This is a genomic window from Aquibacillus sediminis, from assembly GCF_005870085.1.
Taxonomy (GTDB): Bacteria; Bacillota; Bacilli; order Bacillales; family Amphibacillaceae; genus Aquibacillus_E; species Aquibacillus_E sediminis.
Genome location: NZ_SZNM01000003.1, coordinates 57,672 through 173,014, shown reverse-complemented (window position 1 = coordinate 173,014; position 115,343 = coordinate 57,672). Strand labels below are relative to the sequence as shown.

Annotated in this window: 106 protein-coding genes, 3 tRNA genes, 2 pseudogenes and 4 riboswitches (1 of these 115 only partly in view); of the genes and pseudogenes, 81 read left to right on the top strand and 30 right to left on the bottom strand. The window is 38.6% G+C overall.

From position 1 onward, the window contains the following. Positions 1–92 precede the first annotated feature (92 nt). The 5 genes from FCI53_RS04385 to FCI53_RS04365 all read right to left on the bottom strand — a co-directional run bounded on the left by FCI53_RS04385 (position 93) and on the right by FCI53_RS04365 (position 5,765). Positions 93–542 (bottom strand): flavodoxin domain-containing protein, encoded by a 450-nt coding sequence (locus FCI53_RS04385; protein WP_138416217.1) that lies wholly within the window; start codon positions 540–542, stop codon positions 93–95. A gap of 9 nt (positions 543–551) precedes the next feature. Further along, a complete protein-coding gene (locus FCI53_RS04380) occupies positions 552–1,601 on the bottom strand; it encodes a ribonucleotide-diphosphate reductase subunit beta (protein WP_138416215.1) in 1,050 nt (349 codons plus the stop codon). Positions 1,602–1,900: 299 nt separating this feature from the next. Next, positions 1,901–4,189 carry a ribonucleoside-diphosphate reductase subunit alpha gene (locus FCI53_RS04375; protein WP_138416213.1) on the bottom strand — a complete coding sequence of 763 codons (2,289 nt, stop codon included), beginning with the start codon at positions 4,187–4,189 and terminating at the stop codon, positions 1,901–1,903. 209 nt (positions 4,190–4,398) lie between these two features. Further along, a riboswitch (cobalamin riboswitch) is annotated at positions 4,399–4,601 on the bottom strand. 103 nt (positions 4,602–4,704) lie between these two features. Continuing rightward, on the bottom strand, positions 4,705–4,848 hold the full coding sequence (locus FCI53_RS04370; RefSeq protein WP_138416211.1) for a sporulation histidine kinase inhibitor Sda: 144 nt from the start codon (positions 4,846–4,848) through the stop codon (positions 4,705–4,707). Between the two features lie 191 nt (positions 4,849–5,039). Next, the gene (locus tag FCI53_RS04365) at positions 5,040–5,765 is read right to left on the bottom strand and encodes a LytR/AlgR family response regulator transcription factor (RefSeq protein ID WP_138416209.1); all 726 of its coding nucleotides are present in this window, start codon (positions 5,763–5,765) and stop codon (positions 5,040–5,042) included. A gap of 513 nt (positions 5,766–6,278) precedes the next feature. On the opposite strand from FCI53_RS04365, the gene chrA reads away from it, so the two are divergent. From chrA to FCI53_RS04325, 8 genes are all read left to right on the top strand, one after another. Further along, a complete protein-coding gene (gene chrA, locus FCI53_RS04360) occupies positions 6,279–7,472 on the top strand; it encodes a chromate efflux transporter (protein ID WP_138416207.1) in 1,194 nt (397 codons plus the stop codon). Between the two features lie 339 nt (positions 7,473–7,811). Continuing rightward, positions 7,812–9,875, top strand: coding sequence for a cation:proton antiporter domain-containing protein (locus FCI53_RS04355; protein ID WP_138416205.1), 2,064 nt, complete (start codon positions 7,812–7,814; stop codon positions 9,873–9,875). A gap of 428 nt (positions 9,876–10,303) precedes the next feature. Continuing rightward, complete coding sequence (nirB, locus tag FCI53_RS04350) at positions 10,304–12,718, top strand: nitrite reductase large subunit NirB (RefSeq protein WP_138416203.1); 2,415 nt, start codon at positions 10,304–10,306, stop codon at positions 12,716–12,718. Between the two features lie 18 nt (positions 12,719–12,736). Continuing rightward, the gene (gene nirD / locus FCI53_RS04345) at positions 12,737–13,063 is read left to right on the top strand and encodes a nitrite reductase small subunit NirD (protein WP_138416201.1); all 327 of its coding nucleotides are present in this window, start codon (positions 12,737–12,739) and stop codon (positions 13,061–13,063) included. A 23-nt stretch (positions 13,064–13,086) separates the two neighbouring features. Then, the gene (locus FCI53_RS04340; protein WP_138416198.1) at positions 13,087–13,941 is read left to right on the top strand and encodes a formate/nitrite transporter family protein; all 855 of its coding nucleotides are present in this window, start codon (positions 13,087–13,089) and stop codon (positions 13,939–13,941) included. 15 nt (positions 13,942–13,956) lie between these two features. Beyond that, positions 13,957–14,739, top strand: coding sequence for a uroporphyrinogen-III C-methyltransferase (cobA, locus tag FCI53_RS04335; RefSeq protein ID WP_138416196.1), 783 nt, complete (start codon positions 13,957–13,959; stop codon positions 14,737–14,739). A 13-nt stretch (positions 14,740–14,752) separates the two neighbouring features. Then, positions 14,753–15,514, top strand: a complete 762-nt coding sequence (locus FCI53_RS04330; RefSeq protein WP_138416194.1) for a sirohydrochlorin chelatase — start codon at positions 14,753–14,755, stop codon at positions 15,512–15,514. Then, on the top strand, positions 15,498–16,547 hold the full coding sequence (locus FCI53_RS04325; protein ID WP_138416192.1) for an anthranilate phosphoribosyltransferase: 1,050 nt from the start codon (positions 15,498–15,500) through the stop codon (positions 16,545–16,547). Before FCI53_RS04330 ends, FCI53_RS04325 begins: the two co-directional genes overlap by 17 nt. Positions 16,548–16,685: 138 nt before the next feature. On the opposite strand, the gene FCI53_RS04320 is transcribed toward FCI53_RS04325, so the two are convergent. Further along, positions 16,686–17,288 carry an NAD(P)-binding protein gene (locus tag FCI53_RS04320; protein WP_171038058.1) on the bottom strand — a complete coding sequence of 201 codons (603 nt, stop codon included), beginning with the start codon at positions 17,286–17,288 and terminating at the stop codon, positions 16,686–16,688. Between the two features lie 339 nt (positions 17,289–17,627). Between FCI53_RS04320 and FCI53_RS04315 the strand changes: the two genes are divergently transcribed. The 6 genes from FCI53_RS04315 to FCI53_RS04290 all read left to right on the top strand — a co-directional run bounded on the left by FCI53_RS04315 (position 17,628) and on the right by FCI53_RS04290 (position 22,983). Continuing rightward, positions 17,628–18,368, top strand: coding sequence for a GTP pyrophosphokinase (locus tag FCI53_RS04315; RefSeq protein ID WP_138416188.1), 741 nt, complete (start codon positions 17,628–17,630; stop codon positions 18,366–18,368). A gap of 16 nt (positions 18,369–18,384) precedes the next feature. Then, positions 18,385–18,822: a DUF5392 family protein gene (locus FCI53_RS04310; RefSeq protein WP_138416186.1), complete on the top strand. Its 438-nt coding sequence runs from the start codon at positions 18,385–18,387 to the stop codon at positions 18,820–18,822. Positions 18,823–18,839: 17 nt separating this feature from the next. Beyond that, positions 18,840–19,445, top strand: a complete 606-nt coding sequence (locus FCI53_RS04305) for a TetR/AcrR family transcriptional regulator (RefSeq protein ID WP_138416184.1) — start codon at positions 18,840–18,842, stop codon at positions 19,443–19,445. Between the two features lie 101 nt (positions 19,446–19,546). Continuing rightward, on the top strand, positions 19,547–20,002 hold the full coding sequence (locus FCI53_RS04300; RefSeq protein ID WP_138416182.1) for a CBS domain-containing protein: 456 nt from the start codon (positions 19,547–19,549) through the stop codon (positions 20,000–20,002). Positions 20,003–20,123: 121 nt separating this feature from the next. Next, a complete protein-coding gene (locus FCI53_RS04295; RefSeq protein WP_138416180.1) occupies positions 20,124–21,575 on the top strand; it encodes a DHA2 family efflux MFS transporter permease subunit in 1,452 nt (483 codons plus the stop codon). Between the two features lie 496 nt (positions 21,576–22,071). Further along, positions 22,072–22,983: an AEC family transporter gene (locus FCI53_RS04290; protein WP_138416178.1), complete on the top strand. Its 912-nt coding sequence runs from the start codon at positions 22,072–22,074 to the stop codon at positions 22,981–22,983. A gap of 564 nt (positions 22,984–23,547) precedes the next feature. Here FCI53_RS04290 and lipA read toward each other — a convergent pair. Both lipA and FCI53_RS04280 read right to left on the bottom strand, forming a co-directional pair. Then, positions 23,548–24,489, bottom strand: coding sequence for a lipoyl synthase (gene lipA, locus FCI53_RS04285; protein ID WP_138416176.1), 942 nt, complete (start codon positions 24,487–24,489; stop codon positions 23,548–23,550). 12 nt (positions 24,490–24,501) lie between these two features. After that, a complete protein-coding gene (locus tag FCI53_RS04280; RefSeq protein ID WP_138416174.1) occupies positions 24,502–25,323 on the bottom strand; it encodes a lipoate--protein ligase family protein in 822 nt (273 codons plus the stop codon). Between the two features lie 657 nt (positions 25,324–25,980). On the opposite strand from FCI53_RS04280, the gene FCI53_RS04275 reads away from it, so the two are divergent. The 7 genes from FCI53_RS04275 to cobA (FCI53_RS04245) all read left to right on the top strand — a co-directional run bounded on the left by FCI53_RS04275 (position 25,981) and on the right by cobA (FCI53_RS04245) (position 36,485). Further along, the gene (locus FCI53_RS04275) at positions 25,981–26,694 is read left to right on the top strand and encodes a phosphoadenylyl-sulfate reductase (protein ID WP_138416172.1); all 714 of its coding nucleotides are present in this window, start codon (positions 25,981–25,983) and stop codon (positions 26,692–26,694) included. A gap of 188 nt (positions 26,695–26,882) precedes the next feature. Continuing rightward, positions 26,883–28,733 (top strand): assimilatory sulfite reductase (NADPH) flavoprotein subunit, encoded by a 1,851-nt coding sequence (locus tag FCI53_RS04270; RefSeq protein WP_138416170.1) that lies wholly within the window; start codon positions 26,883–26,885, stop codon positions 28,731–28,733. Between the two features lie 491 nt (positions 28,734–29,224). Next, positions 29,225–30,952 (top strand): assimilatory sulfite reductase (NADPH) hemoprotein subunit, encoded by a 1,728-nt coding sequence (cysI, locus tag FCI53_RS04265; protein WP_138416168.1) that lies wholly within the window; start codon positions 29,225–29,227, stop codon positions 30,950–30,952. 35 nt (positions 30,953–30,987) lie between these two features. Then, positions 30,988–32,139 (top strand): sulfate adenylyltransferase, encoded by a 1,152-nt coding sequence (sat, locus tag FCI53_RS04260; protein WP_138416166.1) that lies wholly within the window; start codon positions 30,988–30,990, stop codon positions 32,137–32,139. Between the two features lie 478 nt (positions 32,140–32,617). Continuing rightward, on the top strand, positions 32,618–33,220 hold the full coding sequence (gene cysC / locus FCI53_RS04255; protein WP_138416164.1) for an adenylyl-sulfate kinase: 603 nt from the start codon (positions 32,618–32,620) through the stop codon (positions 33,218–33,220). Positions 33,221–33,328: 108 nt separating this feature from the next. Next, entirely contained in the window at positions 33,329–35,125 is a 1,797-nt protein-coding gene (locus FCI53_RS04250; protein ID WP_138416163.1) for an SLC13 family permease, read from the top strand. A gap of 580 nt (positions 35,126–35,705) precedes the next feature. Next, positions 35,706–36,485 (top strand): uroporphyrinogen-III C-methyltransferase, encoded by a 780-nt coding sequence (gene cobA / locus FCI53_RS04245; RefSeq protein ID WP_138416161.1) that lies wholly within the window; start codon positions 35,706–35,708, stop codon positions 36,483–36,485. Between the two features lie 128 nt (positions 36,486–36,613). Here the strand turns inward: cobA (FCI53_RS04245) and FCI53_RS04240 are convergent, their stop codons facing one another. Continuing rightward, entirely contained in the window at positions 36,614–37,414 is an 801-nt protein-coding gene (locus FCI53_RS04240) for a SurA N-terminal domain-containing protein (protein WP_138416160.1), read from the bottom strand. Between the two features lie 369 nt (positions 37,415–37,783). Beyond that, positions 37,784–37,882, top strand: a riboswitch (purine riboswitch). A gap of 213 nt (positions 37,883–38,095) precedes the next feature. Here FCI53_RS04240 and add point away from each other — a divergent pair. Continuing rightward, positions 38,096–39,091, top strand: a complete 996-nt coding sequence (gene add / locus FCI53_RS04235; protein WP_138416158.1) for an adenosine deaminase — start codon at positions 38,096–38,098, stop codon at positions 39,089–39,091. Positions 39,092–39,220: 129 nt separating this feature from the next. On the opposite strand, the gene pfkA is transcribed toward add, so the two are convergent. After that, positions 39,221–40,186 carry a 6-phosphofructokinase gene (gene pfkA, locus FCI53_RS04230; protein ID WP_138416156.1) on the bottom strand — a complete coding sequence of 322 codons (966 nt, stop codon included), beginning with the start codon at positions 40,184–40,186 and terminating at the stop codon, positions 39,221–39,223. Positions 40,187–40,521: 335 nt separating this feature from the next. On the opposite strand from pfkA, the gene FCI53_RS04225 reads away from it, so the two are divergent. Further along, positions 40,522–41,139, top strand: coding sequence for a histidine phosphatase family protein (locus FCI53_RS04225; RefSeq protein ID WP_246050005.1), 618 nt, complete (start codon positions 40,522–40,524; stop codon positions 41,137–41,139). Between the two features lie 175 nt (positions 41,140–41,314). On the opposite strand, the gene FCI53_RS04220 is transcribed toward FCI53_RS04225, so the two are convergent. Further along, positions 41,315–41,863, bottom strand: coding sequence for a helix-turn-helix domain-containing protein (locus FCI53_RS04220; RefSeq protein WP_138416154.1), 549 nt, complete (start codon positions 41,861–41,863; stop codon positions 41,315–41,317). A 289-nt stretch (positions 41,864–42,152) separates the two neighbouring features. Between FCI53_RS04220 and FCI53_RS04215 the strand changes: the two genes are divergently transcribed. Further along, positions 42,153–43,010 (top strand): VOC family protein, encoded by an 858-nt coding sequence (locus tag FCI53_RS04215; protein ID WP_138416152.1) that lies wholly within the window; start codon positions 42,153–42,155, stop codon positions 43,008–43,010. Positions 43,011–43,252: 242 nt separating this feature from the next. Here FCI53_RS04215 and FCI53_RS21325 read toward each other — a convergent pair whose 3' ends face one another. Together FCI53_RS21325 and FCI53_RS04210 are read right to left on the bottom strand one after the other, a co-directional pair. Beyond that, a complete protein-coding gene (locus tag FCI53_RS21325) occupies positions 43,253–43,423 on the bottom strand; it encodes a hypothetical protein (protein WP_171038046.1) in 171 nt (56 codons plus the stop codon). Between the two features lie 56 nt (positions 43,424–43,479). After that, positions 43,480–43,764: a hypothetical protein gene (locus FCI53_RS04210; protein WP_138416150.1), complete on the bottom strand. Its 285-nt coding sequence runs from the start codon at positions 43,762–43,764 to the stop codon at positions 43,480–43,482. 136 nt (positions 43,765–43,900) lie between these two features. Here FCI53_RS04210 and FCI53_RS04205 point away from each other — a divergent pair, with 136 nt between their 5' ends. The 3 genes from FCI53_RS04205 (at position 43,901) to FCI53_RS04195 (ending at position 46,561) form a co-directional block, all read left to right on the top strand. After that, positions 43,901–44,614: a response regulator transcription factor gene (locus FCI53_RS04205; protein WP_138416148.1), complete on the top strand. Its 714-nt coding sequence runs from the start codon at positions 43,901–43,903 to the stop codon at positions 44,612–44,614. After that, entirely contained in the window at positions 44,592–45,968 is a 1,377-nt protein-coding gene (locus FCI53_RS04200) for a sensor histidine kinase (RefSeq protein ID WP_138416146.1), read from the top strand. Before FCI53_RS04205 ends, FCI53_RS04200 begins: the two co-directional genes overlap by 23 nt. Before the next feature lie 77 nt (positions 45,969–46,045). Beyond that, positions 46,046–46,561, top strand: a complete 516-nt coding sequence (locus FCI53_RS04195; protein ID WP_138416144.1) for an LURP-one-related family protein — start codon at positions 46,046–46,048, stop codon at positions 46,559–46,561. 737 nt (positions 46,562–47,298) lie between these two features. Here FCI53_RS04195 and FCI53_RS04190 read toward each other — a convergent pair. After that, on the bottom strand, positions 47,299–48,063 hold the full coding sequence (locus tag FCI53_RS04190; protein ID WP_138416142.1) for an AraC family transcriptional regulator: 765 nt from the start codon (positions 48,061–48,063) through the stop codon (positions 47,299–47,301). A 179-nt stretch (positions 48,064–48,242) separates the two neighbouring features. Between FCI53_RS04190 and FCI53_RS04185 the strand changes: the two genes are divergently transcribed. Genes FCI53_RS04185 through FCI53_RS04170 form a run of 4 tightly spaced genes read left to right on the top strand, consistent with a single transcriptional unit; the run spans position 48,243 to position 52,046 of the window. Beyond that, positions 48,243–48,962 (top strand): ThuA domain-containing protein, encoded by a 720-nt coding sequence (locus FCI53_RS04185; protein ID WP_138416140.1) that lies wholly within the window; start codon positions 48,243–48,245, stop codon positions 48,960–48,962. A 23-nt stretch (positions 48,963–48,985) separates the two neighbouring features. Continuing rightward, positions 48,986–50,014 carry a Gfo/Idh/MocA family protein gene (locus FCI53_RS04180; protein WP_138416138.1) on the top strand — a complete coding sequence of 343 codons (1,029 nt, stop codon included), beginning with the start codon at positions 48,986–48,988 and terminating at the stop codon, positions 50,012–50,014. An 8-nt stretch (positions 50,015–50,022) separates the two neighbouring features. Continuing rightward, the gene (locus tag FCI53_RS04175; protein WP_138416136.1) at positions 50,023–51,081 is read left to right on the top strand and encodes a Gfo/Idh/MocA family protein; all 1,059 of its coding nucleotides are present in this window, start codon (positions 50,023–50,025) and stop codon (positions 51,079–51,081) included. Beyond that, entirely contained in the window at positions 51,078–52,046 is a 969-nt protein-coding gene (locus tag FCI53_RS04170; RefSeq protein WP_138416134.1) for a sugar phosphate isomerase/epimerase family protein, read from the top strand. Before FCI53_RS04175 ends, FCI53_RS04170 begins: the two co-directional genes overlap by 4 nt. A gap of 159 nt (positions 52,047–52,205) precedes the next feature. Here FCI53_RS04170 and FCI53_RS04165 read toward each other — a convergent pair whose 3' ends face one another. The 4 genes from FCI53_RS04165 to FCI53_RS04150 form a co-directional block, all read right to left on the bottom strand. Next, positions 52,206–52,868: an SIMPL domain-containing protein gene (locus FCI53_RS04165; RefSeq protein ID WP_171038056.1), complete on the bottom strand. Its 663-nt coding sequence runs from the start codon at positions 52,866–52,868 to the stop codon at positions 52,206–52,208. A 189-nt stretch (positions 52,869–53,057) separates the two neighbouring features. Beyond that, complete coding sequence (locus FCI53_RS04160; protein ID WP_138416130.1) at positions 53,058–55,079, bottom strand: iron ABC transporter permease; 2,022 nt, start codon at positions 55,077–55,079, stop codon at positions 53,058–53,060. Between the two features lie 7 nt (positions 55,080–55,086). Then, positions 55,087–56,118, bottom strand: a complete 1,032-nt coding sequence (locus FCI53_RS04155) for an ABC transporter substrate-binding protein (RefSeq protein WP_138416128.1) — start codon at positions 56,116–56,118, stop codon at positions 55,087–55,089. 18 nt (positions 56,119–56,136) lie between these two features. Further along, a complete protein-coding gene (locus tag FCI53_RS04150; protein ID WP_171038055.1) occupies positions 56,137–56,724 on the bottom strand; it encodes a nitroreductase family protein in 588 nt (195 codons plus the stop codon). Between the two features lie 555 nt (positions 56,725–57,279). Between FCI53_RS04150 and FCI53_RS04145 the strand changes: the two genes are divergently transcribed. Both FCI53_RS04145 and FCI53_RS04140 read left to right on the top strand, forming a co-directional pair. Beyond that, positions 57,280–57,459: a small acid-soluble spore protein H gene (locus tag FCI53_RS04145; RefSeq protein WP_138416124.1), complete on the top strand. Its 180-nt coding sequence runs from the start codon at positions 57,280–57,282 to the stop codon at positions 57,457–57,459. A 196-nt stretch (positions 57,460–57,655) separates the two neighbouring features. Beyond that, positions 57,656–58,474: an MBL fold metallo-hydrolase gene (locus FCI53_RS04140; RefSeq protein ID WP_138416122.1), complete on the top strand. Its 819-nt coding sequence runs from the start codon at positions 57,656–57,658 to the stop codon at positions 58,472–58,474. A gap of 739 nt (positions 58,475–59,213) precedes the next feature. On the opposite strand, the gene FCI53_RS04135 is transcribed toward FCI53_RS04140, so the two are convergent. Beyond that, a complete protein-coding gene (locus FCI53_RS04135) occupies positions 59,214–60,518 on the bottom strand; it encodes a UDP-glucose dehydrogenase family protein (RefSeq protein ID WP_138416121.1) in 1,305 nt (434 codons plus the stop codon). A gap of 176 nt (positions 60,519–60,694) precedes the next feature. Here FCI53_RS04135 and FCI53_RS04130 point away from each other — a divergent pair, with 176 nt between their 5' ends. The 5 genes from FCI53_RS04130 to FCI53_RS04110 all read left to right on the top strand — a co-directional run bounded on the left by FCI53_RS04130 (position 60,695) and on the right by FCI53_RS04110 (position 65,516). After that, a complete protein-coding gene (locus FCI53_RS04130) occupies positions 60,695–61,501 on the top strand; it encodes a UTP--glucose-1-phosphate uridylyltransferase (RefSeq protein WP_138416119.1) in 807 nt (268 codons plus the stop codon). Between the two features lie 27 nt (positions 61,502–61,528). Beyond that, positions 61,529–63,451, top strand: coding sequence for a hypothetical protein (locus tag FCI53_RS04125; protein ID WP_138416117.1), 1,923 nt, complete (start codon positions 61,529–61,531; stop codon positions 63,449–63,451). Then, positions 63,448–64,548 (top strand): glycosyltransferase family 4 protein, encoded by a 1,101-nt coding sequence (locus FCI53_RS04120; protein ID WP_138416115.1) that lies wholly within the window; start codon positions 63,448–63,450, stop codon positions 64,546–64,548. Before FCI53_RS04125 ends, FCI53_RS04120 begins: the two co-directional genes overlap by 4 nt. Then, positions 64,545–65,318 carry a HipA family kinase gene (locus FCI53_RS04115; RefSeq protein ID WP_138416113.1) on the top strand — a complete coding sequence of 258 codons (774 nt, stop codon included), beginning with the start codon at positions 64,545–64,547 and terminating at the stop codon, positions 65,316–65,318. The genes FCI53_RS04120 and FCI53_RS04115 overlap by 4 nt, the downstream gene beginning before the upstream one ends. Before the next feature lie 75 nt (positions 65,319–65,393). Further along, positions 65,394–65,516, top strand: coding sequence for an HNH endonuclease (locus FCI53_RS04110; RefSeq protein WP_138416111.1), 123 nt, complete (start codon positions 65,394–65,396; stop codon positions 65,514–65,516). A gap of 123 nt (positions 65,517–65,639) precedes the next feature. Here FCI53_RS04110 and FCI53_RS04105 read toward each other — a convergent pair whose 3' ends face one another. From FCI53_RS04105 to FCI53_RS04095, 3 genes are all read right to left on the bottom strand, one after another. Further along, positions 65,640–66,536 (bottom strand): HD-GYP domain-containing protein, encoded by an 897-nt coding sequence (locus FCI53_RS04105; RefSeq protein WP_138416109.1) that lies wholly within the window; start codon positions 66,534–66,536, stop codon positions 65,640–65,642. A 194-nt stretch (positions 66,537–66,730) separates the two neighbouring features. Then, complete coding sequence (locus FCI53_RS04100) at positions 66,731–67,696, bottom strand: bile acid:sodium symporter family protein (protein ID WP_138416107.1); 966 nt, start codon at positions 67,694–67,696, stop codon at positions 66,731–66,733. A 736-nt stretch (positions 67,697–68,432) separates the two neighbouring features. Continuing rightward, positions 68,433–69,503, bottom strand: coding sequence for a YecA family protein (locus tag FCI53_RS04095; protein ID WP_171038054.1), 1,071 nt, complete (start codon positions 69,501–69,503; stop codon positions 68,433–68,435). A 259-nt stretch (positions 69,504–69,762) separates the two neighbouring features. On the opposite strand from FCI53_RS04095, the gene FCI53_RS04090 reads away from it, so the two are divergent. The 4 genes from FCI53_RS04090 (at position 69,763) to FCI53_RS04075 (ending at position 74,619) form a co-directional block, all read left to right on the top strand. Beyond that, positions 69,763–70,803, top strand: coding sequence for a L,D-transpeptidase (locus FCI53_RS04090; protein ID WP_138416103.1), 1,041 nt, complete (start codon positions 69,763–69,765; stop codon positions 70,801–70,803). Between the two features lie 21 nt (positions 70,804–70,824). Continuing rightward, positions 70,825–71,838: an HD domain-containing phosphohydrolase gene (locus FCI53_RS04085; protein WP_138416101.1), complete on the top strand. Its 1,014-nt coding sequence runs from the start codon at positions 70,825–70,827 to the stop codon at positions 71,836–71,838. A 331-nt stretch (positions 71,839–72,169) separates the two neighbouring features. Beyond that, positions 72,170–73,084, top strand: a complete 915-nt coding sequence (locus FCI53_RS04080; protein WP_138416100.1) for a DUF7916 family protein — start codon at positions 72,170–72,172, stop codon at positions 73,082–73,084. A 524-nt stretch (positions 73,085–73,608) separates the two neighbouring features. Then, positions 73,609–74,619, top strand: a complete 1,011-nt coding sequence (locus FCI53_RS04075; protein ID WP_138416098.1) for a DUF3231 family protein — start codon at positions 73,609–73,611, stop codon at positions 74,617–74,619. Between the two features lie 10 nt (positions 74,620–74,629). Here FCI53_RS04075 and FCI53_RS04070 read toward each other — a convergent pair whose 3' ends face one another. Together FCI53_RS04070 and FCI53_RS04065 are read right to left on the bottom strand one after the other, a co-directional pair. Beyond that, a complete protein-coding gene (locus FCI53_RS04070; RefSeq protein WP_138416096.1) occupies positions 74,630–75,319 on the bottom strand; it encodes an LrgB family protein in 690 nt (229 codons plus the stop codon). Then, a complete protein-coding gene (locus tag FCI53_RS04065; protein ID WP_246050004.1) occupies positions 75,312–75,680 on the bottom strand; it encodes a CidA/LrgA family protein in 369 nt (122 codons plus the stop codon). The genes FCI53_RS04070 and FCI53_RS04065 overlap by 8 nt, the downstream gene beginning before the upstream one ends. A gap of 268 nt (positions 75,681–75,948) precedes the next feature. Here FCI53_RS04065 and FCI53_RS04060 point away from each other — a divergent pair, with 268 nt between their 5' ends. After that, the gene (locus FCI53_RS04060) at positions 75,949–77,472 is read left to right on the top strand and encodes a glycine betaine uptake BCCT transporter (protein ID WP_138416094.1); all 1,524 of its coding nucleotides are present in this window, start codon (positions 75,949–75,951) and stop codon (positions 77,470–77,472) included. A 65-nt stretch (positions 77,473–77,537) separates the two neighbouring features. Here the strand turns inward: FCI53_RS04060 and FCI53_RS04055 are convergent, their stop codons facing one another. After that, positions 77,538–78,032, bottom strand: a complete 495-nt coding sequence (locus FCI53_RS04055) for a L,D-transpeptidase family protein (protein ID WP_138416534.1) — start codon at positions 78,030–78,032, stop codon at positions 77,538–77,540. A 220-nt stretch (positions 78,033–78,252) separates the two neighbouring features. On the opposite strand from FCI53_RS04055, the gene FCI53_RS04050 reads away from it, so the two are divergent. The 8 genes from FCI53_RS04050 to FCI53_RS04015 all read left to right on the top strand — a co-directional run bounded on the left by FCI53_RS04050 (position 78,253) and on the right by FCI53_RS04015 (position 86,067). Continuing rightward, complete coding sequence (locus FCI53_RS04050; RefSeq protein WP_138416092.1) at positions 78,253–78,903, top strand: SDR family oxidoreductase; 651 nt, start codon at positions 78,253–78,255, stop codon at positions 78,901–78,903. 246 nt (positions 78,904–79,149) lie between these two features. Further along, positions 79,150–79,491, top strand: coding sequence for a GNAT family N-acetyltransferase (locus tag FCI53_RS04045; protein ID WP_342774170.1), 342 nt, complete (start codon positions 79,150–79,152; stop codon positions 79,489–79,491). 264 nt (positions 79,492–79,755) lie between these two features. Next, the gene (gene sda / locus FCI53_RS22010; protein WP_138416088.1) at positions 79,756–79,896 is read left to right on the top strand and encodes a sporulation histidine kinase inhibitor Sda; all 141 of its coding nucleotides are present in this window, start codon (positions 79,756–79,758) and stop codon (positions 79,894–79,896) included. A 324-nt stretch (positions 79,897–80,220) separates the two neighbouring features. Then, positions 80,221–80,934, top strand: a complete 714-nt coding sequence (locus FCI53_RS04035; RefSeq protein WP_138416086.1) for a hypothetical protein — start codon at positions 80,221–80,223, stop codon at positions 80,932–80,934. 557 nt (positions 80,935–81,491) lie between these two features. Beyond that, on the top strand, positions 81,492–83,015 hold the full coding sequence (locus tag FCI53_RS04030; protein ID WP_138416084.1) for a DUF6583 family protein: 1,524 nt from the start codon (positions 81,492–81,494) through the stop codon (positions 83,013–83,015). A 31-nt stretch (positions 83,016–83,046) separates the two neighbouring features. Further along, on the top strand, positions 83,047–84,267 hold the full coding sequence (locus tag FCI53_RS04025; protein ID WP_138416082.1) for an ABC transporter permease: 1,221 nt from the start codon (positions 83,047–83,049) through the stop codon (positions 84,265–84,267). Continuing rightward, positions 84,264–85,403 (top strand): ABC transporter permease, encoded by a 1,140-nt coding sequence (locus FCI53_RS04020; RefSeq protein WP_138416080.1) that lies wholly within the window; start codon positions 84,264–84,266, stop codon positions 85,401–85,403. The genes FCI53_RS04025 and FCI53_RS04020 overlap by 4 nt, the downstream gene beginning before the upstream one ends. Then, the gene (locus tag FCI53_RS04015; protein ID WP_138416078.1) at positions 85,396–86,067 is read left to right on the top strand and encodes an ABC transporter ATP-binding protein; all 672 of its coding nucleotides are present in this window, start codon (positions 85,396–85,398) and stop codon (positions 86,065–86,067) included. The genes FCI53_RS04020 and FCI53_RS04015 overlap by 8 nt, the downstream gene beginning before the upstream one ends. A gap of 67 nt (positions 86,068–86,134) precedes the next feature. Here FCI53_RS04015 and FCI53_RS04010 read toward each other — a convergent pair. Beyond that, positions 86,135–86,559 (bottom strand): annotated as a pseudogene (locus tag FCI53_RS04010) (DUF2935 domain-containing protein). Between the two features lie 189 nt (positions 86,560–86,748). On the opposite strand from FCI53_RS04010, the pseudogene FCI53_RS22165 reads away from it, so the two are divergent. From FCI53_RS22165 to FCI53_RS03980, 6 genes and pseudogenes are all read left to right on the top strand, one after another. Further along, positions 86,749–87,341 (top strand): annotated as a pseudogene (locus FCI53_RS22165) (GrpB family protein). Next, positions 87,277–87,819, top strand: a complete 543-nt coding sequence (locus FCI53_RS04000; RefSeq protein ID WP_138416076.1) for a hypothetical protein — start codon at positions 87,277–87,279, stop codon at positions 87,817–87,819. The pseudogene FCI53_RS22165 and the gene FCI53_RS04000 overlap by 65 nt, the downstream one beginning before the upstream one ends. Positions 87,820–87,837: 18 nt before the next feature. Then, complete coding sequence (locus tag FCI53_RS03995; RefSeq protein WP_138416074.1) at positions 87,838–88,686, top strand: VanW family protein; 849 nt, start codon at positions 87,838–87,840, stop codon at positions 88,684–88,686. A 43-nt stretch (positions 88,687–88,729) separates the two neighbouring features. After that, complete coding sequence (locus FCI53_RS03990) at positions 88,730–89,548, top strand: metallophosphoesterase (RefSeq protein ID WP_138416072.1); 819 nt, start codon at positions 88,730–88,732, stop codon at positions 89,546–89,548. Positions 89,549–89,784: 236 nt separating this feature from the next. After that, positions 89,785–90,534 (top strand): hypothetical protein, encoded by a 750-nt coding sequence (locus FCI53_RS03985; RefSeq protein WP_138416070.1) that lies wholly within the window; start codon positions 89,785–89,787, stop codon positions 90,532–90,534. A 69-nt stretch (positions 90,535–90,603) separates the two neighbouring features. Continuing rightward, positions 90,604–91,005 carry a hypothetical protein gene (locus FCI53_RS03980; protein WP_138416069.1) on the top strand — a complete coding sequence of 134 codons (402 nt, stop codon included), beginning with the start codon at positions 90,604–90,606 and terminating at the stop codon, positions 91,003–91,005. A gap of 59 nt (positions 91,006–91,064) precedes the next feature. Here FCI53_RS03980 and FCI53_RS03975 read toward each other — a convergent pair whose 3' ends face one another. Next, entirely contained in the window at positions 91,065–91,577 is a 513-nt protein-coding gene (locus FCI53_RS03975) for a DoxX family protein (RefSeq protein ID WP_138416067.1), read from the bottom strand. Between the two features lie 394 nt (positions 91,578–91,971). Here FCI53_RS03975 and FCI53_RS03970 point away from each other — a divergent pair, with 394 nt between their 5' ends. The 8 genes from FCI53_RS03970 (at position 91,972) to queE (ending at position 102,529) form a co-directional block, all read left to right on the top strand. Next, on the top strand, positions 91,972–92,265 hold the full coding sequence (locus FCI53_RS03970) for a hypothetical protein (protein WP_138416065.1): 294 nt from the start codon (positions 91,972–91,974) through the stop codon (positions 92,263–92,265). Positions 92,266–93,059: 794 nt separating this feature from the next. Then, entirely contained in the window at positions 93,060–94,538 is a 1,479-nt protein-coding gene (locus FCI53_RS03965; protein ID WP_171038053.1) for a 4-hydroxyphenylacetate 3-hydroxylase family protein, read from the top strand. Positions 94,539–94,863: 325 nt separating this feature from the next. Then, complete coding sequence (gene nirB / locus FCI53_RS03960; RefSeq protein WP_138416061.1) at positions 94,864–97,284, top strand: nitrite reductase large subunit NirB; 2,421 nt, start codon at positions 94,864–94,866, stop codon at positions 97,282–97,284. A gap of 18 nt (positions 97,285–97,302) precedes the next feature. Then, the gene (gene nirD, locus FCI53_RS03955; protein ID WP_138416059.1) at positions 97,303–97,620 is read left to right on the top strand and encodes a nitrite reductase small subunit NirD; all 318 of its coding nucleotides are present in this window, start codon (positions 97,303–97,305) and stop codon (positions 97,618–97,620) included. A 39-nt stretch (positions 97,621–97,659) separates the two neighbouring features. Beyond that, positions 97,660–99,129: a uroporphyrinogen-III C-methyltransferase gene (cobA, locus tag FCI53_RS03950; protein WP_138416057.1), complete on the top strand. Its 1,470-nt coding sequence runs from the start codon at positions 97,660–97,662 to the stop codon at positions 99,127–99,129. Between the two features lie 1,358 nt (positions 99,130–100,487). After that, positions 100,488–100,532, top strand: a riboswitch (PreQ1 riboswitch). A gap of 140 nt (positions 100,533–100,672) precedes the next feature. After that, positions 100,673–101,341, top strand: a complete 669-nt coding sequence (gene queC / locus FCI53_RS03940; protein ID WP_138416055.1) for a 7-cyano-7-deazaguanine synthase QueC — start codon at positions 100,673–100,675, stop codon at positions 101,339–101,341. Then, on the top strand, positions 101,341–101,808 hold the full coding sequence (queD, locus tag FCI53_RS03935; RefSeq protein WP_138416053.1) for a 6-carboxytetrahydropterin synthase QueD: 468 nt from the start codon (positions 101,341–101,343) through the stop codon (positions 101,806–101,808). The genes queC and queD overlap by 1 nt, the downstream gene beginning before the upstream one ends. Beyond that, a complete protein-coding gene (queE, locus tag FCI53_RS03930; RefSeq protein ID WP_171038052.1) occupies positions 101,801–102,529 on the top strand; it encodes a 7-carboxy-7-deazaguanine synthase QueE in 729 nt (242 codons plus the stop codon). The genes queD and queE overlap by 8 nt, the downstream gene beginning before the upstream one ends. Before the next feature lie 68 nt (positions 102,530–102,597). Here queE and FCI53_RS21745 read toward each other — a convergent pair whose 3' ends face one another. Further along, positions 102,598–103,038 carry a glycine zipper domain-containing protein gene (locus FCI53_RS21745; protein ID WP_246050003.1) on the bottom strand — a complete coding sequence of 147 codons (441 nt, stop codon included), beginning with the start codon at positions 103,036–103,038 and terminating at the stop codon, positions 102,598–102,600. A 278-nt stretch (positions 103,039–103,316) separates the two neighbouring features. Then, positions 103,317–103,425: riboswitch (TPP riboswitch) on the top strand. A gap of 72 nt (positions 103,426–103,497) precedes the next feature. Between FCI53_RS21745 and FCI53_RS03920 the strand changes: the two genes are divergently transcribed. From FCI53_RS03920 to htpX, 15 genes are all read left to right on the top strand, one after another. Further along, positions 103,498–104,598: a LuxE/PaaK family acyltransferase gene (locus FCI53_RS03920; protein ID WP_138416051.1), complete on the top strand. Its 1,101-nt coding sequence runs from the start codon at positions 103,498–103,500 to the stop codon at positions 104,596–104,598. 4 nt (positions 104,599–104,602) lie between these two features. After that, the gene (locus tag FCI53_RS03915) at positions 104,603–106,048 is read left to right on the top strand and encodes an acyl-CoA reductase (protein WP_138416049.1); all 1,446 of its coding nucleotides are present in this window, start codon (positions 104,603–104,605) and stop codon (positions 106,046–106,048) included. Positions 106,049–106,067: 19 nt separating this feature from the next. Beyond that, positions 106,068–106,814 carry an ABC transporter ATP-binding protein gene (locus tag FCI53_RS03910; protein ID WP_138416047.1) on the top strand — a complete coding sequence of 249 codons (747 nt, stop codon included), beginning with the start codon at positions 106,068–106,070 and terminating at the stop codon, positions 106,812–106,814. Further along, positions 106,811–107,587, top strand: a complete 777-nt coding sequence (locus FCI53_RS03905; RefSeq protein ID WP_246050002.1) for an ABC transporter permease — start codon at positions 106,811–106,813, stop codon at positions 107,585–107,587. The genes FCI53_RS03910 and FCI53_RS03905 overlap by 4 nt, the downstream gene beginning before the upstream one ends. Continuing rightward, positions 107,584–108,606, top strand: a complete 1,023-nt coding sequence (locus FCI53_RS03900) for an ABC transporter substrate-binding protein (RefSeq protein ID WP_138416045.1) — start codon at positions 107,584–107,586, stop codon at positions 108,604–108,606. The genes FCI53_RS03905 and FCI53_RS03900 overlap by 4 nt, the downstream gene beginning before the upstream one ends. A 14-nt stretch (positions 108,607–108,620) precedes the next feature. Beyond that, a complete protein-coding gene (locus FCI53_RS03895; RefSeq protein WP_138416043.1) occupies positions 108,621–109,397 on the top strand; it encodes a 3-oxoacyl-ACP reductase in 777 nt (258 codons plus the stop codon). Between the two features lie 161 nt (positions 109,398–109,558). Then, the gene (locus tag FCI53_RS03890) at positions 109,559–109,663 is read left to right on the top strand and encodes a YjcZ family sporulation protein (RefSeq protein ID WP_138416041.1); all 105 of its coding nucleotides are present in this window, start codon (positions 109,559–109,561) and stop codon (positions 109,661–109,663) included. 146 nt (positions 109,664–109,809) lie between these two features. After that, the gene (locus FCI53_RS03885) at positions 109,810–110,388 is read left to right on the top strand and encodes a CBO0543 family protein (protein WP_138416039.1); all 579 of its coding nucleotides are present in this window, start codon (positions 109,810–109,812) and stop codon (positions 110,386–110,388) included. 316 nt (positions 110,389–110,704) lie between these two features. Next, positions 110,705–111,610 carry a hypothetical protein gene (locus FCI53_RS03880; RefSeq protein WP_138416037.1) on the top strand — a complete coding sequence of 302 codons (906 nt, stop codon included), beginning with the start codon at positions 110,705–110,707 and terminating at the stop codon, positions 111,608–111,610. A 294-nt stretch (positions 111,611–111,904) separates the two neighbouring features. Next, positions 111,905–112,198: a hypothetical protein gene (locus FCI53_RS21320; RefSeq protein ID WP_171038051.1), complete on the top strand. Its 294-nt coding sequence runs from the start codon at positions 111,905–111,907 to the stop codon at positions 112,196–112,198. An 11-nt stretch (positions 112,199–112,209) separates the two neighbouring features. Further along, positions 112,210–112,569, top strand: coding sequence for a hypothetical protein (locus FCI53_RS21650; protein WP_210238479.1), 360 nt, complete (start codon positions 112,210–112,212; stop codon positions 112,567–112,569). 132 nt (positions 112,570–112,701) lie between these two features. After that, positions 112,702–112,776, top strand: a tRNA-Asn gene (locus FCI53_RS03870). 1 nt (position 112,777) lies between these two features. After that, positions 112,778–112,848: transfer RNA gene (locus tag FCI53_RS21315), tRNA-OTHER, on the top strand. Between the two features lie 14 nt (positions 112,849–112,862). After that, a tRNA-Gln gene (locus FCI53_RS03865) sits at positions 112,863–112,937 on the top strand. Between the two features lie 355 nt (positions 112,938–113,292). Next, positions 113,293–114,207, top strand: a complete 915-nt coding sequence (gene htpX / locus FCI53_RS03860) for a protease HtpX (protein WP_138416034.1) — start codon at positions 113,293–113,295, stop codon at positions 114,205–114,207. A 113-nt stretch (positions 114,208–114,320) separates the two neighbouring features. Here the strand turns inward: htpX and FCI53_RS03855 are convergent, their stop codons facing one another. Beyond that, complete coding sequence (locus FCI53_RS03855; protein WP_138416032.1) at positions 114,321–114,596, bottom strand: DUF1292 domain-containing protein; 276 nt, start codon at positions 114,594–114,596, stop codon at positions 114,321–114,323. A 173-nt stretch (positions 114,597–114,769) separates the two neighbouring features. Here FCI53_RS03855 and FCI53_RS21310 point away from each other — a divergent pair, with 173 nt between their 5' ends. Next, a complete protein-coding gene (locus tag FCI53_RS21310; RefSeq protein ID WP_171038050.1) occupies positions 114,770–114,943 on the top strand; it encodes a hypothetical protein in 174 nt (57 codons plus the stop codon). Positions 114,944–115,128: 185 nt separating this feature from the next. On the opposite strand, the gene FCI53_RS03850 is transcribed toward FCI53_RS21310, so the two are convergent. Then, positions 115,129–115,343, bottom strand: partial view of a YheC/YheD family protein gene (locus FCI53_RS03850; protein WP_138416030.1) — the end only. It continues 604 nt past the right edge of the window; the window shows 215 of its 819 coding nt (coding positions 605–819); the start codon falls outside the window, past its right edge — the gene reads right to left on this strand; the stop codon is at positions 115,129–115,131.

Below are 115,343 nucleotides of genomic sequence, written 5' to 3'. Positions count from 1 at the left end.
TATATTATATCACATGCTCATTATTATATTTAGGAATAAAAAGTTAACAAATAAATGGAAAACGACTCGAAAACATCGAGTCGTTTTTGGGATCAGTTGACTTTTGCTTTTTGCACTCGCTTCATAAGTGATTTATAAAATTTCTCGCATTTGGATAAATCACTACTTTGTGGCATGAGTTCGACTTTCAATGTCACTGCTAAGTTGGTATGGGCATAAAGCATGTCACGGAATTCATCAACTGCGCCGCAAAAGTGTGGGTAAAAGCGGTCCCCGGTACCAAATACACCTGTGATTAGATGGTCAACATTTTGCATTTCAAATGCCTCATATAAACCTTCCATTTCTTTGGGAAGATCACCATTTCCCCAAGAATAAGTACCAACAATTACTAAATCATATGTAGATAATTGTTGAATTGGAAAATCGTGAACAGTATAGATATCGATCGCTTGGTTGTTTGTTTTAAAGAATAAAGCAATGATATGCACTAATTGTTCGGTGTTTCCAGTAACAGACGTATAGATGATTGCCATTTTCATATTGTACACCTATAGTTCATCAAAGCCATTGGATTCGGAAACTTTGGTATATGTTCTTGATTTCTGTTCAAAGAAATCTGATTTCGTTTCATTGATCATCTCATCACTGAAAACATGAATCCAAGGCATTGGATTTTCTTGCCTATCATAGTTATTTTTTAATCCTAATTGCCGTAAGCGCTTATTAGCTAGATATTCAACATATGATTCAAATTCAGTTAAATCAATACCATCAATTTCTTTTAGGATGTAGTTGGCCCATTGTTTTTCAAGTTGTACTGCTTTGTCTATCGTTTGATAAATATAGTCGATATTCTTTTCTGTGTTTAATTCCGGGTTCTCTGTTAATAATATTCGTACAAATTGTGAGATAAAATACGCATGTTGCATCTCATCTCGTTGGATATAACTAATCATCGTACTCGTTTTTAGCATTTTTTGCTGTCGAGCAAGATTGTAAAAGAAAGCAAATCCAGCATAAAAATAAATGCCTTCTAAGTTAATTGAATTAATCGCTAATTCAAATAAATGCTGTGGAGTAGGGTTGGAACGAAATTTCTCATAACTATCCAAAATTAGTTGATTTCGTTTTTGTACGATTGGATCGTCTTTCGCCTGATCAAATCTAGCATTTTGCTCTCTTAAAGGAACAAGAGAGCTTAAAATATAAGAGTAGGATTCATTATGGACTGCTTCTTGCTGAGAAATAACAGCAAAAATAGCCTTAAAACTAGAATCTGTCACATAATCCATGACTTGGCTCATCGTAGGTGTTTGTAAACTATCTAAGGATGCTAACTGTGTATTGATGCGTAAGAAAACATCTTTTTCAACCTCTGATAAGAAATCCCATTGTTTAATATCATCTTGCATATTAATTTCTTGAGCTTTCCAAAAATTTGATAGTAATGTTTGGTATAAATCATACATTTGTGGATAGGCAATATCATTCCAATTTAATAAACCTGAGGACTTGCCGTTTATAACAGCCGTTGATTTATTCGGATGTTCAGGATTTAATAGATTTATTTTAGATAATGTTGCTTGTGGTTCACTCATATTAATCAGACCTCCAGTAAAATGATAAAAGGTGAAGTTATTTCAAAAAAATGTTTTTAATATATAAAAAGTAAAATCAGTAAACGAAACGTGCCCCGTATCAGCATCAAAGTGTGAAACCGGTAAACGAAAAGGAACGAAACGTGCCCTGGATCAGTAACAAAGTGTGTAACCAGTAAACGAAAAGGAGCAAAACGTGTACCGGTTCTGCTCCAAAGTAGAAAACTAGTACACGTTTTTACGTATATAAAAAATGCACACTCAAAAACCATAAACCATACGACAGAAGAGCCTATATTTTAACTATGGCACGCTTCACAGTCATCAATTTCTGCCTGAGAAGTACTTCGAACATAGTAAGTAGTTTTTAAACGTTGTTTCCATGCTGCTATGTGCAGTTGCAATAAGTCTTTTGCTTTAATGTCATGACGTACATAAAAATTGAAGCTGACTGCTTGATCGATATGACGTTGTCTGGCAGCATTTTGTTTAATGCTCCAATGTTGGTCAAGTTCATGCCTTGCTTTTCTATAATAATTGTACGTACGATGGTCTAAATCAGGTGCCGTTACTTTAAACTTAAAGTTCTTTTTCTCTTCAGCGTATTCCACCGCATAAAGTGGGTCAATTCCATCTGTTGAAGCTCCGATTTTGGCGGTGGATGAATTTGGTGCAACCGCCATTAACCAGCCATTTCGAATTCCGTTTTGCTGGACTTGCTCTTGTAATGCTGTCCATCGTTTAGAAGTATAGTCTCTTCGTTTGAAATAGTCGCCACTTTCCCATTCAGATCCCAAAAACTGTTGATAGGTGCCCTTTTCCTTGGCTAATTCCATCGAAGCGTGGATCGCATGGTAGGCGATAGTATCATATAATTGATCAGCATAGCTGACAGAATTATCCGACTCCCAATCGATTCCTTCTAATGCTAATAGGTGGTGCCATCCGAATGTTCCCAAACCAACTGCTCGATACTTTTGGTTGGTCACTTGTGCCTGTCCAATTGGAATGGTATTGATGTCAATCACATTGTCGAGCATCCTAACTTGAATGCGAACCAGTCTTGGGATCACATCCGCTTTCACGGCACGTGGCAAATTAATCGATGATAAATTACAAACAACAAAGTCGCCAGGTTTGCGGACCATAACTAGATTACCATCTTCATCTAGATATTCTGTTTGGATCGTTGTAGGGGACATGTTTTGAGCAATCTCCGTACATAAATTACTACAATAAATCGAAGTCAATCCAGGTTCTTTGACATGTTTGTTAGGGTTTTGCCGGTTTACTTCATCGCGATAAAACATATATGGTGTTCCTGTTTCTAATTGAGCAACCATGATTCTAGCCATAATGTCCATCGCTCTATAGGTTTTACGTGGTAGAAGCGGATGCTGAGCAGCTTCCAGATATTTTTCTGTAAAGTACTTTTCATTTTCCTCATCGTAAAAATCTTCAAGTCCTAATGCGTTTCCGTCTTTGTCTTTCCACCCCATTATTTGTTTTACTTGGTGTGGACAAAATGTATGCCATTCGCCGATACTTCGTCCATTCTCATCAACTTCTTGCAACTTTTGCATGAATAAATCGGGAATCGCAACACCGGTAAAAATATCGTGTGCTTTACGACGTTCGTCCCCATTATTTGTTTTCAAGTCTAAAAATCCGTTCATTATATCTTTGTGGAATACATCTAAATAAATCGCTACCGCCCCTTGACGTTGGCCAAGCTGGTCAACACTAACGGCAGTATCGTTAATGAGCTTAATCCAAGGGACAATACCAGACGAGTTTCCTTTGAATTTTTTGATGTCGGATCCTAGGGCACGAACCTTTCCATAGTAAATACCGATTCCGCCACCATCTTTACTTAATCTTGCAATATCCCAATTGTTTAAATAGATACCATCCAAAGAATCATCAACCGTATCAATAAAACAAGAGGAAAGCTGACCAAAGCTTTTTCCTGCATTGGCAAGCGTCGGGGTAGCGACTGTCATGTATAGATTGCTTAATGCCCAGTAAGCTTCTTTTACTAACTCTATTCGTTTGCTTTTCTCTTCCTGTTGCATGAGTGTCATCGCTATAATCATGAATCGTTCTTGTGGTAGTTCGTAAATTTGCTGATCATGGTCTTTTGCTAAGTAACGATCAGCAAGTAAAAATAAACCAATATAATTAAATAATTGATCACGTTCAGGTTTGATTTCCTTACCAAGCATTTCTATCTCGTTTTGATCATATGTATCTAATAGGTTACTAGAATAGATTCCTTTATCGGTTAATATGGATAAAAGCTGGTAAAAATCACCATACTTTAAAGATGGGTTGTATTCTCTATTGGTAGCTGCTTGTTGATAGAGTTCTTGTAGATAAAATTGAGCAGCTAGGAATGTCCAGTTTGGTTGATCCATTGAAATATGGTGTAGAGCATAAAATAATGCTTCCTTACTAGGATCTGCTTTGCCTTGATGTTGTTGTTGCAGTTTATTTTTTAAATCAGAAGAATCGATATTGAATTGCTGGGATACAGTATCAATTATTGAGATAACTTGTTCAAGCTCAGATTGGATGGTGGTTGACATGATTATTCCTCCTCTAAATAGAAACGTAAGAATGGTAGACCTCATCTAACTTATTGCATAAAAAAAGCTGCTCAAGGATTTGAGCAGCAAAACGATAACATGAAAAAAGAAAGGACATAGACAATATACTTGTCCAATTAGATTTCAAAGCCATCGTTTCATCTTCCCAATCCCCGAGAAATTTGAAACTTAAGTAGTTAACTAAAAGTAACTACTCCAAAGTAAAGACAGGTCTCCTGACTTGTGGTGTCACCTACTTCGAGCCCTTCCCGTATAAACTGGCAATAGTGTTTTACCATGGGATCATACAGTGGATTTGCTCGGTTCGTACCACTTACAGTTGCGGGGGCAGTACTGGATTTGCACCAGTTTCCCTATTAAGCCGTTTGGCATCTTTACCTTTAGCGTACAATATATAGTTGTTTCGGTGTAAATTTTATCAATATATAGATTTGAGTCTGGTACCATCTTATCCTATCAGTGATAGATTTTCAATATATAACTATATAATTTGGTTATATGGAGAATAGATTGTATTTTGTTTGCAATCCTCGTCGATTAATTTCCTCTTTTAGAAGAACAATAAAATCCTCATCCAACTGCAATTGTTGAGCTTTACTATAAGCCTCAATCAAAAGTTCATTTGACAATGAATCCAAAATTAACCTCCTAATAAAAAATAAATACTACTATAGAAATTATTTAACCGTGATTGGAATGGATAAACATAGTCACTAGTTAAAGCAATGATAGTGATAGATTTACGACCATCAGCAGAGGATAAAGGAAAATCCTAATTGATGGAAGTGATGCTTTATAATCGATACCAACCTTGTATTTCATCAAAGCTTCATTTGAAAATATGCATTTGTTGCTTAATATTGTTCAATTGTGTTTTTGAAATGAAGGCTGGTCGATCATACTGTTGAAAATATGCTAGGAATGTGTGACCAGATGGCTCAATACGTGATAAATTACTAAGATTAATGATATACGATCGATGGGAACGGTAAAAATCATCATCAAGAATATCCAAATAATACGTTAGTGTTTCTTGTGTTTCATAAATTTGATTTGTTGAATGAATAAACACTTTATGTTTTGTCTTTTCGAGAAATAATATTTCTTCTTTTGGTATATAGTGATGAATAGCGCCTTGGCGAATATATAGTCTCTTGGAGTGGTCTCGTTGGTGCGAATTTTGAGATTGAATGCAATGTTTTGCTTGATGTATGGCGCGAAATAATCGTTCGTTTTTATATGGTTTTACAATATAATCGATCGCATCGATAGAAAAAGCTTGTACAGCATATTCGGTAGAAACGGTTACAAAAATCACTTTCAAACTTGGATGAAAGGAAAGACATTTATTAACGGTTGATAGTACATCTTTACTAGAGATGTTTGTATCGACAATTAGTAGATCTGGTTGGTAAAGAGTGGTTTGTTTCACTAATTCTTCTTCCTCTTGTACTTGGCCAATCACTGTCATCTCGAGATAGCTTTCAGCGTCTTTGATAAGACGACCTATGGAATAAGGGTGTCTCTCTGCAACAATAACGGATAATTGTCCCATCTGTATCCCCACTTTCACAAAACACTGTTTTCTAGTTTAACATAGATTTTATCTATTCTTGAATGGTGATAGGACAGTTTCAGCCAGTAAATTACACTGAACATGCAGTCAAGTAGTGAAAACAAAGACAAAAAATGACTTTTACAGTGAATTTGCAACATTTTTTGAAGTTGTACGTATAATCTGAAATTTCTTAAAATCTATGATTTAAATTATATACAAAAGAACAAATGTTTGCAACTGTTTTTGGAGGAGGATAGTGTGAACAGATTCATTGTCACGGTGATGATAACAGCCACAGCCATCATTAGTTTACAAAATCTTTACATGTTAAATCTCTAAATTTCGTTGTACATATAAGTAAATTATTATACATTAATATATGGAGACAGGGAGGAGATATTTACACAGGAAAAGAATAGTCTCTTCGTCTCCATAAGTTGTACATACAAGGATTGGTCAGCCGTGTAATACTATATCTTATCCTACAATTTTTTTTAAAAGGGGGATTATATGAAACCGAATCCGACCAAAAGCAGGTTTCGAACACTTATGGAAATCTTAGGTGTATCAACAAAGTTGGGGCTAACATCATTTGGTGGTCCTGTTGCCCACCTTGCTTATTTTAAAGATGAATACATTGATCGACGTAAATGGTTGGATGACAAAATGTATGCAGATATTATAGCACTTTGTCAATTTTTACCAGGTCCAGCCAGTAGCCAGGTTGGAATATCCATTGGGATGCTACGTGGCGGATTGCTTGGAGGACTAATGTCGTGGTTTGGTTTTACAGTACCATCAATTATTGTACTTGTTGTTTTTGCGATGTTGTATCAAACTTTCACATTGGATGAAGCAGGATTTATTCATAGTTTAAAAATAGTAGCAGCAGCTGTTGTCCTTCACGCGTTAATTGGACTGGGGAAGAAATTGACTCCAGATAAAACACGTCTTGCGATAGCGGTAGTAGCTGCAATGGTCATGTTAATCTATCCGTCTGCATGGATGCAAATTGTCGTTATATTGACTGCAGGTTTACTAGGCTTAAAACTATTTAGTGAAAAGGCGGAATCAAAGGTCCAGCCATTTTCGGTTTCTATTACTAAACGTGCCGGGATGATGTCACTGGGTACCTTAATAACCCTATTAATCGTGTTACCCATTTTAACGCGAATGACAGATGATCCGTTACTAAGTATGTTTGATACGTTTTTTCGTGTTGGTTCATTAGTGTTTGGCGGGGGACATGTTGTGTTACCAATGATCGAACGCGAAGTTGTACCAACAGGTTGGTTATCTCCGGATGAATTTTTAGCTGGTTATGGGATGGCTCAAGCGGTACCAGGACCGTTATTTACATTCTCCAGTTATTTGGGAACGATGATCGATGGGCTCATAGGTGCAGTTGTCGCCACAGTAGGAATCTTTTTGCCATCGTTCTTACTTATTATAGCGGCGTTACCATTCTTGAATGAATTGCGCAACCGGGCATCTTTTCAAGGTATTTTAATGGGGGTTAATGCTAGTGTAGTGGGTATCTTATTAGCAGCCTTTTACGATCCAGTTTTAATTAGTTCGATATTTGACGCTTCCGATTTCGCATTAGCTGTTATTTTATTTGCATTGTTAAATGTTTGGAAACTACCAGCGTGGATGATTGTGTTGATAGGTGTTGCTGGTGGGTATGTGTTCCAGTTCATTTAGTATGACGGTTCCATTCTAGGAGAGAAAAGTTATATTAGGAATGCAGAGCGCAACGCGTTTTGTATTCCTTTTTTATCCGATAAGATGGTGAGTTAATGTGTCTGTCAGTTTTTTTCGGTTCATCAACGGGGACAAGTGCCCTGTCCCTATGTCCCACTTTCACCATAGTGACTGGGTATTTCACCTATGTTGAGTCACGATTCAACCGGAAAATAAATAATGATAAATAATTATTGGCAACTAATAAAAAATATAGTATATTAATCATTCGTAATCGTAATAAAACGACCATGTCAATAGTTATAAATAAAAGTCATGATGGATTGTGAGGGATTGCTTTTGAATATACCATTACAGGAACCAGTCGTTATTTTTGGTTTAGCTGTGTTAATTTTCTTATTTTTTCCTATATTAATGGGAAAATTACGTATACCTGCTATTATAGGTCCAATTGTTGCTGGAATTATTGTTGGTCCAAATGGGTTGAATTTATTAGCTAGAGATACAACGATTGAGTTACTCGGTACTGTAGGTTTACTATTTATTATTTTTATTGCAGGATTAGAGTTAGATATAGATGGTTTTAAGAAATATCGACAACGTAGTATTTACTTTGGATTACTTTCATTTATTATCCCAGCGGCGTTAGGTACGTTCGTTGGTATTTATTTAGATTTCAGTGTAGAAGCTTCGATATTGTTAGGGTCAATTGTTGGGTCACATACGTTACTAGGATACCCGATTGTGAGCCGAATGGGATTGGCGAAAAATAAGGCTGTGACGACCGTTATTGGTGGAACGCTTATAACGGATACATTAGCAATACTTGTCTTAGCGGTCATTACGGGAACAACAGAAGGTGAGTTATCAATTGGTTTTTGGTTAAATTTAATCATTGCCACTGCTTTATTTACCGTTGCTGTACTTATACTTACCCCGACAATTTCCAGGTGGTTTTTTAGAAATTCAAGCAATGATGCAGCGACAGAGTTTAACTTTGTGATGGTGATTTTGTTTGTCGCTGGAAGTGTTGCATTATTTGCTGGATTACAACCGATCATCGGTGCGTTTTTAGCAGGTTTAGCATTAAATCGCTATATTTATGATCATGGTCCACTTATGAATCGGATCCGATTTACTGCGAATGCATTGTTTATCCCTTTTTTCTTATTATCTGTCGGTATGCTGATGGATTTAAGTCTGTTAATATCCAATCCTGAAGCATGGGTTGTAACAGGATTAATATTATTCGCAGTTGTTGCCGGTAAAGGGATAGCTGGCTTTATCACTAGTAAGATATATGGATATACAGTAGATGAAAGAAAACTAATATTTGGTTTATCGATCTCGCAGGCAGCTGCAACGTTAGCATCTACTTTAGTTGGTTTTCAAATCGGTTTATTAAATCAGCAAACAATAAACGCGGTAATTGTCATGATCTTGCTTACTTGTATTTTAGGTCCATATTTCTCTGAAAAATATGCACGAAAACTTTCTACCTTTCAAGATGCGGAACCTCAAAAAGAAGGGCTACCTGAACGGATTCTCATTCCATTGGCAAATCCAGATACGATGGAATCATTAATGGATTTAGGTTTTATTTTGAAAAAAGCTAAAAATACCGAAGAGCCTCTGTACCCGTTAAGTGTTGTACAGCGGGATTTAAAGCAAGCTAATTCTGAAGTAGCACAGGCGGAAAGAATGCTTGGACATGCGGTTATGTATGCCTCAGGTGCAGATGTTCCTGTTAAATTGCTTACAAGAGTTGATCGTAATATTGGCATGGGAATAGAACGTGCTGTTACAGAAGAAAGAATAACTACCATTATTGCTGGTTGGAATGGTGAACATGAAGGAAGTAGGAAAATATTTGGAAATATAATCGATAACTTCTTGGAGCACACCTATCAACGTTCCCTTATTGCAAAAATGAGGCATCCGTTGAATACAACAGAACGTATTCTTTTAATCATTCCGAACAATGTAGCATTTAAACCAGGATTTGAGGATTCGATGCGAATTGTGAAAGATATATCGTTACAGTTAAATGCACCAATTAAATCTTATATTGTAAATGATAATCAAGAAACGTATGAAAATATTTCGAAATATGTTCGTCCAAAAGTTCCGATCGAATTTCATTCAACCGACAATTGGGACACGTTGTATGAGAAAGATCTAAAAGGCGTTAAATCAAATGATCTTGTTATTTTAATTAGTGCCCGTAGAGGAACTGTCGCTTGGCATCCAGAACTTGATATCTTGCCGAAAAAATTGGTCGATTTAAACCGCGGAAGTTTGCTTCTATTCTATCCAACTGAAATGATGGAGGCTGATTTACGAGGTGCTAGAGGTACAAAAATTCCAAAAGAAATGCTATTACGAAATGATTATGATGATTGATGGTAAAAATAAAGGCCGTTCAGAAGTTATACTTTTGAACGGCCTTTCTAGTTGTATAGGAATTGATAAAATGGGTGGCGGTGGATAGTCGTGTCCGCATATTTACCATGTCCGCTAAGAGCCCAATGATTAGCGAAACTTCCCACTTACGTCTATAGTCAAATATTGAAGTGAGCAGTTGATAGTACGATAGAACTATTTTTCTTCCTTTTGTTGTTAGACAAAATAACACTAGTTGTATCCGTTTCCAATCCGTTTCAGCGTTGCTTTTTCATTTAAAAACGCAATACCAATTAAAGCGTTTGCATTTAGACGATTAAGCGGAGGGGTTTGTAAGATTATCTGACAACCTCGTTGAATAACTAATCGTATACCCAGTACACTAACTCTAGATTGAATTTTCAGAAAAAGGGTTGGTGGATGATTACATGTCGAAACAAAAACTTGTACTAATTGGAAATGGAATGGCTGGTATTCGAACAATTGAAGAAATCTTGAAACTAAAACCGAATGAATTTGACATTGTTGTGTTTGGTAGTGAACCGTATCCGAACTATAATAGGATTCAATTATCTAAGGTGTTGCAAGGGGACACAGAGCTTAGCGATATCACTTTAAATGAGTGGCACTGGTATGAGGAGAACAATATTCGATTATACCCTGGTGAAACGGTGACCAACATTGACAAAGAAAAACAAATCGTTGTTACTGATAAGGATCGAAAAGAAGCGTATGATTACTTGATTATCGCAACAGGCTCCAATCCATTCATGTTACCTTTACCAGGTGCGGATAAAGAAGGGGTAACGGCTTTCCGTGACATTAAAGACTGTGAAACAATGATAGACTATTCGAAAAAATATCAACGGGCAGCAGTCATTGGTGGTGGATTACTAGGTCTTGAAGCAGCACGTGGGCTTTTAAACTTAGGAATGGAAGTCGATGTCATTCATATCTCGGATTACCTGATGGAACGTCAATTGGACCGAGATGCAGGTGAACTACTTCAAAAAGAATTAGAACAACAAGGCATGAATTTCTTATTAAATAAACAAACAACAGACATCACCGGGAAAAAGCGCGTAACGGGTCTTAAGTTTAGCGATGGTGGTAGGATTTCTGCAGACTTAGTTGTTATGGCGGTTGGGATTAGACCGAATGTTTCCTTGGCGTTAGAATCTGGCATTGGTGTTAATAAAGGTATTGTCGTGAACGATCATATGGAAACCGATGTCGCGAACATTTATGCGGTAGGGGAATGTGCCGAGCACGATCAGATGGTATATGGCCTAGTTGCCCCACTGTATGAACAAGGTAAGGCATTGGCGAAGCATATTTGTAACAAAGAAGATGAAGGGTACAAAGGGTCGGTCCTATCCACGCAGTTAAAAGTATCTGGTGTTGATGTGTTCTCGACAGGGATGATTAATGAGCAGAGTAATACAAAAGCAATCAAAATGTACGATGATTGGAATGGAACGTATAAAAAAGTGATTGTCGATCAAGGAAAAATTTCAGGTGCAGTCTTATTTGGAGACACGAAAGAAGGTACACGACTATTAAGTATGATTAAAAAGGGCGCCGACGTCGAAGAGTACTTAGAAGCTGGTGAACGTGAGGAGTCAGGCTCGGACCTTGTGGCCAGTATGCCTGATGACGAATTGATTTGTGGGTGTAATGGGGTTGATAAAGGCACCATTGTAGAAGCCATTAACTCCCAGGGGTTAACAAGTGTGGAACAGGTTAAAGGGTGTACGAATGCCTCACGTTCTTGTGGGACTTGTAAGTCGCTTGTGTCAGACCTATTGGAGTACACGCTTGGTGACGATTATAATGCCGATCAGAAAGAGTCGATCTGTGGTTGTACCGATTTATCCAAGGATGAAGTCATTGCTGAAATTGAGGAAAAGGGCATGCGTACCACCCGCGAAGTCATGAACGTACTTGGTTGGAAAAATGAAGAAGGTTGTTCAAAGTGTAAACCAGCATTGAACTATTACATGGGAATGCTTAAACCGAAAGAATATCATGATGAAAAAGAGTCACGTTTTGTTAATGAAAGAATGCACGCCAATATACAAAAAGATGGAACCTTTGGGGTTGTACCTAGAATGTATGGTGGGGTAACCAATGCCGAGGACTTACGTAAAATTGCTGATGCAGCGGAAAAATACGATGTTGGTATGATAAAAATAACTGGTGGACAACGGATTAACTTATTAGGTGTTAATAAAGAGGACTTACCTGATATTTGGGCAGATCTTGATATGCCATCAGGTCATGCGTATGCGAAAGGGCTTCGAACAGTTAAGACATGTGTTGGCTCAGAGTTTTGTCGTTTTGGTACACAAGATTCCACTGGCCTTGGAATTCGTCTAGAGCAAAAATTCGAAGGGCTATATGGGCCACATAAATTTAAAATGAGTGTATCAGCATGTCCAAGAAACTGTGCGGAAGGTGGTATTAAAGACGTAGGAATTGTTGGTTTAGAAGGTGTTTGGGAAATTTATGTTGGTGGTAATGGTGGTACCGAGCTAAGAGAGGCTGATCTGTTAGTCAAGGTAAAAACAGAGGATGAAGTAATGGAATGGGTCGGTGCTTATTTACAATATTACCGTGAAACAGCCAATTACTTAGAACGAACATCAAAATGGGTCGATCGTTTTGGCATTGACCATGTCAAAGAAGTATTAGATGACAAACAGAAGCGAGATGAATTCAATGCACGCATGGATGAAGCATTATCTGTGATTCAAGAACCATGGAGTGAAGCAATTCATAACGAAACAACACTAAAAGAATTATTTGAAAAAGTAAATGTACCAACAACAACATCTAAATAAGGACGTGGGGGGATAAACATGGATAAAACATTACGAAAAGTATACGTTGGCAACTATTCAGATCTACCAGAAAGATTAGGAAAAACCATTGTGATTGATGAACAAGAGGTAGCTGTCTTTAAATTAGCAAATGGAGATGTACGCGCGATTGAAAATCGATGTCCACATAAAGGTGGTGTGCTTGCAGAAGGATTGGTTAGTGGGGAGCACGTTTTTTGTCCAATGCATGATTGGAAAATTAGTGTTGTCGATGGGCAAGCGCAAGCTCCAGATGAGGGGTGCGTACAGACCTATCAAGTTGAAGTGACAAATGAAGAGAAGGTTTATATATTGATTTCAGAATAATCAAACGGATGGGGGGGTAATGCGTGGCGTATGTGAAACCGGATCAAGTGGTGGAAAGTATGGTTCAAGCAGGATCTACAAAGGCACAGTTGCCAATCAAAGATTTATTAATTCGAGGAGCGCTCGCGGGGGCGTTTCTCGGGTTTGGTACAACACTTGCATTTACCGCAGAAACACAGTCAGGTATGGGCTTTATTGGGGCAATGTTATTTCCAGCTGTATTTGTGATGGTCATTTTGCTGGGGTTGGAACTTGTAACGGGAAGTTTTGCATTGATTCCATTGGCTGTATTGGAGAAAAAGGCAACGATTAGTCAAATGCTTTCAAATTGGTTTTGGGTGATTGTCGGACATGTCATAGGTGGTGCTTTTTATGCGTTATTGTATATGATTGCCATTTCGCAATTAGGACACGTCACGGATCATGCGGTAGCAGCAAAAGTAATTGCAGTCGCAGAAGCAAAAACGATTGGATATGCCGCCCTTGGTGGTGACGGATTGATTGTTGTGTTTGTTAAAGCAATGCTATGTAATTGGATGGTTACACTCGGTGTTGTGATGGGGATGACAGCAAAATCAACACTTGGAAAAATGGCTGTGATGTGGTTACCCATTTTGATATTCTTTGCACAAGGGTTTGAACACGCGGTTGTGAACATGTTTGTTATCCCTGCTGGTATGATGCTTGGTGCAGATGTAACCATGTCAGATTGGTGGTTATGGAATCAAATCCCAGTTCTACTTGGTAATTTAGTGAGTGGATTCTTGTTTACTGGTCTAGCACTCTATCTAACGCATAGAAGTGTGGAGGCTAAAAACGTGCTAGATTTGTCCAAACAGAAAGCCCCAATCACAAGAGCGGAGCGCGGACGGGCATAAAGAGGAGGACTTTTCATGGGAAAAGTATTTTTAGTGGGAGCGGGTCCTGGTGATCCAGAATTAATAACGGTGAAAGCATTGAAGTGTATACAGCAAGCGGATGTGATTCTATATGATCGGCTAGTAAATCCGGAACTCTTGCAAGAAGCAAAGCCAGAAGCAGATTTAATTTTTGCTGGAAAGCTACCAAAGTTTCATATGATGAAGCAAGAAACGATTAATCATTTGCTCGTAAAATACGCCAAACAAGGGAAGGTAGTGACTAGATTGAAGGGTGGTGACCCATTTGTGTTTGGTCGCGGTGCGGAGGAAGCGGAAGCATTAGCTAAGGAAGGGTTGGAATATGATGTTGTACCTGGTGTTACAGCAGGAGTTGCTGCACCTGCATATGCGGATATTCCGATCACACATCGAGAACTAGGTAGCTCTTTTGCCATTGTAACGGGGCATTGTAAAAAGGGAAAACCTACCAACATCAAATGGGAAAGTCTAGCAAAAGCCGTGGATACACTAGCCATCTATATGGGCGTTCGAAATCTTCCCTATATTTGTGAAGAATTGATGAAACATGGAAAAAGCCAAAACACACCAGTAGCGATCATCCAACAAGGGACAACAGCTAATCAGCAAACGGTGACAGGCACCTTAAGCTCCATTTGTACAATTGCGAATAGACAAAAAATAAGTAATCCTGCTATGATAGTGGTAGGAGAAGTGGTTCGGTATCGTGAAAAAATCGAGCGCTTAAAGCTCATGAATCATAACGATGCCGCGATAGAGCTTCAACAAGCCTATTAGTGGAGTGATAACGATGCAAGCTGTTTTATATATTTGTCATGGTAGTCGTGTGCCCGCGGCAACTGCTGAAGCGATTGAATTTGTAGAAAAAACTATGAAACTGGTGGATGCACCAATACAAGAATATTGTTTCTTAGAATTAGCATCCCCTTCTATTTCGGAAGGGGTCCGTCAATGTGTGGAACAGGGAGCAACCAAAATAGCGGTTGTCCCTGTGTTGTTATTAACCGCAGCCCATGCGAAACAAGATATTCCACAAGAATTAGAAGTGGAGAAAAATCAGTATCCTGAGATTAAATTTTCTTATGGTCGCCCACTGGGTGTTAACGACCGAATGGTGGATGCCGTATTGGAAAGGATTCATGCTAAAAGTCCTGATGTAGAGGGGTTGGACATTCTTCTAATTGGGAGAGGCAGCAGTGATCAAGATGCCGTTGCAGATACCCAGGAGATTGTCGACCTTCTGCAGTCGCAGCTTCCTAAGTCCTCTTCAGTTCGTAAATGTTTTCTAGCTGCAGCCCAACCTAAATTTGAAGAAGCACTCGTGGAGAGAGTTCAATCCGGTGCAGAGCGAATCATGCTGGTTCCATACTTATTATTTACAGGCATATTAATGACAGGGATTGAGAAAACAGTAAACGAATTGGAGTTACAACCAGCGCAAGAGGTACTTATAAGTGATTACTTAGGGAGTCATCCAAATGTATGTGAGACGTTAAAAATGAGAGTAGAAGAAGCGATCAAGGAAGGGGATTCTCATGCAACAATGGCTTAAAGAAGTAGCGAGAGGAAAACGTGGATCAAAAGATTTAAGTTATGAGGAAACACTGCAGATTGCTCGAACGATTGCCGGTGGAAATGCCACTGATGCGCAAACCGCTGCTTATTTTGTCGCACAGCGTATGAAAACAGAATCTCCCGAAGAATTACTCGCGTTTGTTCATGCATTTCAAGAGCAGACAACGAATCTTTCCCTTTCTTCCGATGTTTCCGAACCGATGATTGATTTTGCTGGTCCGTATAATGGACGTAATTCGTTTATGGCAACGATCCCTGTGTCGCTTTTATTAGCGGAAAATGGCATGCCAGCATTTTTACATAGCAGTGATACCTTGCCGCCAAAATATGGAGTGACAATTAAGGAGGTATTAGCTTCCTTGGGTATCGAGGTGGACCAATCAGAAGACACGTTAACAACAACAATCGAAAAAAATAAGATTGGTTTTGCATGGACCGAAAAATATTGTCAGTCATTAGCGGACATAAGAAACATACGTGAAGAAATTGGGGTGCGGACGCTACTGAATACGGTGGAAAAACTACTGAATGTTGCCGGTGCAGGCCGTATTATGATGGGGGCTTTTCATCGTACCGCCATTAATAAAATTTATCCAATTTTTAAAGACCTTTCTTATAAACAAGTATATATGGTTCAAGGGTTAGAAGGGTCTGAGGATGTCCCAGTCCACCGCAACAGTTTTGTGTTTAAACTGACTGAGGATAAGTTAGATTCCTTTATCGTTAAACCGGATGACTTTGGCATGATGAACAAGGACTTCGATAAGAATCAAAAATTAACTGCGGATGAACAGAGCAAGATTATCTTATCGATTTTGAGTGGAGAAAAATCACAAGCATATACGTATTATTACAATCAAGTCGTATTTAATGCTGGACTTCGGTATTATTTATTCGATGCTACACCTACGATTGAAGACGGGATTGCTGTAGCGAAGGAACAGTTACGAGAGGCACGAGGAATGCGCCAGCTTGAACAATGGCGAGAAAAACAAATAGAGATTCATTGATGGATCGTTTCCTTACCGGGATGGTGGGGAAACGATTTTTTGTTGTTTTAGATAGTGAAGTGAATATAAAAAAGTGACACTTCAATTAGTAGGGGGTTATCCAACAGTTAGCCTCCTTTTCTTTATTGAAAAATAACCTTATTGAAAATCTTCCAACCATTGCTTTTGTTTGCCGGGATCGAAATAATCTTCATCGACTAGTTGTTTCAATATACGACTTTTTTCCTGTATAGAAAGATTACTGTTCTTAATCCGTTGACGTGCATGGAACAAAAAATCAACGTACCCCTCATAGGATTCGTCATAAGTCTCTTCCAATTGCTGCTTAATTTTTTTCGTTAATGTCGGGCTAGCCCCACTTGTTGAAATCGCAAGAGATAACTTACCACGCCGGACAACACTTGTGAATTGTACATCCCCTTTGCTTGCATCATCTGTAGCATTGATCAAACTATAAGCTGGTGCGTGATCGCGGACAAATTGGTTAATATCATGATTGTTTGTTGCAACAATGATCATAAAGGCATCAATGAGGTCCTCCGCTGTAACATGTTTTTTTCTCCAAATAATGTTTGTTTGATCGTGGAAAGCTTGGAGAGTAGGAGTGACCTGAGGGCTAATCACAGTAATACGAGCGCCAGATTCTAATAGAGATGTTACTCGTCTTTGAGCAATGTTCCCTCCTCCAATTACTACAATAGTTTTGCCTGCCATGTCGATCATTAATGGAATGGAAGTCATCAGCATACTCCTTTTGTTTATTTACTAATATTGTATAAGAACAATGGCTTCTAGTCATATATTTTAGATCGTCTATGTCTAAAAAGAGTGTTTTGTATGACATTTTGGCTAGATATTTCACCGTGTGCGTGCTCTCACGGTAGATTCAAACAAAAAGGGATAGCGAATCAGCCGAGTTAGGCGTTTGCATTATAGATTCAGATTTTGAAGAGCAACAAAGTAGATATAGATGACGTGGTGTCTTAAAAGGTTGACCTATGACAACCTGTCACTTATAATATTTATACAGTGATGACATGATGTCACATTTTGGTGATAGCTATGAGAGGAGTACGGGAAATGAAAGTTGATGTCCCAAAGGATCTAAATGAAGTGAAACAAACAAAACGCGAACTTGTTCGGTTTATGATGGCTTATAAATTTGCTTTACAAGAAGTTGGTACAAAAATAGATATACTGCAACAAGAATTTCAACATATGCATGATTATAATCCTATTGAACACGTAAAATCTCGCACAAAGACACCAGAGAGTATTTTGAGAAAAGTGAAGAAAAAAGGATTGGATGTTTCACTACCAACGATCAGGGAAAACATTAAAGATATAGCTGGTATTCGAATTAATTGTTCGTTCATTTCAGATATCTATAAAATTAGTAAAATGCTAGAAAACCAAAAAGATATCAAGGTAATCGAGAGAAAAGATTATATTAAGAATCCCAAACCGAATGGGTATCGAAGTTTACATTTAATTATCCAAATTCCCATTTTTATGTCCGATCGTGAGGAACAAATTTATGTGGAAATTCAAATACGGACGATTGCAATGGATTTCTGGGCTAGTTTGGAACATAAGATTTATTATAAATATAATAAAGAAGTTCCCAAACGAATGAAAATAGAACTAAAAGAAGCCGCAACTTCCGCCTCCGAATTGGATAAAAAGATGGAAACGATTCATATGGAAATGAATCAGCTAAAGGAAAGTGCTGATGTAGAAGAATTATATGAGTTGAATATAGATAATGAACGATTTCTAGTTCCACATGCGTTACTATCAAGTATTCGCGAACAAACATAACGTTAGGAGGATGACGATGAGATTTTCTATGAAAAATATGCAGCCATTTGTGATAAGAGAGATGCAAAAGTTAGAAGAAACTGTTGAACCATTAACAAAAAAAGCTGCTAGATTTTCGTTTTGGTCATTGCCATTAATTATTTTTGCTATTTTCAATTTGTTTTTTCTGTTTTTTGTCATACCTGACGGCCAAATGATGGCGATGATCTTTTATGGGTTAATTGGTGCGATCGGCTTGGCATTTTCAAAAGAAGCAAAACATTACCAAAAACAAATTTTGAAGCGTAGTGCGGACTATATGGTAAAACGAATTGAGCAAAGCGATGTTGTCTCTGCGTCAATGAAAGAAGCATATATTAAAAGGATTCGAAGCCATATTAACTTCCAATCTATTCACCACTTCATTGAATTTTTGGAAGAAGAAAATCGATTACAGCAGATTTCGTATTATTAAGTAAGGGGGGAGAGCATTTGCCGAAGGAAACCTTTCACAATTTACCTGATGGAAAAAAACAAACCTTAATGGACGCATTACAGAAAGAATTTTCGCAGGCACCTCTATTTCAAGCTTCCATTTCTAATATTATAAAAAGAGCAAACATCCCTCGAGGTAGCTTCTATCAGTATTTTGTCGATAAAGAAGATGCTTATTTTTACATGTTAAACCAAATGTTACATGAGGTGCGTGAACGGTTTTTAGGGATGTTAGAAAAAAGTGATGGAGATCTGTTTGATGCGATGGTGACATTTTATCAAACAATGACGGAAGAAGATGAGAACTTTCACTTTTTTAAAAATTCTTTGTTAAATATGAATCATAAAATTGAAAAAACAATGTCAAAAATATTTGAGAATGAGCAAAGTTCTGAGCAATGTGCAAGACTTCATGCTAGCATTGATAAAAGTAAATTGAAGATAGAAAAGGATGAAGAGTTGTATTATGTGATGAAAATTATATCGGCGGTTACCTTTCATAATTTAATTGACCGCTTTTCCAAAAATTTATCGAATGAGCAGGCTTTGGCTCAGTATTGTAAACAAATCGACATGTTAAAAATAGGGTTAGTCCGTGACTAAAAGGTGAAGGAATCCTCTCTTGCTTTTTAGTATGGATAAATATTTTCGAAAACTTGGCTTGATATAATTTGGCCAAGTTTTCAATAATAGGAGTGGTAGTCATGAAGGCACATGAAATTATGAAGCATGATGTTGTGAAGGTGAAAGAGGCGAGTAATGTTCGATCGGTAATAGAGAAGTTTATTGAAAAGGGCATTAGTGGGATGCCAATTGTAAATGAAAAGGACGAAATGGTTGCATATATTAGTGACGGTGATATTATGCGATTTATTGGAAAGCAGAAAGATTATGTGATTGATATGATTGCATTCGTAAATGTTGTTGCAGGTGAACAAGGTGATTTTAATGAACGTACCAGAAGAATTTTAGATCTTAACGTATTAGAAATAGCAAAGAAAAGGTATATTAAGGTTAACTGGGATGATGATATTGAAGATGTTGCTGCAATCTTAGGTCGAAAACAAGTCAAAAAATTACCTGTTGAGCGTGATGGTGTGTTAATAGGCATTATTAGTCGTGGTGACGTGATTAGAGATGCGTTTAAGGCATTATTATAAGTAACGGCTAAATTGTTCAAGTTGCCATGGTTCCATTTATTATTCTAATGTGGTAAAGTTATAAAATTGCTAAAAAAACCGCATGCGTGGTTAAAAGTTTAGGTTAGAAAGAAGGAATTACATGAGTAATCAGCAAGATCAAGTACAATCCGCAACTGCGATCAATAAAGTACCACTTATTATTGTACTTATTTCAGGGGCTTTCGCCGCTATTTTAAATCAAACATTATTAGCGACAGCATTGCCACATATTATGAGAGATTTAAGTCTGGAACCAACGACAGCACAGTGGTTACAGTCTATTTTTATGCTTGTTAATGGGATCATGATTCCTGTTACTGCTTTTTTGATAGAGCGATTCACGACTAGAGGTTTATTTCTTACAGCGATGGGATTATTCGGTGTGGGTACATTGATTTGTGCGATCGCACCTGGTTTTGCTTTGCTAATGGTTGGTAGGGTGTTACAAGCATCTGGTGCTGGTATTATCATGCCATTAATGCAAACGATCCTGTTTTTAATTTTTCCAGTTGAAAAACGAGGAACAGCAATGGGAATGTTTGGTTTAGTCATTGCCTTCGCGCCGGCCATTGGTCCAACATTATCTGGATATCTTGTTGACCATTTTCATTGGAAGAGTTTATTCTATGTCGTACTACCAATTATTATTATTGATATCATTGTCGCATATTTTATTTTGAAAAACGTGACAGAACGGAAATTTCCTAAAGTTGACGTCGTTTCGATTATCTTATCCACAATAGGTTTTGGTGGTATATTATACGGATTTAGTACGGTCGGTAGTAGTGGTTGGTTGAGCAGACCAGTTATTATTCCGTTAGTTGTCGGTGCGATTAGTTTATTCTTTTTCATCGCGCGCCAATCGAAATTGGAGCAACCAATTCTTCGGTTCAGTGTATTTAAAAATAAGGTATTTACGATTACAACTATACTTGGTATGGTCGTCTTTATTGCCATGATTGGTGGAGCAGTGATTTTACCGATCTTGATGCAAGACATGCTTGGATTTACCGCATTGGAATCCGGATTAATGTTGATGCCTGGTGCATTGTTAATGGGCTTTATGAACCCAGTTACAGGAAGATTGTTTGATAAATTTGGTGCAAGATGGCTTGCGATCATTGGGTTAACATTAATCGTGGTCACTACCTTTATGTTCACGAATTTAACAGTTGAAACAACATTTACCTATTTGGCAGTAGTGAATGCTGTCCGAATGTTTGGTGTGGCAATGGTGATGATGCCTGTTACAACAGCTGGTTTAAATGCACTACCAGTTGAGATTATTCAACACGGTACTGCTATGAATAACACGATGCGTCAAATTGCTGGTGCAGTAGGGACAGGGTTACTTGTTTCAGTGATGACAAATAATCAAATCCCTGAACAAGGTGCAAATGGTTTAATCCATGGTGTCAATGTATCATTTATTGTAGCCGGCGTTGCTGCACTTATTGGACTCGTTCTTTCCTTTTTCATTAAAAGTAAACCTAGAAAAGGAAATGACTCTAATAAATTGAAATCTGCTAGTAAACAAACCGTTACGGAATAAAGTTAGTGCAATAAGGCATAAACGACTTAAAAGGGTAGCTTTTAAAGTAAAGTCGTCATTCCGAGGTTAGTTGAACCCTCAGCTTTATTTGTTAGCAAGACCTTTACCTGTTTAGGGTAGAGGTCTTTTTCTCATTAAATTGGTATGTGTAGTTTTAGTAGAATGTCTAGTTTGACCACTTCGAAAATTGCGAGGAAGTACTAGCTCTTATTACATAACACTATTAATAATGCGATGATGATTTTGCAAGAATAGAAAGATAAGTTACATGAATTAACAAATGACCTGTTAGAAAGGAAACGATGACAGGTGAGGGATTAATGGAACTGATAAAGAAACGACATAAAACTTAACAAAAACTCCTGTTAGTGAGCGTATACCTAACAGGAGTTTTTGATTTAAGGCAGATAAAACAATTGGATTGCACTTGTATGGTATGATAGACAATAGATTTAAAAATTCAGTTAATTTTACTACATAGTTAGGAGTAATTATTTTGTCTAGTTTTAACGAGCAATTCTTGTATTCTATCATTATTATTCTAATCGGATATGTATTAAAACGTTCATCTGTAATTAAAGAAAAAGATGGGGAAGGATTATCGCGAATTATTTTTAACTTGACACTTCCTGCTTTAATTATTGTTACCTTTAATGATATCACCATGGAATATTCTTTGTTTTTGTTAGTTATCATTGCTTTTATTTATGGGGTAATTTCTGCAGTTTTGGGAATCTTCTTTTTTAGAAAGCAGAAACGAGACATTAAAGGCATGATGGTGATGATGGTTTCAGGCTTCAATATTGGTTTGTTTGCATATCCACTAGTAGAAGGTATTTGGGGGCGTGAAGGTTTACAATATTTTGGGATGTTTGATGTAGGGAATTCGTTTATTGTATTTGGTGTTATTTATTTAATTGGTAGTTATTATTCAGGTGAAAGAGTGCCATTAAATTTAAAAACGATCACAAAGAAAATGTCAAAGTCTATACCGTTCATGGTTTATATTGTTGTGGTTTTATTAAACCTAATTGGTATAAAATTACCAACATTTCTGATCGATACGGCTGATATTATATCGGTCGCTAATATGCCTTTATCATTGTTATTGTTGGGGATTTATTTAAATTTTACCTTCGACAAAAGTTACCTGCCGTTAATTGTTAAGTATATGGCTGTTAAGTATACGGTTGGGATTGTTGTTGGAATTGGTTTATTTCTAGTTCTCCCATTCAATGACATGTTTAGATATACCGTGTTAATTGGATTGATATTACCTGCTTCCATGTCCGTACTGCCTTATGCAGTGGAGTTTAATTATGATAAAAGGTTCATTGGAACAGTGTCGAACATGACGATTATTACGAGCTTTTTATTGATTTGGTTGATTGCTAATTTTGTTATTTAAGGTGGGGAAGGCTAGCGTTATGTAGAGGTTAATCAAAGTATAGACAGGTTAGCTGTCTAAAGGTGATGCGCAAGCCGAATAGCAGAGTCGATGTCCAAATCGCTGCAATACAGACTAACTCGGACGTAATAGGTAAGGTGAAGGAAGGCGGAATGAAGACCTCAGTCGTACCACAAAAAGAGGTATCTTTGCTAAATAACGGAAAGAGGGCCCGCATCGTAGGATGAACCGGTTCGTTCTTCCGCTATTTCATGAAAAAAAGCTTAAATACCGGGGTGAGCGGTCCGTGCTTCCGCTATTAGGCCCAAAAGTGATGAAAAACGTTAAGAAAACGGCATATAGCGGAATGAGGAACCGTTTCGCACCACAAAATGAGGGGATTTAACGAAGTAGCGGAATGAGGATCCGCTTCCATCCCACTCGAGAAAACCTACGTCGGAGTTTCCATTAACTACGATACAAAAAGCAACAAACTTTATCAGAACAGCGAAAAACAAACGCTTGGAGAAACTATCCAAGCGTTTGTTTAATCTGTTTTCATATAAATTCTAGAAAAGTCTCTATTTACAAGTAATTAAGTTTTTCTCCACTTGTTTCTTCATATCCTTTCATATATTTAATGCGGCGTTGGGCGGATGTCTGGTTGACTTGTTCGTCCGCATGATAGGAAGAACGTACTAATGGTGCGGATTCACAATGTTTGAATCCTTTTTCTAAGGCGATTTCTTTTAATTCAGCAAACTCATCTGGGTGATAATAACGTTCCACATTTAAATGATTCTTGGTAGGTTGTAAGTATTGGCCAATTGTCATGATGTCGACATTATTTGCTAGAAGATCGTCCATCGCTTCGATGATTTCTTCTTTTGTTTCTCCAAGGCCGACCATGATGCTTGATTTCGTTGGTGTGTTAGGTGCAATTTCTTTTACTCGGCGAAGTAGTTCTAAGGAGCGGTCGTAGCGTGCGACGGCACGAACACGTTTAGTTAAACGACGAACGGTTTCAATGTTGTGATTAAAAATATCTGGGCCGCTATCCATTAAAGTATGTAGGCTTTCATAATCACCTTTCATATCTGATGGTAGAATCTCGACTGTACAGCCTGGTACTCGCTCGCGAATTTGTCGAACTGTCTCCGCAAATACAGCAGCACCACCGTCGTTTAAATCATCCCTTGCTACTGCAGTAACAACGACATGCTTAAGTCCCATTATTTCAACGGACTCGGCTACACGTTTTGGTTCGCCCCAGTCTAACTCATTCGGTAAACCGGTTTTGACTGCACAAAAGCGGCAACCACGTGTACATGTATCCCCTAATATCATAAAAGTAGCTGTTTGGCGTTCGCTCCAGCATTCATGAATATTAGGACAACGTGCTTCTTCACAGACAGTATTTAATCGTTTATCACGCATCAAGTTCTTTAAACGATTATAAGACTTATTTGTATTGATTTTAGTTTTTAACCATTCAGGTTTACGAATATGTTCATATTTCTTTGCCAACAGAAACACCCCTTATCGATAATAGTTCCACTCTTTACTATCGTATTTATCTTTCGCAAGTCGATTTACTTCATGCATTTGTTCATCTGAAAGTTCAACCGGTTCAAGCTGAATATCCAGCCCGCGTTCAAAGCCTTTTTTAAACGCTAATTTGGTATCATCGTATGTAATGGTTCGATCGGACACCTCATTAATGGCAACGGCTTTATCACCAAATGCGCGTCTGGCCCGTTGTTTGACGCGATCATTAGGATAAATGAACAAATCAAATAGTTTTACTTTGTCGACATTGATGGGAATGGAGCCGTGTTGCAAAATAACTCCTTCTTTTCTAGTTTGTGCACTTCCTGCTGCTTTTTTACCTTCCACAATTAATTCATACCATGATGGTTCCTCAAAGCAAACGGCTGAATTGGTCGTCTGTAATTTGCCTTCAGGGATCGCAAATTCCGCTTCAACATTTAATTCTTTAAAACCTTCTAACAGTCCTTTTGATAAAACGAAATAGGCATCCTTTACGGATTTGGGCATTTTTTCATGCTGTTCCGACACAATAATGCTATACGTTAATTCTTGATCATGAAGGACGGCACGACCACCAGTTTGTCGGCGTACAAGTTCAATGCCATGCTGTTTAACCCCTTCTAAATCAATTTTTCCGTTTACTTTTTGAAAATAACCGACAGACAATCCTGCGGGTTCCCATCCATAGAACCGAATGACTGGTGGGATTTTTCCTTGGCTATGCCAATGCAATAACATTTCATCCATAGCCATATTAAACGCGGGTGAACAATAATTCGAATCTAAAAAATACCACGTTTCCATCACTATGCGCCTCTTTTCTTATTTTGCCAATTATTCACAAGTTTTATGTTATCAATACCTAAGCGATAAAGTCAAAATTTTAAAACGATTTAATGAGGATTAAGAGTATGATAAAGGAGTGAGGGATTGGGTCCATGGATGAATTGGATCAAGGTTTCGTTATTTCATGCAATAGCACCTTGAAGGATCGATTCTTGGCTGAGAAGAAAATGAGGCAATGTCTGTAGATTTTTTCCTGTACTCGAAGAATTTAGCAGAATTACATTAGGTTTTCACTACAATTTAAAATAGACATTTAGCATGAATTTTAAGAATTTTAAAAATTGGTCTTGAATAATTTTCCATTATGCTTTACACTTATACAAAGTTTATTCCTTACCTTAGAGGTTGGAATTAATTGCGATCAGCATGCAATAGTGATATCTATAGTTTGGAACATTTTTTATGATGCAAACTAGTTAAGAATTATCCTGGTGCAACCGTCCGTAAGAGTTCTACTTCAAAACAGGAAGTAAAACGGACGCTAACACCTTGAATGGTTCAAGGGCCTGCAGGACTCTCCTTGTGGTACTAACACTCAGTGGGGATGAGATAAAATAACCTTACTGAATGAAGTTTCGCTTTTTATAGAGTAATATAGCATGAGTTTGAAGGAGGAACGATATGCTTTTATATGAAAATTTCACTGGTAATCCTTTCAGCGGTTGGGAGCCTACGGATGCTAGCAAAGGTGCTAGCGAAGTATTAGATTGGGCGTATCAGACCTATGGAAATTCCCTTGTTTACGCTTGTAGCTTTGGTGCTGAAGGGATTGTATTAATCGATTTAATCTCGAAGGTGAAAAAAGATGCGGATATTGTCTTTTTGGATACGGATCTTCATTTTCCAGAAACGTATGAATTAATTGAAAAAGTAAAAAGACGCTATCCGGAACTAAATATTCATTTGAAGAAACCTGAGCTGTCGGTAGAAGAACAAGGGGAACAATACGGTTCTGCGCTTTGGAAACGAAATCCTGATCAGTGTTGTTATATTCGAAAGATTAAACCATTAGAGGATGCATTGAGTGGTGCGACCGCATGGATTTCTGGCTTAAGAAGAGAACAATCCCTAAGTCGAAGTAAAACTGAGTTTGTGAACAAAGATAAAAGGTTCCAATCGATCAAAGTGTGTCCGTTAATTTATTGGACTTGGGATGATGTTTGGAATTATATTGAAGAAAATAAGTTAGATTATAATCCACTGCATGACCAAGGCTATCCAAGCATTGGTTGTATCCCATGTACCTCAGCTGTAAAAGGTGATGGAGACAGTCGAGATGGTAGATGGCAAGGAACGAACAAAACCGAGTGTGGGTTGCATACTACAGGTGAGTAGTTTTTTTTAGGTGTTAATTCCGAGTAAAACAATTGGATAACATTGTTATATGTATTTGGTTTAACTATTGATATGACGGCATTTTTGTTTCAATATTGGTAGTCATAATACCAACTAAACAACTTTGAATACTTTAAGAATGAATTTAATTATGGTAAAGAACTCAGTAATCCAGTGAGGTGAGCTTATTGCAATTACAAGTAGTAAATAGTCCTTTTAATGAGGAGCAAACAGAGCTGTTGAATCGTTTGTTACCAACACTAACTCAACAGCAAAAAATATGGCTTGGTGGATACCTTGCCGCCGCTCCGTCAACCGGGACAGAGGAACCAGAGTCAACGACATTACAACATGCTTTACAAGCAGAAGTGTCTACAGAACAACAAGCACCAATTGAAACACGAGAAATTACTATTCTTTATGGTACCGATACAGGGAATTCTCAAGGGTTGGCGGAAGAGTTGTTCCAAAAGTTAGAGCAGCAAGACTTTAAGGTATCTGTGTCATCAATGGATGATTTTAAACCGAAGTCGATTAAGAAAGTGGAAGATTTATTGATTGTGACTAGTACGGATGGGGATGGCGATCCACCTGATAATGCCATCTCCTTCCATGAATTTTTGCATAGTAAGAAAGCGCCGAAATTAGACGACTTACGTTTCTCCGTACTTGCTTTAGGGGATACGTCATACGAATTTTTCTGTCAAACAGGGAAAGATTTCGATAAACGGTTAGAGGAATTAGGTGGAGAGCGTATCTATCCACGTGTTGACTGTGATTTAGATTTTGAAGAACCAGCAGCGGAATGGTTGGAAGGGGTCATCGCGAAATTAAATGAGTCCAAAGGAGCGAGTCAACCAGGGGAGGTGGCAGCATCCGCCTCACAAGCAGGGGCGCCGACGGACCAGCCAAATTATTCCAAAAAAAATCCATTCCATGCCGAAATTATTGAAACGATCAATTTGAATGGCCGTGGCTCCAATAAAGAAACATACCATTTAGAATTAGATCTTGAAGGATCAAACTTAGATTATGAACCAGGAGATAGTTTAGGGATTATTCCGCAAAATGATCCAACTTTAGTGGATAAGTTACTAGAAGAAACGGGTTGGAATCCGGATGAGTCTGTACCAATTAACAAAGAAGGCGATTTGCTTTCTTTGCGTGAGGCACTAATTTCTACATTTGAGATTACGACCTTAACGAAGCCGTTGTTGGAGAAACTCTCAGAACTAACTACTAATGAAGAGTTAAAACAACTACTTGAGTCAGTTGACCGTGATGCGATAAATGGCTATCTTGAAGGACGTGATCTCCTTGATGTATATCGCGATTTTGGTCCGTGGAAAGTGACAGCACAAGAATTTATTAACGTGCTCCGCAAAATGCCAGTTCGCCTTTATTCGATTGCCAGTAGTGCCCAAGCGAATCCAGATGAAGTTCATTTGACGATTGGAAAAGTGGAATATGAGGCACATGGTCGAGAGCGAAAAGGGGTATGCTCTGGGCAAATTGCTGAACGAGTTGAAGTAGGGGATACATTGCCTGTTTTCGTTCAAAAAAATCAAAGCTTTCGATTGCCAGAAAATCCAGAGACGCCAGTCATTATGATTGGTGCAGGAACAGGGATTGCACCGTATCGTTCCTTCCTTGAAGAAAGAGAAGAACTTGATGCAGAAGGAGATACATGGTTATTTTTCGGCGATCAGCATTTTATGACTGATTTTCTTTATCAAACCGATTGGCAGCAATGGATGAAAGATGGCGTTCTAACAAAAATGGATGTAGCATTCTCACGTGATACAGAGGAAAAAATTTATGTGCAGCATCGCATGCTTGCCAAAAGCAAGGAATTGTACCAATGGCTTGAAAAAGGAGCCCATGTGTATGTTTGCGGCGATGAGAAACATATGGCGAAAGATGTCCAACAAGCATTGCTTTCGATTATAGAAAAAGAAGGCAACATGAGTGTGGAAGAAGCGGAGAATTATTTAGCAACAATGCGTAAAGAAAAACGTTATCAGCGGGATGTGTATTAGCAGTTTATTTTTCTATGGATATTGTTAAGGCATAGAAGCTAGATGAATTTCTTTAGCCTTGTAGATTCATCTAAAAGAAGTGAGTGAAACGACCGAGAGAAGGCTGTCACGGTAGATTCAGAGGAAAAGGGCTCGCGAATCAACCGAGAGAAGGTCTGTCACGGTAGATTCAGAGGAAAAGAGCTTGCGAATCAACCGAGAGAAGGTCAGTCACGGTAGATTCAGAGGAAAAGAGCTTGCGAATCAACCGAGAGAAGGTCAGTCACGGTAGATTCAGAGGAAAAGAGCTCGCGAATCAACCGAGAGAAGGTCCATCTACGAATCAATCGTGAAAAGGACCAAAACGAATCACGTTAATCCAAAAAGAATTTAAGGGTTAGGCAAGATTGCAACATTTAATCGCATAATACAGCAAATGCACAATAAAAAGAACAATGAAGCATACCGAAAATAAGCAATTACAAGATTTTAACAGAGAAGGGAGTTTGACCATGACGAAAAGATTTCCTTATGAAGCAGGACCACCGAGTGAAATGGAAGATTTAAAGGAAAAAAGTAATTACCTTCGCGGAACAATTGAAGAAAGTTTTCAAGATCCACTAACAGCTTCAATTCCCGATGAAGATACAAAAATATTAAAATTTCATGGCAGTTATATGCAGGATGATCGAGATTTACGTAATGAACGTAGAAAGCAAAAACTAGAACCAGCGTACCAATTCATGCTACGTGTTCGCCTACCAGGTGGTGTTTGTACGCCGGAACAATGGTTAACAATGGATGAATTAGGTGACAAATACGGAAATGGGACATTGAAATTAACAACAAGACAAACGTTTCAGATGCATGGAATTTTGAAATGGAATATGAAAGCGACAATGCAAGCGATCAATCAATCATTACTCGACACGATTGCAGCTTGTGGGGACGTGAATCGTAATGTGATGAGTGTGTCCAATCCCCATCAATCAAACGTCCACGCTGAAGTTCATGAATGGGCTAAGAAAGTAAGTGATCACTTAATACCAAGAACGAGAGCGTATCACGAAATCTGGTTAGATGGGGAAAAAGTTGTCGACAGTGGTTCAGATGACGTGATCGAACCGATTTATGGTGAACTCTATTTACCACGTAAATTTAAAATTGGCATTGCTGTGCCACCATCAAATGATATTGATGTGTTCTCCCAAGATTTAGGCTTTATTGCCATCATGGAAGAAGATAAGTTAGTTGGTTTCAATGTTGTCGTTGGTGGTGGCATGGGAAGTACGCACGGCGAGACTAATACCTACCCACAAGTAGGAAAAGTAATAGGGTTTATACCAGCTGATCAAATCGTCGATGTGGCAGAAAAAATCATGACGATTCAGCGTGATTATGGAAATCGTTCCGATCGGAAAAATGCCCGTTTCAAATACACTGTTGATCGCTTAGGGAAAGAGTGGATTTTAGAAGAATTAAACAACCGACTTGGTTGGGAATTAGAAGCAGCGCGTGACTATCACTTTGACCATAATGGCGACCAATATGGTTGGGTGAAAGGTGAAAATGGTAGGTGGCACCTTAATCTATTTATCCAGAATGGTAGAGTCGTAGATACCGAGGATTATAAATTGAAAACCGCTTTACGTGAAATTGCTAAGATTCATACGGGTGATTTCCGCCTGACACCGAATCAAAATTTAATTATTAGTAATGTTACGAGTTATATGAAACCGAAAATTAAGGAACTAGTAGAGGAATACGGCTTAACGGATGGCCAAGAAAACTCTGCCTTACGCAGAAATTCGATGGCATGTGTCGCATTTCCAACATGTGGGTTAGCGATGGCGGAATCAGAGCGGTATTTACCATCTTTAATTGATAAGATTGAAGTCATTTTAGATGAAGCAGGCCTTCGTGATGAAGAGATTACGATTCGTATGACAGGGTGTCCAAATGGATGTGCCCGTCCTGCCCTTGCTGAAATTGCTTTTATTGGAAAGGCACCAGGTAAGTACAACATGTACTTGGGAGCAAGTTTCAATGGGGATCGATTGAACAAAATGTACAAAGAAAATATTGGAGAAAATGAAATCTTAGAAACATTGCGTCCAATTTTATTGGAGTATGCAAAACAACGAAACGAAGACGAACACTTTGGCGACTACGTTGTACGTGCAGGTTACGTCGAGGAAGTAACCGATGGCCAGGATTTTCACAAACAACCTGTTAAGTGACAGGCACCAATACAATTAATGGAGGTTGATAAGGTATGAGTATTGAAGCACATGGTGGCACATTAATCAATCGTGAATTAACAGGAAATGAGCGTGAACAGGCATTAAATGATGCGAAATCATTAAAGGCATTGACGATTTCTACATGGGCAATTTCTGATTTAGAACTAATTGGAATTGGAGGATTTAGTCCATTACAAGGCTTTATGGGAAAAGAAGACTATGAGAGTGTAGTGAACAATACCCGTCTAGCTGACGGTACGATTTGGAGTATCCCTATTACACTTTCTGTAACAAAGCAACAAGCGGAAAATTATCAAATTGGTGAAGAAATCGCACTAAAAGGAGGAGATGGTGTGATTTATGGAACCCTTCTCCTTAAAGAAGCGTTCACCTATGATAAAGAACTTGAAGCGAAGAATGTTTACGGTACAACCGATGCGGAACACGCAGGGGTGAAGAAGTTATATGAGCGTGGTGATGTCTATTTGGCTGGTCCGATTACACTATTAAACCGTCCGGATCACAGCGATTTTGCTGAGTTTTACATGGATCCGCGCGAAACAAGACAAATGTTTGCTGATCTTGGTTGGAATACAGTTGTCGGTTTTCAAACACGGAACCCGGTGCATCGTGCCCATGAATATATTCAAAAGAGTGCGCTAGAGGCAGTTGATGGATTGCTTTTAAACCCGTTAGTAGGGGAAACCAAATCAGATGATATTTCCGCAGAAGTTCGAATGGAAAGTTATCAAGTTATTTTAAAAAATTATTACCCACAGGATCGTACTCGACTAGTAATCTATCCAGCAGCAATGCGTTATGCAGGGCCAAAAGAAGCGATTTTACATGCGATTGTTCGTAAAAATTATGGCTGCACTCACTTCATTGTTGGTCGAGACCATGCCGGTGTTGGCGATTACTATGGAACCTATGAGGCGCAAGACTATATTAGTCAATTTGAAGAAGAACTAGGCATTCAAATCTTTAAGTTTGAGCACGCTTTTTTCTGTACGAAATGTGAAAATATGGGAACAGCGAAAACATGCCCACATGATAAAGATAATCACGTCCACCTAAGTGGTACAAAAGTACGTGAGATGCTTCGAAATGGGGAGAAACCACCAAAGCAGTTTTCTCGTCCAGAGGTTGCAGAAGTGTTAATTAAAGGGATGCAGGAAGTGTAATGGTAGATACCTTGTTGGAGAGGAGGTCGCCTGGTTAGTAAGGTTTTTGTCGACATTCTAAACAAGGCATAAATGCTCCAAATTGATGGGGATGCAATTAACGGAATTAGGAACCGATTCAAAGGATGAACCGGTTCTAGGTTCCGCTATGTTAGGAAATAGAGCTTAAATGCAGGGTGAAGCTGTTCGTGTTTCCGCTATTAAGCCCAATAGTGGTTAAAATCGTTAAGATAATAGCAAATAGCGGAATGAGAAACCGCTTAGGTCCTCAAAAAGGTAGAACTTGATTAAATAGCGGAATGAGGATCCGCCAAGCGTAATTCCAAACAAAGTATTGACGGGATTACATTCAACTACGACGAAACTTTTCAAAAAAAGCACTCCTACAAGCGATAAAACGATAGTAGTGTTAAGTGGTCAGAATCAAAAAGGACCAAGGTAGTAGGGGAAAAGGTTTATAACTAGAGGAGGATGACAGATGAGCAAGTCAACCAACATTGTTTGGCATGATTCCAAAGTAACGAAACAAGATAGACAAGAAATGAACAACCACCGAAGCGCAGTCCTTTGGTTTACAGGGCTATCAGGTTCTGGTAAATCAACAATTTCAGTTGAATTAGAGAAGAAATTATATGAGCTAGGTGTCCGAACCTACCGTCTAGATGGTGATAATGTACGTCATGGGTTGAATAATAATTTAGGTTTTAGTCCAGAAGATCGTACCGAAAATATTCGCCGTGTTGGCGAAGTAGCAAAACTGATGGCTGATGCAGGTTTAATCACATTGACTGCCTTTATTTCGCCATATCAACAAGATCGTAATAATGTACGACAAATTTTAGCCGAAGATGAGTTTATCGAAGTCTATGTGAAAGCAAGTGTGGAAACGTGTGAACAACGTGATCCAAAAGGGCTTTATAAAAAAGCTCGTGCTGGGGAAATTAAAGGATTCACAGGGATTGATGCTCCATATGAAGAGCCGACGAATCCAGAGATAGTAATTGAAACAGATCATCAAAGTTTAGAAGATTCGGTACAGACGATTATAGATTACTTGAAAGATCATAGTTATCTAGGTTAATAAGGTGGCCTAACTGCTCGAAAAAATTTTTAAACTTAATTCCGAGTTTATTGATAGGGTTAGGGTGATAAAGACGATTAACAGCTAAGAATAGAAAGGGGGGGTTTGATGACGTGGGAAATGATGTTTACGATCATCGTTGTTGTGTTGATGATGATCGGGTTAATAAAAGAGATTGCTCGACCTGATATGGTTGTTTTTCTAGCACTTACAAGTTTATTTGTTGCAGGAATATTAACACCTGCTGAAGCAGTTGCGGGCTTTTCAAACGAAGGAATGTTGACAATTGCCTTGCTATTTATGATTGCAGGGGCAATCCAAAAAAGTGGTTTAGTCGAGCATGTCGTGACTTATTTGTTAGGAAAAGGGAGAACCGAAAAACGTTCATTATGTCATTTTTTACTCCCTATCACAGGCGCATCGGCATTTCTGAATAATACGCCAATTGTTGTAACGCTAACACCAATTGTTCGGAAATGGTGTGCAACACATGAAGTTTCCCCATCAAAGTTTCTGATCCCCCTTTCCTATGCATCGATATTAGGTGGAATGTTAACTTTAATGGGGACATCATCGAATCTAGTTGTGCATGGTTTAATGCTTGAACGGGGGATGGAAGGCTACTCCTTTTTCACGTTAACATTAGTCGGATTACCTGCTATGATTTTAGGTTTTATTTATTTAATAACGTTTGGCTATAAATTGTTACCTAGTCGTCCAGTCTTTGGAGAGACATTTAGTGCCAACAGTAAGGAATATTTAACAGAAATGGTGGTCGAAGAAAACTATCCATACTTAGATAATCCGTTAGTGAATAAAACTGTTGAAGAAGCAGGGTTACGAAATCTTGATGGGGTATATTTGATTGCAATTATTCGTAATCATGAAAAAATATACCCAGTAAAAAATTCTACTAAAATAAGAGCGCATGACCGATTAATTTTCACTGGATTTATTTCCAAGATTGCAAGTCTGCAAGATCGAAAAGGGTTAACATTAAAAACAGGAACGAATGTGACATTAGATAAATTGAGAAATGGCAATGGTCAATTAGTCGAAGTGGTCGTTTCCCATCAATCATCCCTCCTTTATCAAAAGGTGAAAGATACCAATTTTCGAGCAAAATATGACTCCGGAATTGTTGCGGTTCATCGCAATAATGAACGAATTGACAGTAAAATAGGCGATATCGTGCTAAAACCAGGTGATACGTTATTGTTATTAACGGGTGCTGATTTTCATGAGCGTTCCTCTCAATCGACCGATTTTTACGTGGTCACCGAAGTAAACGACCATCCATTATTAAATAAATTAGACAGCAAAAAAGCATGGTTAGCAGTCGCCACATTGGCTGGAATGATTCTACTTGTTAGCTTGAATGTACTGTCAATGTTTAAAGCGATGGTCATCACGGTTGCTGTTTATTTCATCTTTAATATTGTTTCAGCCCATGAGGCCAAAAATTATGTGCAGTTCAACGTTTTGTTATTAATTGCTAGTGCCTTTGGTGTTGGGCAAGCGTTATTTAAAACAGGGGTAGCAAAGTGGATCGCGGATCAATTAGTGACTTTTTCGATCCCGTTTGGTCAAATCGGCGTGTTGGTATTATTGTATCTCTTAACGGTCATCTTTACCGAAGTGATTACGAACAATGCAGCTGCTGTCTTGATGTTTCCAATTGCAGTGGAAGCAGCTTATCAATTGGGGGAAGAACCAATTGCATTTCTACTATTAATTACGATCGGTGCATCTGCTAGCTTTTTATCACCAATTGGTTATCAAACGAATTTAATCGTCTATGGTCCTGGTGGCTATAAATTCTCTGATTATATGAAAGTAGGATTGCCGTTAAGTATGATCGTCATGTCAACGACGATTATGACAGTTAACTGGTTGTGGATGTAGTCAATTTGTTATTGGATAAGAAGGAAGTGGAAATCTGCTAATCTGCTATCCCCCTGAATGAAGAGGAGGATAGCGTAAGTGAATACATGGTAGGGCTGTTGTGTAAAGAGATAGTTGTTATGTCACAATAAACATAAACTCCGACGTAAGTTTTATGTGAGGTACCTTCTTCCCTATCTGAATTGGATGTAATGGGCTCAGCAGAAATAAGAGTCCGAACTGTCGAGAGAGTCCTTGTCACGACAGTTTTAGCAAAAATATGGGCTCGTAACTGTCGAGAGAGCCCTTGTCACGACAGTTTGAGGAAAAATTAGGACTCGTAACTGTCGAGAGAGCGGTTGTCACGACAGTTTAAGGAAAGATTTGGTCTCGTAAATGTCGAGAGCTGCCTTATCAGGGTAGACTGAGCAAATTTAAAACCATGAAGCAGCCGCGAGAGCGTAAAATTTTTTCACAGCATTATTTTTCACTAATCTAATAAAGATTTGGCAAGAAGCTCGATAAAGTTACGTCAGTTTTTCGATCAACTACGACGTTTGAAATTCAACATAACAAACAGACATAAATGGAGGTAATCACGATGGGGAAAGTTTACTTAGTAGGTGCAGGTCCAGGGGATCCAGACTTATTAACAATTAAAGGGATGAAGGCGATCGAGGCGGCCGATGTTATTTTATATGATCGCCTTGTTAATGAGGAACTCTTACAGTTCGCCTCTCGACAGGCAAAGTTGGTGTATTGTGGAAAGACACCTGGAAACCATATCTTAACACAAGAAAAAATAAATACATTACTATGCAAATACGCCAAGCAAAATAAAACCGTCACACGGTTAAAAGGTGGCGATCCATTCATTTTTGGTCGTGGTGGAGAAGAAGCAGCCGTATTACAGAAACAAGGGATTGTTTATGAAATTGTTCCAGGTATCACAGCTGGTGTCGCTGCTCCAGCTTATGCTGGTATTCCTTTAACTCATCGTAATGTAAGTTCATCTGTTACCTTTATTTCTGGTTATAATCCGCAGAAGGATGACTCTGATGACTATTGGCAAAGCTTGGTGAAAAGTAGTGAGACCCTCTGTGTTTACATGGGAGTCAAACGTTTTCCTGACTTGTGTGATCGGTTATTGGAAAACGGTATGGATCCTCATACACCTGTTGCTTTCATTCAATGGGGGACAACAAACAAGCAAAAAACAGTTACAGCCACAATGGAAACGATCCACGACCGATTACATGAAGTAGAAAATCCGTCGATGATTATTATCGGTGATGTCGTGACCCTTCGAGAACAGTTGCAATGGTTTGAAGAAATCAAAAAATTAGAAGATGTGTCCTCCTGTAACCAGTTGTCTATGTAGGTGTTTGTGAATAAGAAACAACATATTGATTTGGAACAAAGATTAGAAATGGAATAAATCAAAAGAGCTGTTCACTAAGTAAGTGAACAGCTCTTTTTAATCAAGTAAATTTGTTATGTTAAACCAAATTATAAGTTAATGCTAACGTCAGCACCCTCACGTAGTTCTTCAATTAGTGTTTGGGTATATTCTGATTCTTTTTGACTTATAAGTTGTTGCTCTAGATCTGGTCTTAATTCGTCAAATGATGGAAGTTCTTGTTCTCCTCCCATTTGTTCTTGTTGTGCTTTTACTTGTTCATAAGCTTCTTGTAATTCTTCCTCTGTTGGCTCAAATTCACCAGCTTCATCGGCAATGAATTGGTCAACTTTTACTTGTGTTTCAAGCTGCGTCATGACTTCTTGCTCATCCATACCTTGTTCTTCAAGTGCAGCTATAAACTCATCTGTTGATTCAAGACCGTTTTGTTGAACTAATTCATCTAGTGTTTCATCTAAAGCTTCATCAGAAGCAGTATAATCACGATTGTCCGCTTCTTGAATAAGGAGTTCTTGTCCAACCATACCTTCAACTAATTGCTGTTTTAACTGGTCTTGATCAACTTCTTCTCCAGTCATTTGTGATTGCATAGCAGCTTGTTGGAATTGCGCTTCATAATTCGTTTTAAATTCTTCACCAGAAATTTCTTGACCATTAACTGTTGCTACAACATCAGGTACACCATCTAGATCTGCTTCAGGCATTTCAGGTTGTTCATTACCCTCAGCACCTTCAGGCATTTCTTCATTATTTTCAGCAGGCGTCTCCTCCTGTGTATTTGTTTCTTCATTATTTTCTTCAGCTGCGTCGTCCCCACCATTACATGCTGCTAGTCCAAATACAGATAAACTAAGGGATAGCGCCATAATCCATTTTTTCTTCAATGTCATTCTCCTTTCATATATCGTAGGTGCAATTCTAACATATTCTCACTATATGTCTAACCTCGAAAAACATAGAAAAATGTATTGTTACAATGCTCGTAATACAGTTAGACCCTGTCCTAGTGGGCTTGTTTACCAGTGATTGATCATTTAAAAAAAGGAATGTGTAAAAAGTATGTAAATAGTATTTCCTTTTCTATTTATCCTACATGTACAAGGTAGGAAGAATCCCAACTAACAGTGAGCCTTTAGGTCATACCCATGAGCTACTTACAATTAGTAAGGAATGAAGCACTCCACTGATGGAATTTTATCTGTTCGATGTGTCATACATATTGACAAGGCGGACTTTCTTTATTAATCTATATATTATCGTTAATAAAACCATTAATCATTCGTATAACCCCAATAAGATGGTTTGGGGGTCTCTACCAGGAACCGAAATTCCTGATTACGAAGAATTTACAGGATCATTGTATTTTCTTCGTAGTCAGGAATTTTTTTTATCCCAGGGCAACTGTCCGTAAGACTCCCACTTCAAAAAATGAAGTGAAACGAAGAAGTTTTAGCGGGAGTAAAACTTTCGCTTTCACCCGAATGGTTCAACTAACACTCAGTGGAGGAAAGCAAAAACCCCCCACTGAGTGAAGGTTCACTTTATTACAATATACTTTTTTGGAGGTCAAAATGAACTTTTTAACATTACCTAAAATTGAACTACACTGTCATTTAGATGGAAGTCTTAGGGCTGAAACAATTATTGATATCGCAAACAAAGAAGGTATTGAGTTACCATCCTATGATAAAGATGAACTACAACAGGAGTTGGTTGCTCCGTTAGAATGTGAATCTCTTGATGAATATTTAAAAAGATTTTTTCTACCAAACATGGTTATGCAATCGAAGGAGAACCTAAGAAGAATAACTTTTGAGCTATTTGAGGATGCAGCTAGGGAAAATGTGAAGTATATGGAAGTTAGGTTTGCCCCGTTACTTCATACAGTAAAAGGGCTTGATGTAAAAGAGATTATACAAGGTGTTATAGAAGGGATGAGGGAAGCAGAAAGTTGCTATGAAATAAAGGGGAATATTATCCTATCTTGTATGAGGACGATGTCTCCAGAAAGCGCTTTTGAGGTAGTTGAAAAGGGAAAACAGTTCCTTGGAAAAGGTGTAGTGGCAATTGATTTGTGTGCATCGGAAGAAGAGGGATTTTGTGAGAGATTTGTAGAGCCAATCGCATTAGCAAGAGAGTGTGGTTACAGAGTTACCATTCACGCCGGTGAAACAGGATCTGCCCAAAATGTGATTGATGCTGTTAAACTGCTGGGTGCTGAAAGAGTAGGACACGGAGTATTTATTAAAGATAGTGCGGAGGCTTATAAACTTGTAAAAGATCACAACATCTTCCTTGAAATGTGTCCAACAAGTAATGTCCAAACAAAAGCTGTTCATCATTATTCCGATCATCCGATTTATAAGTTTCATGAAGATGGAATAAAAGTGACCATTAATACGGATAACAGGACAGTTTCTAATACTACAATGGCAAAGGAAATCGATGTAGTCGATGAAGAATTTAGTATAAGTAAACAAGATTATCAGAAAATTTATGTGAACAGTGTTGAAGCATCGTTTGCCGACCAAGAAACCAAAGAATGGTGCCTGGCTCAATACGAATAAAAGCTAGAGCGGCTTGGTCATCTCAAACAAACTTAAGAAAAGTATCAGTGTGTCCCTTTTTGAGTTTTGACTAAGACCCCCAAACGGCTGGTTATGATCCAGGCGTTTGAGGGTTATTCTGTAAACAAACTATACAAGATCTTCGAAGATTTCATATAATTTGGGGTCAAGTTCGTCTTTTGTTTCAAATATTTCATTAAATGTATGGTAGGTAATTTTGTTGTTTTCCATACCTAAGGCAACGCCTGCAATCTCTTCTTTAATTAGTTCAATAACTTTATTGCCCATGCGACTGGTAAAAATTCGATCGAAAGCAGACGGTGTCCCACCGCGTTGAATATGACCTAATACGGTTGCCCTTGTATCTAAATTTGTGTGATCTCGAATGAAGGAAGCAACGTCTTCTGCAGTTCCGGCACCTTCTGCTACCATTACGATACTATGATTTTTTCCTTGGGCAAATCCCTCCTGCAATCGTTTGGACACTTTTTCAATGTCCCATGGTAATTCAGGAACAAGAATTGCATCGACACCACTTGAGATCCCTGCTTGAAGGGCAATATCTCCACAATTTCTTCCCATAACTTCTATTACGCTGACTCGTTCATGGCTGCTCATCGTATCACGTAAGTTCCCAATTGCATCTGTTACCACGTTAAGTGTAGTATCAAAGCCAATCGTATAATCGGTTAAAGGAATATCGTTATCAATTGTTCCTGGCAGCCCATAGGTTTTGATTCCTTTTTGTTGCAGTGCCGCAGCACCTCGGTAACTACCATCCCCACCAATGACAACAAGGTAGTCAATCCCAGCATCATTTAAATTGTTCAATGCTTGTTGTTGTCCTTGTTCGGTTTTAAACTCCTCGGACCGAGCGGACTGTAAAAACGTTCCACCGCGATATAGAATATCCCCTACATCTTTTAACTCTAACGGTGTAAAATCATTTTCCATTAACCCTTTATAGCCTCTTTTAATGCCAATCATGTCAAAGCCATTGTGGATCCCGGTTTTGACAACGGATCGAATTGCGCTATTCATACCTTGTGAATCGCCACCAGATGTTAGTATGCCTATCTTGGTCATATGGTTCATCCTTTCTTTTACCCTGTTATGTATCATGAACACCTAAGTCTTGAATATTTATCCTGCATGTAACTGGAAGTAATCCCCCATTCAATCTACGAGGTGAAATTTAAGAAGATATGTGAGGGGCGGGCTGCCAGTAAAAGTCCGATGTTGTTCAAGAGCCTGTGGTTCTCTTCTTACGGTGCTAACACTCAGTCGGGGTGAAAGAATCCCCCGCTGAGTAAGTTTCATTTTATTATGTGAAGAATTTTTTTTACTATACTTGGAGACTTGGATTCACATCACAGTCCTTAAGACAATGACATATAATGGTGTAAAAGAATGTGAATGAGGGATATTTAGTGTATACGGGAAGGAACGAACAAGATTCATTGATTCATGTTGGAAACCGTCAGCTAAATGCTCTATCGCTAAATGAGATGGTGGAGTCCCTTTCGGTAGGGGGATTTATATTATATGCTCGGCATGCTGAAGCCACTGTTGGGAGGGACCAACCGAACCTTCATCTCCAAGACTGTTCGACCCAACGGAATCTTTCTGATACAGGAAGAAGGCAAGCTATTACTTATGGTCAAGTATTAAGAGATCTACGTATCCCTGTTGTGTACCCTGTGTTAAGTAGTCCCTTTTGTAGAAACGTGGAAACAGCAGCATTGGCATTTGGTTCTGATTATGTGCAAATCGATCCATTGTGGGTTCAAGTATATAATTTAAGTACGAATTTAAACCAAATGCAACAAAATCAACTATTAAATCAACTACAAACGAAATTTGAATCCATTCCGCAACAAGGGACAAATCAAGTAATTATAGGACACAGTTTTCCAGCTAATATCGGATTGGGGCCAATTTCGAATATGGGTACTGTCGTAATACAACCACACGGGCAGGGGTATGGATTTGAAATTGTAGCACGCCTATCACTTGAACAGTTGACCCAATTAAGTGATGGTAAATGAAATTGTGAGTTCGTTTAGCTAAACAAGGGGAGGGAAGACGATAGTTGCAGGTTATAATTATTTCGGGGTTAGCTCTAATGAATGAAACAAGGCTTGGTTAAAGGAACTGATTTTATATAAAAACAGTTCCTTCACTTTGTTAAGGTCAAAAAGTCACACTGATTGAGATTTTACTTTATAACAGATCATCAAGTTCTCTTTCTGTATAGACAGCAATTAATGCAACGGCTGGTTCATCCCCAATATTTTTTACATAGTGCGGAACGCTTGCATTCCAACTAAATGAATCCCCTTCTTCTAGGATTACGGAATCTTCACCTTGTTCAGCCAGTATTGTACCAGATAATACTAGGTGAGATTCCTCCCCTTCGTGTGCATGTGGCTCATCTCCGGTAGAGGTATGAGGAGGAATGGTGACGCGTTTTAATGTCAAACCACCTTTAGATGTTAAACGTTCAACCAATATATTTTGTTTATTGTGTGTTGTGATTTCTCTTTCATTTTTTCGGACAACTCGCATGCGTTGTTCTTTTTCTAACAGGAGATATGGCAATGGGATACCTAAAAATTGTGCGACGGTTTGTAAGGTATTAATAGAAGGAGAAGTATTGTTATTTTCCATATTACTAATAAATCCTTTCGAAAGACCTGTCCTCTCACTCATTTTCGCAATTGTGATTTTCTTTCTTTTTCGAATTGATCGAACTGTTGATCCTATATCCAAATGATTCACCTCAAATGTTTCGTAATAAGCAACTTATTTACATATTACCAAAAAAATCGTTGACAATCCATGGTTCTTTTGTTACCTTATAGGAAACTTAAGTTCATATAGGTAAACGATATGAGTTGAGTGCATGTACTATGCGTTAGATCAAATATTATCTACTAATTAAGCTCAACTAACGAACAAAGAAACAAGTGCTTCCTAAAATGTTGTATGCTGTCTATTTTAGAGAATATGTAACATAGTGTGATGAACAGGATTGATTGTAGGATGGAGGATATAAACGATGGAATCAAAATTTTTCCGTGAACCGAATACGTATGTAGAGGATGTAATGTTAAAGGTGCTGGATTTGAAGCGGTCACTTGAGTTTTACCAAAACATCTTGGGCTTTCAAATTTTGGAACAAAAAGAAAGCACGGCGAAGCTAACGGCAGATGGAGAAAAGGCGTTAATTCATCTAGAACAACCAACAGGAGTAGCAGCCAAACAAGGTCAAACAACAGGGTTGTATCACTTTGCCATTTTAGTACCTAATCGTCTAGAATTAGCGAAAATTTTAAAACACTTTGTTGAAAACAATGTCCGTTTAGGAGCATCCGATCACCTTGTAAGCGAGGCGTTATATTTAAATGATCCTGATGGTAATGGAATTGAAGTGTACCATGATCGACCATCATCTGTTTGGAAATGGGAAAACGATCAAGTAGCGATGACAGTTGATCCACTGGATGGTGAAGGGATTTTAGCAGAGTTAAATGGTGAAAAATGGGAAGGTCTTCACAAAGATACGGTGATGGGGCATATCCACTTGCATGTGTCCGATTTGAACAAAGCGAGAGAGTTTTATGGTGAAGGACTTGGTTTTGATGTTGTATGTAAGTTAGGAAGTCAAGCCATCTTTATTTCGACTGGAAGCTATCACCACCATATAGGCTTGAACACTTGGGCAGGCGAAGGTGCACCAGCGCCCTCAGAAAATAGTGCAGGAATGAAGGCTTATACCCTGGTATTTTCGGATAAGCAGACGAGGGAGGACAAAGTAAAACGGCTACGTGGATTGAATTATCATGTAGAGGAAAAAGATGGGACGTATATTGCTTATGATCCGTCTGAGAATTGTGTTGTTTTAGCGGTTAATTAGAGCGCATTTGCTATATTATGTTCATTAATCTTAACTTTCCTTTATAGGATGAGTGTATATAAATCGCTATGGAAATACACAACGTCTTCCGTAGCTGGTAAAACACGGACAATAGTATTTAATCGTGCACATTTAACGGACAATCTCCTTTAGATTATGGAGTTTTCCAATGGCACCTCATATAACTTTTATGTTGTAACAATGAAAGCTTGGATAAGATGTGCATCCTATCCAAGCTTTCATTATTCTTGCTTATTATTTTTTGTTTGGTCTTGGTAACTATGTTTTAATGCCAATTTGACAGCATAATAGACAACAACAGCGATAACCGCTAGATTTAATAGACCACCAATCAGTCCGTAGCCTAACATACTGCCAAAACCGTAACCACCAAAACCCCCCATACCCATCAAAATATTTCACCTCATCTTTTGTTATTGTTCGATTACATTAAACGGTACATGCCTCGTTAGAAACCCATCATTCCACGATGATTTTGTTGATTTCCTAGTGTCATGCCATTTTGTTCTTCGAAACGATTGTCATTATTTTGCATGTAGCCATTCTCGCCATGGCAGTCGTTAAACATTTGTTGTTGTTGTTCTGTTGAGAAGTTTGGATGCATTTGTTCCATATATGGTTGCATATCTTCGAAGTTGAACCATTCATTTCCGTTGGTCTGAGCAGATACATAAGTTGTAGCACCACCTAAAATTACTGCTCCTATTATAATGCTAATGACTAATTTTTTCATTTAAATTCTCTCCTTTCATCGATTAATTTCATCATACAGAAAGCAAATGTAGATCCTATGTAGAACTTGTGTGGAAGTTGTGAAGATTCTCGAATTTTTAGTTGGAAATGGTAAGATGTAAACGAGGTGAACGTTTATGACAAAAATATTAGTTGTAGATGATGAAAAAATGATTATCGAAGTATTAGAAGCCTATTTTGATAAAGAAGGTTGGGAAGTTTACCGTGCAGCAAATGGAATTGATGCATTGAAAAAAGTAAAGGAAGTCAATCCAGATCTCATGATATTAGATCTAATGTTACCAGATATTTCTGGTGAAGAAGTCTGTCGGTTAACCCGCAAAGATAACGATGTTCCGATTATTATGTTGACAGCTAAATCTGCTGAAGATGACCTTATTAATGGAATTGTGATTGGGGCGGATGATTACGTGACGAAGCCTTTTAGTCCAAGGGAAGTGGTCGTGCGGGCTAAAGCAATTTTGCGAAGAGTAAGCAAAACGAACATATCGAATCAACTGTCCTTTAATGATGGACATTTATGCATCGACCCCGTTAAAAAACAAGTCACATTACAGGGGAATCCACTATCCTTAACGCCAAATGAATATAAGATTTTAGTTGCGATGGCGAGCTTCCCTGGCCGTGTGTACAGTAGAGCGGATTTATTGGAAAAAATCACAGAAGACGGTGTGCTGTTTGAGGGATATGAAAGAAGTATTGACACGCATATCAAAAATTTACGCAAAAAGGTCGAGGGTGATTCACGTCAACCAACTTATTTGCTAACCGTTTTTGGGATGGGATACAAGTTTGGAGGTACACCAGATGAATCTATCCCTTCGAACTAAAGTCGTAATTGCTCTATTAATCGTGTCGTTATCAGGTATTTTTATAACAAGTTTTGCAATCTTTTTTGGTGTGGAAAATCAATTTACTAACTATGTGGAAACAAACCGAGAAAAAAATATTGCTTTGGTTCAAGAAGAAGTGGTAAGGCATTATCAAGATACGGGGAATTATGTAGACGCCCAAATGACGAACTTCTTGCATAATCAAGCGATGACTGAAAACTTATTTTATAAATTATATGATCGGAATGGAAATGTTGTGGTGGATACGACAAAGATGCGTGGAATGATGGAAGGAAGAGGAATGAGTATGATGGGGGGGATGCATTCGAACCAATCAACGTCTTATCAATCATCAACCTTTGACTTAACTGTTTCAGATAAAACGATTGGGAAGATGGAAGTTTTCTATCCGACAGAATTCATTGGAGAGGATGTTACCTTCTTAAATTCAATTAAGCAAAATATTTACATTGCCCTACTTGTTACGGTTATTTTATCGATATTGTTTAGTGTCCTGTTCTCTCGACAGTTAACGAAAGGTTTTCAACAGTTAGCCAGTGCGATTCAAAAGCTACGTGATCACGAGTGGCGTGTTCGACTCCCTGTAGAAGGATTGGCACCGGAAATGAAAGACTTAGGTGAGTCGTTTAATGAGTTAGCTGAATCGCTTTTGAAAGAAGAATCGCTGAGAAAGCAGTTTACAGCCGATTTTGCCCATGAACTCAGAACTCCACTTGCGACATTACGAAGTCAACTCGAAGCCTATCAAGATGGCATTTGGGAACCGACACTAGAAAGGCTTCAGAAAAGTCATGGGGAATTAATGCGACTTGTGCGTCTTGTCAATGAATTAGAAAAACTTATTGCGGCAGAAAACCCACAAGTTAAGTTAAATAAAACTGAGGTAGAAGTAGGGGCATTATTAAATTTGCTAGAACATCAATTTCATCCAGCTTTTTTAGATAAAGGGGTAATGTTAAGTGTACAGCAGCTTGATCAACAGCTCTATTTACAAGTTGATCGTGATAAAATCATCCAGATCCTGACTAATGTGATAAATAATGCACTGCAATATACTCCAAGCGGAAGAAGTGTGACAGTGAAAATGAATGAATCCGAAAAATATGTAGGGTTTATTATTCAAGATCAAGGTACAGGTATACATGAAGAGGATCTCCCATATTTATTTGAACGTTTTTATCGTGGGGATAAGTCCCGTGACCGGGCAACTGGTGGGATTGGAATTGGCCTATCGATTGTGAAGGCGTTAGTCGATGCTCACCGCGGTATTATTGAAGTAGACAGTGAAGTTGGTATCGGTACGACGTTTCGTATTTGGTTGCCGAGGTAATGGTACCATCATCAAAAATGAAACCATTTTCTAGTAAAATCGTATGAATATGTAAGCTATAAACAAAGGGGGATACGATGGCAGAATCAATTATTTATTTTTCGGATAACTTTTTTTCTGCGGGAGTAACAGAGATTTTTAATGGAAGTGGAGATAAAGTTGGATCGCTCGATTTGAAGAGTGCGTTTACTTCAAGTGTTAATGTGTTGGACCAAGATGACAGATTGGCAGTAAAAGCGCATTTTCCATTTTTTTCACGCCGGTGGGTAATCGAAGACCATGAGGATAAAGCCATTGGTGAATTAAGACAACGTTTCTCATTTTTTACGAGAAAGTTCGAGTACCATTCCAATCAACATGGACTCTATGAAATCGAAAGTGAGGCATTTTCGAGAGAATATCAAATTATTGATGAAAATGGTGAATTGACGGCGGAATTCAAAAAAATTAGTGGGCTATTCGAAGCCCCAGTTTACGAGTTAAATCGATTTGCAGATAAACTGTCTAATGAAGAATTGATTGCAGCAATCATGGGGGTATATATGATTCATAAGCGGAATAATTCTGCAAATGCAGGTGGTGGAGCAACATAATCGTGTTGTGTTTTTATAGGAGGTCCTTCCTAACCTCTTATGGTGACACGATGCAGAGATGATGACGTATTCCGAGAAGAAGACATTTCATTTGATACAAAAGAACTATTAATTGGAAACTATGATGTGAGAAGGGGAGCTTGCTACATCCTTTACATTGAAGCCATATGAGGCACGTGTTTATAAAGGTGTATGATAAAGTTTTGAGGCGCAGTACGTTAATACGAGTTGCGCCTCTTTAGTTATTTGAAATCGTCCCAAATGTAGACGAAAAGGTGATAAATGTGCACATTAGGAGTTAAAAAAGCCAAAGATATAGACGAAAAGGCAATAAACGTGTACATTAGGAGTTGAAAAAGCCTCAGATGTAGACGAAAACGTAATAAATGTGCACATTAGGAGTTGAAAAAGCCTCAGATGTAGACGAAAAGGCAATAAACGTGTACATTAGGAGTTGAAAAAGCCTCAGATGTAGACGAAAACGTAATAAATGTGCACATTAGGAGTTGAAAAAGCCTCAGATATAGACGAAAGGCAATAAACGTGCGCATTAGGAGTTGAAAAAGCCGCAAATATAGACGAAAACGTAATAAATGTGCACATTAGGAGTGAAATTAACCTCGATGTATGCAAAAAACATTAAACCGATACCACATGACCTTAAAATCACTGCAAACATATGAAAACTTACATGAAACACTGATCTCTTAGGTAATTGTAACAACAACCTATCACGATTATTCCATCTTCCGATAACTCCCCGGAGAAACTCCATATACTTTCTTAAACACGCGGTGAAAATATGGATAAGTACCAAATCCGCAATTTTCGGCAATGTGTTCTAATGTCATGTTGGTGTATTTCATTTGATCAATTGCTGTCGATAACCGGATTTCTTGGGCATATTCCATAATCGTCTTCCCAATATATTCTTTGAACAAATGAACCGTACGCGAGACACTTAATCCCACATGGTTGGCAACATCTTGAACAACAAACCCAGTCGTGGCGTGTTCCTCAATATACCGCATCATGTTAGTGACGACAAAAGGACGTGTGGTAGAGGAACGGTCTTCAATTATTCTTTCAATATATAAACAAAGACTACGCAGTAGATTTTCCATTAATTCATTGTTTTTATCTGTTACGGGACGTCTTTTTTCCGCAATTAAAAAACGCCATAACGAAAGAATTTTATCATCGGAACCGATGCGCGTTACGGATGGCTTTTTCGTACGATTCCACCACTTATCAATCCAGTCCCCTTGAAAAAATAAGTGAAAATCGCCACTAGCTTGTCCATCTTCAATTGTTAATTGATAGTATTCTCCAGGAGCAACAAGTAGTAGATCTCCTTTTTCAACCATTATTTCTTGATCGTTTACCACCGCATGACAAGATCCTTCTGTTTGCAGACGTAATAAATAGGAACCAAAGCCGTTATGGTGTGTGGAATGATACCCTTTCGTATGATAAGCAAAACCACAATGTCCAATTTCCATTTCGATCACTCATTTCATAGCAAAATCGTGCATGTTTTTATTATATCATGGATAGGCAATATTCAGTCGATGAGATATGATGAATATGCACTTGTTCTTTAGCGTATTCGTTAAGGGATAAAGCAAATCGGATAGTTTTGTAAGCGTTGTATAATAGATGGGGTTATGAGGAGGAATAAATAATGAATGTTGTCGTATGGAATGAAAATCGACATGAACAAACCAATCCAAAAGTAAGAGAAGTCTATCCAGAAGGCATTCATGGAGCGATTGCTGGATTTTTAGAACAAGAATTTGATGTGAAAACAGCTACACTTGATGAGCCTGAACACGGGTTAACCGATGAAGTGTTACAAGAAACCGATGTCCTCGTTTGGTGGGGCCATAAAGCACATGACGAAGTGAAAGATGAGATTGTGGAAAAAGTACATAAACGTGTGTTAGAAGGAATGGGGCTTGTCGTGCTTCACTCAGGTCACTTCTCAAAGATTTTCAAAAAGTTAATGGGCACAACTTGTGATTTGAAGTGGCGAGAAGCGGATGAGAAAGAGCGCCTGTGGGTGGTTGCACCTAGTCATCCAATCACAGATGGTATTGGCGAATATATTGAATTGGAAAAAGAAGAGATGTATGGGGAACATTTTGATATTCCAGCACCGGATGAGTTGATTTTTACTAGTTGGTTTGAAGGTGGAGAAGTATTCCGAAGCGGTTGTACATACCAACGTGGCAATGGAAGAATTTTTTACTTTAGACCTGGTCATGAAACATACCCAACTTATTATCATCCAGACATTCAACGTGTGATCGAAAATGGTGTCAATTGGGTGAAACCTGTCGATCGCAAACGTCCAGTATACGGAAATGCTAAACCAATTGAAACGATTCAACCGAAGTAAAACACGATCATGGAGGGAAGAACATGGAAAACTTAAAAATTGCTGTTATAGGTTGTGGGAGTATTGCAAAAAATCGTCATTTACCAGAATATGAGATGAATAAAGCGACACAGATTGTGGCTGTTTGTGATATCGTCCAAGAACGTGCTAAGGAAAGTGCCAAAACATATAATGCAAAAGCTTACACGGATTATAAGCAACTATTGCAAGCAGAGGGTATTGATGCGGTAAGTGTTTGCCTGCCAAATTATTTGCACGCACCTGTCAGTATTGCAGCACTTGAGGCGGGGTGTCATGTGTTGTGTGAAAAACCGATGGCAACATCAACGGAAGAAGCAGACCAGATGATAGCTGCAGCAGAAGCGAATAATAAAAAATTAATGATTGCGCATAACCAGCGTTTTGTTTCTTCTCACCAAAAGGCGAAAAAATTAATTGAAACTGGTGAACTTGGAAAAATCTATAGTTTCCGTACAACGTTTGGTCACGGTGGTCCAGAAGGATGGAGTGCTGATGGAAAAGAGAGTTGGTTCTTCGATAAAGAAAGAGCTTTTGTAGGTGCCATGGGTGATCTTGGTGTCCATAAATCAGATTTACTCCGCTATTTGTTAGGCGAAGAATTTACTGAGGTTGCTGGTTTAGTAGAAACTAGCGCAAAAGATCATGCCGACGTGGATGATAATGCTGTTTGTGTGTTGAAGTCTGAATCCGGTATCATCGGAACCCTAACTGCTAGTTGGGCGTACAATGCTTTAGAAGATAATTCTACGGTTATTTTTGGTGAGAAAGCAACATTGCGACTTGAGGAGGATCCGACCTATTCTTTAGTCGCTCAATATACGAACGGGGAAGTGGTTCGTTATGAACTAGGTCAAATTCAATCCAACGATGAAGGCGGTCAAACGAATACCCATGTGATTGAATATTTTGTTGATGCAATTGTTCAAGATTTCGAACCTGTCATCAATGGAGAAGAAGGCAAAAAATCATTGCAAGTCATTTTAGCAGCATTACAATCCAGTCAATCAAAACAATTTACAACATTGAAGTAGGTGAAACGATGACAAAATTAAAAATGGGTATTATTGGCGTTGGAGGTATTGCACAACAACGCCATATCCCGGCCTTTTTACAGTTGCAAGAAAAGATAGAATTGATAGCTGTACACGATGTGAATGAATCAAGGGCGCGAGAGGTTGCTGAAGAATATGGCATTGAACATGTGGTAACAGATTATCATGAGATGTTTCGCTATGTCGATGCGGTAACCATCTGCACACCAAATAAGTATCATGCTGAAATTTCAATTGCCGCACTTGATGCAGGTGTACATGTTTTATGCGAAAAACCAATGGCAATGACAACTAAAGAAGCCGAAGCCATGGTCGAAGCAGCAGAGAGAACAGGTAAAGTACTAGCAATTGCTTACCACTATCGCCATATGAAGGAGTCGCAAGCAGCAAAACGTGCCATGGTTACTGGTGAAGTTGGAGCACCATTAGTTACAAGAGTCCAAGCCTTACGTCGTAGAAAGGTACCTGGCTGGGGAGTGTTCACTAATAAAGACTTACAAGGTGGAGGAAGTTTAATTGATTATGGATGTCACTTACTAGATTTATCATTATGGCTACTAGACGGTCCAAAACCAGTAGAAGTGATGGGGAAAACGTATAATCAATTAAGCAAGCAACCAAATCAAATCAATGAATGGGGCACGTTTGATCATGAAACGTTTGAAGTCGATGATCATGTCACGAGTTATATCACCTTTGCTGATGGCTCATCGTTGTTGTTTGAATGCTCATGGGCAGCGAATATTCAAGAAGATGTTTCCCATGTAAGTCTGTCAGGTACAGTTGGTGGTCTAAATGTGTTCCCGTATGAGTTGTATCAAACAAAAGGTAACGCACTGGTAACGACACGAGCAGATCAAATCATAGATGAAGACGACCCAGATATCCCACAAGCTGAGAACTTTATTGATGCTTGTTTAGGAGAAGCGGAGCTAGTTGTCAAACCCGAAGAAGCATTACGAGTTACTAGAATCATAGAGGCTATTTATGAAAGTAGTCAAACAGGGAAGTCTGTCCGATTAAACGAACGAGGAGGGAGACAATGAAACTAGGTGTGTTTACGGTTTTATTTTCAGAAAAACCTTTGGAAGAAATGTTAGACCATGTAAAAGCATCAGGATTACAAGCAGTTGAAATTGGAACTGGTGGCTATCCAGGTAATGCACATTGTGACGTTGACGAGCTATTAGAAAGTGAAGCAAAACGACAAGCCTTCATGGAAAAAGTCGAATCACGTGGACTATCGATTAGTGCGTTTAGTTGTCATGGTAATCCGATTTCACCTGATAAGCAGTTCGCCAAGGAATCACATGATATTTTTATGAAAACGATTAAGCTTGCAAGTCTATTAAATGTACCTGTTGTTAATACGTTTTCAGGGACACCAGGGGATAGTGAGGATGCCAAAAGTCCAAACTGGCCTGTTGCGCCATGGCCCACCGAATATGCGGATGTACTAGAATGGCAATGGGAGAAGAAGTTAGTTCCTTATTGGCAAGAACAAGCAGCATTTGCTGAACAACATGGGGTGAAAATTGGACTTGAGTTACATGCAGGCTTCCTAGTTCATACGCCATATACAATGTTGAAACTAAGACAATTAACAGGGGATGCGCTTGGTGCGAATTTAGACCCAAGTCATTTGTGGTGGCAAGGGATTGATCCAGTTGCAGCCATAAAGATTCTTGGTAAAGAAAATGCGATCCACCATTTCCATGCGAAAGATACTTATATCGATCAAGATAATGTGAATATGTATGGCTTAACCGATATGCAGCCGTACACAGAAATCCGAACAAGAGCATGGAATTTCCGATCCGTTGGCTACGGGCATAGCATGCAAGAGTGGTCGGGTATGGTAAGTGCTCTACGTACTTATGGCTATGATCACGTCATTAGTATTGAACATGAGGATCCAATCATGTCGATTGAAGAAGGATTTCGTAAAGCAGTGAAAAACTTGAAGAGCGTGAATATTGAAGAGAAACCTGCTGAGATGTGGTGGGTGTAGGAGTAAGTGTGTGTTGGTTGGTATGGTGTGATGTATAAGGAAAGTAATGGAATGAGGAACCGTAAATAGAAGGAGCGGTTCCTCATTCCGTTATTCGGTTAATCCGCTAAAATAGTGTGGGAATCTGCAAGTTTGGATAGTTTATTCACAAGCTTTCCACTACCCATAAGTGAATTTCATTTCGACATTTGCTTCAATGTCTAATGTACCAGGTTCAATGGGTGTTGAGACACCGCCTACTTCTGTGCTGGCAAAAGTATGGTATGGAGTAGCTTGGGATTCGGTTGGTAGTTCTTGGATTTTAATAGGAGTAGGATGAAGTTGTTGTCCGACACTATTGGTGATCGTGTTAGCCTTAGTAAACGCGTTTTCTATCGCGAGTTGCAATGCCTTCTGGTAGTGTGCCGTTCTGTCTTTAACAGTTAAAGAAATTGAGATAACACGGTTAGCGCCATTTTTAACGGCAGTGTCGATAACGGTACCAATTTGATTGATGTTCTCGACAGTAACCGAGAGCATATGTGTGACTTGGTACCCAATAAATTGTTGTTCACCGTCAACATAGTTATAACGTGGAACAATAGTATAATCAATGGTTTGGATCTGCTGTTGTGAAACTCCTAGCCCTGTTAAAGACCGAATCACTTGATCAATAAGTCGTGCGTTTTCTTGTTGAGCACTGCTTAAAGCTTGCGTTTGCGTGACAACGCCTAATTGAAGTACTGCTAGATTTGGTTCCACAGACACTTTTCCTGTACCAAACACGGTCATTCTGTTACCACTTACGGTTGCATCTGTTTGACGAACAGGGGGATAGTACATGATCGAAACTCCTTTCATTATACATTTCTCATGTAAAAGAGAATTGGTTAAACTATAGTATGCAATTTTTTACTTATGTTTTACAATTTAGGCGAGATCCTATCAAAAGAAACTAACAATAAACTAAAACTTTTTACTCCAGTTACATGCGAGATAAAAAAACCTCCACACTTTGTGTAGAGGTTTAATTTACGACCGTTTCATCAACCAAAGAAAATAAGGAGCACCAATAATCGCAACAAGGATGCCTGATGGAATCTCTTTTGGTGCGAGCATCGTTCGACTAAATAGGTCGGCGACAACTAGTAAGATACCACCAACCAACATCGATGTTGGTAATAGTTTTTTATTTTCTGGTCCAACGATTAAACGGGAGACGTGGGGTGCAATTAATCCAATGAATCCAATTGCACCAACCGCTGCCACGGCAAATGCTGCAAGTAAGGTTGCAATTAGTGCGAATTGGAAACGTGCTGATGTCACTTTTACCCCAAGCCCTGTTGCCACTTCTCCACCTAGAGACAATGTGTCAAGAGTTCTCATCTTCATTGCTAGAATGGGAAGCAATAGAAGCAGAGGCCAAAGTAAAAACTGTGTCAATTCTTCCCAACCTTTTGCATACGTAGTCCCCGATAACCAAGTAAGGGCACTAGCAACACCAAGATCAGCTTTGACGACTAAAATTTGTGTGATGGCTGATCCAAAAGCAGACATACCAATCCCTAATAACGCTAGAATAGTAGGTCGGAACTGTGCTTTAATCGCAAGCACCATCACAATCATGAAAAACACTAGCGCACCAACCATCGCTCCTAATGGAATCCAAACAGCAGATACTTGAAACATATACATCGTCAACAGTGCCCCGACACTTGCACCAGAGGTAATCCCGATCACGGAAGGGTCTGCTAATGGATTGCGAAGTACCCCTTGGAAAATGAGACCACTAACAGCAAGTAAAGCGCCACTTAATAATGCAACCAATGCTCGTGGCATGCGAGAGTCAAAAATGAATCCACTCATTAATGAATCAGCGTTTCCTGTAATCGCTTGGATTGTCAATAATGGCTCAAATCCATAGTTTCCTGTTGAAATACTAATAAATAGAGTTACGAGAATGATTGTTATACTAATTGGAGCAACCGTTTTTAATGAAAAACTTTTAAATTTAGTTCCTGCCATCACACTTGTATTGTCATTTCCGTAACTCATTTGATTCATTCGTAACACAAGCCAAACAAGCCATGGAGCTCCAATTAATGCCGTGATTGAACCAACAGGAAGTTCTTTGAAAGATGGGTCAATAATTCGCGATAGAACATCCGCAAACAATAAAACATTTCCGCCCCAAATAAACGAACCAATCATGAGTGGAAAATGTTTTCGATACCCAATCAACTTAATAATATGTGGTGCGACAAGACCAACGAAACCAATCGGTCCAACAACACTAACCGTTACAGAAGTAAGCAAGACAGCTAGTACAATCGTTATGACTTTTATAGTCCCAACATTTTGTCCTAGTGAGGTGGCCACTTCATCCCCAAGGCGAAGGGAATCTAATTTTGTTGATAGAAGCAGTAGGATAAGCAGTCCAACGAATATAATCGGAAACGCAAATTTCACCCCACTCCAATCATTTTGGACTAATGTACCACCACCCCATAGGAAAAGTCCAGCCGTTTCATTTTCAAAGAAAATTTGTAATAAAGACGTTAAAGATGAAAATAAAAACGTGACGATCATACCAGCCAATACCATTTTCACTGGTGTTGCTTTACTGCCACCTGATAAAGTATAAACAATCACAAAAGTAATAATTCCACCAATAAAGGCAACAACGACACCACTGCCAAATAGGTTGACGGGGGAAAAGATTGTACTGATGACAACAGCAAAATACGTACCAGAATGAATGCCTAACGTACTAGCAGACGATAATGGATTTTTGGTAACCGTTTGTAAAATAACCCCAGCGACAGCAAGTGCCCCACCACTTAAGAACCCTATCACCGCTCGTGGAAGTCGTAAAACTCTTACGGTATGATGGTTTAATGTGTCTTGTGGTGAAAAAATGGCCTCCCAAACTAGACTAGGGGCAATGTCAACATTTCCTTGATTTAAATGGATCAGTAATAGAACAATAAAGAGGGCGATTCCTCCCCCAAAGGTAAGAATCGCCAATAATGAGTTTTTTAATAAACCTTGCATACAACACCTACTCGTTTAACATGGCATCCGTTATTTGTTTAGCTAATACTTCGGCAGAAATTGGCCCTCCAAATGTCCATGTATTTCCAGCTAATTTATGCGTTCTTTCTTCCTGAACAAATTCTAGGTTTTCCCAAACAGGATTCCCAGCTAATTGATCGTCAAAAATATTGTCATCATCTTGTACAATATAGAAGAAGTGTGCATCTTGGAAGTTTTGTAGTGTTTCCACTGTTGTGGAACTATAACCATATGCTTCTAATTGTTCAGATTCATAAGCATTTTCCAAACCTAAGTTGTTCATGACTGTAGCAGCAATTGAATTGTCCGTAAATAACCGTAATGTTGGTGTGTTTTGTGATGTGAATGCTTGTGTTAACACATAAGCATTATTTTCTATTTCGGCATCAGCAATGCGGTCGCTTTGTTCATCAAATACTTGATTCATATGATCTAAAACTTCTTCAGCTTGATCTTCTTTATCGACAATTTCCCCAATCATGTTGAATGAATCAACCATATCTTTAAATTGATCTTGGGCAGCTTCTTCACCATATGGGGAGAACAGGACAGTGTCAGCAACATTTTCTAAATCGGATAAAATTGCTTCATGTCGATAATCAACCCCGATGATTAAATCTGGATCTAATCGAGAAATGGCTTCTAAGTTGGGCTCTTGGCGCGTTCCGACATCTTCTACAGAATCATCAAAAGGAATATCAACATTTACCCATGATTCATAACCTTCCATATCTGCTACACCAACTGGTTGAACATCTAACGCTAATAAATCTTCTGCATAGGTCCATTCTAATACAACAATACGTTCAGGTGTACCCTCAATTGTTTTTTCCCCTGTTGCGTCGTTAATAGTAATGGATCGAGTTTCCTCAGTTGAATCGTTTTCTTCTTCTGACGCTTGTTCCTCATTCGTTGTTTCGTTCGTGCTAGTGTCCTCATCTTCATTGTTGTCATCATTGTTACATGCAGCTAGAACAGTTAATAGCAAGACAAGTAGCAATGGTAATAATTTTTTCATTAGATCTACTCCTTTATGTTAGTTTTTTACCCATTGTATTTTTTCAGATAACGGCGTACGTGGTTTTGCATTTGGTACATTACTAGGATAGCCAATATGTAGAACACTGACAAGTTTATGTTTTGTTGGATCTAAATGCAAATCACGAATAAATTGCTCATCTCTTAAAATTGCTTTGGCTGTCCAAAGTGTACCAATCCCTTTCGACCAGGCAGCTAGTTGAAAGTTTTGAATAAATGCACACACAGCAGCAAAGTTTTCATCGTCTAGATAACCGCCATCATCTTCTTTTTCCATATAAATTAAGGCATGATAGGGGGCAGTGGTGAAAAATGAGTCATATTTTCGGCGCATTTTCTCTAATTGAGAAGTTGTCTTTGGTGTAATTAATTGATGACGAAGGTAGGCATCCACGACTTTTTCACTTAGTGTAAGTCGAGCATTGTCTTCGTATATGTTTAGATTCCACGGTTCTTTTCGATGATGATTTGGTGCCCATGCAGCGTGATCAAACAACTCTGTTAAAACTTGTCGATCGATTGGATCTGATTTAAATTGTAGGATCGAACGTCTTGTATGGATTGCTTCTAACACATCGATTGTCAACACCCCTATCTGTTAATTGATAATGATTATCAATCTTCTGTTGTGTACTATCTTAACCTTAATTGATAATTATTGTCAATTAGAATTTTGAATTATTAGAAAGATGCTTTATATATGAATGCATTTTTGTCCATATTAACTATAAAAACTTGGCGTAGTTTTAAGTGAATTATTTTATTTCCTAATTTGGATTAAGTCGCTGGTAACTGTCGAGAGAGTCTCTGTCACGACAGTTCCAGTCCCAAAAAGAGCTCGGAAGTGTCGAGAGAGTCTCTGTCACGGCAGTACCAGCCAAAAAGTGATCCCGAAACTGTCGAGAAAACCTTTGTCACAGTAATTTCAACAAAATGAAGGGAGTAAATCAACCACCTTAGAATTCGTGTGGTGTTTTTGCGTAGCACTACATGAATACTATTCTTGTAAGGAAGGCAGTTACGTCGGAATTTCTATCAACTACGACGTTTAAAAGGTATATAACTCGTAAAAAGAGGACCCTGCCTAATGTATAATAGTGGATTTATAGCAAATAATAGGAAGGAAAAGGAGGCTGTTACGATGGACGCTAAGCGAGCACAGGAAATTACATCTTCTCCAGAAATGACAAATGTTACTTTTAATGGAAGCCAAGTGTACATTGAACACGTTGATCAAAGTAATGGACAAGCGACGGTTCATCCATTGGAAGACCCAGAACAAAAGCAAAGCGTTTCTGTTGAAGATCTAAAAGAACTTTAATTAAAAAGCACCGCATTAGCGGTGTTTTTTTGTTGGCTTAATTTGTAGATTTATATTAGAGAAACTCTTACCTATCGATTAGCAAACAATCAATAAAATCAGTTATCTTAAATTAAGACAACGTTTTCAATTGTGATGTAATTAGATTTTCAGTAAACTAGAGAAGTAGTCAGTCAATAAAGGGAGAGGTATAACAATGATTGAATCAATAGATACAACCAAAGTAGAAGCGGATCAGGTTGGTATTTGGTTTCTTGGTCAGGCGTCTTTTGTACTTAAGTTAGAAAATAAAGTAATCTATTTAGATCCTTATTTTTCAAATTGGGCAGAGGAGATGTCGAAGGATGGACCTGTTACATTTATCCGACGGTATCCATCTCTAATCCAACCAGAAGAAGTTACCAATGCAGACCTTGTTTTGGTATCACATGACCATCTCGATCATTTAGATAAATGGACATTCCCGTCGATCATGAAGCATTCACCGCAAGCAACTGCAATCATGCCGCATCATTCCAAACAAATTGCCCAACAATGGGGAGTTAACGATCGAATCGTTGCAATCGATGGAAATGAAACTGTCAGCTATGGTGATATTCAAGTTCAAAGTGTGAAAGCAGCACATGCAGAGTTGGAACTGGTTGATGGTGGTGACCGGTTTTTAGGCTTTCTTATTCATTATAAGGACATGACCTTTTATTTCGCTGGAGACACCGTTCTTTATGATGGGTTAGTAGAAACATTGCAACAGCATGATATTGACATTGCCATGTTACCGATTAATGGTGGAGATTATTTTAGAACGAATTTGGGCATTGTTCCAAATATGAATTTTCAAGAAGCAGCAGAGCTAACTGTGGCAATAGAAGCAAACATGTTAATCCCTTATCACTATGACTTATTTACGTGCAATCAAGAAAATCCCAGTTATTTAGTGGATTATTTATACCAACATTATCCAAAACAGGCCTATCATGTGATGGCATTAGGGGAACGATTCATCTGGACAAAATAATTCATGAATTAGAATATCGATGACAGTAAAATATCCCTACTTTTGTTGTTTTGGTAGGTATATAATTATTATTAGGAAGAAGGGACAATACTTGTTCTCAACTCGATTAGAAGATTGTTCTTAATAAAGGAGGATGATGAGTAGTTAGCTTAAGTGAAGACAAACTCGGACATTTATCCCTCCTTAACAGGCAGTATGCCCACCCACTTCAAGATTTAAGGATAACTGGAAAAGATAAGTGGGGATAAACTGCCTGTAGAGATCCGATTCATTCAGGGGAACCATCAATGGGGAGGAGAAAACACCTGCTGATGGAAGTTTCACTTTATCCCGTTATTATGGGTGAAATGTTTTGAATTGGAGGTTCTGCGGACATCTGTTCCGTTAATTTATGAAAAATGCTTCCTTTTTGGGATGGAGCGGACATCCATACCGCTATTTCTATCATTTTGCGTAGATCTTAACCTATTTCGGCTATTTAACGGAACAGATGTCCGATCAATGCGCTATAGCCGCCTTTATTACCATATTAAAGGAACAAATGTCCACATCATCCCAGAACGGACATTAGATCCGCTAGTTTCCAAAAAAAGGAGCCAATCCCCTGCAATATTTATCAAATACCGTACTAAATGTCCGCCGAGAATGGAAACACGCCAAGGGTATGAACAGTCGTATACTCTAATTTGTAACAATGGAACAGCTAATAAGACCGACTAAATGAAGTCGGTCTTATTTCTTACCCATCATGGTGCCTGCCCCCACGCCCAATACCGACATAATCGAGACCAGCTTGGTTGATTTCAAAAGGATCTAGACAGTTACGTGCATCAAAAATGACGTTGCCGTTTATTACTTGTTTAATGGATTGCCAGTCGAAGTGTTTAAATTCATCCCAATCGGTTGCAACTATGATAGCATCCGTTCCATTAATTGCTTGTTCTGTTGAAGCAACTTGAGTAACGCGAGGGATGGAATGAGGTAGGCTTGCCTTTGGATCGAAGGTTTTGATGGTGTAGCCTAATTTAGCTAATTGATCGATTAGAGATAATGCTTTGGAATAGCGAATGTCATCTGTATTTGGTTTAAAGGCAATCCCTAATACACTTATTGTTGTAGAAGAGGGCTCAGGCAATAACATATTTATTTTTTCTATAAAGAAATCAACTTGGGTTTGATTGACGGTTTGGGTCGCTTCTAACATAGGTGTTTGTACATGTTTGGTGTTTGCAACATGGTAAAGTGACGCAACATCCTTTGGAAAGCAGGACCCACCATAGCCAATGCCAGCTTGTAAAAAATGCCCCCCAATTCTCGGATCTAGCCCCATTCCTTTTGCCACTTGGTTAATATCGACATCATAGGCGTCACAGATTCTTGCCAGCTCATTTATATAAGAGATTTTTGTAGCTAAGAAAGCATTGGAAGCATATTTAATCATTTCCGCACCTGTTAAGTTCGTTACCACGAATGTATCTTCATATCCCTTATAAACTTTTTTTAACAGGTCGAGTGGAGTTGTATCCCCTTGCTCCAGGCCGATCACCGTTCGATCAGGGTGAAACATATCATCCACTGCTGATCCTTCTCGCAAAAATTCAGGATTTGAAACGATAGTAAATAAGTGTTGCGCTCCCCCTTGTTCGATTAAAGATTTGGCTAGTTGCTCGTTCGTGCCAGGTGGAACAGTACTTTTGACGATAATCGTTTTGTAAGTGGTGATGCATGCTGCTAATTCATCTATCACGGAATGAACGTAGGATAAATTGGTGCTCCCATCTTCGTTTGATGGAGTCCCAACCGTAATAAAGATAACCGAACTCTGTGAAATAGCTTTTTTAAAATTGGTAGTAAATGATAAACGTTTACGATTTTCCTTGAAAAGCTCTTCTAAACCTGGTTCATAAATGGGAATTTCTCCCTCATTTAAACGATTAATTTTTTTAATATCTTTATCAACACAGAAGACGTTATGGCCGATCGATGATAGAAATGCCGTTGTCGTTAATCCAACATATCCCGCCCCAATAATAGAGATATTCATAGAAGACACTCCTTTTATAATAAACTATCTTCTATTAATTTATTAATCCACTAATTCGAAAGTTCGTACCATCGACACCTATTTTACAAATGATGTATCCAACTATTTTTGGCAAATGCCGTTACGAAAGGGAATCTATTCAATATGTTAGTAATAAAGAAAGTGAGGTGACGTAGATGATAAAGAAGGCGGTTATTCCAGCAGCTGGATATGGAACTCGAAGTCTTCCAGTAACGAAGTCCGTCCCTAAAGAAATGTTTCCAGTAGGCAATAAACCAGCAATTCAACTGATTGTCGAAGAAGCAGTGGCTGCAGGAATTGAGGAAATATTAATTGTCCTATCAAGGCAAAAGAATATGATCGTAGACTATTTCGATCGTTCCCTAGAATTAGAAACCTTTTTAGACCACGCCAATAAACGAGATTTGTTACCAAAAGTGGAACCACCAAATGTTACGATTCAATATATCCGCCAACCCTATGCCAAAGGACTTGGTGACGCTGTTTTATTAGCAAAACAGTTTGCCGGAAATGAACCGTTCGCCATCTTACTTCCAGATGACATTATCTTGAATCAAACACAACCTGGTATTGCCCAGTTGATCAATAACTTTGAACAAAAGAAAGGTAGCGTTGTCGGACTTCTTGAGGTCGAACAACAGTATTTGCATAAATACGGCGTCATCGATGGAGAAAAAATAGATGAACAGGTTTATAGGATTAAAGATATGGTAGAAAAACCGAAACACAACCCACCTTCCAATAAAGCGGTGATCGGTCGTTATGTCTTTGATCCGTCTATCTTTTCCTACTTGGGAAAAGTAAAACCAGGTGCAGGAAATGAAATTCAATTAACAGATGCAGTCAAAGCAATGTTGCATGATTATCCATGCTATGGAACGTTAATCGATGGAAAACGGTATGATATTGGTTCCCATGCCGAATATTTACAATTGAATAATGAGCTATTTGATGAAAAATGACTTTTAAAAGAAAGGAAGGTGCGTAACATGGATCAACATGAAGATGAGTATGTACGAGTGCCTGGTACCGATCATTGTAAAAAGGTAAGTAAATTAGCAAAAAAAATTAAGGTGCAAGGCTTTGATGATGAGGATGTATCAGTTGAGAATAATTCAGGATTAGAAATGATCGGAAAAGGCCGGCAAGGTGCTGTTTTTAAACTAAATGATGATGTTTGTATGAAAATATATGGGGAGATTGATGATTGTAATCGAGAATACCACGCGATGATGTTAGGAAAGAAAACAGATTTACTACCAGACGTCTATTGTAAAGGAACGAATTTTATTACGATGGAAATGGTGTATGGCGTTGATTTACGCGAATATTTACAATCACAGCCTTTAACAAAAGAACTATCATTCAAATTAATTGAACTGTTACAGACATTTAAAAAAATTGGTTATGAACGAATTGATCATCATAAACGTCAAATCTTTCTACAAGACGATGGTTCGTTAAAAGTGATTGATGTGGGCAGAACGATTTGGCGCAACCGCACGTACCCATATCCTCGTAAACTATTAAAAAGTTTAGGACCAACGACAAGTGAAGTATTTCTCTCCCATGTAAAAGAAGTGGCGCCAGAACTGCATGATGAATGGCGTAACTATATGGAAATGGATGAGAAAGCACGCGAATTAACAAAAAAGGTGATGGAAGAGATTGAGGTTAAACCAAAGAAAATTAAAACGAAGAAAATGTTAACAAGCGATAAAGAAAACACTTATAACTACCATTTAGAACAATTAGTCAGAAAAGTAGTCAAAGAGGAACGTGAACTCGTTGAACAAAAAGTACAACAATTAGCGTATATGATGGAGTCTGTAAAAAAGATGGAAGCAATTGAAGAGATGGAAGAAGAAGATTTACCAACCCCACCATATGAGCGAATCCTACCATATCAAGAAGAGGATTTTAAACAATTAGTAGATGATATGGAACAGGAACTAGGACTGCTTGAGTCAGAAAACAATGAAGAGCAGAAAGATGTAGCCAAAGCAGAAAGTCAATCGGAAGATCAAGAAGGTGATAATGAAATACAAATGGACGATCACCCAATAAATAGAGGTGACGAAGAAACGCAAGCAGATAATCAATCAAAAGACAATGGTAACGACAAAACCCAAGAGGATAATCAATCAGCGGATAAAGGAAATGACACTGAACAAATAGAGTTCCATCCAATTAATCAAGGTAATGATCAAACAGAAATGGACGCGACAGTAGGTGACAATAATTCAGCACATCAAGAAAAAGAAAAAAACGAGTTAACAGAAGAATTCGAAGTAACAGAAGAATCAGCAGAGGCACCATCGCAAGAAAATATTAAAGAGTCGGAAAAACAGTTAACAGCTGAGGATGAGCAACTAGCGGAATCAACTAACCACCAATCAGTAGATTCAGAGAACCGAGATGAAAACAAAAAAAACATTCCAAATATGTCTGATGATCTAGCGGAACCAAATGATACAAACGAGCTGACAACGAGCGAAGAAACTGGAGAACAAGAGATGGAAAATTCAAATAACTCTCGACCGTCTGATGAGCAAGAAGAGCAGGATTCTACCCCATCCCAACAACAAGAGAACGAGCAAGAATTAATGAAAGATCCCTTTTATGCCCTTAGGGAAAAGAAAAAACAACGAAAAAAGGAAAAACAATTAGACCAAGAAAGTATGGAAGAAGGAAAGAAAAAAGGGGAAAAAAAGAAAGATAAGAAAAAAAACAAAAAGAAGCAAAAGGAGGCAAGTCCTGACGACCAACAACCAACAAAATCAAAAAAAGGTGAAAAATCAACATTAGATCAAGCATTTGAACAGAAACGACAGGAAAAAGGCCCATCAAATAAAAAACGCCCTGATACCAATCGTAAGAGAAGCAGACGAGTAAGGAGGAAGCGCTCATGAAAGTATTGGTGATTTGGCGCTTGTTGACAGTAGGAGGTGTAAATGCAGGTTGGCGAAATAGGGCAAAATATTTGAAGCAACAAGGCATATCAGTGGAATTTTTATATTATAAAGATCTCGGTGGTATGCATGTGATGGAAGATGTAGCACCTGTCTATTTAACGAAAAAAGAAGATGAAATAGTGGAGATCATCCAACAAAATAGTTATGACCTTATTATTGTTGTGGATACACCTAAGGCATATAAGTGGTTAAACAAAGCAAATTATCAAGGTCCTGTTCTTGTCGAAGCCCGAACGCCGGAAATCGTCAAACTACAGAAAAATTTAGTGGATTTTGAGACTGTCTCACCAGCAAAAGTGATTGTCCCCTCTGAACACCAAAAACGTGTTCTCTCCTTATTAGTAGATCAATCAAGACCAATTGAAGTCATTTATAATGGGATTGATACCGACTTCTTTAAACCATTAAATAGAAACGAAATCGATCAGCAGCAAGACCCTGTCCGTTCCCCTGATAAGAAGGTTGTCACTTATATTGGACGGTTAGATAAACGAAAGAATTGGCGATTGCTGTTACGTATTGCCGAGGAAATAAATAGAACTCGACAAGATATCGAGTTTTGGGTAGTGGGTGGTGCCAAAAGTAAGGAAAGAGACTTATTTGCTGAAACACTCAAGAAGCAACAGCTTGATGATATTGTAAAATGGTATCCAGTTGTCCCTTACCAACAAATGCCGCACATGTATGCCAAGATTAGAGAATCACAGGGGTGCACGATTGCTACCACACGAGCGGAATCTTTTGGCAATACGTTCATTGAATCAATGGCATGTGGGGTTCCAGTAGTCGCTCCAAGTGTTTCTTCCATTCCAGAAATTGTTCGACATGGAAAAATGGGCTATCTTTTTAAAGAAGAAGATGTCAATGATGCTGTTTCTCAAATTGAGAACATCGTCGATCAAAATAATGAGGACTATGATCGGATGTCCGTAAAGGCACGAAAACAAGTAGAAAAACACTTTTCGATTGAGCAAGTGGCAGATCAATATGCAGCATTACTGAAGCAAGTGGTCGAAAGGGATGGTACACCATGAAGGCTGTAAAGTATAAAAAGTTGTATCAAAGTAAAACGGAGAATGCTCATCAAATCAAGTTTGATGATGAAAAAAAATATGTAGTAAAAATGCACAAACGCGGAGCAGAGCGCACATTGGTGAATGAATGGATTGGCTATCATTTAGCACGTTATATGCGCTTACCTGTCCCTGAAGTAAAGTTAGTAGAAATACCTCAGGATTTTACTCAACAAGTACCGGAATTTGGTAATGACATTATTTCTACGAAAAAGCAACTTGCAACGCCATTTATTGAAAATAGTGGAAATGCCCACAAAGTAAATGCCGAAAAGATTGTCAATAAAGACACATTAGCAGGTATTATTGTATTAGATTATTGGTTAGCAAATGTCGATCGAACTCGTAAGAATGTTTTCTTTGAAGAGGTGGAGGCAGGAAAGTACAAACTGTGGGCGATTGATTTTGGAGATAGCTTTGGTTCATTCAATTGGACAGAAGACGATTTAGACCATTTACCCGAAACAGTCATGCCAAGCGCTACCCACCGTTTGCTCGCAACGTTTATTAAAAATGAACAAGAATTTACACGGCAGTTGGACATTATAAATGCAATTCCTGCTTTGTTGTTGGAAGAAATTATGGGATTGATTCCGGATGATTGGGGGCTTACCAATCAAGAAGGCAATAAATTAATCAAAACGCTTCTAGATCGTAGAGAAAAAGTGTTACCACAAGTCATTGATCAATTTGTGGAACAGGTTTACCAACCAATTCATGGGAGAAACTAAAGTGGAGGAGCCACGTTATCAGGCTCTTCCACTATTGCTTGTTATAATCCCTATGATAGCTAGGAGGTAGTGTAGTTGGATACATGTCAGCTCTGTGGCCGAAATGGTGTGGAGGCAACGGTTCATCACCTGGTGCCTAGAGAAATGGGAGGTACGTTTGGTGAAACTGAGAACCTTTGTATTCCTTGTCATACGTAAGCGCAAAGGAAGGTATCTATTCTGAGGGACAGGTTACTGCTTTTGTTTTTCTGTGGCCTCAGTCACACACTTCATCCAACTCGGCTCGTGCGTTTGAATAGAATGACAGTATCCGGCAGAAAGTTAGGGATGGTCCTGATACATTTCAATGAAGTGCTCTGCTATATCAGGATCAAACTGTGTACCTTTATTTTTACTGATTTCATTTAATGTATAGTTTAAATCGAGCTCATTCCGGTAAGTGCGTCTTGATGTCATCGCATCAAATGTGTCGGCGACAGCAACAATTCGTGCATATAGTGGGATCTCCTTTCCTTTTAGACCATTCGGATACCCTTTTCCGTCATATCTTTCGTGATGATACAAAATGATACTTAATACACCAGTATGTCGAAAATGTGAAATATGTTTTAATGTCTCATGACCGATTTTAGGGTGTTGTTGAATGACAGCAAATTCTTCTTTCGTTAGTCTTCCAGGCTTTGTTAAGATATGCTCGGGAATACCAATTTTTCCAATATCATGTAGTAAACCACCAGTATATATAAAATCACATTGATCTTTTGGCAAATTCATCTTCTTCGCAAGTTCAAGCGAATATTTCGCCACATTTTCAGAATGGTTATAGGTATATTTATCCCTGGAATCTAAAGCATTTGTTAAAGCTTTAATTAAAGCTAATTGATCCCTTCTTGTTTTTTGATAGTTATGCATCAAACCAACGGAAATAAAGGTGATAATATGATACGTGAATAAATGAATGAAGAAAGTTGTGATATTTGTAACGGCCTCGGGCATGAAATAATATCTTGCAAAAACAATCAAGGTTGAGCAAACGCAAAGGAACCAGACAGATGCATTATAAAAACCCATCCCTAAAAAAATGGACGCTAGAATAAAGAATGTATAGATATCATTAGGAAGGAACAAATGTAAAGAAATTGTGACAATAATAGTGATACCTAATGCATAACGAAAATAAACCGGTTGTGTCAACCAATTTTTTAATGTATTTAACAATGGATAGTCTCTCCCTTTTCCAAAAGAAACAGTTTAAGGGGCTTTATTATGTTTATCAACTAACGAAGAATTATACTTGTTTTCATGATTATCCCGCATGTAATTGGAAGTAAGAACGGTTGAAGAGCTGTTAGCATATAAAGCGTATATAAAGAAAACGAGTACAGATGTAAGTATCTGTACTCGTTTTGTGTCTATGCTGATTTTTTATCGGCAATAGCCTGTTGTTCTTGCTTTTCTTGATGTTTGCGATAAATCGTTGCAATAATTGGTCCGGAAATGTTGTGCCACACGCTAAAGATCGCGCTTGGTACTGCAGCTAGTGGGCTAAAGTGTGCACTTGCTAGTGTTGCACCAAGTCCAGAGTTTTGCATACCAACTTCGATCGAAACGGCTTTTTGCTGTTCTGGTTGCATATTCAATAATTTTCCTAAACCTAAACCAACAAGGTAACCAAGAACATTGTGTAACACAACGATGGCGAAAATTAGTGCACCAGTTTCTGCGATTTGAGCTTGACTTGTGCTGACAACAGCAGCAACAATCGCAACAATCCCGATAACAGATACCAAAGGAATCGCTTTTGCACCAGCTTCTGCTTTTTCTTTAAGCAATCCTTTCACGAGTAGTCCTAGTACAATTGGTACTAACACAATTTGCACAATCGATACGAACAATGAGCTTGCTGATACTGGTAACCATTGACTAGCAAACAATAATACAAGTGCTGGTGTGATAATTGGTGCTAGAACCGTTGAAACAGCGGTGATCGCAACAGATAATGCTGTATCCCCTTTTGATAGAAATGTCATGACGTTAGAGGATGTTCCACCAGGACAACATCCTACTAAAATCACCCCAACCGCTACTTCTGGTGGTACTGGTAGTAGTGTTGCAAGTGCAAATGCAAGTAGTGGCATGATTGTAAATTGTCCAAGTACGCCAATACCTACTTCTTTCGGACGTCTCAAAGCCTCTTTAAAGTCTTGAGTTGAGAGTGTTAACCCCATCCCAAACATAATAATTCCTAATAAAGGAGTAATGTACGCTGCAAGCCATGTGAAGCCAGACGGTATAAGATAAGATAAGACCGCAAATAAAATGACCCAAATCGCGAATGTACTCCCAAAAAAGTTACTAATTCTTTCTAACGTTTTCATACATTTAACTCCTTTCAATTTATATATATTTACTGATTATACTCTTAATTCAGAAAATTTCAAATAGAAACATTACATTTTTGTTAAATTTTTTTACAAAACCTTAGTAGACTTGTCAAGTTAGAGAAGCTGCCTAAAGTTAGAAGCATTGAAGAGAAATGTGTGGATAATGGAGGACAATTCTGTTAAAGGTACACGTAAAGTTTTTACTATAGGCTGTTTCTAAAAGATTGTTGTTATGTCGAAGTAAACATAAACTCCGACATAAGTTTTATATGAGTATCTTATTTCCTGATTTGAATTGAGTGCTGTACAACCGCTTCGGTAGAATACTCCGCTTTCCATGGGCACGGCCTCAGGCCAACAGGATGGTGGTCACGCAGGCGTTGCTCGCGTGTCTGTGGCGATCTTAGCCTACGTTCCTTATTCATGGGATCTTCGGCTCGCGCTGTTCCCATAGGACAAGGAATGCTTCGATAGCGATACATCGCACGAAGAAAATTGGTCTTTATTTTCAAGGAGACTCATCAGCCGCCCGTGGAAAGCGTAGTGTATTTCCGGAGCTCTATACTAGCACTCATTTTATAAAAGCGAGCGAGAAAACCATTAGTTACGTCGGAGTTTCTATCAACTACGACACAAAATGCAATAAACTTTACCAATGTGCCTTACTATAAAAATAAAAGAGGCTGGAACAAAAGCGTTTAACACTTGCTTTTGTTCCAGCCCTATCATTTTACAGTTGTTCTTCTAATTCAGTGATTAGTTTTCGATAATTACTAGAAACCGTTCCTGCAGAAGTACCGTACTCTTTAGCGACACTGCTTTGGGTGGAATTATGTTCTTCTACATAAGAAGTATGGATTAAGTAATCCAGTGCTGCGGCATATGTTGCTGGGTTTTTAAGCTTAGGATTTTTTTTGTTGCAGTAATACTCCCATAATACTATACCGTGTTTGATTAATTGATCCTTGATTCCTTTGTTTAACATTTGTTCTGAAAATTGTTGAGCTACTTGCTCATAGATTGGTTCGGCCCAATCAATGGATGTGGACTGGCGCTCAGTTGTGGGTGCTGGTACCTGATCTTCTGCTTGGTCTTGTTTTAGTTGTATAGTAGTGTCTTTCACTTCTGTTGCTGAAGACGTTGGGGAAGAATTTGAAAGTAACTGACATAACAACGCTGGATAGTTTTTCATGAATCTATCTTCTTGGTCATAATGTAAGTAAAAGCTTTCAACGATCACTTCTTCCTTCTTGTCAATAACTACCGGTGCGTGTAGGAACTTGTGATACTCCACAAACGGTACTAGAATTCCTGATAGGAATGTTCCTGCTTGATAGATAGCTTTTTGGTGGAAAGATACCTGAAAGACTTCTTCGGTATGAATATCTTTGATTGATGCCTTGTTTTGTTCAGCGTCAGTGGTCGTGACTTGATAAACAGAAGGTGTTCGTTCACCCCAACTTGTGAAAATATCCTCTGTTCTTGTGAATTGGAAATTTCCTTCACGTTTTAAGTAGAAGAGCTCAAATACTGTTTCCTCGTATTCATTTACGGGCGCTTGCAAGATTTCCCATGCTAATAGATTGGTATATTCTACTTCTGGGAATAATTGATTTGCTTTTTCTTTGATTGTATCGCCATATACATTATTGGCAAATGCAATAAGATCCTTATGTAGTTGGGTGAGTTCCTCATTATAAATTGTTGGATTGAACTGAACAACATTGTGCAACGCACAGCATTTTTTATACTTTTTTCCGCTTCCACACGGGCAAGGTTGATTTCTTTTAGGCTTGCTCAATTTTATTCACACTCCATGTAGTTTTCTCAACATTTCATTATGAACGAAAAGTGCAAATCTAGCAAATGGTATCTATTAAAAGGTGAAATATACATCTTCGTACATTTAGTTCCTGCTTTGCAAACAGCTTTTTCCCAAATGCTTTTATAACTGTAGAAATTTCGCAAAATATACCCTTTCATTTATAACATAAATTTAATTCTATTTTATCCACCTTTCCATATACATAAATTATGGGCTAAGAAAGGGGTATGCCAATGTGAAAAAGGGGACAACTTGGAGAAAGTCGGATTTGGTGTTATTAGCTACTATTTCTTTTCTGATTGGCTTTCTCATTGCATTTGGTTTAATGATTTTCTATCTATTCTTCTCAACGGATTCAGCTAGTAATCAGGACCGGATGATGCAAATGAAATCAATAGGAAAAAATGGGCAACCCGAGCATCACGCATCAAGGCATATAAATCCATCCCTTTCAGTAGAAAATAGGTTGCCAAAAGAATCTGATGAACAGATAGCTGAAAGGGAACAGCTGTGGGAAGCGAGTACAGTGATTCGCAATGCACTTTACCAATATGTGATACATCACGGTCAGATGCCAAAACAACTAACCAAACTAACAGAGGCACAGCCTAATAATTTCTTGACAGCGATCCCAAGCAATCCTATAAATCATTCAAATCAAGTGGCCACAGATTATGTTTCTCAATCAGCAGGGTGGATTTACCATCCCCAACCAGTTGCGTCGGAGCAACCGAGCAAAATTAAACAGTTGGTAGAAAAAGCACTCATCCCTCGTGTGAGTGAGGAAATGGCGATAGATTTTGAGCCGTTACGTTTAGTTATTTCAAAAGCAGCCCATCAATTATTACTTGTATCAGGGGATGTGGTGCTTGACCGCTATCCTGTAGCACTAGGCGAAAATGATACCACCCCTATAGGAGAATTTTCGATCGAAAAGAAGTTGGTCATGCCAAATCGAGATTACTATAGTGCTACTAACAATCCATACGGAACACGGGCACTTGCATTATCAGATCCAACCTTTGCCATCCATGGAACCAATCAGCCAGAAAAAATTGGAACAGATGTGTCCAATGGATGTATTCGAATGACGAATCAAGCGATTGAAGCTTTGTATGCAAAGGTATCTTTACACACACCGGTTGAGATCGTTCAAGAACAACCGTCACTCTCAACTTCAGTTAAATCGCATACTGAAGCTACGGCAATGTTGTATGATCATACCGCATATTCGAAAGAGGAGGATCGGTCAACATTTTATTCATGGGCTCGATAGACGACAAAAGGGAGGAGTTTGATGACGGACAGCGAGACACTGCAAGCTTATCAAATCGATCCAATTATTCGAAAACAACGGGAAAAGATCGATACGTATTTAAAACAACATTATGGTAAAACAGCTTATAACCATACAAATTGGTCCGATGTACAGAAATCATCTACTATGATTCAGTATCGTAAACGATTAATGGAGCGTTTATTTGAGGAAGTAGTTCCAAAGTTAGTGAGTGAAACGCGATACGGCTTTTCATTAAATAAGATGGAGTATCTAGTTAGAGTGAAAGAGAACTTTAAACAAGAAGCAGCCAATGCCTATTGGATTTTTAAAAAATTGGTTGAATTACGGAATTGGGATTATCGTAGTTTTTTACATGTAGTGGATGTTTATTTATTCACTCACTTATATATAAGACATAACGAAACAGCTGTAAAAAATCCACAAGCGATAGCCACAGCTGCTCTGTTAATTAATTTAGGTCGATTACATATTCCGAAACATGTCTTACAAAAACATGATCTTACAAAAGAAGAAAGAGACATCCTGAACCATCATGCCCTATGGAGTATCGAATTAGCAAAAGGGAATGTCACGAACGATGTAGCGAACCTCTTATATCTTCATTACCAGCAATTACACCGGATCCCTCAGACAGATCAAGCTGAGGAGCAAAGATTAGCAGCGAAAATGATAACCTTTATCGACCAATTTAGTGAAATGACTTTGGTAGGGAGCAACCATCAACAATACAAGGCACACCAAGCACTAGAAGTTTTAGTAACACAAAAAGCGTACGATAAGGAAACATACGAGATTGGAAATAGGTTCATGCAATTGCTACACATCTATCCAGAAAATTGTCTCGTTACGTTAACAAACGGTGTGCAAGCAACCGTTCAAAAAGTCTATCCCCAAATTCCTTACCTTCCATGCATCAAAGAACTTGCTAACGAAAACACATACATGCTCCCCACAGACCTCTCCACCAAGATCAAAACTGGGACATGGGGACAGGGGACTTGTCCCAGTTAGGACATAGGTCACTATCTATTGGAGGGAAGTTAGGCACATATGGGGTTAACCATGGCCAAATAGCGATAATCAAAACGGTCCTGAGGCAAATGTTTAAACTAGTTTGTTGACTTTGTCACTATGATCATGTGCTTAGTATTTGGTGGCGGGCTACGGTTGAAACATTCGTTGCTATACATGTTTGAAGTAGATCATTAGACGTCATCGATCGTTTATAATGTACTGGATGAGGTTCCCCTTTGTTCAATCGACAAAATATTGGAAAAAGGGTTTTGTTACCGCTTCCGCAAAGGGTATAATAAAAGAAAGTCTTCATTTGGAGGGGAAATCAATGCAACGTACATTGAATTGTTTTGCTTCCGATCTTAAAGGGTTAAATGGAAGAGAGCTATTGGAAGCGATTCAAGCGAGTGAAGGAAGAACAATTGTTACTGAAGTGGTAAGTACGGCACCATCCCTCTATCCGCCTGTTACAAATCCAGAGCTCGTTTCAGGATTTGGAGCCGATTTGTTGTTACTAAATGTACTTGACGTCTTTCAGCCTGAAGTTGCTGGAATTACCGAACAGGGGGAACAGGTAATTGCACGTTTAAAAGAGCTGACAGGACGTCCTGTTGGGATTAATTTGGAACCAGTTGATGAAGGCGCGACTGCTGCAGAAACGTTACTGGAATTGCCAACAGGTAGGGTGGCGACAGAGGATTCGTTACACAAAGCAAAACAGCTAGGACTTGATTTTATCTGTTTAACAGGAAATCCAAAAACTGGTGTAACCAACGAAGAAATTACCAAAGCAGTAAGTCGAGCAAATGCGATTCTTGGTGATGACGCATTTATAATTGCAGGTAAAATGCATGGCGCTGGTGTTAAAGGGGAAGTGGGAAAAGATATTTTAAACCCGAAAACAATCCAAGCATTTGTGGAAGCGGGGGCAGATGTTATTCTACTACCGTCACCTGGAACGGTTCCAGGTATTACGGTACAACGTGCGAATCAATGGGTGGCACTTGCCCATGAATATGGCGCACTTGCAATGACAACAATTGGCACAAGCCAAGAGGGAGCGGACTCGGATACTATTAAGCAATTAGCGTTACAAAATAAAATGGTTGGTGCTGACATCCACCACATTGGCGATGCAGGCTATACAGGAGTTGCCATACCAGAAAACATCATGGACTACTCGATCGCCATCAGAGGAAAACGCCACACCTACATTCGCATGACCGCATCGATTAAACGATGACAATCGGTGACTAGGCACCATAACTAAAAGTAGTAATCATGACCTGTATAGGTGGTGGTTACTTCTTTTTGGTTAAAGAGGGTGTTGTTGAACAAAAGCTGTATGTTGAGCAGTGGAATGTAAGAAAAAGGCCAAAATATACAATATTTAGTGGAAAACGTTTAAACGTAAGCTTCTAACGTAGGGGCTGACCTGTTAACTAGCTAATGACTGCCCATAATAGCAAATCTTCAATAAAAAGCAGCCCTTTTGCAAAATAAAATTAGGTATACCACGATGTCGAAGAACTTGACTTCATTGAATTTTTTATGATCGATTACTTTTTTTCTAGACTGCGTTCATATGGCTCCCTTTTACGCGATCTCACATTTTTAAAAGTAAATACGCATAAAGAAAAGGAATGTGTCGTGCGGTCGGCGTATCCAATATAAAGTACTAACTACAGAAAAAACAAGAATGAAGGAATAAAAGCACTATTTTTTGCCAAACTAATCGAGATGAACATGGACGAGGAGTGTACATAAATGATGCAGAAAAATAATCAATCTAGACGGACACTACCCGAAATCGCTGATATTTGGACGCAATATATTAACGATACGATGTCGAAACATGTCCTTACATATTTTCTGAAAAAATGTAAGGATCGTAAAGTAAAAGCCATTCTTAAACAGTCGATTAAAATGTCAGAAAAACATATTGATACATTAAAATCTATGTTTAAACAAGAAAAATATCCGATTCCAAAAGGATTTACAGAGGCTGACGTCCATTATGAGGCACCGAAGTTATTTTCCGATCACTTAGTACTTGCCTATCTTCAAGTGATGACACTTCATGGCATGTCAAGCTATTCATTATGTGTTACAACCTCGATTCGATCGGATCAACGGAGATATTTTCAACAGTGCTTAATCGAAACGTCTGACCTTTATGACACAATCGTGCGTACAATGTTAGATAAGGGGATTTATAGTGAACCACCAAGATCGACGCCCCCAAGTGGAATAGATTTCATTGAAAATCAAAACTATTTGACAGGATGGTTTGGAAGAAAACGCTCTTTAAATGCGATTGAAATTAGTGGCCTGCATTATAACTATATCAAAACGATGATGAAAGTTGTGCTGGAAATAGCTTTTAGTCAAGTTGCCCAATCCAACGAAGTACGCGATTACCTTTTACGAGGAATTAAAGTGTGTGAAGGTCAGATGGAAGAAATAAATACACTTTTGAACAAGGATCATATTTCTTCTCCTAAGGATTGGCAATCAGAGATCACGAATTCTACTGTTCCGCCTTTTTCTGATAAATTGATGTTATTTCACGTCGTCAGTTTGATTGCAGCTGCAATTGGTTATTATGGTGCAGCGATTTCAGCTGCAACTAGAAGAGATATTGCCCTGAAATACAGTAAATTTATTGCTGAGATAGGACTATATGCTGAAGACGGGACAAACCTGTTAATCAGAAATGGCTGGATGGAACAACCACCAATGGTCGAAAACCGAAAAGCATTGGCAAAGAAAAAGTGACTAGGCACTATCATAATAGGACTTGCACCAAAAATGGGGTGAAGGTTGCTACGATGATGGCGCTGATGGTCATGGCGACACTACTAACAGCACCTTCTAATTCGCCGTCTCTCATGATCCGGGCAGTACCAATTGCATGGGAGGCAGTCCCCATTCCAACACCGGTTGCGATTTTATTTGTTAGTTTTGACTTAGAAAAAATAACCTTTCCTAAAGTGGCACCTGTAATTCCTGCAATAATTACGAATATGGCAGCCAATGATGGGACACCACCAATCGTGGTTGTAACCTCCATGGAAACTGGTGTCGTTACGGATTTTGATGCAATGGAGTAAAGTATTTCTTCGGTAAAACTTAACCAGTTTGTAAGTGCGATCCCACTACTAACCCCAATGATTGACCCCATAAATACCCCCATCATAATTGGCAACATATATGCTCTTAACAACTGCCATTGTTTGTATAACGGGTAAGCCAACGCGACAACAGCAGGCCCTAATAAATGATCTAACCATTTGCCACCAATCATGTAGGTTTCATAAGGAATTTGTAACAGTAATAACAGACTAACAATGGTTAGAACAGAAGTTAAAATTGGTAACAAAATCGAGATTGGATATTTTTTATAAATCATACTTGCAAGCCCAAATATAGTAATGGTTGCCACAATCGACGCAAGTCCAATTAGTAGATCAGTCATTGTTAGTCTCCTTTCGATGCATGATATATTGAACAATGTGACCAGAACTGATCATGACTAGAACAGTACTGATGACGATAATAGCTATCAATACCATACCTTTCCCAGCAAAAAATCCGAGGTAATTGATAATGCCGGCGGTAACCGGGATAAATAGCAGTGGCATGTAGGAAATTAATAGACGGGCACCAGCTTCCACCCAGCTAGGCTTGATTATGTTGAAGTGGAGAAATAGAAAACAAAAAATCATCCCAATCACACTACCTGGAATAAATAAGTTTAGGATCTGTTGTAGTTTTACACCAGTCCAGTAAAAAATGTATATAACAACTATGTTCAATAAAATATGTACAATTTTCATCGTTGTCCCTCAGTTTCTATCAAAAGATATGGTTTCTATCCCAAGTAAAAAGTGATAATTTCTTTAAAAGTTGAAAAAAATATAATTATAGGCAGAAAAAGTAGACGAATTATGTTAAACTTTTAAGTTGTACCATTCTGTCGCAATTTGTTAGTTTATGTCTAATTGTAAATCCGTTCATGGAAAGGTAGTTAGAGGATTACTTAGAAAATCCCTATGATTAAGATGATGATAGAATAACAGATATTTGAACAGAAAGGAATTTTAGATGACAAAAATATCAAGTGTTTTTTGGATATCAGCCGCAGTAGCATTAGCAGCGGTTATTTTTGGTGTTTCTGCACCAGATAGTTTTGAACAAGTGACAGGGAACATTCAATCATTTCTATCCACTAGTTTTGGATGGTACTATTTAATTTTAGTTTCCGTTATCGTTATTTTTTGTGTGTTTCTTATTTTCAGTCCTGTCGGAGCAATCACCTTAGGAAAAGCTGGTGAAAAACCAGAGTATTCAACCCCTTCATGGTTTGGGATGTTGTTTAGTGCTGGTATGGGAATTGGCTTAGTATTTTGGGGAGCGGCAGAGCCATTGTCCCATTACATGGTCCCGCCAACGGCTGATTCTGGTACAGATGAAGCTGTCAAAGAAGCGATGCGGCATTCCTTTTTCCATTGGGGAATTCACGCATGGGCGATCTATGCATTAGTGGCGATGACGTTAGCTTATTTTCAATTCCGTCATGGGAAATCAGGTCTGATTTCAGCTACATTAACGCCAGTGTTAGGGAAGAAGGCAGATGGACCAATCGGAACGATTATTGATGTGTTAGCTGTATTTGCAACAATTGTTGGAGTTGCAACAACATTAGGCTTGGGAGCAGCACAGATTAATGGAGGGCTGACTTATTTGTTCGGAATTCCTAACAATTTTACCGTTCAAGTGGTGATTGTTTCTGTTGTGACAGTGTTATTTATGATTTCGGCATGGTCTGGTTTAAGTAAAGGGATTAAAATTCTAAGTAATACGAATATGGTGTTAGCTGTTGCATTACTTGCAATAGTATTTATTGCAGGACCAACGATTCTTATTTTAAATATGTTTACAGATTCACTTGGTGGCTACATTCAGAATGTAATTAGAATGAGTTTCCGAATTGCGCCACTATCAGATGGACATCGTGAATGGATTAATGATTGGACTATTTTCTATTGGGCATGGTGGATCTCATGGTCGCCATTCGTCGGCATTTTTATTGCTCGTGTATCACGAGGAAGAACGATTCGCGAATTTTTAATTGGGGTATTATTATTACCGGCGTTGGTAAGTTTCTTTTGGTTTGCAGTATTTGGTACGTCTGCAATTGAAGTGCAAAACCTAGTCAACGTTGATATTGCGCAATTGGCATCCGAAGAAGTCCTATTTGCTGTATTTAACGAATTACCAATGTCTACTTTTACAACAATTATTGCACTTACATTAATCGGTACATTCTTTATTACTTCAGCAGACTCAGCGACATTTGTGCTTGGGATGCAAACAACATACGGTTCGTTAACACCACCACATCGAGTGAAATTAACATGGGGAGTAATCCAATCTGCTATTGCATTGATCTTGTTATATAGTGGCGGGTTAGAAGCATTACAAAATGCGCTGATTGTCGCGGCATTCCCTTTTTCATTCATTATTATATTGATGATGATATCACTTCATCGTTCATTAACAAAAGAGAAAAATGAACTTGGGCTTTATCTCAAGCCGAAAAAGAAGAATAAAAATAAAGTTGCTTAAAGTAACGCTAAAAAAGGTGGCAAGCACCACGGTTATGGGTGCTTGTCATTTTTTTAACTTCATGGTTATGGTCGAATCTCTACTCTAGTACCGATAGGAATAATGCTTGCTAATGCTTCCACGTCTTGATTATACATACGAATACATCCTCTTGATACCGCCTTACCAATTGAACTCGGATCATTTGTCCCGTGAATTCCTAAATGTTGCTTGGATAAACTCATCCACATCGTACCAAAAGGTCCACCAGGATTTGGTGCCTTATTAATAATGACAAAATCACCAATCGGCGTTTGGTGCAGCATTCTTCCTACTGCAATGGGGTATTGTTGCTGTAAACTACCATTGCTGTATAACTGTAGGGAACGATTAGAAATTGATACCACAATACGATAAGGAATCGTATCTGGATCTGGTAAACCAGGAATGACAATCGGTTGACCGGGGTAAATAAGATTTGGATTGATCCCAGGGTTCGCTGCAGTAATTTCAGCTAATGACTTCCGATAATCTAAAGCAATCTGTGCAAGTGTTTCCCCAGATTTTACCACATGGTTCAGTATGACCACCTCCAACCACTAAAACTATTATAAGATATGTGAACTAGGTCGAAGGGGTTCATGGGACATGGGGACAGGTTTGCTGTCCCAGTTTTATGTGGGACGCGGGACCTGTCCCCATGTCCCACCTATTTTCAGATTATTTGATTCTTGCGGGTGCAGACCGTAAGATGGAATAGTAAGGAAAATAATCCTATTTTGAAAGGGAAGGATGGTACATATGAACATTTTAGTTGTTGGTGCCAATGGCCAAATTGGTAAACATTTAGTGAAATATATTCAAGAAAGTGGCGAACATCAAGCAAAAGCGATGATTCGTAAGCAGGAGCAGGAACAGTATTTTAAGGATTTAGGAGCTGAAACCGCACTTGTTGACCTGGAAGGAAGTATTGATGACATTGCAAAGGCTGTTGAAGGTGTCGATGCGATTGTATTCACTGCTGGTTCCGGCCCACACACTGGTCCTGATAAAACAATTCTAATTGATCTAGATGGTGCTGTGAAGACGATCGAAGCAGCGAAACAAGTTGGTGTCAAACGCTTTGTCATGGTAAGCTCGTTTGATACAAGTCGCGAAGCAGTGCTAGAAGCTCCAGATTCCTTTTCACCATATGTAGCAGCAAAACTTTATGCAGATGAATGGTTATTGAATACCGATTTAGATTATACAATTGTTCATCCAGGTAGATTGACCAATGACAGTGGAACAGGAAAGGTGCAGGTGGCTGAAAAAGTGGAACGAGGATCGATTCCACGTGAAGATGTAGCCAAAGTTCTCCTAGCCACAGTTGATAACGATTCCTTAATTGGGAAAAGATTTCAACTGGTGGAAGGTGATACAGCTGTAGAAGACGCTTTGAAATCACTTTAAAAATAGCACGTGAAAAAATAGAGATGGTTACGTACCATCTCTATTTTTTGGGACAAAGGGACAGGTCTCTTGTCCCAGCTGGTCTATTGATTGGTTTAATAAGCACCTTTGGAGGATTTCAGAATGAACGTTCGAACAATTGATCTTGAGAAGGATAGGGAATTACTGGTTAAGTTTAGGTATGATACATTTTCAATTGCTGCAAGTGACGGGGAAAAGTTTGATTCATTTTCATATCTATAACGACTGGAAGACCGAATACGTCACTTTCCTGATGGACAGCTAATTGTTGAGGATGGCCATACCCCAATTGGACAAATAGGGTTTGATATTGTGGAGTGTAAAAGAAAGAGAATAGGTTATGTTAATCTATTCTACATCGTACCGGAATATAGAAATACAGGGTTAGGAAAACAATTGATTCAGTATGTGGAAAAATTTTTTATTAACTCTAATGTTTTTGAATATCACCTCAATGTTGCCACCAAGAATGAACGAGCACTTGAGGTTTACAAGAAAAATGGTATGGTGAAAATCAAGGAAGAAAATAATAAATTTAGAATGAAAAAAATACTTTCACATGAATGAAATGGATAGGATAGGTGCGGTCATTTGTACATAATGATGTAGTTGATAGAAAATAAATATTGTCTGTTAAAAAGTTTCCGTTGTTCCGGAAGTACCCTAGTTACCACTAACAAATTATGGAAAAACATCAATATATAATTATCTCACTCTAAATAAGAAAAAACTGTGTAAATCAATTTACAAATCTATTACTTATGTTGTGTTACTTTAGTTTTTATAAGAAAATAGCAGTCACTATGCGATAACTATAAAAGGACTGATTAGATGAGTAGTTTACGCTACCTTAGTGATGAACTGTTAATAGTAGCATATCATAAGTCTATTGAATTAAATTTAGAAACTGATTTTATTATGATGCTCGTGCGAGAGTTAAAATATAGGGAAATAGATGATGTTATATCTTAGTTTTTAACGAAGCTAACCACTTAAGGAATTCTATTTCCTTATCGTTTAGTTCTCGATCCAATGACTCTTGGAACACGCTTTTGAGTTCTAGGTAAAAAGTTTTTTTGTTCGAATCCACATTCATTCCACCTTTGTATAAATCCCAGTTACTTTATATGGATTATATAAGGAAAAACTATTTATTTCAACCAGTTATTTGAAAATTATGTAAAATCTTGTGGGACACGGGGACAGGTTTCTTGTCCCACTCATTCGTTTGATAGTAGTGGGACATGGTCCCTGTCCCTTTGTCCCGCATCAGAAAAGTATATGGGGGATTTTTTTGTGAAGAGTGTATTATTTTTAACTATGTTGTTCTTTTTTAGTTTGATGATTGTTGCCTGTGGCACAAATGAACAAGAGGACACTACAAAAGGATCTACACAATCATTAGGACAAGAAGAGACAGAAGATAGTGAACAACCTTTAAATGAGGAAGAAAAACAGGATCGGGTTGAAGTTGAACAGGATGATAAAACACAATACGACAGTGAAATAGAAGAAATAAGGGCCGAGGGTAGACAGGAATTAGGTGTAGAAAATATATTTATTCCAGAAATGGAAAAATTAAAAATTGGCAATGCATTTGTTTCATACAATACTCAAACAGGAGAATCATTGCAACTTGATGTGCAATATTACACATACAGGGAAGAAAGGCAGGATCATTTTGAGAATGAAATTGTTGTTGAAGAATATAAAGAAGATAATGGAATGAAGTTCCTAACGCCACCTTATGCAGAACATGACGACTTGCAATTTTGGTTTATCTTTAAAAAGGCAGAGGTGCCAACCATGATTAATAATGAAGAGGATGGCATAGAAGAAGCATGGATTGAGCTTGCTGGAGAAGAAGTTTTGTTTGCATTTAATGGTACCGAGTATAGATATTATATTGAGGATGATGAGGGATACTATATGTTTGGTTATCATCCTAATCGTTATTCTGACAAAGAAGCCGAACAGTTAACAAGTGAATTTATTAAAAAATTGGACTAACCGGGACGCGGGGACATGTCCCGCATAAATATGGATCAAGAGCATTAAATTGTATGAGTAGTACATTTAATGCTTTTTTTATTTTTAATTAGAGAAGGAGGGGACTTAAGTAAGGGACCATTTATCACGATGCAACCGTCCGAAAGCTCCAACTTCAAAACATGATAGGAAATGGAGATATTTAAGTTGGAGTAATCGAATGCTAACACCCCAATTGGTTCAAGGTATGCGGATCTCTCCTTGTGAACTAACACTCAATGGAAAAGAGCAAAAACCCCCCTAAGTTGAGGATTCCATTTAATTTCTAATTATCAACATTATAGTAGCAAACCTTACTGAATCGGAATATACATATAAATTGTTGAATGATTCCTAAATTGCTGTACGATGAACGACGTTTTGAACAGGTCGAAGCTTAAAGGAGATGTTTGGGTTCAAAAAAAGTAAACGATATTCCAAAAACTGTAATGTGGCGGATTCTATAGTAATTTGTCGAACATTGTTTTATAGTGGAAAAGAGATATGTTGTGCTTTGTAAAATGGAGAGGAGAATGAAGTTGAATAAAAAGGGTATTTGGATTGGACTTATTGTAGCTGCAATCGTGGTTGTTGCAGGAGTATCCGCAGCAGCAATTTTAAACAAGAATCCAAAACAGCAATATTTTAGTGCAGAGAAAGCGTCATGGGATTTTATGACAGAAGTAGTAGAAGATCGTTATGGTGATGAGTTGGAATGGATGGACCAAATGAAGGAAACACCGAACGAATCAACAATCGAACTTTCAGCATCTTACAATGATCCATCTGGATTCGATACAATGGGGATTCAGCCATTGATTAATAATTCCTCTATTACGATAGAGAATAGTGTGGATCCTGAAAATAAAGAAATGACTGCCGCATTGAGTGCCGGTGTTGCTGGTATTTCTCTTGAGGACATCAAGCTATATGTAACGGCTGATAAGGCGATGGCCTCGTTGCCGTTCCTTGATAAGTATGTACAAGTAAAAGAAAGTGATCTAAGTGGGTTGTTACACACATTCGATCCAATTGCGTTTACAGGGGAAGAAGAAATTAATTTTGATGCATTGTTTAATCAAGAACCCATTCCTGAAGAAGACCTAGAGTATATTCAGGATACTTATTTAAAACTGATTTATGATGAATTGCCTGAGGAAGCTTTTACTTCTGAAGAGGAATCAGTAGATGTGAACGAAGAATCAATGCAAGCAACAAAAGTTACGCTTGCGCTCTCAGAAGAGCAGATTAAAAGTATCATAGAAAAAGTTTTAACAGAAGCAGAAGATGATGAGAGGTTGAAAGAAATCATAACACAGCAATCCTCTTCACCTATTCCTTATACGACAGAGGAAATCGAACAGCTAACAGAGGAATATGACACAGCAATTGCTGAGGCTAAAACGGGATTAGAAGATGTAACTATTCCTGATGGCTTGATATCTACCATTTGGATTGACAATGACTTGATCGTGAAACGTGATGTTGCGATCAAAATTGGACCATCTGAAGCGGAATTAGCTGAGCTTTCGTTGGTAGGAACACAATCGTTACAGAACAACACGCAAACATTTGATTATGCACTAGAGGATAAAAATCCATCAAATGAATCCACCGTCAACGTAACTGGGGACCTTTCTTGGCAGGATGGTTCTGCCGATGATTCTATTAAACTTTCATCAGAAGACACGGAACTTACTTATAGCGCTACAGAACAACTAGTGGATGGTACAAGAGAATTTGATCGTACATTTGCGTTTAGCGATCCTGCTTCTCCATCTCCATTTGAACTGAACTGGAATGGAAAATCGACTTATGATCAAGACCAAATGAACGCAGACCACCATGTTTCATTTATTGGCGAAGGACTTAGTGAAGATATTTTTCAACTAAACGTTACAACCGATGCAGCATTAGTGAAAAGCATTGATGCTGGGATGGATGATAAAGAAGTCGTCGATCTAGGTGCGATGAGTGAAGCAGAACTTGAGACGTATATGACGCAAGAATTTTCCCCACAGTTACAGCAATGGTTGATGATGTTTATGGGGGCAGGCTTTTAAGGGCTTTTAATGAACGGAAGTGGTGAATAGTATGAACGTAAGGCGACTACTATTTTTTATGAAAAACTATCAGAAACAGTTACAAAAGAAGTGGAAGTCTCTTCCTCTTCTTTTGCTGTTTCCTATGGTTATTATTGGTTTATGTTTTTTTATTCTGGTATCTCTCTTTCTTCCAACCGAAGAACAAGTGATACAAGTAGGGTTAGTTGATCTAGACCAATCTGAAGAAACAGCGACAATGGTTAGTTTGATCGATGATGCCTCCTTGCTAGATTCTTATATACATATAAATACATACTCGGAACAAGAAGCTAGTCAAGCATTAACAAATGGAGAAGTTAGTGCTTTCATTACTTTTCCAAAAAATTTCACAAGCGACTTGTATAACGGCAACTCTGTAGAAGTCCCTATTGTTGGTGATCCAGACAAGCCGATTGAAAGCTACATTATAAAAGAACTGATCGATAGTATGACGAGATATATTGCTTCTGCCCAAGCAAATATTTTAACGATCAATGACTATGCAAAACGGCTACCAATAAATGATCGAGAACGAGAAGAGATGGTAATGCAACAGTTTAATGAGTTTTTGTTGTTTACTTTATCGAAAGACCAAGCAATTCAAACAGAGGAAATAACTAACGTGACAACTGCGTCTCCTTTAAAATATTATAGTTTATCTGGTTGGTTTGTTTTATCCACGATATGGGTGTTCGGGATCTATATATTGTTAGGAAAAACAGACGGGCATACCATGTGGAATCGAATCAGGCTGTATGGGGTAACAATGTTTGAAACTGTTTTTTCGCGTTTACTTATTGCGTTTTTCTATGGATTTATACTTGCCATGATTGGCTTTTATCTATATATAAAAATCCACACGATCGAATTTTATCTGATCGATTATGGGCGGGTTAGTCTATTAATTGGTCTGTATCAGCTTATCTTTTTAACAGGGATAGCGATGATTGATCTAGTGTTGAAATCAAAAAAAGTTACGTTATTGCTTCAAGTTGTCTTAACTGGAATCGTGTTATTTATGAGCGGAGCGATCTTGCCGTCCTTGTATTTTCCTGAAAAAGTAAAAGAAATTCTCCCTTATATTTTTTCAACTGAAGCCTTCCATTGGTTGATAGAGGTAGCAATCGAAGTGCGGCTCCATGCTGAATACACCGTATTATTGGTGGATGCAGTGGTGGGGGTATTGCTTTTGTTTGGGCTGTCGATGTGGAAGGAGCGTGGTCAAACATGAAGTCGATCTTATTAACACGGCTATTGCACTGGCGCCAGCAAGCATGGAGTCTTCTGTTTTGGCTAGTATTGCCAATGCTTGCAACTTGTATATTTATTACAACAGCAGACAACTGGCAACAAGATACGAAGATACCAATTGGACTTGTTGTGGAGGACGATTCACAGATGGCGATACAGTTAGTAGAAGCAATCAACGAACATGCCCTTTTTGCTGTTTCTAATTTGGAAACTGAACAAGCATTAATTCAGTTGGAACAACATCAACTAGATAGCGTATTTGTGATTGAAGAAGGCTATCAAGAACATATAAAAAGCAATCGTCGCAACCAACTGATTACCGCCTATGTGTCGGACATGTCTTTGGCATACACACCTGTCAAAGAAGCGGTGGCTTCACATATCCAACGAGATGCAGGAAGTTCGAAAGCGGCACATACGATTATGCAATTGCCCGGGCAATACGGAGTGGAGCGTGATTGGTCATGGGATGAGATTGTCACAACAAGCGATCAAATTCGCGAACGGGAGTCTTTGTTACATTCTAGTTTTTCTTTTTACAATCAACAAACCAAACAGGAAAAAGAATCTGCACCACCGTCCGTTTGGAATGTTTGGGGAATTTGGGCTTCAATCGCAGTTTTAACGACGTTCTTTCTCTTTGATTGGGTGGTGAAAGAGCAACGTCCCAGTATGAAACAAAGGCTATCTTTGTTAAAAATTTCATTCAAATCTTACTTGGTTCGGAATGGACTGATTTATTTGGCTGTACTGTTCGTCGCCGACTTGGTTAATAGTGGTCTTCTCTTGTTCTACTTTCAGCAATCGATTCAGTTTGATCATCTTTTCGCTATGATCAGTTTTCGGATTACGATTAGTATGCTCGCATTTTTATTCGCGCTCCGTTTTCGTACACCGTTTTTTTATTATGTTGCCGCGTTAAGCTTAACGATATTGTTGGGTTTAATAGGTGGCGCACTTGTACCGATTGATGGGTTAACAATAATGTTGCCATGGATCAGTTATTTGAGCCCGATTACAGCTTTTCTCAACGGGCAAGTGTTAAGTAGTTTGTTCGTAGTGTTGCTAAGCATTTTCTGTGTTTGGTATTGGAGAAAGGAGAGAACCTATGCTTAAAGTGGAATCCTTAACAAAACAGTACGGTTCTAAGCAAGTACTAGCAGATGTTTCATTTCAAGTGAATCCAGGGGATATCGTTGGCTTGGTAGGTGAAAATGGTGCAGGAAAATCGACGCTATTGACTATTTTAGCAACATTGATCCAACCTGAACAAGGCATGATTACCTATCATGATCTTGCATATAAAACAGATCAACGTAAACTTCGCCAAAAAATCGGTTACGTTCCCCAAAATATCGCGATATGGGAAGAGTTCTCTGTCGAAGAGAATATGGTTTTCTTTGAACAATTATCGTGGGGGAAAAAGTCACGAGAGCAACTTAGACAGTTGTGCTTAGATATGAAGTTGGATCAATGGAAGGAAAAAGCTCAATCCTTATCAGGAGGGATGAAGCGGAAGTTGAATCTGGCGATCAGTCTGATTCATGAGCCAGAGTTGCTGCTTTTAGATGAACCAACCGTTGGCATTGATTTGAAATCAAGAAAAGAAATAGGCACCTACTTACAACAGTTAGCGAAACAACAAGGAAAAACGATTATATATACCTCACATGATATGGAGGAAATCATCTCGTTATGTGATTATGTATATTGTATTGGAAACGACCCTTTCTACAAAGAACTGCTTAAAGAAAAGGGACAACACATCCATGTTCTATAGCTGGGACATGGGGACAGGTTTCGCGTCCCATTTCGACTGGGACAAGGCCCCTGTCCCCGTGTCCCATTTACTTTTGGTATAGGATGGTTTGGGAGACTCCGATAAAATTTCTGATTCAACGATGATGTGATTCATGACAACTTGAGCTGTTTGGTTGGTTTGGATCGGCTCACTCTCATCCATTAATTTCCGACAAAATGCAATAAACTGGTTGCTTTGTTCTAGGCAAAAGGTGGTCAGTTGCAATGTATCTTGATAGAGTGACTGGCTTACTTGCCCTTGCATTCGATTAACTGTTTCAATATATCGGACCACCCGATGGTGTGTTTGAGCGAATGGTTTTTCCCACTCCTCTAATGTCTCTAAAAATTGTGGTTCAAGATTGTTTACAAGCTCCCTAATCACAACCGTATGCTCCTCTTCTTGGTGTTTCCAAAACTCCGCCTCATCAAGGACACGTAATGGCATCTGGTTCCCATAATAATACTGCATGAATTCCCCTCCATTAAAATTATACTCCAATAGATAGTTATGCGAGCAATATACAATAGAGAACTGGGACAAGGGGACAGGTTTCGTGTCCCACCTCGACTGGGACAAAGTCCCTGTCCCCATGTCCCATCCCCGTATCCCACGAATTAATGTTATGATAGGGATAATAAGAAAGTTGGGGTAGGTTGTATGAGAAAAGTTGAAGTGTGTGCTTATGATCTGAAATGGCCTTTGATGTTTGAAGAAGAGGCAGACAAGATAAAAGCTGTTTTCGGAGATGAAATCGTAGCGATACATCATATTGGTAGTACGTCGGTTCCGGGATTAAAAGCGAAACCTGTCATTGATATTATCCCAGTGGTAAAAGCTATTTCCGTTGTTCATCACTACAATCGACAAATGATAGAGATTGGCTATGAGCCTATGGGGGAGTATGGTATTTTAGGTCGCAGATTTTTTCGCAAAGGGAAAGGAAAACGGTCCCACCACGTCCATATTTTGAAGTAGGTAGTGCTGACATTAAGTGTCACCTAGCTTTTCGTGATTATTTGCGAAGCCATCCTGATGACAAGAAAAGGTATGGGGATATGAAACAGGTGTTGGCACAACAATTTCCGTATGATGTGGAAGCATATATAACTGGGAAGGACGCATTTGTAAAAGAAATGGAAAGAAAAGCCTTGAATTGGTATATGGAACAAGTTAGGGGGGAGATGAATGGACATCTTTTTAGTGGTTGTAGCTATGGCTCTATTGGCATTTTTATTGAGTGGGTTTATTAAGAATAAAAAAGTAGTCTTACTAGTTATTGGGATTATAGTGTTAGGTATGGTCGTTCTATTTGATCAGAGCAAATACACAACATTTTCTGAGCTATATGAAAGTAAACTGAAGCAAGATACGGAAGTTGAAAGTATGACGCTTACCATCAATCAGCCTTCAGATGATAATCCAACGTTGCCAGATCGAACAGCATTTATAAAGATTGAAGATCAAACTATCATAGACCAGATCATAAACGATTTATCAAAGGCAGAGTTAAAACGAGAAGATGATGAAGCGTTCTTTCGTAAGTATGAGTTAAGATTTGTCGTAACGAATAAAGTAAAAGAAGAGCATTATCGATCAGAATTTTTACATATTAGTTTGGATGACCAGTACTTAAGTCGCTATAAAATCGTAAACGAAGCGAATCACTTACAAACAATTGAATCATTAGTGGAAAATAATGAGCTGGATTGGGAGTACATAACCGAATAGTACGAGGAGGGCCGCTGTATGAAATGGGACTTACTACAATCGCAAAAGTTAAAACCAAAAGTTAGAAGCAATCTTAGAGTCTATTTAGGTGCGAACTACTACTGTTTAAAAAGAAGGGCGCAATGGTATACCGATGGAAAACATTACGCTTCCACGATAGATCGGAATTCTTATCCATATCAAATCAAACAACATAAAACCCCTTTACGTCGACAATTGAAAGATGTCGAAATGGGCTACCAAGAAAATAAAATTGTTAATTTGCAACTCGCGCTCAAACAATTAGATGGTATCATTATTCAGCCAGGGGAAACGTTCTCCTATTGGAAGCGGGTTGGGCGTCCCACGAAGCGAAAGGGATATAAAAAGGGGATGGTCCTTCATTATGGTACGTTTAAAGCTGGTACTGGTGGTGGCTTGTGTCAACTTTCCAATCTCATTTATTGGATTACTTTACATACACCATTAACGGTTACGGAGCGCCATCGTCATAGTTATGATGTGTTTCCTGATGTCAATCGAACCCAACCATTTGGAAGTGGGGCTACATGTGTCTACAATTACTTAGATTTACAGATTTTAAATCAAACCGAAAATACGTATCAGCTCTGTTTGAATTTAACGGATCACCATTTAGTTGGCCAGTGGCGTAGCTTACATCCAGAAACAATGAGTTACCAAATCTATGAAAAAGATCATAAAATTACGTATGAGCATTGGGGTTATTATGTGCGTCATAATGTCATTCATAGGAAGGTTTTTAATGGCCGAAAACAGCAGATTGATGATCAGTACGTGACGGAAAACCATGCACTAATGATGTATAATCCGTTGTTGGAATATGGTGATGATAACACGATTCAGTAAACAAAGAAGTATTGGCGTTCGTTTAGGAAGGTAGGTCATCGAAATGAAAAAGTGGCTAGTGTTGTGTGGTATTCTAGTGATTATACTTGTTATAGTTGCAAAAATCTATTATGATACCAATCATTTTAAAGTAAATACAATTGAGTTTGATAGTAGCAAACTTTCTCAAGGAACAGAAGTGACAATTTTACAAATAAGTGATGTCCATAACAAGGTTTTTGATCAGGATAATCAACCATTGCTTCGAGAAGTAGAATCCTTAAATGCGGACTTAATTGTGTTAACAGGAGACTTGATTGATCGACGTACGGAAGACTTTCAGCACATGTATAACCTTATTGAAAAATTGACTGCAATAAATTCAGATATCTTTTTTGTATCTGGCAACCACGAGTGGGAAAATACTGAAACTGAAGATTTTATACAAGGTGTACGCGAGCGTAATGTGACACTATTAAACAATCGAAGTAAGACAATCGAGGTGGATGGTATTGAGTTTAACATGGTTGGTATTGATGATGCTTCGACCAATCATGAAGATCCGGCAAAAGCTTTTTCTACTATCGAACAAGATCGTTATACCATCTTGTTATCTCATGACCCAGACATTGTTAAAAACTATCCAGATATGCCTGCAAATTTGATTTTAAGTGGTCATACCCATGGAGGGCAGGTGAGAATGCCGTTTGTTGGAGCAATAGTTGCTCCTGGGCAAGGGTTGTTTCCGAAGTTGGATCAAGGCACCTATCCGTTAGCCGAGAATCAACGTCTCTATATTGATAGCGGACTTGGCACTAGTCTCGCTCCGATTCGTTTTTTAAATCAAAGTCAAATCAGTTTGATTACGATTCGAGGGGAGTGAAGAGAAACGGTGACCGATTAGAATAGGAAGTCGTGTTTTTGTTGTATAAAGCAAATTTTTACGCAGTAGCTATAGCAACAAGTCAGGTGGTGGAGTGAACCATAAAAGTAAGCAATGTCACTATTATTGTTTGGATTGAATCTAACTATTATGACTAAGCATACTAAAAAGAAGCCGTTGTATTGATGAAAAAATCAGTCAGGATTTTTGTTAAGTCAAGAAAAAGGATGGGGAACATGGGGAAGGTTATTAATCGAAAGCTGATCACGACATTTGTTACCGTCACGATGATTTCATTATTACTTGCGTTCACTTTTATGAGTCAACCAAGTGAAACGTACAACCTCGGCAATAAACTGATGGCAGGGTCCTATTTTTATATGATTTATGTCGGTGCAATTGTGCTAGTATATGGGAATACTGTTTCCTTTTTGATCGAATCTATTTTCAGAAAGTGGTTGCCCTATAGGCACTGGATGTTTATTTTGTTACATGGTGTGTTTGGTTTGGCGAATGGCCTACTTTTCCAACATTGGACCTTTGCGTTATACGGTATGGGTGCAGCGGTTTTCTATGCAATCACCGACCGTTGGATCTATATTCGTAATCAAAAACAAAAAAGCATGAAAGGTTTTTTGATTGTCCCAATTGTTTTATATGGATTTTCATGGGGGATTTTAGAAATGATCTCCCCAGATTTACCGCCGTTTACAAAAGAAGATGCGGTACAGTTTGCGACTTCGGGAAAGGGCACATCCATTGAACAATTTCCTGAAAAAATAGGGGAGATAGAAGAGACAATAGCTGATTACAAGGTGACAAGAACCACAGAAGTAAAGGAAAACGGTCATGAAAGCTACTTCGTTACGTTTACGGAAACATGGTTGAACCAAGGACAAAGCGGGAGCTGGTATCTCGTTTATAAGGTGAAACGAGGGCAAATGATGCTACATGAACAAGGAGGAAGTTCACCGCCATATCGTTAAAGTTATGTTCGTTAGTTGTTAAACGTTTAAATGTTGGAGTAAGATGGACGATAAAAAGGAGTGGATCCCATGTGGTGGAGCGGTATGTTGGCGGGTGTTTTCGTAGCTTTTTTAGGATCATTGGTTCTTAGCGTTTATCCATATCTTCCGTTTATACCAATCTTTTTGGCAACTGTGTTTCCTTCGATTGTGGTATTTGTGATTGTCAGCTATCGTATCAAACAGGATACAAGCAAATTAACTTGTTGGCTAACAAGTGTGATTGCCTTGTTTGTCATTAGTTTGTTAGCTTTTTCGATCAAAAATTATTTTGAAGCTCAAGCAGTTAATCACCCAGGGGCAAGTTTAAATTGGGATGCAATAATCATCGCCAATATCTTATATTCATCAGGAGCAGCCGTTTTACTATCCCCATTAGGTTATATAGTAATTAAAAAAATAGTTGAAAAGAAACAAAAAATGAGTACATAATCAAAAATAAGCGTATAGCCGTTTGTGGCTATACGCTAGTTGGTGCCTGGCACCCTTACTTATGCTTCTACTGTTTCTTGAACTTTTTTATCTGTTTTATTTGTAAATAGACCTTTCAGGTATGGCATTGCATAGCGGTCTAGGCCGAATTTGCCAGCGTTAGCACCTGCTACTAGTACGAACATGCCAAGTACTACCATCTGTGCATTCGTGCTGACTGTACCACTTAATAGAAAAGAGAAGTTCATTACAAGTCCCATTAGTACTGCAAAGTTTGTGAAAAGACCAACAATTAATCCTGCGCCAACAAGTACTTCGCCCCACATAACCATGAATGTGAATAGATCAGCGTTTGGAAGAGCGAACGTTTCTAGAAATGCACCCCACCAAGCTTGAACGGTAGCCTCTTCGCCTTTAGAGTTGGCAACTGCGCCTTGAATAAAGCCACTTGCATCAAATCCGCCACCAGTAACTTTACCCCAACCACTCGTAATCCAGCTGTACCCAAGATAAATTCGAATAATTGCTAATACACCAGCCACGACATTGTTGTTTCTTAACATATTTAACATAAAAATCATCTCCTTATATTGTTCATTACTTCACATTCGATTTTTCAAGAATTCTTGTTTGTCTTTCTATATTTATATACTAACATGTATAAAAAGTCTTTAAAATACGTTTGTTCATTACTTCACAATTAGTTAACAAAGTTATGAACAAATTATTAAAAATTCTTATTATGGGTTGACAAACAAGGTGGGAACTAAGAAATCCTATTTGCAACTGGCGTTAAGCCTAACTTCAAGCTTACAAGGTAGCAATAAGAGGTGTAAGTGGGGGATGGATAAAAATCCCAACTATTGAAGTTTCACTTTATATCGTTTTTGAGTATTTCCTTTGGAGTTTGGGACAAAGTAATGCTTGTAAGTTTTTTAAGCATAATTATTAGGAGGTTATTTTTTCATGGCACAACAACAAAACCAACAACAATTACAACAAGCTGCACAAGCTGCTCAACAGGCGCAGCAAGCAGTTCAACAGGCACAAGCAAGTGCTGATCCTCAGCAAATTCAACAAGCGCAGCAACAATTGCAACAAGCACAGCAGCAAGTGCAGCAAGCGCAACAACAAGCAGGTGCAAATCAGCAACAAAATCAACAACTGCAACAGGCGCAGCAACAAGTTCAACAAGCACAACAACAAGTGCAACAGGCACAAGCAACTGCGCAAAACCAACAAAATAACAACATGCAATAAACAAAACATTATTGCTAAAAAGGGGAGTCCGGACGGGCTTCTCTTTTTAAATGGATTGAATATTGAACACAATCGGACATGTTAATTCCATCTCTAGGATTAAAGTAGGTTCCAACAGACAGTTATATGTGAGATAAGGTTTGTCTTAAAAACTTATTTCTTGGTTGATGACAGAATTAAATAATAGGATCCTCCATACATAAGAAATCAGTTAAAACCGTGATTTGCTATTTTTTAGAAATAAATTAAAAAAATATTGAGCCTCCAGTAACTGGAGGTTTTATAGTAAGGATAAATACAAATTGGAGGGATCAAAATGGATCAAAAAAACTTTGATATTGTACGTTTGCATCATGCTGAAATAACAGTTACACGACAAGGATCTAAACGCAAGTTATCACTTTATCTCAAATGATGAGCATGAATATTTGTTGAAATACAAGTGAAAGTTTACAGATGAATCATTTCTCCATTTTGGTGAGCATACAACGCTGGTTGTAGACTACTAGATTTCTGTAGGTGGAGGTCTTATAGCAGGTGAATGTGCTTAATTAATAGAAAGCTAGGTATGAGTAACATGCTCATATGGTTTCATACGGAAGGATTAACTGCTTTCAATGCTGGTTTTATACAGAATAGTTTCCTGTTGTTTCTTCCAATCAAACAATGATCGTCTAATAAAACTCTCTTTTTGAACAATGTCTGTCGTAGTCAATCTTTTTTTAAATTTATATAATAAAAAGCAGAAACAGTTGGAAAAGGGAAAGAAATTTTTAAACAAGGGAGATGGAAATATGCCAGCACGTACTGGAGCTCAGTATTTAGAAAGTTTGCGAAATGACAAACGGGAGATTTGGCTTAATGGTGAAAAAGTTGAAAACGTTACCACTCATCCTCAGTTTGAAGGTGCGGCCCAATCGATCGCCCATTTATACGATTTACAACACCAGCATCCTGAAACGATGTTAATGGATTCCCCTGATACTGGTGATAAAGTCGGAACAACATTTATGTTTCCTAGAAGTAAAGAAGATTTGAAGCGGATTCAAGAAACGACAAAAATTTGGGCGGAAGCTTCTGCAGGAATAATGGGAAGAAGTCCAGATTATCTTAATATTACGTTTGCCTGCTATGCAAGTAGACTTGATGTTTGGTCTCGCTATGGAAATGACCAAGGGGCAAAAAACCTAGGGGAGTATTTCCGTTTTATTCGAGAAAACGACCTATGCTTAACACACAGTATCGTGAATCCACAAGTTGACCGTTCAGTAGCCGAAGCAGAACAAGGTGGAGGAGAAGTTTCGCTTCGAAAAGTAGGAGAAACAGAAGACTCTATCATTGTCCATGGGGCAAGAATGTTAGCAACATTAGCACCATTTTCTGATGAAATTGTTGTCTACCCATCGGCAGGAGGACAGGGCATTCGTCATGAAGATGCGCATTATGCGCTAAGTTTTGCGTTGCCAATGGACACTCCAGGCTTGAAATTTATTTGCCGGGATTCATATAGCAAACAGCGTGATACATTTGATTATCCACTATCTTCTCGTTTTGATGAAATGGATGCGGTTGTTATTTTTGATAATGTTCATATACCAAAGGATCGAGTATTTATTGATGGAAATGTAGACTTATATCGTGAACTGACAGATGCGACCAATTGGAGAAATTATATTGTGTTTCAAGCAATGACGAGAGCACTTACGAAGTTGGAGTTCCTATTCGGACTTGGACATATGATTGCAGACATGAACGGTGTAAATAAGTTTAATCATATTCAGGAGAAGTTGGGTGAGATTTGGTCGATGAAAGAAATGACACGTTCAGCCCTAGTATCATCAATTGAAGGTGCAACAACAGTTTTAGACGGTATTTATGTACCTGATGAAAGACCGCTATTAGCATTAAGAGGCCTCATGCCAAAATATATTCCTAGAGCAATGGAATTAATTCGCTTAATCGGTGGCGGCGGATTTTTGCTTACACCAAGCAAAGCTGACATGGAGGGACCTTTAAGAGGATATATTGATCAATACTATCAAGCAAGAAATGCACCGGCAGAAGAAAAAATTCGTCTATTCCGCTTAGCCTGGGACTTTATCGGTTCGGATATGGGAAGCCGTGGCGAACTGTATGAACGTTTTTACTTGCTTGATTCTTTCCGAATGACAGCACAAGCGTACTTGATTGCCGATAAAGAAAAAGATAGTAATATGGTGCAAAAGTTTATGGATGAAATGACGTTGCATGAGAATAATTTAGTAGAAAAATAGTGTTTAGCATCACAAGTTATAGGCCATTCACGAAGCGCTACACAGCCTTTGGTGGATGGTCTTTTATGTGAAAATAATCAAAATTATGAAAGAAAGCATAATTCTATGAATCTATGAGTGGTTTGCTAATTAGAAGCTGCTCCACAACCCGTTACATAATTTCATTTCCAAAAAGGAATAAAAATTTTATGTCACATTTGTGAAAAAATTAACAAATTACTGTAATTGTGATTTGGATCACAAACATTACCATGTAAACACATTACAATAGCTGTATAAAAGCTTAAGACAGAACAAACGGGCGTCTTCATGGGAGGGACTAGCTATGCATAAGAAAAAGATAGTAATGATAGGGAATGGAATGGCAGGGATTCGGACGATTGAAGAGATTTTGAAGAACAGCATTGATACTTACGACATTACAATTTTCGGAAAAGAACCACATCCGAATTACAACCGTATTCAACTATCAACCGTATTGCAAGGAGATACAACGGTTGATGATATTATTTTGAATAACTGGGATTGGTACGAAAAAAATAATATTCAACTATTTACTGGTGAAATGATCACTAACGTTGATACCGACAAGAAACTAGTGGAATCAAATAAAGGAAGACAAGTATTCTATGATCAATTAATTTTCGCAACAGGTTCTTCTCCATTTATCATTCCTGTTCCTGGAGTGGATAAAAAAGGGATTACAGGTTTTCGTGATATCCAAGATTGTGAAACGATGATCAAATCAGCTGAAGACTATAAAAAGGCAGTCGTAATAGGTGGGGGATTACTAGGTTTAGAGGCTGCCAAAGGATTGTGTAATTTAGGAATGGACGTTAACGTTGTTCATTTAATGCCACATTTAATGGAGCGACAATTAGATGCGACGGCTGCAACGATGTTAAAAGAAGAGTTAGAGAGACAAGGTATTAACTTCTTAATGGAAAAACAAACGGTGGAAGTACTCGGAGATGATCGGGTCACAGGACTTCGATTCAAAGATGGTTCAGAAGTAGAAGCGGATTTAATTGTAATGGCAGTTGGTATTAAATCAAATGCACAATTGGCAAAAGAGGCTGGTGTTTCAACCAACCGAGGCATTATCGTCAATGATTATATGGAAACAGATATTCCAGATGTTTATGCGATTGGGGAATGCGCAGAACATCGTGGGATGGTGTATGGATTAGTTGCACCATTGTATGAACAAGCACAAGTGCTAGCTAAACGAATTTGCCAAGTAGATACAGAACCTTATCAAGGCTCCGTTACGGGAACCCAGTTAAAGGTTGCAGGTGTTGATTTGTACTCGGCAGGCGAAATTGAAGATGATGAGACAACGAAGTCAATCAAAGTGCATAACGACTATGAAGGTGTTTATAAAAAGGTTGTTATTCGTGATAATCTTGTCGTCGGAACCGTGCTTTACGGGGAGACAGCTGAAAGTACTCGACTATTTCGGATGTTGTCCAAGCAAGAAGATGTCAGTGAGATGACTAGTCTGTCGATTTTACAAGCAGCTGGCGAAGCAGAGGAAAGTGATGTTGCGATCATGCCTAATGATGAGCTTGTCTGTGGCTGTAATGGAGTGACTAAAGGGACAATTGTTGATGCTATTCATGCTCAGGATCTCACAACTGTTGATCAAGTAGGCGGATGTACCAATGCAGGGCGTTCTTGTGGTCGATGTAAACCGATGATTGCCGATCTTTTAGCACATACACTTGGAGATGGTTTTGATGCTGCTAATCAAAAAGAAGCAATTTGCGGATGTACTACTTTAAGTCGCGATGAAGTAGTGGCAGAAATAAGAGAGAAAGGTCTATCTACTGTCAAAGAAGTCATGCACGTGCTTGAGTGGCAAAATGAAGAAGGCTGTAATAAATGCCGACCAGCCTTAAACTATTATCTAGGTATGGTCTATCCCGACTATAAAGACGAGCGCGATTCTCGTTTAGTTAATGAAAAAATGCATGCCAACATTCAGAAAGACTGCACCTATTCCGTTGTCCCACGAATGTATGGTGGCGTAACAAATCCAGAAGATCTAAAAAAATTAGCTGATGTTGCCATCAAGTATGATGTCCCTCTCGTTAAATTGACAGGTGGACAACGAATTGGGTTATTTGGAATTAAGAAGGAAGATTTAACTGCGATTTGGGAAGAACTTGATATGCCATCAGGCTATGCTTACGGAAAATCACTCCGTACGGTAAAAACATGTGTAGGTGCAAAATTCTGTCGCTACGGTACGCAAGATTCGATGGGCTTAGGGATGGAATTAGAGAAAAAGTTTGAGCGTCTTGATACACCACATAAATTTAAAATGGGTGTCTCTGGTTGTCCTCGTAACTGTGCTGAATCAGGAATTAAAGATATCGGAATTATTGGTATCGACGGCGGTTGGGAAATGTATGTTGCTGGAAATGGTGGAACAGATCTACGCGCAGGGGATCTACTTTACACCGTCAAAACTAAAGAAGAATTGATTGATATCGCAAGTGCATTCTTACAATACTATCGTGAAACAGGAAAGTACCTTGAACGGACATCCAAATGGGTAGAACGTCTAGGACTAGACCACATTAAGACCGTTTTAGAAGATGATACGCAACGAAAAGAACTAATTGATCGATTAAATAAAACGCTGGCAAGGTATAATGAGCCATGGAAAGAAGCAGTAGAAGACGGAGAAATTCAAGATAAATATTATACAAAATTAGAACCTCAATTAACAACGGTTTGATAGAAAGGAGACGAACACATGACAACGAAAACAAAGGTAGCAATCACGCGGGTGCAAGAGCTTCCAGTCCGTGCCGGTATTCCGGTAACGATCGATGGGCATTCGATAGCGGTTTTTAAAGTAACCGATGGTAGTGTTTATGCAATCGAAAATAAAAGTCCACATCCAAAAGGAGGCGTGCTTTCGGAAGGATTAGTAAGTGGTAACTATGTGTTCTGCCCAGTATATGATTGGAAAATTTCACTGATTGATGGCAAGGTACAAGCTCCTGATGAAGGGCAAGTTCAAACGTACCATGTAGACATCGAACAGAATACCATATATATTAGTATTTAAATTGGTATCGTAATCAAGTAGATGGAAGGATGACGCATCATGAAACAAGGCAAAGTGTATTTAGTAGGTGGCGGACCAGGAGATGCTAGGTTAATTACGGTTAAAGGTAAAGAGGTTTTGCAAGTAGCAGATGTGATTGTGTATGATCGTCTCGTTCATCCGAAACTATTAGATTTTGCAAAATCAGAGTGTGAATTGATTTATGGTGGAAAGCTGCCTAAGCGTCATGTGATGCGTCAAGAACAAATCAACGACCTACTTGTTGCGAAAGCACGTGACGGAAAGGTAGTTGTCCGATTAAAAGGTGGCGATCCAAGTGTGTTTGGGCGTGTTGGTGAAGAAGCTAGTCAACTTGAAGAAGCTGGGGTTGAGTATGAGATCGTTCCAGGCATTACTTCTGGTATCGCTGCGCCGGTTTATGCGGGCATTCCCGTCACACATAGGGATTATGGCACATCGTTTACTGTTGTGACCGCGCACGGAAAAGCGGAAAACGGTCATCCTGAAGTGGATTGGGCAAGTATAAGTGGTATTGATACAATTGCTTTTTATATGGGAATTGCCAATCTTTCTTATATTAGTGAGAAATTGGTCCAACATGGGAAATCTAAAGATACACCAGTCATTTTGATCCGGTGGGGTACCTATAGTCGACAAACTAGCTTGCAAGGAACACTTGCAACGATTGCAGATAAGGCAGAGCAAGTCCAATTTAAAAATCCTGCTATTATTTTAGTCGGTCATATTGTCAATCTTCGTGACCAGATGAATTGGTTTGAAAAAAAACCATTATTTGGGCGACAAATATTACTAGCAAGGACCAGTAATCGAGAAAGTCGATTAGCAAAGGAACTTACAGAAAAAGGTGCGGAAGTGATTGAGTTTCCGAAGTGGAAAAAACAAACAGTTGATGTACCTAATGAAATAATCGAAAAACTTACAACTTATCGGGCGATTTTTTTCGCTTCCTCGGAAAGTATTGATGAATTTTTTCAACAAATTGTAGCGAACGGATTGGATATTCGTGCGATTCAAGCTGATTTCTACGTTGGGTCCCAAAAATCAGAACGTTATCTACATGAGCGTGGATTTGAAGCAAAGATTGCCAAGTTACCTGAGTTAGTAAAAGAAGAGCTTCTCGTTGTAAAACAAGCTTTTCTAGATGAAACGAATAATCTAACTAGTGATTACGATCACTGGATAACAAGCTATCAACAAATCGATGAAAAGTATCACATTATTTTTCAACAAATGGTAGACACAATCACGTTTGATACGGTTATTTTTCCAAGTAGCAGATCAATTCCTGCATTATTGGAAGGACTAGAACGATGTGAAATGGACACGGAGCGATTTTTCGATGACTTAACCATTAGTTGTTTAGGAACACAAACAAAAAACGCGTTGGAAAAGAGAGGGTGTTCCGTACAGATAACCCCGGAAATTCCAACCATAGAAGCTTTAATCCAAACCTTGATCGCTGATCCTAAACCACTGGTTAATACGTGAAAAGTTTGTATAGAAACTTGTCTATATGTCTATAGTATGACTCCCCACCCTAATAAAATAAATATTACTTTAGCTCCTTCTATTTGAGAAGGAGCTGTTTGTTTAAGATCGTTTTCTTGCGTGATCATTAGAGAAAAAATCTCAATCGCGTAGCAACACTTGGTTAGTAAAATTTGTTATTTCTTATGTCGTATAAGCTGAATTATACGACATGACTAGGATCTGTTTACTTTTTACATTCTGATTTAAATAAGTGCGAATATATCGTTCCGGCAGAATACTCCGCTTTCCGTGGGCATGGCCTCAGCCTCCTCGCAAAAACCGCTGCGGGGTCTTCGGACTCATGCTATTCCCACAGGAGTCTCCGTATTCTGCCTACACTGTTATAAATTTTCTGTTTTTGGTCATTTTTTTAGGATAACTAAACTAAAAGCTTATTGGCTTTCATCCGCTTTAACATAAAAATATCTAGTAATCCAGATTTTATCTGCATACATATAATGCTACAAGTAGTGATTTTATGGAAGTTCCTTAAACTATGGTCAAACTATAAATTCTGACAAGTTCAAAACGCGCAAACAGCGGAGGCAATACACGGAGACTCCTGTGGGACTAGTGGCATCGGTGAGACCCCGCAGTGCGACAGCGCGAGGAGGCTCACCAGCACCCCACGGAAAGCGTAGTGTATTGCCGCAGCGGCTTTTAAGCACTCTTCTTTTAAAGGAAGCGGCGAGTTATGTTGTATAATTCAGCTATATGCAGTAAACAACATCTTTTAAAGAAATTTTTTCTGAGGCTGGGAGTGGAGGTCGTTGTTTTAAAATGAAATCGGAACTGTTATGTAAAAAGGTAGCATTCGCTAAATAGGAGAACAAACGCTACCCTTCATGATAGGTGGATAACACCATTTAAAACCTACGTTTCAACTTCATAGCACGATACATGAGAGCTGCGTCTTTTCCTATTTTGTCTCTTCGATTTATATATGGTTGTAACCTCCGCATAAACAGTTCATCACAATCGCATCTTGATCTGAAACGACATCTGCGATAGCAAGCATCGTGTTGCATGCAAAAATAATCGAGTTGATTGGTTGGTGCCCCTGGTCCACTGCATCCGGGACCACACTAGCGGTAGCCTGGTAAACAAGGCAAGATAATCCCCCCTGTCAACATCCTAGAGATTTTTCATACCTAGTAGTAGTATATGGTTGAGAAAGAAAATAGGGTGGACATAAAGATTAGATAAATGGCGTAATTTTTTTGAGACCAATCATAGGAAGGTAATAATCTAGTAAACAAAAACAACCAAAATTATGCTATAATGAATAATTGAAAACAAAATAAATCTACATAAATGTAGGAGAGGTTCTAGCTACACCCTCTATAAAAAACTAAGGACTTAAACTATACCTTGGTGTATAGTTTTTTTATTTTCTTGGGGGCAGCGTGCACATGCGATAAGGTATTGCTAATTTGGGCTCCTAAGCTTTTGTTTTGGGTGAGTAGGATTCTCTTTTTGATGATGAAAGGAGAATTTTTTTATGGGAAAAAATCAGAAAGCAGTAGTTGTGTTCAGTGGTGGTCAGGATAGTACCACCTGTTTGTTTTGGGCATTAAAGCAATATGATGAGGTGGAAGTTGTCACGTTTGATTACAATCAGCGCCATAAGGAAGAGATTGAGGTAGCGAAGGAAATTGCCAATGATTTGAATGTGAAACATCATATTTTGGATATGTCCTTACTTAATCAGCTCGCACCAAACGCGTTAACTAGAGACGATCTAGAAGTAACAGATGGTGAAAATGGCGAATTGCCATCAACATTTGTGCCTGGACGTAATCTATTATTCTTGTCATTTGCCACGATTTTAGCGAAACAGATTGGCGCCAAGCATATTGTAACAGGTGTTTGTGAAACGGATTTCAGTGGTTATCCAGATTGCCGGGATATTTTTATTAAGTCGCTCAATGTCACCTTGAATTTATCAATGGATGATGACTTTGTAGTACACACACCACTCATGTGGCTTGATAAGGCAGAAACGTGGAAATTAGCTGACGAACTTGGAGCATTTGATTATGTCCGTGAACATACATTAACTTGTTATCATGGCGTACGTGGAAGTGGTTGTGGAGAATGTCCAGCATGTAAATTACGACAAAATGGACTTGAAACGTATCTTGAACAAAGAAAAGAAGTGAATGCATAATGTATGGATTTACCATTGTCGAGAAACTTCAAAAAATTGATGAGGATATTAAACGAAGCGAGTTAACCTATCATAAAAAACGAGTACTTGTGAGCAAAGAATTCACGTTTGACGCTGCCCACCATCTACACTGTTATGAAGGAAAATGTAAAAATTTACACGGGCATACGTATAAAGTGATTTTTGGCATCAGTGGCTATGTGGATGAGATTGGTCTTGTGATCGATTTCGGTACAATTAAACAAATTTGGAAGGACCAGATTGAAATTCACCTGGACCATCGTTATTTAAACGAGACTCTTCCAGCGATGAATACAACTGCGGAAAATATGGTGGTATGGATTTATGAAAAAATGGAGCAGGCACTTGATGCCCAACCTAATGAATGTCGAGTAGAATTCGTCAAACTGTATGAAACACCAACAAGTTATGCCGAAGCAAGACTGGAGTGGATGGATCATGAATAAATTCCCGGTACTTGAGATATTTGGACCGACTATTCAAGGGGAAGGGATGGTCGTTGGCAGAAAAACAATGTTTGTTCGCACCGCTGGTTGTGATTACAGCTGTGCTTGGTGTGATTCGGCATTTACTTGGGATGGAAGTGCCAAACAGGAGATAGAAAGGTTAACAGCAAATGAAATAATCGTCCGGTTAAAAGAAATTGGCGGAGATCGATTTGATCATGTCACGATTTCTGGTGGTAACCCAGCTTTATTAATACATTTAAATGAGGTTATCGATGCCCTTCACGAGTTGGATGTTGAAGTAGCTCTTGAAACGCAAGGGAGTCGTTGGCAAGATTGGTTTGTAACGATTGATGATTTGACGATTTCGCCAAAACCGCCTAGTTCCAACATGCAAACCAACTGGGACACACTTGATCTGATTCTTTTAAAACTCGAAAAGCACAATAGGATTAACCATACGAGTTTAAAAGTTGTGATTTTTGATGAAGAAGATTTAGGTTATGCAGAAAGAATACATCAGCGTTATCCCAATATACCTTTCTTTCTTCAAGTAGGAAATGATGACTTGGAAGAAATGGAAGCAACGACACTTTCTAGTAAGCTATTAACGAAATACGAATGGTTGATTGATAAAGTTGTTGAATCCAAGACGCTGAATCATGTTCGAGTATTGCCCCAAGTCCATGCCTTGGTATGGGGAAATAAACGAGGTGTCTAAGCCTACGTACTTGATGAAAAAGCCCGGTTCAATTTAATTTGAGCTGGGCGTTTTGCATGCCACATCCGTTAGATGACGTTTCCCTTTTTCTTTGCGTCTCCGTCCAAACTAATCCCAATTGCTACCCCTATGCTAATTCCGAGCGAAATACCAATGGCAATGTTGTTCAGCGCAGCACCAAATACAACCCCAAGACTGGTACCGAACGCCAACCCCATGGTTAAGTAATAGCCATCAGGAACTAGCTGATGTTGCTTCTGCAAATGTGTTGTGATTTTTTGCAACTTTTGTTTATGTTGTTTGATCGTTTGTTTTTCAAATTGCCCTTGTTTGTTGATTAATGTACGTATGTAGGTTTGTAACGCTGTCAGATGTTGTTCGCATGTGGTACAGTCTGTTTCCAAAAGTTCCAATCGTTCAGTTATACGTTCCAACTTATCTAATTCGAGATTCGAGGCTGTTTTATTATCGATCGTTTCCTTTAATTCTGCAAGTAACTTTTTGCACATACTATTCCCGTCCCTTCTTTAAGAAAGTTTACCATGGTATCTACAAATTAAAAAGTAGAGTTGCGGATACCTCCATTCCTTTTGGCGGATAATAGTTGCAGATTCCAAGCCTATTTTTGCGGTCCACTTTGGCAAAAATGTAGATAGTGCAAATGGTAATTTTCTTTTGACGAAAGTTTGGTCAAGCACTATTTATTGAAAAACAAAATCAATTATATTCCAAAAACATTGATTTTCTTAAATTCTAAGCATACAATGAAATGTGAAAATACTATAATCCATTCTACTAGGGGAGCTTGTAACACAAGCTGAGAAAAAAGTGTGACTTTTTGACCCTCAGAACCTGATCTGGATCATACCAGCGTAGGGAAGTGGAATCGTACAATTGATGTATGTACGTCCACTTTCTGTTAAGGAAGTGGACTTTTTTTATATCAAAAAACGTTAGGGGTGTGTGCAGTGGACTATTCAACAATCAAACAGAGGGTGAAAACATTTATTCTCGAAGGGGAGCAGAATGATGATGCCTTTACTGAAGTTGCTCGGGAACTATTTACTTTCCAATATAAAAATAACCAAGCATATCGAAAGTACTGTCGGAAAAGAAGAGTGACACCTACTAGTGTTCAGCACTTTTCTGACATTCCACCAGTACATATTAATGCATTTAAGGAGGCGCATTTAGCTTGTTCTTCAATGGAAGAGGCGGAAGCGATGTTTATGACAAGTGGCACGACCAACCCAGCCAAACGCGGCAAAAATATCCATCGTGATCTAGAAATCTATGATTTATCGATGACGAGCTATTTTAAGAAGATGATGATGCCAGATCTAAAGAAAATCAAGATGGTGCTGTTATTTCCGACTAAAGAAGATATGCCAAATTCATCGCTCGCCCATTATCTCCATCTAGCAAAAGAACAATTTGGTACGAGTGCCAGTGAGTATGTTGTGGCCAAAGATGGAGTGGATCACGAGCGTTTAGTTGGTCTTTTACAGAACGCGCAAGCCGAGGATGAGCCGATTTTTTTGCTAGGAGCAACGTTTTCCTTCATTCATTTTCTAGATTACTGCAAGGAACGTGGGATCTCTTTTAACCTACCAAAAGGGAGCCGAATCATGGATACGGGTGGTGCGAAGGGGCAATCACGAGAAATGGAAGAATCAGAGTTTAAAACGATGATGTGTCAGTTGCTATCACTGCCAAATGATGCTTATGGAAATATGTATGGGATGACAGAATTGAGTTCGCAAATCTACAACCAAGAAATTCGTCAGCACTACCTCCATCAGCCAACTAAAACAACAAAAAAGGAACCTGATTGGATGCGGACCGTGATTGTGGATCCGGAAACGATGCAAGAAAAGCCTGAAGGTGAAAAAGGAATTATCGTTCATTATGATCTAGCAAATATAAATTCAGTTGTTGGGATTATGACAGAAGATGTTGGGATCAAGCACGGAGATGGGTTCTATTTATTAGGCAGAGCGGAAGGCGCAGAAGCAAAGGGCTGTTCCCTTGCTGTGGAACAACTTATCGCATCGAATAGAAAGGACTAACCATATGAAAATAAAAGGATATTTTCTTCCGATTGAACCGAAACAAACCAAGAGTCTCACCTTTAGCAATCATGGACAACAGGTAGAAGTGGAAGTGCCAATCTTAAATGAACAAGATCTGAAAGTGATCGAAACGTCTGTGAAGGAAAGTAGACAGAAGTATATAAAGCAATTACACACAAGTCAGATCATCGACATTATCGATCTAGCTGTTGGGAAATGGCTCAATCCAAACTATGAATTACGACGGCTAGCGGAACAGTTACTACCAGTTATAACTGGTTATGATCACGAAATGGTGCGGTTATTTTTAACAGATTATTTACGCAACTTTCGTAAACAAAAGTTACAAAGAATTGTCGATGAAGATTTTTCCAATCCGTTGGTTCTTGATGAATTTCGGCCGGCTAAAGCAGGGGGATTAACGCGGGCATATGGTCCAGAAAGTATTATACATATTTTTTCCGGAAATGTCCCAGCACTGCCGTTATGGAGCTTGGTGTCAGGTTTGCTCGTTAAGTCGGCTACTATTGGAAAAGTTTCTTCATCGGAACCGTTATTTATTACCTTGTTTACACAGACATTAGCGGAAATTGATGAGCAGTTTGCGGAGTCAATAGCGATTCTATGGTGGAAAGGTGGCGATGAACAGATAGAACGAGTCGCCTTTTCAGAATCAGAAGCGGTAATTGCTTATGGAAGTGAGCAGACGATCAGCGATGTAGCGAAACGCATACCACCACATGTTCGATTTTTGCCACATGGACATAAAGTCAGCTTCGGCGTGGTAACAAATGAGTGCCTGACACCGACGCTTGCCTGGAAAACAGCGCAACTAGCAGCAAAGGATGCCTCCTGGTTTGATCAACAAGGATGTCTGTCTCCACATGTGTTTTATGTCGAACGTGGTGGAGCACTTTCTCCGAGGGATTTTGCTCATATGCTTGCACATGAGATGGACAATGTTGATCATAAAATGCCGCGTGCTTCTTTATCGACAGAGGAGGTTTCGGCAATTGTGAAGGTGCGGTCCGATATCGAATTTCAATCACAAGTTGATCCTAAGGTAGATCTATTAACCAGTGATAATGGAACAGCTTGGACTGTTATCTATCGTGATCATCAAACGGAATTCCCTTTTTCCATGTTAAATCGGGTGGTGACAGTTGTTGCGATTGATTCGGTTGATGAAGTTCCAACGTTGACGCGAGATATAAAAGATTTCGTGCAAACCGTTGGTGTTGCTTGTCCTCCGCAAAGATTTCAAGCTTTGATCAAACTATTTGGAGAATGTAAAGCGAACCGGATCAGTTTCTTAGGCGAAATGTCAAATCCACAGCCAGGTTGGCACCATGATGGTCGGTTTAACCTTGCAGACCTTGTGTATTGGTGTGATGTGGAGGCATCCGTTGAAGTGAAAATGGATATGTTTGATCCATTTCGCAACTAAAAAAAGGGGGGATGAATAGATGGATCCTTATATTCAATTAAAAGATGTAGGTGTAACTTTTGGAAAGGATGTTGTATTACAGCGGGTTGATTTAAGTGTGGAAAAGCAGGGATTTGTCAGTATTGTTGGAAAAAGTGGCACAGGTAAAACAACACTTATTAAGATGGTTGCTGGGATGCTTGCTCCAACTGAGGGAGAAGTATGGATTCAAGGGGAGAAAGTCAAAGAGCCACATCATGATATGACCTATGTTTTCCAAAAACCAGTATTATTGGAATGGCGGACATTATTGGAAAATATTTTGCTACCAATCGAATTAAAACGAAAACCAACACAAGCAGATCGAGACAAAGCTAAACAAGTGTTAGCGTTAGTCGAATTAGCTGGAGATGAACATAAATATCCTCATGAATGTTCAGGAGGCATGTTGTCACGTGCCGCATTAGCAAGAGCTCTATTCACAAGTCCGAACCTTTTGTTAATGGATGAACCATATGCTGCACTTGATGCAATGACAAAAGAATTATTACAAGTACAGTTATTGGAAATTGCACAAGACTACAATCCAACGGTTATTTTTATTACCCACGATATCCAAGAAGCGGCTTTTCTGTCTGACCGTGTTATTTTAATTGGCGATCAACCGTCACGTGTCATGCAGGAATACACGATTCCATTTCACAGGCCAAGGAAAAAAACATTAAAATTTGAACCTGAATTTCTACAGGTGGTCAAACAGATTTATCAAGGGCTTGAAACACTATGAAGAAGATGAAACCAACTATGATCTATTCCGTACTGTTATTTATCTTATTACTAACTATTTGGGAACTTGTCGTTACTGTTAAAAATATACCAGAACTGATTTTACCCAAGCCTACTGCTATATGGATGAATTTAATGACCCACTTGTCGTCTGGATATTTTTTAAGTCATATCAATGCCACATTTATAGAAGTTATTGGTGGATTTTTGATTGGGGCAACGATTGGGGTGGGGCTTGGATTTATCGTGTCGCAATCGAGGACACTTAGAGAAATCCTTCATCCATATATTATTGCTTCCCAAGCAATGCCTAAAATCGCCCTCGCCCCATTGTTAACGTTGTGGTTCGGGTATGGTTTTGCACCTAAAATCATCATTACTGCATTGATTAGTTTTTTTCCTTTATTCGAAAGCACGGTAACAGGGTTGTCGCTAGTAGATAAGGATAAGGTCGCTTTATTTCGGTCATTAAAAGCGTCCCCTTTGCAAATATTGATGAAGCTACGATTGCCATCCGCCGTTCCGTACCTTTTTTCAGGATTACGAGTTGCGATTGTCTTAAGTGTAGTTGGGGCAGCAGTTAGTGAGTTTATCGGTGCTAATAAAGGGCTAGGGGCTGTGATCACTACAGGTATGGGGATGATGGATACACCGCTCATGTTTTCTGCCTTTATTTTGCTGACATTGATGGGGATAGCGATGTATCATCTGATCGGTTTGTTGGAGCGGGTATTTTTAAAGAAATACGATTATTCTAGGAGGGACCAAGAATGAAAAAATGGATTGTATCTATGATTCTATTTGTTGTTGTTTCGGTGTTTACAGCATGTGGAACAGAAGATGAGGTTGTCAAGGAAGAGGAGCAAGCAGCATCTAAAGAATTACATAAGATGAAAATGGCATCTTGGAGTAAACCAATAGCAGAACAAAGCAATCTATTTTTAGCACAGGAAAAAGAGTGGTTCACAGATGCTGGCATTGAGTTTGAATATGTACCTGGAGCTGGGGGCGGGGATGCTGTTAAGAACATCATTGCTGGAAATGCGGATATCGCCTTTGCAGATCTTGAAGCTGTGTTGTTAGCAGTCGAAAATGGGGCTGATTTAAAGGTGATTTACAATATTTATCCTCACAATGTGTTCAATCTGGTTTCATTAAATGAACAAGGAATCGAGACGGTCGAAGATTTACGAGGAAAAGATGTCGGAGTATACAGTTTCACGAGTGGCACTTACCAAAATTTAAAACTATTGCTTTATAACGCAGGCATGACAGAAGAAGATGTTCATGTGATTGAAACAGGTGTGTTAAATTTTGGCCCGTTAATGAATGGGCAAGTAGCGGCAACAGCGGCGACCGACACAGGTTTATATGATGCCGAACAAAAAGGGTTAGAAGCTGTCGATGTGATCGAAGCGAAAGAGGTGTTAAATACACCATCTGACGTTTTTGTTGTTACCGAAGAAACGTTTGAGCAAAAACAAGATTTACTGATTGATTTTTTACAAGTGTATCGTGACAGTGTGAACTATACGATCGAACATCCAGATGAAGCCGCAAAAGCAGCAGTAGATACGGCGATTGATGGGCAGGATCAAGCACGAAATGAGGAAATTATTCAGATACGGAATCAAGTTTCCGTCAATGAACAAATGAAAGAAAAAGGGCTTGGTTGGTTTGACCAAGCATTAATACAGAGGGTAGAGGACACCTATGTTGAGATGGGATTATTAGAGGAGCCAGTAGGCATTGATACGATTGTTTCAAATGAACTGGTGGAACAACTACAGTAGAACGGAGGATGACAATGGAAGTATTGTTGCAAGGGAAAGTAGTGCTAGTGACAGGCTCAAGTCGCGGTATTGGCGCAGCCATTGCAGAGGCTTTTGCCAAACAAGGGGCCCATGTATTGGTTAATTATGTGACAAGTAAAGAGCGTGCAGAAACATTTGCTGATTATTTAATGGATACGTATGGGATCGATGCGTTTGCGATCCAGGCCGATGTGACGGATGAACGAGCGGTAGAGGCGATGATCGATGATATAATTGATGAATTTGATGCGATCGATGTGGTGGTCAACAATGCCCTGCACGGATACACCTTTAATCCTGAACAACGTAAAATGGCGTGGGAAATGGATTGGGATGACTACCAACATCAACTCGATGGCTCTTTAAAGGGGACGTACAATATTTGCAAACATGTGATTCCGCACATGAAAGCAAACGGCGCTGGTCGAATCGTCAACATGGTAAGTAATTTAGTCTATCGACCAGTCGTACCCTACCACGATTACAATACGGCAAAAGGTGCTGTCTTATCTTATTCGCAAAACTTGGCGGCTGATCTTGGATCGTTTGGCATTACAGTGAATTGCGTCGCACCAGGCATTGTCTATCCAACCGATGCAAGCCGCCATACAAAAGAGGAAGTTAAGGAAGGTATCATCAGTCAAACACCGTTAAGACGCATTGCCAGACCAGAGGATATTACAGGAACTGTTCTATTTTTTGCAAGCGAATGGGCAAATTTCATTACCGGCCAAACGATGATCGTCGACGGAGGCTTTACCATGAAATGAAGTGGGACAAGGGGACAGGGCACTTGTCCCACTGTGGGACAGTGAACCTGTCCCCTTGTCCCAGAAATCGCCCATTTTTGGTGAATCTAGATACTCGCCCAGTCAGTTCTCCGTGCGACACATATAGTAGTAGTGTATCATCTAAAAAGGAGGCTAAACTGATGAGTGCAGGATACGGTTATGGCGGAGGATTTGCGTTAATCGTTGTGTTGTTTATCCTTCTAATCATCGTAGGAACATCTTATGTAGGTGGATTTGGCTATTAATAAATAATGCAACAGTTTAGACAGCAAAGAAAAGGAGATTACAAAGTCACTTTGTAATCTCTTTTCTTTTTACCGTTGTTTGTAAAATGTAGATAATGTATGGAAACTAGGACAAACTAACCTAAAAAAACTGTGGTGACTAATCAATGTCTATGGAAGCGATTTTTATGCTAACGATGATCGTCGCAGCAAGTTTAGGTTGTTTATTTTTTATTCGAATTGATTTCAAAAGCTATGGGTTATTATTCCTTATCAGTATGGTATCGGCTAATTTATTATGCTATTTGTTTATTATCTCAGGATTTTACACGTATCCGAATAATGTCTTGCACGGCGATCTCCGTTTACCATATGGATTAATATCGACACTAATTCCGTTTATCGTGATGTTTAGTGTCCGATATAGTCCAGAAAAATGGGTTTGGAAGATACCATTTTATTGGGCTGTTATTCATATGGGAGTTTTAGGGGAAGTAATTTTAAAAGGGACATCCATTTTTAAATTTGAAGCCGAATGGGATTTATGGGACAGCTATACATTATGGTGGATTTATTATTTGTTGTTTGAGCTATTAGGTGGAAAAATAATTCCAGCACAATTGCGAAAACCAATTACTGCCGATGCTTTTCGCTATGGGCGTTGGGCTTGGATTATATTCCATATTATTGTGATCGTCACGATCTTTTTAGCTGGTATTTATGTTGGGGTAACAGTGTTTGCCTAATTAAAAGCATAGTTAAGGACCTTATTTTGTTTTGGCAGAATAGGGTTTTTTAATGTTAGCAGCGTAAAGAACTATTTTATCCAGGTGCAACCGTCCCTTAGATACCCACTTCAATACATGAAATGAAACGAAGATGTTTAACGGGAGTAAACGTTCGCTTTCAACTCGTTTGGTGCGTTCTCAGAATCGAGCAGGTAAAGAGCCAAAAACCCCCCCACTGATTGAAGTTTCACTTTATACCGATTCACTAACATAGCACTTACGTGGTATGTTAGTAGTAGGAAAAATTTGATAAAAAGCAGGGGGAGAATGTTTCGTGAATCAATATAAAAAATATGTTGTAACCTTTGTTGTTGGTGCTCTAATTGTAAGCTTGGTGATGAATTTTCGAATGTTTTCCAAAATGGATCAAGTCGAACAACAGATTCATTCGATTTCAAATAGCCAACAGCAATTGACGGATAGTGTTAACCGGCAATCAAATGAAATAAATGGGATTTTGCAAGACTTTAAACAGGAACAGAGCTGGATCAGTGATATTAGGATGCAACCTAATACAGAAACAGATAGTGATGGGCAAATGCAATTGGGGTTTGAATGGCAAGTGAAAGAGTTGCCAGATAACGCAGAAGTTGATTTTCACTATAGCCTAGGAAAACAAGATGAATTTGAACAGGTCTCATCAAAGCAACTGCAGGATGGGCTGTTTCAAGCTAGCTTTCCCGTTGAGGTGGAGACGAGACCACAGTGGGAAGTAACATATATTGGTAATCAACACGCACAAGAACAAATGCAAGTGGAAGAACAAACAGATGAGGACAGGCGTAATCATGACTTACGCTACTATGTGACAGTGTCGCATGGTGAAACGCTTAAAAGTAGTACGATCCAGCGGTCCAATATTGAACATCTTCGTCGAGGCGGGTATGGTGTAGTTCAAGTTGATCTCAATCAACATCAAGATTCTTACTCAGTTCATGTGATCAATCATGAAACAAGCACAAATGTCATGCTAGAGGACGTATATGTCTTAACATACAAAAATGGTACATTAGTAGAGGAACAGAAACTTGAGCCAGATTCCGGACAACCAGAAAATGCGCCGAATCGTACAACCTTTTATCATTTAAACAAAATTGAGGCCGATGAGGACACACGTTTTGTGATGAAGGCAGTGTATAATAATGGTGAAACGTTTGAAAAGAACGTCCATACGCCATAAGGAACACACACCAGCTTGGATCTGCTTTTTTTGGTCGGAGGGCTGGTGTTTTTTTTGTAGTTGTAGAAGAGTTATTGGCGTTATATGAGAAGAAAAATATGAAACATCATCCATGTAAAATCGTATGGTTAGTTAGCTGTTACTGTTGAAGTAGGGGGGATTGTTCTGGCAAAGAAAGTGTATTGCAATAAATGTGAACTAGAAATTAAGAGAAAAGACGATTTAGTAACTTCTTCCTTAGTTTTTGAAGTTGTACCGTATCATGAGGAATGTTACACCAAGGATTTAAAGGGAGTGAAAACCTTCTTTTTAGCAAATGAACCAATTAATGGTTTTTCAGGTAATGTGAGAGTTGTCATTGTCACGCTGTTCACGATTGGTTGTTTATTATTTGTAAAGCCAAAAGGCATTGCTATTATAGGATTGATCCCTATTGCTTACAGAATTAAATTTTTATTATTACTACGAACGAAAACTAAAAAAATAGTTAACAATAGAGAAGACATAGAAATAGAGCTTTTGTTTATTTCTTTGGGCAGAGTATGTATGAGATGGCTGTTAAGCAGTGCAAATCAGTTGAAAAGTTAGGAGGTGCTGAGTTGGTAGAAAATGTTTTTTTCATTCTTTTTTTGGTTCCGGTATATGGTTTGTTGATTTGGTCTTATTTTTATCCTGTAGAAACTATGCTCTTTGGAGAGAGGTGGTTGTATAAAAAAGAACCAGAGTATTCTAGTGAAGCAATTGCTTGGACCAAATTTTCAGCAGTGGTAGGAATGTTTGTATTAACGATCATCATAAGTTCAATTTTCCATATTTACTGGTTTAGAGCTGTGCTCGTTTTAGGATTATTTATGTTATGTATAGACTTTTTAAATTGCGGAAAAGACAACTTAAGGATTAGCTTTGGGAACGCCTTATGCCTCCCTCCTGTGAAAGTAAACAGAATAAAAACTTTTTAAAAATTTTATGTATAAAAACCATTATTGCTGCAATACTATAAAATGTAACAGGGAAAAGACATAAAACAATAAAATAAAACAAAGGCACGCCCCCTATGCCTATCGGTTGTAAAAATTAATTTCATCGATTAATCCACAGTAGCTCAGTGGTAGAGCAATCGGCTGTTAACCGATTAGTCGTAGGTTCGAACCCTACCTGTGGAGCCATGGAGAAGTACTTAAGTAATGGAAGAGGCGCCACTGCATGTGCAGTAGAGGGTTCAAATCCCTCCTTCTCCGCTAATGTTCATTGTTGGGCTATAGCCAAGCGGTAAGGCAGCGGTTTTTGGTACCGTTATGCGCTGGTTCGAATCCAGCTAGCCCAGCCATTTTTTACATATACACATGGATGAAGTTTCTATTTATTTGCAAACAACTAGATTGACTTTTTAATTTTTTCATACTATTATTTACTTTAATAGTAAAAACAATGGTAATAGACTCCAAAGGGGAGTAGCTAACAGTTATGTCGTCATTACGTGATGGATTCCATCACCGGCCTAACTGGCAACAGTTGTTGTTTGCGAGACCTTTGCCTATAGGTAAAGGTGTAATTGGATAAGTTCAGAACCTTTACCTAAAGCAGGTAAAGGTTTTTTTAGGATAAGGGGGTAGGGGGAACGGTAGGATTAGGTGAAAAAACTTAACATTTTACTAAAATAATAGAAAAAATGGAGGGACATAATGGGTAAGCGAATTTTCTTTTTTCTTTTAACAAACATTCTTGTCATGACAACGATTGTGATCGTATGGTCCGCGATTACCGCTTTTACAGGGGTTAGTGGTTCCTTTCAAACAGGTGGTCCTGGCTTAGGAATTGATTATGGTTCCTTAATGGTCTTTAGTTTACTAGTAGGTTTTGCGGGATCGTTTATTTCACTGGCAATGTCACGTTGGATGGCGAAAATGATGATGAAGGTCAAAGTTATTGATACAAATAATCCAGCAAATGCACATGAACAAGCAGTTGTGGAAAAAGTACATCGACTTTCCCGCGCAGCAGGTCTTATGCATATGCCAGAGGTTGGAATCTATCAATCTGCTGAAGTTAACGCGTTTGCAACAGGTCCAACCAAAAAGCGTTCGTTGGTTGCTGTTTCGTCAGGATTGTTGAACACAATGGATGACGATGCGGTGGAAGGCGTTATTGCTCACGAAGTCGCGCACGTAGCTAATGGAGATATGGTGACGATGACCTTGTTACAAGGGATCGTCAACACCTTTGTTGTGTTTTTCTCAAGAATTGCAGCAATTATCGTTTCGCGCTTCGTACGTGAAGAAATGCAGTGGGTGGTCCAATTTGCAGCGATTATTATTTTCCAAATACTGTTCTCGATATTAGGAAGTATAGTCGTCAGTGCCTATTCACGTTACAGAGAATATCATGCCGATCGTGGCGGAGCAGACTTGGCTGGTCGTGATAAAATGACACACGCATTGCAATCTTTAAAAGCGTATGTTGATCGTGCTAAAATCGATGATCGGACAGATGATTCTGCGATCCAAACGATGAAAATCAATTCAAAGGGTGGCCTAATCTCGCTCTTTTCTAGCCACCCAGACTTAGATGATCGAATTGCACGATTGAAACAAAGATAATTTTGTAAATGACAATAAGAAAACGAGACTGGGGAAAAAGTGGAATGTTAAATACCACAATCACAGTCTCGTTTTTTGTTAATATAGTGATGGGAATGTGGAGGGATCCTAAGCTAGTCTTCTTCCACATCATCCAAAATGGCATCAAACGCTTCAGATACTTTATCGAATTCCTCATCAGAATCGATTGCCGCTAACTCTCCATTATCGTCCACTTTTAGGAAATAGATGTCGATGTTCTCTGCATTTTCATCTTGAACATCTTCCACTAAGCTAACTGCTACATAATCAATTTCTTGTAAGGTTACCTTTGCTAATACCTCAACCTCTTGCTCTTCATCTGTTTCATCACTAATAGAAAAAATATCTCCAACTTTAATTTCTTCCATGTTTGCTCCTCCTTATACGGTGTCTTAATAGTTAGGTTTTCAATTAGTAGGAAAAATCATACCAACCTTTCATTATTTGGTGGAACAACAAATTATATAATTTCTGTTGAAAGCGGTTACCTGGGTGTGCTATAATAAGATTACACAATAATTACTAAGGGAGAAATACAACTATGAAACAATACATCTTTCATTTAAATAAATCAGTAGAAAGTAAAGAAATTAAAATTATTGCGTCAGGAATGCTTGATGCGTTTACACAAGTAAAAGACCTTAAAAAGAAATTGATGCAGGAAACATCTGATAATGTTGATATTCAATTTAAAGGTACGATTTATTCTCAATAAATGGCAAAATATAAAGCGTTGTCATAAAGGGGAGGTCATCCAAAGTGGATGGCCTTCTTTTATGCATTAATAGAAAATTTGGAGGCATAATACCGCAGTCCGAAAATGTAGATGAACAAAATACTCTTCCAAGTTAGAAAGGTTTGGCAATCGTTAGTGTCGTTTACTGGAACATATTTTTTTAATTACACTTTGTTCTTACTCCAGAACTTTTTCCGCTGTTTGTCTTTTGCTATCATTTGTTTGTAAATGGTCTTATTCGGTAACTTTTTAAATAGATCGTATGCTGGTCTCCCATTTCGGTCATTGGTATTCACTTCTAATAACCACAAGTTTCCTTCATGATCGATTCCAAAGTCAGCCCCAATATCGATAAATGGATAGTAATGGTCTAATAGCC

Bases quoted from the DNA above. Each gene is read 5' to 3' on its own strand.
- FCI53_RS04080 (WP_138416100.1), top strand. From the start codon at position 72,170: ATGCAACGTACATTGAATTGTTTTGCTTCCGATCTTAAAGGGTTAAAT.
- FCI53_RS03895 (WP_138416043.1), top strand. From the start codon at position 108,621: ATGGAAGTATTGTTGCAAGGGAAAGTAGTGCTAGTGACAGGCTCAAGT.
- FCI53_RS21310 (WP_171038050.1), top strand. From the start codon at position 114,770: ATGAAACAATACATCTTTCATTTAAATAAATCAGTAGAAAGTAAAGAA.
- FCI53_RS04130 (WP_138416119.1), top strand. From the start codon at position 60,695: ATGATAAAGAAGGCGGTTATTCCAGCAGCTGGATATGGAACTCGAAGT.
- FCI53_RS03985 (WP_138416070.1), top strand. From the start codon at position 89,785: ATGGGGAAGGTTATTAATCGAAAGCTGATCACGACATTTGTTACCGTC.
- FCI53_RS04250 (WP_138416163.1), top strand. From the start codon at position 33,329: ATGACGTGGGAAATGATGTTTACGATCATCGTTGTTGTGTTGATGATG.
- FCI53_RS04155 (WP_138416128.1), bottom strand. From the start codon at position 56,118: ATGAAAAAATTATTACCATTGCTACTTGTCTTGCTATTAACTGTTCTA.
- FCI53_RS04200 (WP_138416146.1), top strand. From the start codon at position 44,592: ATGAATCTATCCCTTCGAACTAAAGTCGTAATTGCTCTATTAATCGTG.
- nirD (WP_138416059.1), top strand. From the start codon at position 97,303: ATGACAACGAAAACAAAGGTAGCAATCACGCGGGTGCAAGAGCTTCCA.
- FCI53_RS04140 (WP_138416122.1), top strand. From the start codon at position 57,656: ATGATTGAATCAATAGATACAACCAAAGTAGAAGCGGATCAGGTTGGT.
- FCI53_RS04160 (WP_138416130.1), bottom strand. From the start codon at position 55,079: ATGCAAGGTTTATTAAAAAACTCATTATTGGCGATTCTTACCTTTGGG.
- FCI53_RS04330 (WP_138416194.1), top strand. From the start codon at position 14,753: ATGCAAGCTGTTTTATATATTTGTCATGGTAGTCGTGTGCCCGCGGCA.
- FCI53_RS04190 (WP_138416142.1), bottom strand. From the start codon at position 48,063: ATGGAAATTGGACATTGTGGTTTTGCTTATCATACGAAAGGGTATCAT.
- FCI53_RS03890 (WP_138416041.1), top strand. From the start codon at position 109,559: ATGAGTGCAGGATACGGTTATGGCGGAGGATTTGCGTTAATCGTTGTG.
- cysC (WP_138416164.1), top strand. From the start codon at position 32,618: ATGAGCAAGTCAACCAACATTGTTTGGCATGATTCCAAAGTAACGAAA.
- chrA (WP_138416207.1), top strand. From the start codon at position 6,279: ATGAAACCGAATCCGACCAAAAGCAGGTTTCGAACACTTATGGAAATC.
- add (WP_138416158.1), top strand. From the start codon at position 38,096: ATGAACTTTTTAACATTACCTAAAATTGAACTACACTGTCATTTAGAT.
- nirB (WP_138416203.1), top strand. From the start codon at position 10,304: ATGTCGAAACAAAAACTTGTACTAATTGGAAATGGAATGGCTGGTATT.
- FCI53_RS04000 (WP_138416076.1), top strand. From the start codon at position 87,277: ATGGACATCTTTTTAGTGGTTGTAGCTATGGCTCTATTGGCATTTTTA.
- htpX (WP_138416034.1), top strand. From the start codon at position 113,293: ATGGGTAAGCGAATTTTCTTTTTTCTTTTAACAAACATTCTTGTCATG.
- FCI53_RS04015 (WP_138416078.1), top strand. From the start codon at position 85,396: ATGCTTAAAGTGGAATCCTTAACAAAACAGTACGGTTCTAAGCAAGTA.
- FCI53_RS03910 (WP_138416047.1), top strand. From the start codon at position 106,068: ATGGATCCTTATATTCAATTAAAAGATGTAGGTGTAACTTTTGGAAAG.
- FCI53_RS04180 (WP_138416138.1), top strand. From the start codon at position 48,986: ATGGAAAACTTAAAAATTGCTGTTATAGGTTGTGGGAGTATTGCAAAA.
- FCI53_RS04135 (WP_138416121.1), bottom strand. From the start codon at position 60,518: ATGAATATCTCTATTATTGGGGCGGGATATGTTGGATTAACGACAACG.
- FCI53_RS21745 (WP_246050003.1), bottom strand. From the start codon at position 103,038: ATGTGCAAAAAGTTACTTGCAGAATTAAAGGAAACGATCGATAATAAA.
- queE (WP_171038052.1), top strand. From the start codon at position 101,801: ATGAATAAATTCCCGGTACTTGAGATATTTGGACCGACTATTCAAGGG.
- FCI53_RS03965 (WP_171038053.1), top strand. From the start codon at position 93,060: ATGCCAGCACGTACTGGAGCTCAGTATTTAGAAAGTTTGCGAAATGAC.
- FCI53_RS04020 (WP_138416080.1), top strand. From the start codon at position 84,264: ATGAAGTCGATCTTATTAACACGGCTATTGCACTGGCGCCAGCAAGCA.
- FCI53_RS03970 (WP_138416065.1), top strand. From the start codon at position 91,972: ATGGCACAACAACAAAACCAACAACAATTACAACAAGCTGCACAAGCT.
- FCI53_RS04120 (WP_138416115.1), top strand. From the start codon at position 63,448: ATGAAAGTATTGGTGATTTGGCGCTTGTTGACAGTAGGAGGTGTAAAT.
- FCI53_RS04125 (WP_138416117.1), top strand. From the start codon at position 61,529: ATGGATCAACATGAAGATGAGTATGTACGAGTGCCTGGTACCGATCAT.
- cobA (WP_138416057.1), top strand. From the start codon at position 97,660: ATGAAACAAGGCAAAGTGTATTTAGTAGGTGGCGGACCAGGAGATGCT.
- FCI53_RS04215 (WP_138416152.1), top strand. From the start codon at position 42,153: ATGGAATCAAAATTTTTCCGTGAACCGAATACGTATGTAGAGGATGTA.
- nirD (WP_138416201.1), top strand. From the start codon at position 12,737: ATGGATAAAACATTACGAAAAGTATACGTTGGCAACTATTCAGATCTA.
- FCI53_RS04385 (WP_138416217.1), bottom strand. From the start codon at position 542: ATGAAAATGGCAATCATCTATACGTCTGTTACTGGAAACACCGAACAA.
- FCI53_RS04145 (WP_138416124.1), top strand. From the start codon at position 57,280: ATGGACGCTAAGCGAGCACAGGAAATTACATCTTCTCCAGAAATGACA.
- FCI53_RS03980 (WP_138416069.1), top strand. From the start codon at position 90,604: ATGTGGTGGAGCGGTATGTTGGCGGGTGTTTTCGTAGCTTTTTTAGGA.
- queD (WP_138416053.1), top strand. From the start codon at position 101,341: ATGTATGGATTTACCATTGTCGAGAAACTTCAAAAAATTGATGAGGAT.
- FCI53_RS04240 (WP_138416160.1), bottom strand. From the start codon at position 37,414: ATGACATTGAAGAAAAAATGGATTATGGCGCTATCCCTTAGTTTATCT.
- FCI53_RS04070 (WP_138416096.1), bottom strand. From the start codon at position 75,319: ATGACTGATCTACTAATTGGACTTGCGTCGATTGTGGCAACCATTACT.
- FCI53_RS04170 (WP_138416134.1), top strand. From the start codon at position 51,078: ATGAAACTAGGTGTGTTTACGGTTTTATTTTCAGAAAAACCTTTGGAA.
- FCI53_RS04295 (WP_138416180.1), top strand. From the start codon at position 20,124: ATGAGTAATCAGCAAGATCAAGTACAATCCGCAACTGCGATCAATAAA.
- FCI53_RS03990 (WP_138416072.1), top strand. From the start codon at position 88,730: ATGAAAAAGTGGCTAGTGTTGTGTGGTATTCTAGTGATTATACTTGTT.
- FCI53_RS04365 (WP_138416209.1), bottom strand. From the start codon at position 5,765: ATGGGACAATTATCCGTTATTGTTGCAGAGAGACACCCTTATTCCATA.
- FCI53_RS04320 (WP_171038058.1), bottom strand. From the start codon at position 17,288: ATGACTTCCATTCCATTAATGATCGACATGGCAGGCAAAACTATTGTA.
- FCI53_RS04165 (WP_171038056.1), bottom strand. From the start codon at position 52,868: ATGTACTATCCCCCTGTTCGTCAAACAGATGCAACCGTAAGTGGTAAC.
- FCI53_RS04275 (WP_138416172.1), top strand. From the start codon at position 25,981: ATGCTTTTATATGAAAATTTCACTGGTAATCCTTTCAGCGGTTGGGAG.
- FCI53_RS04205 (WP_138416148.1), top strand. From the start codon at position 43,901: ATGACAAAAATATTAGTTGTAGATGATGAAAAAATGATTATCGAAGTA.
- FCI53_RS04100 (WP_138416107.1), bottom strand. From the start codon at position 67,696: ATGAAAACGTTAGAAAGAATTAGTAACTTTTTTGGGAGTACATTCGCG.
- FCI53_RS04315 (WP_138416188.1), top strand. From the start codon at position 17,628: ATGAAAGTTGATGTCCCAAAGGATCTAAATGAAGTGAAACAAACAAAA.
- FCI53_RS04075 (WP_138416098.1), top strand. From the start codon at position 73,609: ATGATGCAGAAAAATAATCAATCTAGACGGACACTACCCGAAATCGCT.
- FCI53_RS04210 (WP_138416150.1), bottom strand. From the start codon at position 43,764: ATGAAAAAATTAGTCATTAGCATTATAATAGGAGCAGTAATTTTAGGT.
- FCI53_RS04375 (WP_138416213.1), bottom strand. From the start codon at position 4,189: ATGTCAACCACCATCCAATCTGAGCTTGAACAAGTTATCTCAATAATT.
- sat (WP_138416166.1), top strand. From the start codon at position 30,988: ATGAGTATTGAAGCACATGGTGGCACATTAATCAATCGTGAATTAACA.
- FCI53_RS04065 (WP_246050004.1), bottom strand. From the start codon at position 75,680: ATGAAAATTGTACATATTTTATTGAACATAGTTGTTATATACATTTTT.
- cobA (WP_138416196.1), top strand. From the start codon at position 13,957: ATGGGAAAAGTATTTTTAGTGGGAGCGGGTCCTGGTGATCCAGAATTA.
- FCI53_RS03995 (WP_138416074.1), top strand. From the start codon at position 87,838: ATGAAATGGGACTTACTACAATCGCAAAAGTTAAAACCAAAAGTTAGA.
- nirB (WP_138416061.1), top strand. From the start codon at position 94,864: ATGCATAAGAAAAAGATAGTAATGATAGGGAATGGAATGGCAGGGATT.
- FCI53_RS04380 (WP_138416215.1), bottom strand. From the start codon at position 1,601: ATGAGTGAACCACAAGCAACATTATCTAAAATAAATCTATTAAATCCT.
- FCI53_RS03915 (WP_138416049.1), top strand. From the start codon at position 104,603: ATGAAAATAAAAGGATATTTTCTTCCGATTGAACCGAAACAAACCAAG.
- FCI53_RS04025 (WP_138416082.1), top strand. From the start codon at position 83,047: ATGAACGTAAGGCGACTACTATTTTTTATGAAAAACTATCAGAAACAG.
- sda (WP_138416088.1), top strand. From the start codon at position 79,756: ATGAGTAGTTTACGCTACCTTAGTGATGAACTGTTAATAGTAGCATAT.
- FCI53_RS04175 (WP_138416136.1), top strand. From the start codon at position 50,023: ATGACAAAATTAAAAATGGGTATTATTGGCGTTGGAGGTATTGCACAA.
- FCI53_RS04310 (WP_138416186.1), top strand. From the start codon at position 18,385: ATGAGATTTTCTATGAAAAATATGCAGCCATTTGTGATAAGAGAGATG.
- FCI53_RS04060 (WP_138416094.1), top strand. From the start codon at position 75,949: ATGACAAAAATATCAAGTGTTTTTTGGATATCAGCCGCAGTAGCATTA.
- FCI53_RS04325 (WP_138416192.1), top strand. From the start codon at position 15,498: ATGCAACAATGGCTTAAAGAAGTAGCGAGAGGAAAACGTGGATCAAAA.
- FCI53_RS04085 (WP_138416101.1), top strand. From the start codon at position 70,825: ATGACGGACAGCGAGACACTGCAAGCTTATCAAATCGATCCAATTATT.
- cobA (WP_138416161.1), top strand. From the start codon at position 35,706: ATGGGGAAAGTTTACTTAGTAGGTGCAGGTCCAGGGGATCCAGACTTA.
- FCI53_RS03900 (WP_138416045.1), top strand. From the start codon at position 107,584: ATGAAAAAATGGATTGTATCTATGATTCTATTTGTTGTTGTTTCGGTG.
- FCI53_RS03855 (WP_138416032.1), bottom strand. From the start codon at position 114,596: ATGGAAGAAATTAAAGTTGGAGATATTTTTTCTATTAGTGATGAAACA.
- FCI53_RS04300 (WP_138416182.1), top strand. From the start codon at position 19,547: ATGAAGGCACATGAAATTATGAAGCATGATGTTGTGAAGGTGAAAGAG.
- FCI53_RS04195 (WP_138416144.1), top strand. From the start codon at position 46,046: ATGGCAGAATCAATTATTTATTTTTCGGATAACTTTTTTTCTGCGGGA.
- FCI53_RS04115 (WP_138416113.1), top strand. From the start codon at position 64,545: ATGAAGGCTGTAAAGTATAAAAAGTTGTATCAAAGTAAAACGGAGAAT.
- queC (WP_138416055.1), top strand. From the start codon at position 100,673: ATGGGAAAAAATCAGAAAGCAGTAGTTGTGTTCAGTGGTGGTCAGGAT.
- pfkA (WP_138416156.1), bottom strand. From the start codon at position 40,186: ATGAACCATATGACCAAGATAGGCATACTAACATCTGGTGGCGATTCA.
- FCI53_RS03905 (WP_246050002.1), top strand. From the start codon at position 106,811: ATGAAGAAGATGAAACCAACTATGATCTATTCCGTACTGTTATTTATC.
- FCI53_RS03885 (WP_138416039.1), top strand. From the start codon at position 109,810: ATGTCTATGGAAGCGATTTTTATGCTAACGATGATCGTCGCAGCAAGT.
- FCI53_RS03975 (WP_138416067.1), bottom strand. From the start codon at position 91,577: ATGTTAAATATGTTAAGAAACAACAATGTCGTGGCTGGTGTATTAGCA.
- cysI (WP_138416168.1), top strand. From the start codon at position 29,225: ATGACGAAAAGATTTCCTTATGAAGCAGGACCACCGAGTGAAATGGAA.
- FCI53_RS04050 (WP_138416092.1), top strand. From the start codon at position 78,253: ATGAACATTTTAGTTGTTGGTGCCAATGGCCAAATTGGTAAACATTTA.